We start from the raw sequence: 101136 nt of genomic DNA, 5'->3' as shown, positions 1-101136 counted from the left end.
TAAGTACCGACAGCGCAACATCATCGAGCGCATGTTTGGCTGGCTGAAAGAGAACCGCCGCATCGTGACACGCTTCGACAAGCTCGTAAAAAGTTATGCCGCCATGGTCTCACTGGCTTGTTCTATGCGGTGTTTGCGACATCTCTTTTCGTACAGAGCCTAGGTGCGGGGCTAGGTTTTCCGCGGGACTGGAATTCAATGGAAAATTTGGCGTACCCCAATCCGTAACCATAAATAAATCAGCTAGTTATGGACTTAAACGGAATCAAACTCGGGAGTTCCTTCCTGTGATGTGGATCCTTGATTCCTATCTTGAACGCAGATTTACAAGCTTAGGGTACGCGTATGCTGCCGTGCCAGGTGGAATCCTTACGGTAGACAGGTGTAATGGCATAATGATAACTTTTCGACTACTGGTGAGCTAATCAGTAGGCGGTGCTTTGTGGTTGGAGCCGAAAAAGGTCCAGCTCATCTAATAAAAATTTCAGCTTACTGGCCAGTAATATTGTTCGCATGTCGGAGTCATCAAAAGATATGTAACTAGCCGATGGAATGCGCTAGCCAAAGTTGAGAAAGATATTTCAGCTGAGAAGGGACTCGTAGATACTTCATGAATAGTACTGAAGATTTTTACTCAACAAAGCCTCGCGAACAAGTTGGTAGAGATACCTTCTTAAGATATAGGGCTCAGATACGAGCTGCCGCGCTCGCCGCCTTAGAGATTTTGGAGGGCGGTGAGGTTGATAGAATTTTTTGCGATTACCATGACGATTTCGTGATTGGAAAGAAGGTCTCTGGTAAGCAGCAATACGAGTTTTTCCAAGTTAAAACTCGCGCTAAAACAAGTAAGAACTGGACGCTTAACGAGGTGTTTGGACTTAAAACCCAAAAAAATGCGAGCCATTCCGCAGAAAATGTTAAGGCTAGTTTCGCCGGGAAATTATTGCAGCATACGGTAACCTTTCCGGACGTGTGTGCAAAAATTGTATTTATGACTAATGCTCACTTGGATGAAACCCTCGAGGAAATGTCTGTAAGCCTAGAGTGTTATGATGTTAGTAATAAATACTTGAGGTTTATTGTCGATAATTTTAATGATTGCTTTGTGTTAGCCGAGCCGAAGCTTTCAGAAGCCCAAATACTTGAGAAGCTTTCTAGACTTAGGTTTGAGTCTGACGTTTCGTTTATAAAGGATAAAAACAATAGTTTCGAGTCCGATGCGCGAACTAAGATATACCAATTTAGTGAGATTGATCTTGAGTTTAATGAGGCAAGGCAGATACTAGTAAATCTGTTGGAGTTAATGTCGAAAAAAACTTCAGGGGTGATTTCTGTTTTTGATAAGGCAACTATTAATAGCAAGGCGAGTGTTGATATAAATGACTTGCTTGATTTATTAAGCATATCTAGGGAAGCGTATCATTCTTTGATTCAAGGAGGTGATGCTAGAGCAATCAAATCAGCGTCAGTAATCCAACGGACTATGTTTGCTTCTGGAGCTAGCAACGAGGAGATTGAGTATTCTTCAAGGTGCAAAACTGAGTGGGATGTTTGGCTTCGAGATAACAGAAATAAGCTTTCTGATTTTGATCTCCTCTCTATAGCTTCGAAAATTGATGCTTTGCTTGCCGATACACTTAATGGCACCAAATCTTTCAGGTTAGGTTCGCTTCATCCGAAGTTGAAACAGTTGATGGTGGATCTGGATAGTTTGGGGTTGGTATACGACTTAACACCACCACTTTTATTCGGTGGATTTATATCTGCCCTGGTTAGGTGTAAATCATGAACTATGATGAATTCTTTGAAAGTGTAACCAGGCGCGAAATTTCAATCGTAGTTTTAGAAAGAGATACTCAAAAAAACTACCAGCTAAGCAATGAGGCATTATTTCAGTTGCCTCTCATCTCAATGATCGTGCTTCTATTGGCTAAGGACAGGCGCAAGCCAATTGTGACTGAAATTGGGCAGATGGTAGGAGAATCCATCGAAGCCTCATTAGTTGGATTCAAAGGGTCTTCCAATCATTTAGGTTGGTCTGCAATTTTAAGGATTCGGACGGTAAAAGCCATTAGCTTTCTCGAACGATCCGGTATGATTGAAATCCGAAAAAACGACAATAGAATGCTCGCCACAACCCTAGGACAAAAGGTCATTGATAGAGCTTTGTCTAATGATGATGACTTATCCTATAATCTTTCGTTAATTCAAAGATCTTATAGAAATATCTGTGTGAATAAGCAGATGGACCTGGAGCTTGTATGAGGCTTATCAGACTTCAAATTTTCCCGAAGGGCGATAATGGGTGGAGCTCAGAGCCGTTGGTGTTTGGCCAAGATGTCACTCAACTTTTTGGTCCTAATGGCTGTGGTAAGTCCCCCCTTATCAAGTCTATAGTTTTTTGTCTAGGGTACCCAAGTAAGTTTCGAGATGACATACTCGAGAACTGTCTGTGTGCAGAGTTAGAATTTGAAATCAATAATTTTAACTATGTTGTGCGTCGTAATTTTAAACCGGGACTAGATGTTGTTTTAACCGATTTTGCAGGAGTTAAGCACGAATTTTCAAATGAGCTTGACTACTCTAAATATCTTTTTGAGTTGTTAGGGTTCGATATACCTACATTGGTCTCTAGTGATGAAAAAAAAGCAGCACAGGCGTACTTCTCCGCTTTGCTCCCTATCTATTATTTAGATCAGGAGGAGGGATATCGTAAGTATTATAGCCCTAGTGCTTCCTTTATAAAGGATCAGCTTTCCGAGTCTATTCGAATTATTTTGGGCGTGGCGCCGAAGAACGCATTTGATGCGAAGAAGAAACTGATTGACGCCAAGCGTGAACTCGAACAGCGTGATAAGCAAGTATATGCACTAAAAAAAGAATATGAGTCAGCAAAAGATGTCTACGGATCTATGGATCCGGTAGGAATAGATGTGGAACTCAAGTCTTTGTACCAAAGGCTTGAAGAGCTAAAAAGCGGTACTGCAGATAAAACTGCCTCCACAGACGCTATTGATGAACTGATTGGGTCGAATAACGAAACCATCCGGTCTCTAGATCGGGAGCTAGGAGATATCTCAAAGCGCGACCGCAGCTTTCAAAGAATTCATGCAGAGATTCAAACCGAAATCAATACATTGAGCCTGAATGAAGAAGCGAAAAGAGTATTTTCTTCTTTTGAGGAGATCTGCAACTCTCCTGGCTGTCAATTGTTTTCATTCAGCTCTGACTCTTACGGGAAAAATTTACTTTATTTAAAGGATCAGTTAAAAGATCTGGAGCGCAATGTTGAGATCGGGCGTGGGAGGAGTGAGCAATTAAGTCTGCGCCGGGGTGAGTTAGTAGCTCAGACTCAAAGCCTTACTGAACGACGAAATTCTTTGGTTAATACTTCAGATATAAAAGCGCTGGTTGAGGCTATTACCCAAATTACGTCGAGGATATTTGGTCTGGAGCAGGATAAAAAATCTTTAGAGTCGATCGAAGATATTTCAAATCGTTATGTTAGAGCTTTATCAGCTCAAGATGAAGCTATTAACCGAAGGGAAGAGCTAGAAAAAACTGGGCAAGGTAGTCCTCTCATCATCAGGTTTAGAAGTGTGCTGAGAGAGAATATGCTTAAGTGGATGGATATCCTAGATACAAATAATGTCTCTAGCGATATAAAATTTGAGGGGGATTTCGTACCAATTTTAGGCAACGAGAGATTAGCTCAGTTAGGTGGGAGTACTCGGCTCCGTGTGATTCTTGCGTATCATGCGGCGCTTCTGGAGTGTTTTGAGCTTTCTAAAAGAAGGAAAGTATCGTTCATCATCTTCGATACTCCAAAGCAACATGAAATGCATGGGGTTGATCTAGGACGCTATATTGATGCGCTTAAAGTGTTTTCACGTGCAACAGGTGTTCAGATTATAATATCCGGAACGGAATATCACTATGTTGGAGATGCTAGAGATAAAGATTGGGAACCTAAATTTCCTGGTTCTAAGCAGAAGATGTTCTTGAAGACAGGGAGGGTGTGATACTTACAGGGTTCGTGAATTTAAGAGTCTCGAAGTATTTATTGGATTTTATTATTGATGTATGGAGTGGATGTATTGGTATGCTGTATCTAATAGTATTTATGCTTGCCAGTTCATCCATACTTTTTCAACCATTCCTTCAGTTGTATGAAGTCTACCAAGCCTAGTTGGCGTTGAAATATTTTTGAAAATTTGATGGCAGAAAAAGGGGACAGATTTATTTTCGGTTATTTTAAAATAAATCTATCCACTTTTCCGTCCCCTTTTCCGCATTCACCTACTTCTCAGATGCGGCCAAACTGTCGTCAACTTTGGCTGACGGCTTGGTGTAGCGGTGCTCACGCATATGCTCGCGCAGCCTTTTTTGCAGATTTTTGTCACTGATTCCGTATAGGAGCAGAGGCATACCCTGGACGCGACGTACCAGTGGCGTGGCGAGCGCGCGGCCGACGTACGGGGCGATGCTGGCACCCGCAGCAGTGGCAGGGTCCACTAACCCGCCAGGATCACTTGCGTTAATGACCTATACGGCCATGGGCCTGAAGGGAATGACCTCTCCGGCTGGGGCATCGCCCTTAAAGGTATTGACCGCTGACTCTGGGCGAAGTGGCATTCTCGATTCCTCGTCCCCCGTGTGACGCCGGTAGTCCTGATAAACATAAAAGAACGGCATATCACTCGGGTCGTACGGGATGAAAACTCCTCCTTCTCCATTTGGGCCGAAGGCGAACACAAGTTCAGCTGTATCCGGACGTTCACCTGTTTTGAGGTATTTCACTCCATCGGGATTCAGAAGTACGACCACGCAGCCTCGTGGGCCACGGTAATAGATACCCTCGTCGTTATGGCCCACCGCGATGTACTCGCCCTTGGTCAAACCGAACACCCATGGGTCAGGGTTGAAAAGGTTGGTTTTACTCCAGTAGACGGCGTCCTCGGTCAGGACAAAACGCCCACCGTCGTTGCTATGCACCAAGGTCGATGAGCAACCCCCTGCAAGAAAAAGGCAAGAAAAAGGGGACAGATTTATTTTTATCACCGCCTCCAGAGATGAGGGCTCTGCCGCTAGGGGGGGGGCATGCCGCGCGCTCCTGAGTCTGGTGACGCAGCGAAATTAATGACCGGGGCATGCAGGACTGCCAATCAGTTGCAGTCCGTTCCCTGACCATATTCGCAAAGCCATGTGCGATCAGGGCAGCAGCAGGGCTACCCTTTTTAGCGCGAGCTACTACAAGAATTTGATACTGCCCCAAAACGAAAAAACCCGCCAAAAGGCGGGTTTTTCGGAGGTCCCAGAGATGTCAAAAGCCTTCTCTGAACCCTTATATGGTGCCGGCACCAGGAATCGAACCCGGGACCTACTGATTACAAGTCAGTTGCTCTACCATCTGAGCTATACCGGCGGTAGGGCCGCCATTATAGCGATCGGTTTGGATCTGTAAACCACTTCCTTGCAATCCTGTTCAAAGCCCCGTATTTCGGGGCTTTTGGCTTTTCTGGCGGGGCGTTTTGTGGGGGCTTGTGCGCTTGGAAACCTGGATGCCGGTGTCGTCGGGTTTTGCGGTGGCTGGGCGGGCTTTCGCGAGCAAGCTCGCTCCTACGGGTTTTGGGTGGGGAGGGGAGCGCGGGGTTTGTGGATAAGCTGATCTGAAGCACTCCCGCCTAATTCGCTTTAACGCTTATGCACAAACCACATCGACCCCTTGCACTCCATGCAAGCACGCGTCCGCGTCACAGTGTCGCGCGACCAAATGGCTGTTTTTGCTGGCCTTTAGCAGATGATCCGTAAAGCCTCAAGTGGAAAAATCCGACGCGGGGGGATTTTTTTCAAACCTTGGTTGTGAAGTTGCTCACAGAGTTATCCACAGGTTGTTCCGCCAGCAGCATGAGGTTGCGCGGGGTGAGGGGGTGGGGGCAGAAGGTGCCGAGGCGGACGTTGTAGCCCCGTTCGCGCAGGTAGAGCGCGCGGTCGAGGACGAGCCAGAGTTCCAGGGGGCGGCGGAAGAGGTTGCGCAGCAGTTCGAGGTTGCGCACTTCGGCCAGGCGTTTCCAGCCGGCAGCTTCCAGTGCGTCCCAGTCCGGTGCTTCCTTTATAGGCAGGCTTTTGAGGTCGGCGAGGTCGCGGCAGTAGTCGGCGAAGGGCTTTTGTAGCCAGGCGCTGGGCAGTGAGGGGGTGGGCAGGTAGTCGTCGGTTTGGCGCAGTTGCCGTTGCAGGACGTCGAAACCGAGGCGGCGGGCCATGGACTGGTCGCGCTGGCGGCGGACGCGGCTGCCGGCGGTGACGGTTTCGCTCAGGGGCAGGCCGAGGTCGTCGAGGTCGAGTTGCAAGGCGGAGGCGCGGGCGGCTGTGGATAACGGCTGGTAGTGCGGGCCGGCGGTGCGGTTGTAGCAGCACGGGGCGATGGCCAGTTGCGGGCAGCCGGCGGCGCTGGCGAGTTGCATCAGGCGTACGTGGAGATCGCCGCAGGCGTGCAGGGCCACGGGGGTGTGGTCGGCGCGGAGGCGAGCGGCAGCGTCTGCGGCCATTACGTCCTGGAGTTGGTGGTTCGCCGGCAGGTGGTGGTGCTGGCTGAGGTGTTCTCCGTCGGCAACCAGCGCGGGGTCGTATTCCAGGCAGGTGAGGTGTTGGTCCGGGTTCAGCAGGCGGCGGCCGAGGTGGCCTTTGCCGGCGCACCAGTCAAGCCAGTGGCTCGGGCGGCGGGCGAAGTCGAGGTGGCTGGCGAAGGCTTCGATCTGTTGCCATTTGCGGCCGGGGACGTCGGTGCTGAGGCGAGGCGGCGCTGGACTGAGGGCGATTGTGGATAAGTCGCCGAGGGCGGACAGCGTCTGGGCTTCGGCGGCCAGTTGTGGATAAGGCGCGGGGGCCGGGACGGTGTGGGGCTGGTTGTGGGCGGATTCGGCCTGTTCGAGGGTGCGGGTGCGTAGCCATTCGGCGAGCTGCGGGTGGGAGGTTTCCCACGGCAGGTGCCGGGTGGTGAAGGGGCGCGGGTGCCAGAGGGCGTGGTGCTGGCGGAGGAAGTGGTCCAGGGCCTGGAAGCGGGGGAGGAGGTGGTCGTTTTCCAGGTGGGACATGGGGGTGGCCTGGTGGTGGGGCGGCGGTTTGGGGGTGTTCGCGAGCAAGCTCGCTCCTACAGTGGAGTGGGAGCGAGCTTGCCAGCGATGGCGTCAGCGGCCTTGTGCGGCGTCCACCCGCAACCAGCGTTCCAGCCCTTTGAAGCCTTGCACCAGCACGAAGGAGATGACCAGGTAGAACACGCCCGCGGCGAAGAAGATCTCTACCGGCATGTAGGTCCGGGCGATGATGGTGCGGGCCATGCCGGTGATGTCGAGCAGGGTGACGGTGCTGGCCAGGGCGCTGGCCTTGAGCATCAGGATCACTTCGTTGCTGTACGCCGGCAGGCCGATGCGCGCGGCGCGCGGCAGCATGATGTGGAGCATGGCGGTGGCGCGGGACATGCCCAGCGCCCGCGCCGCTTCGATTTCGCCCCGCGGGATGGCCTGCAGCGAGCCGCGCAAAATCTCGGCGATGTAGGCGGCGGTGTGCAGGGTCATGGTCAGCGCGGTACACCAGAACGGGTCGCGCAGGTACGGCCACAGCGCGCTGGCCTTGACCGCCTCGAACTGCGCCAGGCCGTAGTAGACCAGGAACAGTTGCACCAGCAGCGGCGTCCCACGGAAGAAGAAGATGTAGCCGTAAGGCAGGGCGCGCACGTACCAGTGCCGCGACGAACGGGCGATGCCCAGCGGAATGGCGATGATCAGGCCGAGGATGACGGCGATGGCCAGCAGCTCAAGGGTGAGCGTGGCGCCTTGGGCCAGGCGTGGCAGCCACTTGATGATGACTTCCCAATTCATGAGTTGGCCCTCGCGAAGCCGCGTGCGGCGCGTTTTTCCATGAAGTGCATGCCTGTCATCGCAAGGACGGTCAGGCCGAGGTAGATGAAGGCCGCCACCAGGTAGAAGGTGAACGGTTCCTTGCTGGTGGTTACGCCGTTCTGCGCCTGACGCATGATTTCTTCCAGGCCGATCACCGAGACCAGCGCGGTGTCTTTCATCAGGATCATGAACAGGTTGCCCAGGCCGGGCAGGGCGATGCGCCACATCTGCGGCAGGATCAGCCGAGAGAAAATGCGCCCTTTCGACAGGCCGAGGGCCATGCCCGCTTCACGGTGTCCCTTGGGGATCGCCAGCAGCGCGCCGCGGAACACTTCCGTGGCGTAGGCGCCGAAGCACAGGCCGAGGGCGATGACCCCGGCGGCGAAGGCGCTGAGTTCCAGGCCGGGCAGGCCGAGCAGGTCGCCCAGTTGGCTCATCAGGGCGACGGAGCCGAAATAGATGAAAAGCACCCAGAGCAGTTCTGGCACGCCGCGCACGATGGTCGAGTAGGTGCCGCCGAGCCAGCGCAGGGGTTTGAACGGCGAGGTCTTGGCCAAGGCGCCGAGCAGGCCGAGCACCAGGCCCAGGCAAAGGGCCGAGAGCGCCAGTTTGACGGTCACCAGCGTGCCGGCCGCGAGTGCCGGGCCGAATCCGTGTAGATCAATATTCATGGGCAGGAGTGTTCAAGGGACCGGCACCGCGCAAGGCGGTACCGGTCGGGGCGAATCAATAGATGCTGAACGGGAAGTACTTGTCGTTGATCTTCTTGTACGTGCCGTCGGCGATGATTTCTTTCAGCGCGGCGTTCAGCTTCTCGCGCAGCGGGTCACCTTTGCGTACGGCGATGCCGATTTCGTCGCTTTCCACCACGGGCTCGCCCTTGAACTCGTAGTTCTTGCCGGCATCGGATTTCAGCCAGTCGTAGTTCACGTACTTGTCAGCCAGCAGCGCGTCGACGCGGCCGGAGGTCAGGTCGAGGTAGGCGTTTTCCTGGGTGTCGTACAGCTTCAGGGTGATGTCGCTGCCGTAGGTGTCTTCCAGCCAGGTGCCGGACAGGGTGGCGCGCTGGGTGCCGATGGTCTTGCCCTTCAGGTAGGACTTGTCGGTTTTGAAGTCGACGTTTTTCGGCGCGATGAACTGCAGCTTGTTGGAGTAGTAGCGGTCGGTGAAATCAACGGCCTGCTTGCGCTCGTCGGTGATCGACAGCGAGGAGACGATGAAGTCGTACTTCTTGGCCAGCAGCGACGGAATGATGCCGTCCCAGTCGGAGGTGACCACTTCGCACTCGACTTTCAGCTTGGCGCACAGGGCGTCGCCGATGTCTTTGTCGAAGCCGACGACCTGGCCGCTGGCGTCCTTGCTGTTGAACGGCGGGTAGGCCGCTTCGATGCCCATCTTCAGTTTTTCGGCGGCCATGGCATTGGCCGAGAACACCAGCGTGGCGGCAGCGGCCAGGAGGAATTTCTTGTAGTTCTGCATGCGTGTTGCTCCGTTAGCGGTTGCTGGACATGAATTGCTTACAACGCGCCGAGGTCGGGTTTTCGAAAACCTGCTGCGGCGATCCCTGCTCTTCGATCAGGCCCTGGTGAAGGAAGACGACTTCACTGGACACCTGGCGGGCAAAGCCCATTTCGTGGGTCACCAGGAGCATGGTCCGGCCTTCATCGGCCAGGGCCCGGATGACGCTGAGTACTTCCTGGACCATTTCCGGGTCCAGGGCGGAGGTGGGTTCGTCGAACAGGATGACCTTGGGTTTCATGGCCAGGGTGCGGGCAATGGCCGCGCGCTGTTGCTGGCCGCCCGAGAGTTCGGCGGGGTAGCTGTGGCGCTTGTTGTGGATTCCGACCTTGTCGAGCAGCGCTTCGGCGTGCTCGATGGCCTCGGCCTTGCTCTGGCCGAGCACGCGACGAGGGGCCTCGATGATGTTGTCGAGGATGCTCATGTGCGGCCACAGGTTGAAGTTCTGGAAGACGAAGCCGATTTCGCTGCGCAGGCGGTTGATCTGCTTGTTGTCGGCAGCCACCAGTTCGCCGTTGCGCGCGGACTTGAGCTTGAGCGACTCGCCTGCCACCAGGATTTCGCCTTGGTGCGGGTTTTCCAGCAGGTTGATGCAGCGCAGCAGGGTGGACTTGCCGGAACCGGAGGAGCCGAGGATGGAGATCACGTCGCCGTCGCGGGCGGTGAGGGAAATGCCCTTGAGAATTTCCTGGTCGCCGTAGCGTTTATGCAGGTTGCGGATTTCCAGTGCGGGCGTGGCCTGGGCCATGTGCGGTCCTCATTGATTCGGTGCGTTCTGCTGTTGGCGGCCTTCCTGGCGAGGCGCCACGCTAGCATAGCGCCCGGATCACAGCCAACAAGGTCGAGCAGGGTGGTCGGCCATGGGAAAGGCGGGTGTCGCATCGCTGCAGTGGACTGTCGCGCTGCTGTCCGCCGTTTCGCTTCGCGGGGCCGGAGCCATGATGAAAAAAGGCGCGATGGTGCCAGTTTTGGCCGCTGCTGGAAAGCCGTATTTGGTCGCGGCGATGGTTGGTAACACCTGGCTGGAGGTCTGGTTGCGCTTTTTGGTTGCACCTTTTTTGCGCTGTGATTTTGCAAAGGTGTTACCTGTGATTGGTTATGGCGCACCCATTTCTAATTGTAAGTGGGTATTTCAGTAATCACGCAAAGTCGGGCATCTTTGGCGACCTTCCGGCCAGTGACTGGCTGAAAGCGCCGCAAGCCTTATGAATCGTGGTTACAGAGTGTTTCGGAATGGGCGGTCATCAAGCTGGCCCGCTGATTGCTATCAAGCTGCCACGAACCGCAGGGCGCCTCACGAGGGCATTGCGGCTCCAAAACGCGGGAAGATCCCCCATTCTTTGCAAAGGTAGTTTTATGAGCGGTACGCACAATTCCAATGACCTCGCTCAGGGGCTCAAGCAACGGCATGTGACCATGCTGTCCATCGCAGGCGTGATCGGCGCCGGTCTGTTCGTCGGCTCCGGCCACGCTATCGCCGCCGCCGGTCCTGCCGTGCTGCTGGCTTACGCCGCCGCGGGCACGCTGGTCGTGCTGGTGATGCGCATGCTCGGCGAAATGGCCGTGGCCTCGCCGGATACAGGTTCTTTCTCCACCTATGCCGACCGTGCCATCGGTCACTGGGCCGGCTTCACCATCGGCTGGTTGTACTGGTGGTTCTGGGTGCTGGTCATCCCGCTTGAGGCCAACGCCGCCGCAACCATCCTTAATGCCTGGTTCCCCGACGTGGCGATCTGGGCCTTCACCCTGGTCATCACCCTGTTGCTGACCGCGACCAACCTGTTCAGCGTGAAGAACTACGGTGAATTCGAGTTCTGGTTCGCCCTGCTCAAGGTCGTGGCGATCATCGGCTTCATCATTCTCGGCCTGGCGGCGATCTTCGGCTTCATGCCCCACAGCCAGGTCAGCGGCGTCAGCCACCTGTTCGACACCCAGGGCTTCATGCCTAACGGCCTCGGCGCCGTGCTGGGCGCGATGCTGACCACCATGTTCTCGTTCATGGGCACCGAAATCGTCACCATCGCCGCCGCCGAATCGAAAGACCCGGGCCGGCAGATCAGCAAGGCGACCAACTCGGTGATCTGGCGGATCTTCCTGTTCTACCTCGTGTCGATCTTCATCGTCGTGGCCCTGGTGCCGTGGAATTCGGGCGAACTGGCCGAAGTCGGTTCGTACCAGACCGTGCTGCAACTGATGGGCGTGCCGCACGCCAAGTTGATCGTCGACATCGTCGTGCTGATCGCCGTGACCAGTTGCCTGAACTCGGCGCTGTACACCTCGTCGCGCATGCTGTTCTCCCTGAGCAAGCGCGGTGACGCGCCGGCCATGGCCCAGCGCACCACCGCCAGCGGCACGCCGCACTACGCGGTGCTGCTGTCGACCGCGGCGGCGTTCCTGACCGTGTTTGCCAACTATGTGGCCCCGGCGCAGGTGTTCGAATTCCTGCTGGCCAGCTCGGGCGCGATCGCGCTGCTGGTGTACCTGGTGATTGCCGTGTCGCAACTGCGCATGCGCCGTCAGCGCATGGCGCGTGGCGAGAAAATCGACTTCAAGATGTGGGCGTTCCCGGTGCTGACCTGGGCGACCATCTTCTTCATCGTTGGTGTACTGACCCTGATGCTGATCCGTCCGGATCATCGGGCAGAAGTGATCTCCACCGCTCTGCTGAGCATTGCCGTGGTTGCGGCGGGCCTGCTGGTGGCACGCAAGCGCAAGGCCGAGAAGGCTGGGGCGTTGGTGCTGGATAACTGAAGTTGTTGAAGTGAAAGAAGGCCGCGCAATGCGGCCTTTTTTATTGCCCTGAAAAACTACAGTGGTCTTCGTTCTATTTGAGGAACGCTAAAGCCAGTTTTCACTAGCTACCGCGCCAAAGGTTCTGAATTTAATCTTCTCCCATCAACGCGAAACACCCCCCCTTACGAAGATCAGAACCTTTAGGAGCAACGACCATGACTGCATTCAAATACAACCGCCTGAACAAAGACGACGCTGCTGTCCTGCTGGTGGACCACCAGGCTGGCCTGCTGTCCCTGGTGCGCGATATCGAGCCTGACCGTTTCAAGAACAACGTTCTGGCCCTGGCGGATCTGGCCAAGTTCTTCAACCTGCCGACCATCCTCACCACAAGCTTCGAGCAAGGCCCCAACGGCCCGCTGGTGCCGGAACTGAAAGAACTGTTCCCGGATGCTCCGTACATCGCTCGCCCTGGCCAGATCAACGCCTGGGACAACGAGGACTTCGTGAAAGCGGTGAAGGCCACCGGCAAGAAGCAACTGATCATTGCGGGTGTGGTAACCGAGGTGTGTGTGGCGTTCCCGGCACTGTCGGCCCTGGAAGAAGAATTTGAAGTGTTCGTGGTGACCGATGCTTCCGGCACCTTCAACGAGATGACTCGCGATGCCGCTTTGAACCGTGTGAGTTCGGCGGGCGCGCAGTTGATGACCTGGTTCGGCGTGGCCTGTGAGCTGCACCGCGACTGGCGCAACGATGTCGAAGGGCTGGCGACGCTTTGCTCGAATCACATTCCGGATTACCGGAATTTGATGACCAGCTATAACGCGCTGACTGCGGGTAAGTAAAAACCCCGTTGAGCCCATCGCGAGCAAGCTCGCTCCTACAGGTTCCGTGTAGGAGCGAGCTTGCTCGCGATGAGGCCCCATAGTTTTAACTGACGGGCCTCTTCACTGCTCGCCAGCCACCTCAGCCTCTATCTGCTTCGCCGCCTGCTCGTACGCTTCAACGAACTCCGGGCTCTGGATCCAGGCGGTGGCCGTATCCTGATCCGCCTCGTCCAGCCAGTCGCGATAGGCGCAGAGCACGCCATAGATGTAATCCGCCGCAGCGTCCTCGCCGTAGGTGGTGACCACCAACGAGAGCAGCGAGTCCGCAAGGAATACGCTGCACATCTCGGTCAGGCTGGTTGCCTGAGCCTCCTTCATCCCCTCGAACAATTCGTCGTAGAGGCCGGCGCCCATGGCCGTCTCGAAAAACTCGTCTACCGAGGGCGGGGCGGAATCCTTGTTCTTCGAGACATTGTTGCGTGTGACGCGGTTTTGCTTGGCCTTGGTGGCCGCACGTTTGGCGCGTTTTTGCTGTTTGGTGTTGGAGGCCATGGAGGAGTTCCTTATTGCCGAATCTGGCGCGAGCGGTGGTGGGGCGGGCGGTTTCGTCAGCCGAACTTCTTCTGCTTCGACACCATCTCCGAGGCCGCCACATACGCGTCCTGGAACTCATCACTTTCCAGCCACGCCATGGCCACTTCTTCCTCGGTGCCATCCAGCCAGTTGCGATACGCACAGAAGACTTTGCAGATGTAGTCGCTGGCGTCGTCTTCCTTGTGGCCCTTGAGCACCAGGGTCAGCAGCGGGTCGACCATGAACACGGCGATCATCGCTTCCAGGCTGGTGTCCTGCGCCGTTTTCATTTTTTCGAACATGGCGGTGTAGCTGCCCGAGTCCATGGCCTTCTTGAACACCTGCTCGACGCTGGCGCTGGACCCCTCGCCGCCGCTCTTCACCGCCTGGCCGCTACGCACCATGCGGTTTTCGCGGGCTTTGCTGGCGGCGCGTTTGGCGCGTTTCTGTTGCTTGGTGTTAGAGGCCATCGGTGTTCCTTTGTGCGAAGTCAGTCAAATTCCGCGTATTGAATCGCAGTTGACCGGGAAACCCAAGCCGCGAAGCAGTGTCACAGGCGGGTTATCGGACAAACAGGAAGGGAATCCCGCATGAAAACCATCGTTGTGCTTAGCCTCGCCGCCACCGTCTTGAGCGGCTGCGGCAACATTGCCGCAGTCAAATCCTTCAACACGCAGTTTGCTTCGCCTGCCAGTGGCGAGACGGCGCGTCTGCGGGTGATGTCTGACGGGATGGTGCGCGGTGTGCCGGGCCTTGCGTGTGTGGATTGGTACAGCCCCGGTGCGGGTGTGATCATCGTGCCGAACGAAACCTTCGCCCAGCGCAACAATGAGAAACTCGGCATGCCTGCTGGCAAGCCAGTGCCGGCGGGGTGGGCCACCAGCGAGGTGCGTGTGGCCGCGGGCAAGCCGCTGACCCTGACCTTCCTCGATGGCGGCCGGGCGGTGAGTTATGACCAGAAGAGTACGTGCCTGGGCATGTTCACCTTCACTCCGCAGGCCGGTGCCGATTACGAGCTGGAGCTGCGTGGTTATCGCGGCTGCGGGGTGGACTTCACGCGGATCGATGGCGCTACGCCGGAGCCGGTGAAAGCCACCAAGGCCGAGTATTGCAGCGCCATTGCCAACTTCTGAGGCGTCAGCCCGGCAGCAGCAGCGAGCTGACCCGGCTTTGCAGTTGGGTGTCTTCTTCGTCGCGCAGGTCTTCTTCCTGCTCCCGCGAGGCACGGCCCACCAGCAGCGGATCGGGTTCGTGGGCGACGCGGAAGTCCTTGCCCGGATAGTCGAGGGCGTTGAGGAAGTGGCGGATGCAGTTGATCCGCGCGCGCTTCTTGTCGTCCGACTTGATCACGGTCCACGGCGCATCGGCGGTGTCGGTGTGGAAGAACATGGCTTCCTTGGCCGCCGTGTACTCCCCCCACTTGTCCAGCGACTTGATGTCGATGGGCGACAGTTTCCAGTGCTTGAGCGGGTCGTCGCGACGGGAAATGAAGCGGCGCAGTTGCTCCTCGCGGTTTACCGAGAACCAGTACTTGAACAACAGGATGCCGCTGTTGCACAGCATGCGCTCCAGCTCTGGCGCCTGGCGCATGAATTCCAGGTACTGCAGCGGGGTGCAGAAATCCATGACCCGCTCGACGCCGGCGCGGTTGTACCAGGAGCGGTCGAAGAAGACCATTTCACCCGAGGTCGGCAGGTGCTGGATGTAGCGCTGGAAATACCACTGGCCCTTTTCCTGCTCGGAGGGTTTTTCCAGGGCGACGATCCGCGCGCCGCGTGGGTTCAGGTGTTCCATGAAGCGCTTGATGGTCCCGCCCTTGCCCGCGGCATCGCGGCCTTCGAACAGGACGACGACGCGCTGGCCGGTTTCCCTGACCCAGTTCTGAACTTTCAGTAGTTCGATCTGCAGCGAGTGCTTGGCCTTGTCGTATTCGGCGCGGCGCATGCGGGTGCTGTACGGATAGGTGTGCGGAAGCTTGGCCGACGAACTGTCTTCACTGGTGCCGTGCGGGGCGGTAGCGACTTCGAGGGCGGCCGGGGTGTCCGCAGCGATGTCGGTTTCGACGATCGGGGCGGGCTTGCGAGGGCGGCGATGCGGGCGAGAGGTATTGGCTTTGTGTGGCGTGGTCTGATGCTGGCCTGCCCCGGATAACGGCTCTGGAAGCGGGAGGGCGGGGGATTCTTCACTCATGGGAGGGGCCTTCTGTTCCTTCGAATGTCCACCTGCCACCTTACATATTCCGGGTGATGGCATATTGACGTCGGTCAATGCGCCAGCGGTTTGTAGCGTTTTTCGCGTGTCGTGGACGTGCGCTTTTTCGAGCACAAACAAAAAACCCCTGAATCTTTCGATTCAGGGGTTTTTACGTTGTCTTGGTGCCCAGAGACGGAGTCGAACCGCCGACACGAGGATTTTCAATCCTCTGCTCTACCGACTGAGCTATCTGGGCAACGGGGCGCATTAAAAGGCTTTTTCAGGATTGCGTCAACAAAATTTTGAAAAATTTATTCAATTAATACCGACGCTTACGTTTTACGGGGTCATTCGGCCGGTGGAACGTAGCCTTCGGCCTTTGCGTACTCCTCGCCAGAGAAGAACTTGTCCATCTCGCCCTGGATGAACTTGCGGTCTTCGCCGTTCATCATGTTCAGGCGTTTCTCGTTGATGAGCAGGGTCTGGTGCTTCTGCCAATCGGCCCAGGCCTTCTGCGAGATGTGCTCGTAGATGTCCTGGCCTTTCGGGCCCGGGTACGGTGGGCGCTCGAGGCCCGGCAATTCTTCGTGGTACTTGCGGCACATTACGGTGCGGGTCATGACGACTCTCCTGCAATCAATACGTCGGCCGCGCGTTTGAGCAGCTTCTTGACTGGGGCAGCGAGGCCCAGGCGCGGCGGGGTGGCGAGGTTATACCAGAGCCAGTCGGCCTCGGCCACGTGCGAGCCCTGTTGGCCGACGCGTACCAGCCACGGCTCGATGGCCAACTGGAAATGGCTGAAGGTGTGGGTCAGGCCGCTGAGTGCGTGGCGGGTTTCGATGTTGAGTTGGTGCTGGTCGGCCAGGTGTTCGAGGTCGTCCAGGTCGTCCAGCTCCGGCAAGCTCCACAAACCGCCCCACAGCCCGCTGGAGGGCCTTCGGTAAAGCAGGATGGCGCCCTCGTCGTTGGCGAGCATCGGCATCAGCGTGCGCTTTTGTGGCAGGGCCTTGCGCGGCTTGGGCAGCGGGTAGCGGATCTCCTGGCCGAGCATGTGCGCTTCGCAACCACGCTCCAGCGGGCACAGCAGACAACTGGGCTTGCTGCGGGTGCAGAGGGTGGCGCCGAGGTCCATCATCGCCTGGGTGTAGTGGTTGACTCGCGCATGCGGGGTGAAGCGCTCGGCAGTGGCCCACAGCGCCTTGGCCACCTTCGGCTCGCCGGGATAACCCTCTTGCGCGGTGTAGCGGGCCAGCACGCGCTTGACGTTGCCGTCGAGGATCGGCGCGCGCAGGCCCATGCTGATGCTGGCGATGGCGCCGGCAGTGGACAGGCCGATGCCCGGCAGATCGGTGAGTTTTTCCACGTCACGCGGGAATTCGCCGCCGTACTGCTCGACGACGATCCGGGCGGTCTTCTGCAGGTTGCGGGCGCGGGTGTAGTAGCCCAGCCCCGTCCACAAGTGCAGCACTTCGTCCTCGGGCGCCGCGGCCAGGGCCTGGACGTCCGGCAGGGCGTCCATGAAGCGGCTGAAGTAATTGAGCACGGTGCTGACCTGGGTCTGTTGCAACATGATCTCGGAGACCCATACCCGGTACGGGTTGATGCCCTGTTGCCAGGGCAGGTCGTGGCGACCATGGCGGTCGTACCAATCCAGCACGGCGCTGGAAAACTGCTCGGGGTTCATCGTTTGAACAGGCCTTTGAGTGCGTCTTTCAGCTCGGGACTGACCTTGTCGCCAAGCTTCTCGTCGAGTTTTTCATTGAGTTTTTCGTTGATGCGGTTGCCCAGCACCTGGCCGGCCAGCTTGCCGACGCCATCCTTGTCCACGCGGCAGGCGCGGGCGCCGAGTTCCAGCGGACCACGGCAGCGCAGCGGGAATTCCAGGCCGGCGAAGCGTTCGTTGACCTGGCAGGCCGGGTCCGGCATATCGCGCTTGTCGCCTTCCACGATGACGCCAATGCGGTAGTCCATGCCCAGCACGCGCAGGTCGAGGTCGCCGTTGCCGTTGACGGTCAGGCCGGGGATGCGGATTTTCAGGTCCGGGTTGCTGGCCACGCCGTTACGCAGCGTCAGGTTGCCTTTGAGCTCCTGGAATGGCGTGTCCTTGCCGCGGGGCTCGCCGCTCAGGGTTTTGCGGTTGAGCGTGGCGATGCCTTGGCAGAGCTGCTGTTCGAGGTTGGCATCGACCAGCACGCCGTTGTTGATAACGAAGCTGGCGTTGCCGTTGAGGGTGTCGATCAGGCCCTTCTGGCTGTTGCCGCTGGCGGTCAGGTCGCTGTTGAGGCTGAGCAGGCCCTTGACCGGCGGGTTGTCGCCGTCGTGCTTGATGAAGTGTTCCACCGGCACGCGGTTGATCTTGCTGGTCAGGCCGATCTGCGGCACCTGTGGACGCACGTCGAGGGTGCCGTGGGTTTCGAAGTCACCGTTGTAGAGGCCGCCGCGCAGGGTTTCGAGGGTGATGAGCCCGCCCTGGCCATTGGCCTTGAGTTCGGCGTCCTGGATCGGCAGCTTGTTCAGGGTCAGCTCGCCGAAGTTCAGGCTGGCTTGCAGGTCCAGTTCGCGCAGGCGGTCCACCGGCAGCAGCTTGTCGCTGCTCCAGGCAACCTGGGTCGGTGCGTCGGGCAGCGGCGTGGTGCCGGAGCCGGCGAGGGCGCTGACTTCGTTGCCCTTGACCTCGGCCTGGCGTGCGGCGGTGGCGCTGGCGGCCGCTTCGCTCTTGGCCAGCAGGTAGCGGTCGGCGTTGAACGTGTCGTTCTTCAACTGGATGCGCAGGGCTTTCTTGGCGAAGTCCTCCACGGCCAGGCGGCCGGTGAAGGTGCTGGCGTCGAGCTTCATCGCCAGGTCTTCCAGGGCCAGGCTGTTCTTGCTGCCTTGCAGGTGGCCGACCAGTTCGAAGCTGGTCAGGGTGGTCGGGTCGTTCATTGCCGGCAGCTCGACGCCGACGCTGTCGAGGAACTTGCGCAGGTCGAGCTGGGCGATGGACAGGCCGCCGCTGATCTTCGGCTCTTTATCCAGCTCGCGCACGCTCAGTTCGCCGAGGGCGCGGAGCTGGTTGGCGGAGAGCTTCAGGCCATTCCATTCGGCGACGTTGGCCGCCAGGTCGGCGAGCAACTGGCCTTGCGCGGAGAAGGTCACGCTCTTTTGTTTCAGTGGTTCGCCGGACAGTTCGCCGGTGAGCTTCATGTCTTCGAACTGGTAGCGCTTGAGGGCGCGGTCGAAGCGTCCTTCGCCGGCGAGTTCGATGCGGGCGCGCAGTACCGGCTGGCCGGAACTGAGGAAGGCGGTCATTTTCAGCGGGATGTTGATCCCTTCATGAATGGCCTCGGTGCTCAACTGGATGCTTTCGGCGCTGAAGCTCTGGCCGCTGCGGGCGTCGCTGTATTGCACCCGGGCGTTGTTCACGGTGAGGCTGTCGATATCCAGTTTCACCGGGCGTTCGCTGGCGACCGGTTTGCTCTCGGTCTGCGCCGGCGCCGTGGTGGCAGGTGCCGTTTCTGCGGTCGCGGCCGGGGCGTTGGCGGGCAGCGGCTTGCCGATATCTTCCCAGTTGCCGTGGCCGTTTTCATCGCGGACCAGGCTCAGGTTCAGCCCTTCCACACGCACATCGCTCATCTGCACTTCGCGGCGCAGCAGTGGCAGAACGCGCACCGACAGGCCGAGCATCTGCAGGTCGGCGAAGGGTTCGGTGGGCTTGTTCAGCGTGGCAATGCTCGCCTCGTGCAGCTCCAGGCCAAGCCAGGGGAACAGGCTCCAGCCGATGTCGCCATTGAGGGTCAGCTCGACATGAGCCTTGTCGCGAGCCAGTTGGCGGATCTCGTCTTTGTAGTCGTTGGGATCGAAGAGGTGGGTCAGGGCGAAGCCGCCGGCCACCACGATCAGCAACAGCCCGAGAACCACCAGTCCCAGGATTTTGCCAAACGCTTTCATGGGCGAGTCCTTGTAGTCCGATGTCTGAAAATTCAGCCGCAGAGTATAGCCCTGCGGACTTCGCCACTGCGATTGGTCTGCGGTGAGGAGATTTCGACGGCGCTTGTCGGTGAAAAGTGCCAGTTGAGGCGAAAAACGCGATATCAGTTTGATAATAGTTAGCCGGCTAAATGCTACTCTTTTGGAGTTCCCGGGTCTTGCTGCGACGGATTGTCGCGACGAGGCCGGCTGCCCTCAAAAAACGACTCGTTGCCTGCGTGCGCCAAAGTCGAGGGGTGTCCGGTTCGGCCCGCGAGCCATACCTATCCACGAGGGCAATAATAATGAGCAGCATCACCGCGGGGGCCGTGGGCGGCACGCCCGGCTTCCTTTCCAAGGAGCGCATCGTCGCTCGACCCGGCTTCAATCGTTGGCTGGTTCCACCGGCCGCCCTGGCAATCCACCTCTGCATCGGCATGGCCTACGGCTTCTCGGTGTTCTGGCTGCCGCTGTCCAAGGCGATCGGCATCAGCGCCCCGGTGGCTTGCGCGCCGGACATGGGCTTCTTCGCGCAGATGGTGTCTTCCACCTGCGACTGGCCGATCTCCATGCTCGGCTGGATCTACACCCTGTTCTTCATTTTCCTCGGCTGCTCGGCGGCGATCTGGGGCGGTTGGCTGGAACATGCCGGGCCGCGCAAGGCCGGTGTGGTGTCGGCGCTGTGCTGGTGCGGCGGCCTGCTGATTTCCGCGTTCGGGGTCTACACCCATCAGATCTGGCTGATGTGGCTGGGCTCGGGGGTGATCGGTGGTATCGGTCTGGGGCTGGGCTACATCTCGCCGGTTTCGACCCTGATCAAGTGGTTCCCGGACAAACGCGGCATGGCCACCGGCATGGCGATCATGGGCTTCGGCGGCGGTGCGATGGTCGGCGCGCCGCTGGCCGCGGCCCTGATGAACCACTTCGCCAGCCCTGAAGGCGTCGGCGTCTGGCAGAGTTTCGTGGTGATGGCGGTGATCTACTTCATCTTTATGATCGGCGGCGCCTTGTCGTACCGCGTGCCGCCTACCGGCTGGAAACCGGAAGGCTGGGTCGCGCCGGCGAAGAAAGCCAGCAACGCGATGATTACCCACCGCCACGTACACGTCAGCGTGGCGTGGAAGACCCCGCAATTTGCGCTGATCTGGCTGGTGCTGTGCCTGAACGTATCGGCCGGTATCGGCATCCTCGGCATGGCTTCGCCGCTGTTGCAGGAAGTGTTCGCCGGCAAGCTGCTGGGCAACAACCTGACGTTCAGCGAGCTGGACGCCACCCAACTGGGCCAGATCGCCGCGATCGCTGCCGGCTTCACCGGCTTGCTCAGCCTGTTCAACATCGGTGGGCGCTTCTTCTGGGCGTCGTTCTCCGACTACATCGGTCGCAAGAACACCTATTTCGCCTTCTTCGCGCTGGGCTTCGCCCTGTATTCGCTGGTGCCGAACATGGGCCACCTGGGCAACATCGCCCTGTTCGTGGCGGCGTTCTGCATCATCCTGTCGATGTACGGCGGCGGCTTCGCCACGGTGCCGGCGTACCTGGCCGACCTGTTCGGCACGCAGATGGTCGGCGCGATCCACGGCCGGCTGCTGACCGCCTGGGCGGCGGCGGGCGTGCTCGGTCCGGTGCTGGTCAACTACCTGCGCGAGTACCAGTTGAGGATCGGCGTGGAACGGGCCGCGGCCTATGACATCACCCTGTACATCCTCGCCGGCCTGCTGGTGCTGGGTTTCCTCTGCAACGCGCTGGTGCGTCCGGTGGCGGACAAGTACTTCATGACCGACGCGCAACTGGCTGCCGAGCAGGCGCTGGGCCACGACAAGGGCGCTGACAACAGCACCGTCCTCGAATGGCATGCCTCGCCGGGCAGCAAGCCCCTGGTGATCGCGGCGTGGCTGGCGGTGGGGATTCCGCTGGCGTGGGGTGTGTGGGCGACCTTGCAGAAGACCGCCGTACTGTTCCACTGATTCAGGTAACTCGGGGCCGCTTTGCGGCCCTTCGCGACGGTTCGGCGCCCCGACGAGCTCGCTCCTACAATCGGCTCAGGACGCGCAAATGTCCTCCGTAGGAGCGAGCTCGCTCGCGATGGCCCGAAAATCGGGCATCAAACCCCACCACCACACGTCATCTTCGTTTCAAGATGCGACGTTCTGGGCCTATAATGACCGCCTTTTTCGCCTAATGATTTTGCGGAGCTGGTGATGGTCGAACGTAAGGCATCCGTCGAGCGCGATACTCTGGAAACCCAGATCAAAGCCTCGATAAACCTGGATGGCACTGGTAAGGCCCGATTCGATATCGGCGTGCCTTTTCTCGAGCACATGCTGGATCAGATCGCCCGACACGGGCTGATCGACCTGGACATCGAGTGCAAGGGCGACCTGCATATCGACGATCACCATACCGTCGAGGACGTCGGCATCACCCTCGGCCAGGCTTTCAACAAGGCCATCGGTGACAAGAAAGGCATCCGTCGCTACGGCCACGCCTATGTCCCGCTGGACGAAGCGCTGTCGCGGGTGGTCATCGATTTCTCCGGCCGTCCGGGCCTGCAGATGCACGTGCCGTACACCCGCGCGAGCGTCGGCAACTTCGACGTGGACCTGTTCCAGGAGTTCTTCCAGGGCTTCGTCAACCACGCCAACGTCACCCTGCACATCGACAACCTGCGCGGGCACAACACCCACCACCAGATCGAAACCGTGTTCAAGGCTTTCGGCCGCGCGCTGCGCATGGCCGTTGAACTGGACGATCGCATGGCCGGGCAGATGCCTTCGACCAAGGGTTGCCTCTGATGCAGACCGTTGCCGTTATCGACTATGGCATGGGCAACCTGCACTCGGTGTCCAAGGCCCTGGAGCACGTGGGCGCCGGCAAGGTGCTGATCACCAGCGATGCCGCGGTGATTCGCGAAGCCGATCGCGTGGTGTTCCCCGGCGTCGGCGCGATGCGCGATTGCATGGCTGAAATCCGCCGCCTGGGCTTCGACGCCCTGGTTCGGGAAGTCAGCCAGGACCGTCCGTTCCTCGGCATCTGCGTCGGCATGCAGGCCCTGCTGGACCACAGCGAAGAGAACGACGGTGTCGACGGCATCGGCCTGTTCCCCGGCAAGGTGCGCTTCTTCGGCAAGGACCTGCATGAAGACGGCGAGCACTTGAAAGTGCCGCACATGGGCTGGAACCAGGTCAGCCAGAGCATCGACCACCCGCTCTGGCACGACATTCCCGACCAGGCGCGCTTCTACTTCGTGCACAGCTACTACATCGAGTCCGGCAAGCCGTCCCAGGTGGTCGGTCGCGGCCACTACGGTGTCGATTTCGCTGCCGCACTGGCCGAAGGCTCGCGCTTCGCCACCCAGTTCCACCCGGAGAAGAGCCATACCCATGGCCTGCAATTGCTGCAGAACTTCGCTGGCTGGGATGGGCGCTGGTAATGAGCCGCTCCGGTAACAAGGCCCCCACGATCACCCTCACCCCTGAGCAGGAGCGTGAGGCGCTGAGCACCCTCAAGCGCTTTCTCGAAGACCGCTTCGAATTGCAATTGGGTTCGTTCGAGGTGGCCGAGGTGCTGGAGCTGTTCAGCAAGGAAATTGCGCCGCATTACTACAACAGGGCGATTTTCGATGTTCAGGCGCATCTCAAAGAGCGCTTCGAGAGCATCGAGAGCGACCTGTGGTCGCTCGAGAAGAACTGACTTCCCGGGCTCACTGTTTACCGAATAGACAGGTTTTCCAGATGCTGATTATCCCCGCTATCGATCTCAAGGACGGTGCTTGCGTACGTCTGCGCCAAGGCCGCATGGAAGATTCCACCGTATTCTCCGACGACCCGGTGAGCATGGCCGCCAAATGGGTTGAAGGTGGCTGCCGCCGTCTGCATCTGGTCGATCTGAACGGTGCCTTCGAAGGCCAGCCGGTCAACGGCGAAGTGGTTACCGCCATTGCCAAGCGCTACCCGAACCTGCCGATCCAGATCGGCGGCGGTATCCGTTCGCTGGAAACCATCGAGCACTACGTCAAGGCCGGCGTCAGCTACGTGATCATCGGCACCAAGGCGGTCAAGCAGCCTGAGTTCGTCGCCGAAGCCTGCCGCGCCTTCCCGGGCAAGGTCATCGTCGGCCTGGACGCGAAAGACGGTTTCGTCGCCACCGACGGCTGGGCTGAAGTCAGCTCGGTACAGGTCATCGACCTGGCCAAGCGCTTCGAAGCCGACGGCGTTTCCGCGATCGTCTACACCGACATCGCCAAGGACGGGATGATGCAGGGCTGCAACGTGCCCTTCACCAAGGCCCTGGCCGAAGCCACGAAGATCCCGGTGATCGCTTCCGGCGGCATCCACAACCTGGGCGACATCAAAGCCCTGCTCGACGCCAAGGCCCCGGGAATCATCGGCGCCATCACCGGCCGCGCAATCTACGAAGGCACCCTGGATGTCGCCGAGGCGCAAGCCTTCTGCGACACCTACAAAGGCTGAGGAGAACGCCATGGCCCTGGCCAAACGCATCATCCCTTGCCTGGACGTGGACAACGGCCGGGTCGTGAAGGGCGTCAAGTTCGAGAACATCCGTGACGCCGGCGACCCGGTGGAAATCGCCCGTCGCTACGACGAGCAGGGTGCCGACGAAATCACCTTCCTCGACATCACCGCCAGCGTCGATGGCCGTGACACCACGCTGCACACCGTCGAGCGCATGGCCAGCCAGGTGTTTATCCCGCTGACCGTGGGCGGCGGCGTGCGCACCGTGCAGGACATCCGCAACCTGCTCAATGCCGGTGCCGACAAGGTGTCGATCAATACCGCGGCGGTATTCAACCCGGAGTTCGTTGGCGAAGCGGCAGCGCATTTCGGCTCGCAGTGCATCGTCGTGGCGATCGACGCCAAGAAGGTTTCCGGCCCGGGCGAATCGCCGCGCTGGGAGATCTTCACCCACGGCGGCCGCAAGCCAACCGGGCTGGACGCGGTGGAGTGGGCGAAGAAGATGGAAGGCCTGGGGGCTGGTGAAATTTTGCTCACCAGCATGGACCAGGACGGCATGAAGAGCGGCTTCGACCTCGGCGTCACCCGGGCCATCAGCGACGCGCTGGGTATCCCGGTAATCGCGTCCGGTGGGGTGGGCAACCTGCAGCACCTGGCTGACGGCATCCTTGAAGGTCATGCCAGCGCAGTATTGGCGGCGAGTATTTTCCACTTCGGCGAGTACACCGTGCCGGAGGCCAAGGCTTATATGGCGCAGCGCGGGATTGTTGTTCGCTGATATTTAGTAGCCCATCGCGAGCAAGCTCGCTCCTATAGGGTCCGAGCGACTAACTGTAGGAGCGAGCTTGCTCGCGATAGCTAATCTCCAGGCCTCTCGAATGCTCACTCGACTCCTGTTCCTCCTCTCCCTCGCAACCACAGCCCAGGCCACCGAACCTCTGGTCCTGCTCACCGAAAACTTCCCGCCCTACAACATGTCCACCGACGGCAAGAGCTTCGCGCGCGAGCCGGAAATCCAGGGCATCGCTGCCGATCTGGTGCGGGAGATGTTCCGCCGCGCGGAAGTCCCCTATAGCATGACCCTGCGCTTCCCCTGGACGCGGGTGTATCAGCAGGCCAGGGACACCCCCAACCACGGCGTTTTCGTCATGGCCCGCCAGCCGGACCGCGAGAACCTGTTCAAGTGGGTCGGCCCGTTGGGCCCGGATGACTGGGTGCTGCTGGCGAGTCAGGGCAGCAAGATCCAGCTGGATAATCTGCAACAGGCCAAGGGCCTGCGCATCGGCGCCTACAAGGGCGATGCGATTGCCGAAAGCCTGTCCAAGAGCGGCCTCAAACCGGTGCTGGTCCTGCGTGATCAGGACAACGCCCGGAAGCTCTCCAGCGGCGAAATCGATCTCTGGGCCACCGGCGACCCCGCTGGCCGCTACCTCGCCCGGCAGATCGGCATGACCGCGTTCAAGACGGTACTGCGCTTCAACGGCTCCCAGTTGTACCTGGCGCTGAACAAGCAGGTGCCGGATGAGGTGGTGAAAAAGCTGCAGGATAGCCTGGAGCAGATGCGCGAAGAAGGCTTCGTCGACGCGACCTTCGCCCGCTACCTGTAGATCCCGCCTTTGCCGTGCGCCGGCATGGCGCGGTTGCTGCGCTCGGCGATCATCTGGCGCAGTTCGATCAGTTCCACGCCCTGAGCCTTGAGCCGCGGCAGTTCGCGTTCCAGCACCTCAAGCGTCTGTGGATAAGGGTGACCGATCACCACCGCGGTGCCCTGCCGGCGTGCCAGTTCCACCGCCAGGCGCAACTGCCCGGCAATGGCTTCGCTGGTGCGCACATCATCCAGGAACACATCCCGCGATACGCTGGCCAGCCCCTGCGTTTGCGCCTTGGCCGCCGCCACGGTGGCGGCGCTGGTGCGGCTGTCGACGAAGAACAGATCCCGGCGTTGCAACTCGCCCATCAACCAGGCCATGGCTTCCGGTTGCGCGGTCATGCGGCTGCCCATGTGGTTGTTGAGGCCGGCGGCGTAAGGCACCCGCAGCAGAGCGGCATTCAGGCGTTTTTCCAGTTCCGGCAGCGGCGTGCCGGGGTGCCAGGCGTAAGGTCCGGTCGCCGGGTCCATGGGCATATGCAGAATCACCGTGCGTCCGGCGTGGTGGGCCTGGCGGGCGAAGTCGGTGGCGTGGGGCGTGTCCGGCATGATCGCCATGGTGACGGGGCCGGGGAGGGCGAGGGTGCGGGAATCGCGGTCAGGGCTTTGGCCGAGGTCATCAATGATGACGCTCAGATAAGCCCGCTGCGGCTGGGCCGGCGCCGCAAAGGCGGCGCCGGTCAGCAGGCAGAGCAGGGTGAAGAGGAACGCGCGCATCACTTGTCGCGGGTGATGCTCAGGCCCTTGAGCAGGCTGAGGGCCTGGCTGAGCTGGTAGTCATCGTCCTGCGGACGCGCTTTCTTGCCCGTCTTGCCAGCCGTCGCCTTGCTAGTCGAAGGCCGGTCGGCGCCGCCGTTGCCGTTGCCGAGGTGGCCCTGCAGGTCGGCTTCCTTGAAGTTTTCGGTGTCCTGCTCGCTGGTGATCTTCGCCTGGCGCACTTCGATGTCCGGGACGATGCCCTGGGCCTGGATCGAGCGGCCGTTGGGCGTGTAGTACAGCGCGGTGGTGATCTTCAGCGCGCGGTCGTTGTTCAGCGGCAGCACGGTTTGCACCGAGCCCTTGCCGAAGCTGTCGGTGCCCATCAGCACGCCGCGTTTCTGGTCTTGCAGGGCGCCGGCGACAATCTCCGAAGCCGAGGCGCTGCCGCCGTTGATCAGTACCACCAGCGGCACGCCTTCGCTGGCGTCGGCCGGGTCGGCGGAGAAGCGCAGCTCGGAGTTGGCGATGCGGCCCTTGGTGTAGACGATCAGGCCCTTGGTCAGGAAGTGGTCGGCCACTTCGACCGCCGATTGCAGGACGCCGCCAGGGTTGTTGCGCAGGTCGAGGACCACGCCGCTGAGCTTCTTGCCGTTGTCCTTGCGCAGCTTGGCCAGCGCCTTGCCGACTTCCTCGCCGGTCTTGACCTGGAACTGGGTGATGCGGATGTAGCCGTAGCCGTCTTCGAGCAGCTGGCTCTTGACGCTCTTGACCTGGATGACCGCGCGGGCAATGGTCACGTCGAATGGCGTGCCGCCGTCGCGGACCAGGGTCAGGGTGATCTTCTCGCCGATCTTGCCGCGCATCTTGTCGACGGCTTCGGTCATGGTCTGGCCGCGGGTCGGCTGGCCGTTGATCTTGACGATCAGGTCGCCCGCCTCGATGCCGGCGCGGGAGGCCGGGGTGTCGTCGATGGGCGAGACCACCTTGACAAAGCCGTCTTCCATGCCGACTTCGATGCCGAGGCCGCCGAATTCGCCGCTGGTGCTTTCCTGCAGCTCCTGGAAGTCTTCCGGGCCGAGGTAGGCGGAGTGCGGATCGAGGTTGCTGAGCATGCCCTTGATGGCATTTTCCAGCAGGGTCTTGTCATCCACCGGTTCGACATAGGCCGCCTTGATGCGGTCCAGGACCTCGGCGAAGGTGCGCAGCTCGTCCAGCGGCAGCGGAGCCTTGGCGGTGACCGTCGTCGGTGCGACCGCCGCCGGCTTGGCGGGCTCGGCCGCGAAGGCCAGGGACGCGCCACTGATCAGGGCAACGGCCAGGGCCAGCGAGGTAAGGCGAGGCGAATGCAGCATGTCGAACGAACTCCTGATCCTGTGTGTGCCCCGTATGGAGCATCGCGTCAGCCGCCAGGCGGCCAGCGCGTGAAATAGAGAGGCGAGGCCTATCCCTGGCCACGGCACCATTGCGTCGGGTCGGTCGGCCGACCCTGCTGGCGGATGGCGAAGTACAACGCCGGGGTGCTCTGGCCACCGCTGTTGCCAACGGTGGAGATCGCCTCGCCGGCCTTGACGATGTCGCCGGCATCCTTGAGCAAGGTCTGGTTGTGACCGTACAGACTGAGGTAACCGTTACCGTGGTCGAGAATGACCAGAAGTCCGGCCCCGCGCAACCAGTCGGCGAACACCACGCGCCCGCCGTGCACTGCATGAACCTGGCTACCGGCCGAAGCGCTGATCATCACGCCGTCCCACTTGGCCCGGGCATCATCGCCCCGGGTTTCGCCGAAGCGCGCCAACAGTCGACCATTGACCGGCCAGGGAAGTTTGCCCTGTGCCGCAGAAAAAGCGCCGCCGTACACTGCGCCGTCGCTGGAAACCAGCGGGCCAGGCGTACTTTTCGGCTTTTTCGGGGTGTCATCCTTGGTGTCGCGGGTGGCCAGGGCGGCCTCCTGCTGGCGCTTCTTCTCGGCTTCCTGCGCCGCCAGCAGCGCGCGCTGACGGGCTTCCTCGGCTTCGCGGGCCTGGCGGGCGAGGGTTTCTTCGATGGTCTTGAGCACGCGGCCCAGCTCGGCCTGGTCTTGCTGGCGGGCGGCGAGCTTCTGGTCGTTGTCTTTCAGGGTGCCGTTGAGCTTGGCGAGGATTTCCTGGCGCTCGGCGCGGGTCTTTTCCAGGTCCTGGCGCTGGGCGTCGAGGGTGCCTTGCTGGACCAGCAACTGCGCCTGCTGGTGGGCGATGTCTTTTTCGACATTGGCCAGTTGGCGCAGGGTTTCGTTGAAGGCACGCAACTGCGCCAGGCGGGCCTGGCTCAGGTAGTCGTAATAGGTCAGGGTGCGGGCGAATTTTTCCGGGTTCTGCTGGTTGAGCAGCAGCTTCAGGTATTCCTCGCGGCCGTTGTTCTGGTAGGCGGAGCGGGCCTGGATAGCGATCAGGCGTTGTTGTTCAGTGCGGGCGGACTGGAGGTTTTTCTTTTCAGTGTCGAGGCGCTCCAGTTCGCCCTCGGTCTTTTTTAGTTCTTTTTGCAGGTCCTCCACCTGCTTCTCCAGCTTGCCGATGTCGGTTTCGGTGCCGCGCAGGTCTTTCTGCACGCCGGATTTCTCCTCCTGCAGTTGCCCGAGTTTTTTCTTCAGCTCGGCGATGTCCTGGCGCGTGGCGTCCAGTTGCTGCTGGGTTTGCGCGCGCTCGTCGGCGAAGGCCGGGCCGAGCAGGCAGGTCAAGGCGATAAGGATCAGGGCGCGAAGCATGGAATGGCGATAACCAGGGGATGGAGACTGGCCTAGTATGCCCGCCGTTGACGCCAAAAAAAACGCCCCGAAGCAACTGCTTTGGGGCGTTTGTCCGGAATTCCGCTGATCTTCGGGCCGCTTCGCGAGGCAGGCCCTCAGGTTCAGGCTTTGACGAGAATCGACGTCCCGGTCATTTCCTTCGGAATTTCCAGCCCCATCAGCGTCAGCATGGTCGGCGCCACGTCGGCCAGCACGCCGCCTTCGCGGACCTTCAGGTCACGCTTGCCGTAATAGATGAACGGCACCGGCTCGGTGGTGTGCGCGGTGTGCGCCTGGCCGGTGCACTCGTCTTCCATCTGCTCGACGTTGCCGTGGTCGGCAGTGATCAGGGCTTCGCCACCGACCTTGTCCAGCGCCTCGACAATGCGACCGACGCAGCCGTCCAGCGCCTCGACGGCCTTGACCGCCGCGTCGAACACGCCGGTGTGACCGACCATGTCGCCGTTGGCGTAGTTGACCACGATCACGTCGTAGCGCTGCTGCTCGATAGCCTCGACGATGCGGTCGGTGACTTCCGGTGCGCTCATTTCCGGCTGCAGGTCATAGGTGGCGACCTTCGGCGACGGGATCAGGATGCGCTCTTCGCCTTCGAACGGCTCTTCGCGACCACCGGAGAAGAAGAAGGTGACGTGGGCGTATTTCTCGGTTTCGGCGATGCGCAGTTGGGTCTTGCCGTTCTTCGCCAGGTACTCGCCCAGCACGTTTTCCAGGCTGCTAGGCGCGAAGGCGGCCGGCGCGGCGATTTTCGCCGAGTACTGGGTCAGGCCGATGTAGGCGGCCATTTTCGGCAGGCGGGCGCGGGGGAATTCGTTGAACTCGGGTTCGACGAACGCGCGGGACAGCTCGCGGGCGCGGTCGGCGCGGAAGTTCATGAAGATCACGGCGTCGCCGTCTTCGACCTTCACGGCGTCGCCGATGCGGGTGGCTTTGACGAACTCGTCGCTCTCGCCACGGGCGTAGGCCGCTTCCAGGCCGGCAACGGCGCTGTCGGCGCTGTACTCGGCGGCGCTGTCGACGATCAGGTTGTAGGCGGCGCTGACACGGTCCCAGCGGTTGTCGCGGTCCATGGCGAAGTAGCGGCCGATCAGGCTGGCGATGCGGCCCTTGCCCAGCTTGGCGAAGGCGGCGTCGAGCAGCGCGATGGAGGATTGTGCGCTTTTCGGCGGGGTGTCGCGGCCGTCGAGGAAGGCGTGCAGGTAGATGCGCTCGGCACCCTGCTGGGCGGCCAGTTCGGCCATGGCGACCAAGTGATCCTGATGACTGTGGACGCCGCCGTCGGAAAGCAGGCCGAGGATGTGCACGGCCTTGCCGGCACCGACCGCCTTGTCCACCGCGCCGGTGAGCACGGGATTCTTGAAGAACTCGCCGTCGCGGATAGCCTTGGTCACCCGGGTGAAGTCCTGGTACACGACCCGGCCGGCGCCGAGGTTCATGTGGCCGACTTCGGAGTTGCCCATCTGTCCGTCGGGCAGGCCGACATCCATGCCGGAGCCCGAGATCAAGCCATGCGGCTGGTTGGCGCGCAGGCGATCGTAGACGGGTGTGTTGGCGGCAAAGATGGCGTTGTACTCGGGGCTTTCGCTGTGACCGAAACCATCCAGGATGATCAGGACCAAAGGCTTGGGCGTGCTCGTCATCAAAATCTACTCACGGTTGTAGATGAGAAAGACCCGCATTTTAGGGCAAATTGGCCAGCCTTGACGAATTCCGCGTATTGGCGTCCCGACGGACAGTACCGGGAAGGTGAGAATTGCTGTCGACAACAGGGTCAAGCAGGCTTTGGCGGCCCATGGCTGCTGTGTATACTGGCCGACATTTTTAACGGCCCGGAACACCCTCCCAATGGTTGCTCACCTGATTGAATTCGCAACAAATCACTACCTGCTGGTTGCCATCTTCGCCGTTCTGCTGGTTTTGCTGATCGTCACCGAAGCACGCAAGGGCGGCCGCAGCCTGAGCAATGGCGAACTGACCGCACTGGTCAATGGCGACAAGGGCCTGGTGATCGACATCCGTTCGACCAAGGAATATTCCGCAGGCCACATCGTCGGCGCCGTGAACATCCCGCAGGACAAGTTCGCCGCCCGCATCGGCGAGCTGGAAAAGCACAAGGCGAACAAGACCCTGATCGTGGTCGACAACATGGGCCAGCACGCCGGCGCCATCTGCCGCGACCTGCTCAAGGCCGGTTTCACTGCCGCCAAGTTGTCCGGTGGTGTGTCGAGCTGGAAAGCCGACAACCTGCCGCTGGTGAAGTGACATGACCCAGGTCACCGTGTACTCCAGCGATTACTGCCCCTATTGCATCCGCGCCAAGCAGCTGCTGGCGAGCAAAGGGGTGGACTTCGAAGAAATCAAGGTCGACGGCAAGCCTCAGGTACGCGCGCAAATGGCCCAGAAAGCCGGCCGTACCTCGGTGCCGCAGATCTGGATCGGCGGCGCCCATGTCGGTGGTTGTGATGACCTCTATGCGCTGGAGCGCGCCGGCAAGCTGGATGCGCTGCTCAACGCTTGAATCCAAAACCCTCTAAAGACCCTGCAAAGAAGGATCTGCCATGACTGAGCAACAGACCAACGGCGCCTCGGCTGCCGAAGATAGCGCACCACAATTCTCCCTGCAGCGCATCTATGTGCGTGACCTGTCGTTCGAAGCGCCGAAAAGCCCGGCGATCTTCCGTCAGCAGTGGGAGCCGAGCGTTGCCCTGGACCTGAACACCAAGCAGAAAGGCCTGGAAGGCGACTTCCACGAAGTCGTGCTGACCCTGTCGGTTACCGTGAAAAACGGCGACGAAGTTGCCTTCATCGCTGAAGTGCAGCAGGCCGGTATCTTCCTGATCAAGAACCTCGACGGTGCGTCCTTGAGCCACACCCTCGGCGCGTTCTGCCCGAACATCCTGTTCCCGTACGCTCGCGAAGCGCTGGACAGCCTGGTGACCCGTGGTTCGTTCCCGGCGCTGATGCTGTCCCCGGTGAACTTCGACGCCCTGTACGCGCAAGAAATGCAGCGCATGCAGGAAGCTGGCGAGGCGCCTTCGCTGCAATAAGCGATGGTCTTGCTGGAATGAAAAAGCGCCTTTGAAGGCGCTTTTTTGTTTTGAGGCCGAACCGTCGCGATCAGACGAAACCTTGCTGCCGCCAGGCCTCGTAAACAGCCACGGCGACCGTATTGGACAGATTCAAACTCCGGCACCCCGGCCGCATCGGCAACCGCAGGCGCTGGCCGCTTTCCAGCGCATCCAGCACCTCCGCTGGCAGCCCGCGGCTCTCCGGCCCGAACAGGAACGCATCGCCCGGTTCGAAGGCGACTTCGTGAAACGGCTGCGAGCCCTTGGTGGTGAACGCAAACACGCGCGGCTGCCCAAGGCTTTCCAGGCACGACGCCAGGTCGCTGTGGCGCTTGAGGGTGGCGTACTCGTGGTAATCCAGGCCGGCGCGCCGTAACCGCTTGTCGTCCAGTTCGAAGCCCAGCGGCTCGATCAGGTGCAGGTCGCAGCCGCTGTTGGCGCAGAGCCTGATAATGTTGCCGGTATTCGGCGGAATTTCTGGTTGAAAAAGGATCACGTGAAACATGCACGGCTCCGAGTTTAAAGATGACGCGCATTCTACTCCTGACGAACCGGACCCGCGTTCGAAATCCTGGCCGCGGGTGCTGTTTTCCCTGGCGCTGTTCGGAATGCTGGTGGGCCTGATGATCGGTCGCCTGACCGCGCCCGAACCACGGGTGCTGGAGCGTGTGGAGGTGGTCGCTGGCGGGCTGGACCTGTGGTTCAACGAAGAACCCAAGCTGCACGGCGAAATGGTCGAGGGCACCGTGGCGGTGTTGTTCGAAGCGGAAGGGAAGAGCCAGAAGGGCCAGTTGACCTACGACGGTAAGCCGGTGAGCTGGCGGATACGCAAGAGTGATAAGGGGCTGCTGTTGAGCCTGGTGGCGGCCCGTCCACTGCAGGCCCGCTGGGCGGGTGAGTCAGTGGAGGACCGCTGGCGAGTGCAGGTGAGACTGCACGAATAAAAGAGGGGAATCCCCGGCCTGCCTGTACCAAGGTCCCCAAAACTGGAGATGTCTGTATTAATGCAGACGCCGTGCCAACTTCTCGAAACCCTTTGATCGCAAGGGTTTCAGGACGTTTTCGTGGGTGTGGCGGGCGATTCGCGAGGATTTTTGCCTTCAGGCGGTGCGCCGCGGGCTTTTTCGGTTCATCAATGGGGCATTCGTGCCTTCGCCCGGCTGAAACGACCGCGGGGCAGGCCCTCGTCACAGAATCTCTGTGGGAGGTGCCTGCCCCGCGTCGTGTTCAGCGGCGAATCAGGATTCTTCGTCGTCCCCGTCATCCGCGCCATCGACCTTCATGCCCAGCTCCTTGATCTTCCGGGTCAGGGTGTTGCGACCCCAGCCCAGCAGCACGGCGGCATCGCGACGGCGGCCAGCGGTGTGCTTGAGAGCCGTCTCGATCATGATCCGCTCGAAGCTCGGCACGGCGCTGTCGAGCAGGCTCGACTGGCCGCGGGACAACGCCTGGTCGGCCCATTGGCGCAGCGCCTGTTCCCAGTTGGTCACCGGCACCGCGTCCTGCGGCAGGCTCAGCAGCTCCGGCGGCAGGTCGCCGATGTGCACTTCACGGCCGGAGGCCATGACGGTGATCCAGCGGCAGGTGTTCTCCAGTTGCCGCACGTTGCCCGGCCACGGCAGGTTGCGGATGAACTCCTCGGTCTCTGCCTTGAGCAGCTTGGGCTCGACTGACAGCTCCTGAGCCGCGCGGCCCAGGAAGTGGCGGGCCAGGGTCGGGATGTCTTCGCGGCGGTCGGCCAGGCGCGGGATATGGATGCGGATCACGTTCAGGCGGTGGAACAAGTCTTCGCGGAACTTGCCGGCCTGGACCAGGGTTTCCAGGTTCTGGTGGGTCGCGGCGATGATGCGCACATCGACCTTGACCGGCACATGACCACCGACCCGGTAGAACTCGCCATCGGCCAGCACCCGCAGCAGGCGGGTCTGGGTGTCGGCGGGCATGTCACCGATTTCGTCGAGAAACAGGGTGCCGCCGTCGGCCTGTTCGAAGCGGCCGCGGCGCAGGTTGGCGGCGCCGGTGAAGGCGCCTTTTTCATGGCCGAACAGCTCCGATTCCATCAGGTCTTTCGGAATCGCCGCCATGTTCAGGGCAATGAAGGGTGCTGCCGCGCGCGGGCTGTGACGGTGCAGGGCGTGGGCTACCAGCTCTTTACCGGTCCCGGACTCGCCGTTGATCAGCACGGTGATGTTGGAATGGCTCAGGCGACCGATGGCGCGGAACACCTCCTGCATCGCCGGCGCTTCACCGATGATTTCCGGGGTGCGGGTCAGGGTGGGTGCCACGTCACCGCCCTGTTGTTCCTGGGCATGCTGGTTCGCGCGCTTGACCAGCGAGACGGCTTCGTCGACGTCGAACGGCTTGGGCAGGTACTCGAAGGCACCGCCCTGATACGAAGCCACCGCGCTGTCCAGGTCGGAGTGCGCGGTCATGATGATCACCGGGAGCCGCGGGTGCTGCTCGCGAATCTGCGCCAGCAGGTCGAGGCCGCTGGCGCCCGGCATGCGGATATCGGAAATGATCACATCCGGCTGCTGGCGGGCCAGGCGGCTCATGACGCCATCGGCACTGTCGAAGCTTTGGGTGGTCATGCCTTCCTGTTGCAAGGCTTTTTCCAGGACCCAGCGGATGGAACGGTCGTCATCGACGATCCAGACAGTTTCACTACGGCTCATGAGGAAGCGGCTCCTTGTTCCAGTGGCAGGAAGATCGAGAAGGTGGTGTGGCCGGGATGGCTGTCACATTCGATCAGGCCCTGATGCTGGCTGATGATGTTCTGGGTGATGGCCAGGCCCAGCCCGGTGCCGTCCGGGCGGCCGCTGACCATGGGATAGAAGAGGGTGTCCTGGAGTTCCGCGGGGATGCCGGGGCCGTTGTCGATGATCTCGATCTTGGCCACCAGGCGATGGCGGATATGGCCGATGGTGAACTGGCGCATGGCGCGGCTGCGCAGGGTGATGCGGCCCAGGCGCAGTTCGTTCTGCGCGCTGATGGCCTGCATGGCGTTGCGCACGATGTTGAGCACGGCCTGGATCATCTGTTCGCGGTCGATCAGGACGTCCGGCAGGCTCGGGTCGTAGTCGCGCACCAAAGTGATGCCACCCTGGGTTTCGGCCTCGACCAGGCTGCAGACCCGTTCAAGCACTTCGTGGACGTTGGTCAGCGCGAGCATCGGCAGCTTGTTCGAGCCGAGCATGCGGTCCACCAGGTTCCGCAGGCGGTCGGCTTCTTCGATGATGACGTTGGTGTAGTCCTTCAATCCTTCGTCGGGCAGCTCGCGGGCCAGCAACTGTGCTGCGCCGCGGATGCCGCCCAACGGGTTCTTGATTTCGTGGGCCATGCCGCGCACGAGCATCTTGGTGGTTTCCTGCTTGGACAGTTGCGCTTCTTCCTTGGTGATGCGCAGCAGGCGGTCGCGCGGATGCACTTCGAGCAGCAGCAGGGTCCGGCCACTGTTGAGGATCGGCGTGACGGCGTAGTCGACGGTCAGGCTCTGGCCGGTCAGCGAGGTGAGCATGGCTTCGCGCTTGGTGAACGGATGCGCGTGCTCCACGGCCTGGCGCAGGGAGTGCAGGGCTTCGGTCGATTCGGTGAACAGCTCGCTGATGAACTGGCCATGGCTGCGCTGGCCGCTGATGGCCAGGAGCATTTCCGCCGCGGGGTTCATGTACTCAAGGCGCAGTTCGGCGTTGAGCAGGATGGTGGCGGTGGTCAGGTTGTCCAGTAGTAATCGGTGCAGTGCATCGCTGATGGTCATGTGGCGTCTTTGACCTCTTTTGGCACATTTCGGGCCTGGTGCTAGCCAGGGGCGCGGGCGCTGGTATTCCGCTGATGCGAGGAAAATGCAAAAAGCAAACCAAGGCTCCGAAAAGAAGCGGAATCCCCGGAGAATCACCTGAATCTGCCCGAAAAAGGCCTACAAACGCCTGAGCAGGAAGAATTTATGACCCAAATTGGTGTGAAGGGCGTAGGTGCATGCAATTGCACGCACCAATATAGAGCATAGGTGGGGTCAGGGCTGGGGGTTACACAATTGGGCGCTGGCGCGGATCAAGGCAAGGTTGCGTTGCGGGCCAAGCTTGCGCTGTTCGATCAGCCGGGAGGTCATTCGCGGGCAGTGGGCGGGTCGTGCAAGGTCCAGGGCGGCAAGGTTTTCCAGTAACTCGCCTTGCAAGGCGTCCAGGCGCGGGCGTAGCTGAGTGGCCAGGTCCATGCGTGGTATTGACGGCGCGCCGCCCTCGGCGAGCCAGCGTGTCAGCGCGCTGTATTGAAGCAGCTTGTTGGCTTCGATCTGGTCAGCGAAGAAATCATCGACTCGTTGTTCGCTCAGCCCGTGTTGCGCAGCCAGGGAGCGGGCGTTGGCGAGGACTTGGCGTTCACGGGCGGCGGCGTGTACGGGTTGGCCTGTGTCCCATTTGTTCAGTGCGACCGCTTCAGCGAGCTCAAGGCGTTGCTCGATGCTGTCGAGCAGCGCTTGCAGCGCTTCGGTTCCCGGCTCCTGAAATTCCTCGTCCGTTGTGGCGGCCAGCGACAGCGGCATGCTTTCGCTGCCCGCGTAGAACACCATCAGCTCGGCGGGCTGGCTGCCCGTTTTGCCGCGGTGAATGCCATCAACCATCTCCGCCACTGCATCACCGGCTTTCAGGCGTGTCTGCTGTGCGCCGCCTGGCGTTTCGACCAGCAGTTCACCCGATAACAGGTAGGCGGCATTGGGAATCGGGTGGCGGTGCCAGTCGAGGGTGGTGTGGGCCGGAATGCGTATTTTCAGCAGGGTCAGTTCCGGCTGGCCATCGGGATAGCGGGTATAGGGTGAGCCGTCCCATGCCTGGGTGCTGCGCAGGAGTACCCGGGATTCGATACCGGAGTGAGGGGTGGGTGCAGCGCAGGCAACGAGAGGGATAAGCAACGAAAGTAGCGCAAGGAAACGCATCATGCTGATCTCGGTAAAGGGCGAGACAGCATGGGCGAGGCCGTGCAGCGGAACGATCAGAGGGGGCTTATTTTGATGTCTGAAAAGAGCCTTTCAGCGCGAAGCCGTTTTCAATTTTGCAGCACGGCAGCCTCATCACGCGCGCAAAAAAAATGCCCCGGCAAGCCGGAGCATTTTGGGTGAGCGCCAAGGACGGCATTTTCATGCCGCCCTTGTGTCACGCTGGAATCAGCAGCTGTAGTACAGCTCGTATTCCAGTGGGTGTACGAAGGTACGAACCTTGATTTCTTCTTCGGATTTCAGAGCGATGTAGGCATCGATGAAGTCGTCGGAGAACACGCCGCCCTTGGTCAGGAACGCGCGGCCCTTGTCCAGCTCTTCCAGGGCTTCTTTCAGGCTGCCACAAACCTGTGGAATTTCCTTGGCCTCTTCAGGCGGCAGGTCATACAGGTTCTTGTCGGCGGCATCGCCAGGGTGGATCTTGTTCTGGATACCGTCCAGGCCGGCCATCAGCAGTGCTGCGAAGGCCAGGTACGGGTTGGCAGCCGGGTCCGGGAAGCGCGCTTCGATACGGCGGGCTTTCGGGCTGGAAACGTAAGGGATACGGATCGAAGCGGAACGGTTACGAGCCGAGTAGGCCAGCATTACCGGGGCTTCGAAGCCTGGAACCAGACGCTTGTAGGAGTTGGTCGAAGGGTTGGTGAAACCGTTCAGAGCCTTACCGTGCTTGATGATGCCGCCGATGAAGTACAGGGCGGTATCGGACAGGCCGGCATAGCCTTCGCCAGCGAAGGTGTTCTTGCCGTCTTTCCAGATCGACATGTGAACGTGCATGCCCGAGCCGTTGTCGCCGTACAGAGGCTTCGGCATGAAGGTCGCGGTGCGGCCGTAGGCATCGGCAACGTTGTGCACGACGTACTTCAGGGTTTGAACTTCGTCGGCCTTCTTCACCAGGGTGTTGAACTTGACGCCGATTTCGTTCTGGCCGGCAGTCGCCACTTCGTGGTGGTGAACTTCGACGGTCTGACCCATTTCTTCCAGTGCGTTGCACATGGCAGTACGGATTTCGTGGTCATGGTCGAACGGCGGAACAGGGAAGTAGCCGCCTTTGACGCCTGGACGGTGGCCTTTGTTGCCGCCTTCGACGTCCTGGTCGGACATCCAGGAACCTTGCTCGGAGAAGATCTTGAACATCGAGCCGGAGATGTCGGACTTGAACTTCACTTCGTCGAAGATGAAGAACTCTGGCTCTGGACCGGCGAATACGGTGTCACCGATCAGGGTGCTTTTCAGGTGCTCTTCAGCGCGCTTGGCGATCGCACGTGGGTCGCGGTCGTAGCCTTGCATGCTCGAAGGTTCGATGATGTCGCAGACCAGGATCAGGGTCGGCTCTTCGGTGAACGGGTCGAGGACGGCGGTATCGTCAACCGGCATCAGGATCATGTCGGAGGCTTCGATGCCTTTCCAGCCAGCGATGGAGGAACCATCGAACATCTTGCCGACTTCGAAGAAGTCGTCATCCAGCGCATCACGGGCTGGCATGGTCACGTGGTGCTGAGTGCCTTTGGTGTCAGTGAAGCGCAGATCAATCCATTTAACGTCATGATCTTTGATGAGTTGAACCGACTTCGACATAGTGTCCTCCGGGTGGGGTAGAGCTTGCCTGTGCAGCCCTTTAATTTGGGTGATGCCGGGCGCGAATACTCGGCCAAGGCAACCTGCCTCACAAGGGAGCAAATTGCATGCCAGTGCCCCGAAGTGGAATTTTTGCCCCAATCTCAAGCGTTTCAGCCAGTCCTGGCGGATTTCCGGCTTTTTTGTGCACTCTTTAGGCGCGTAAATTTGTCGAGGCGACCCAAAACAGTGCAGCGAAAACCTTCTGTACAAAAGTTGGTCAAACCTTGAGCAATTTCCGCTATAATCCGCGCCCCCCTTTTTCGGCTGGCCACTCGCGCGCTGTTTTCATGAAACTAATCGTCAAAGTCTTCCCAGAAATCACCATCAAGAGCCGGCCGGTTCGCAAGCGTTTCATCCGTCAATTGGCCCGCAACATTCGCACCGTGCTCAAGGACCTCGATCCTGCGCTCGCGGTCGACGGTGTCTGGGACAACCTCGAGGTGGTGACCCGCATCGAAGACGAGAAGGTGCTGCGCGAGATGACCGAGCGCCTGAGCTGCACGCCGGGTATCGCGCATTTCCTGCAGGTTGATGAATACCCGCTGGGCGACTTCGACGATATCGTCGCCAAGTGCAAGGCGCACTTCGGCCACCTGCTGGCCGGCAAGCGCTTCGCCGTGCGCTGCAAGCGCGGCGGCCACCACGACTTCACCTCGATGGACGTCGACCGTTATGTTGGCAGCCAGTTGCGCCAGCAGTGCGGAGCCGCCGGCATCGACCTGCGCACCCCTGAAGTCCAGGTGCGCATCGAGATTCGTGACAAGCGCCTGTACGTGATCCACAACCAGCACAAAGGCATCGGCGGTTACCCGCTGGGCGCGCTGGAGCAGACCCTGGTGCTGATGTCCGGTGGTTTCGACTCCACCGTCGCCGCCTACCAGATGATGCGTCGCGGCCTGATGACCCATTTCTGCTTCTTCAACCTGGGTGGCCGTGCGCACGAGCTGGGCGTGATGGAAGTTGCTCACTACCTCTGGAAGAAATACGGCAGCAGCCAGCGCGTGCTGTTCGTCAGCGTGCCGTTCGAGGAAGTGGTGGGCGAGATCCTCGGCAAGGTCGACAACAGTTATATGGGCGTGACCCTGAAGCGCATGATGCTGCGCGCCGCCAGCAACATCGCCGACCGCCTGCAGATCGATGCACTGGTGACCGGCGAGGCGATTTCCCAGGTGTCGAGCCAGACCCTGCCGAACCTCGCCGTGATCGACTCGGCCACCGAGAAGCTGGTACTGCGCCCGCTGCTGGCCAGCCACAAGCAAGACATCATCGACCAGGCCTACGAAATCGGCACCGCCGAATTCGCCAAGCACATGCCCGAGTATTGCGGCGTGATTTCGGTGAACCCGACTACCTGCGCCAAGCGTCACCGTGTCGACCACGAAGAGAAGCAGTTCGACATGGTCGTGCTGGAGCGCGCCCTGGAGCGTGCTCGCCTGGTCTCGATCGACAACGTGATCGATGAACTTGGCCAGGATATCCAGATCGAAGAAGTCAGCCAGGCGCTGGCCGGGCACGTGGTGATCGATATTCGTCACCCCGACGCCCAGGAAGACCAGCCCCTGGAACTGGACGGCATCGAGGTCCAGGCCTTGCCGTTCTATGCCCTCAACAGTCGCTTCAAGGAACTGGATGCTACGCGCCAGTACCTGCTGTATTGCGACAAGGGTGTGATGAGCCGGCTGCACGCTCACCACTTGCTGAGTGAGGGACATGCCAATGTGCGCGTTTATCGTCCGACATAAGACGCCCGGGCTGTATGGCGGCAGTATCCGCCACCGCCCTCCCGACCGACGGGTCCGCTGAGCGCCGTTCATTCATATTCGCCACCTAGACTGGGTGGCAACCCGAATCCTCTGATCGAGATACACCACGTGATCGAAAATCTGCGCAACATCGCCATCATTGCCCACGTTGACCATGGTAAAACCACCCTGGTTGACAAACTCCTGCGTCAGTCCGGCACTCTGGAGCGTAACGAGCTCAACGACGAGCGCGTCATGGACTCCAATGACCAGGAAAAAGAGCGCGGCATTACCATTCTGGCGAAGAACACCGCCATCAACTGGAATGGCTACCACATCAACATCGTCGACACCCCCGGCCACGCCGACTTCGGCGGTGAAGTAGAGCGCGTGATGTCGATGGTCGACTCCGTACTGCTGCTGGTCGACGCTCAAGACGGCCCGATGCCGCAAACCCGCTTCGTGACCAAGAAGGCCTTCGAAGCCGGTCTGAAGCCGATCGTCGTGATCAACAAGGTTGACCGTCCGGGCGCGCGTCCTGACTGGGTTCTGGACCAGATCTTCGACCTGTTCGACAACCTCGGTGCCACCGACGACCAACTGGACTTCCAGGTGGTGTACGCCTCGGCCCTGAACGGCATTGCCGGTCTGGACCACACCGCAATGGGCGAAGACATGACTGCCCTGTACCAGGCGGTCATCGACCACGTTCCAGCGCCAGCTGTTGACCGTGACGGCCCGTTCCAGATGCAGATCTCCGCTCTGGACTACAACAGCTTCCTGGGTGTTATCGGTGTTGGCCGTATTGCCCGTGGTCGCGTCAAGCCGAACACCCCGGTTGTTGCCATCGACGCTGACGGCAAGAAGCGTAACGGCCGTATCCTCAAGCTGATGGGCCACCACGGCCTGCACCGCGTCGACGTCGAAGAAGCCCTGGCTGGCGACATCGTCTGCATCAGCGGTTTCGACGAGCTGTTCATCTCCGACACCCTGTGCTCCCCTGATGCCGTTGAGGCGATGAAGCCGCTGACCGTCGACGAGCCTACCGTTTCGATGACCTTCCAGGTCAACGACTCGCCGTTCTGCGGCAAGGAAGGCAAGTTCGTCACCAGCCGTAACATCAAAGACCGTCTGGACAAAGAGCTGCTGTACAACGTTGCCCTGCGCGTTGAAGAAACCGACTCCCCAGACAAGTTCAAGGTCTCGGGCCGTGGCGAGCTGCACCTCTCGGTACTGATCGAAACCATGCGTCGCGAAGGCTTCGAACTGGCCCTGGGCCGTCCGGAAGTGATCATCCGTGAAGTGGACGGCGTGAAGCAGGAACCGTTCGAAAACGTCACCATCGACATCCCTGAAGAGTCCCAGGGCAAGGTCATGGAAGAGATGGGCCTGCGTAAAGGCGACCTGACCAACATGGTCCCGGATGGCAAGGGCCGTGTACGCCTGGAATACAACATCCCGGCCCGTGGTCTGATCGGTTTCCGTAACCAGTTCCTGACCCTGACCAACGGTGCAGGCATCCTGACTTCGATCTTCGATCGCTACGACACCGTGAAGTCCGGCCACATGTCCGGCCGTCAGAACGGCGTACTGGTTTCGGTTGAAACCGGCAAAGCCCTCACCTACTCGCTGGAAACCCTGCAGGCGCGCGGCAAGCTGTTCGTCGAGCACGGTCAAGAGGTCTACAACGGCCAGATCGTCGGCCAGAACAGCCGCGACAACGACCTGGGCGTCAACCCTACCAAGGGCAAGAAGCTCGACAACATGCGTGCTTCGGGTAAAGACGAAGTCATCGCCCTGGTTCCGCCTGTTCGCTTCACCCTGGAACAGGCCCTGGAATACATCCAGGAAGACGAGCTGTGTGAAGTGACGCCTAAGTCCATCCGTCTTCGCAAGAAGATCCTGGACGAAAGCGAGCGTACCCGCGCTGCGAAGAAAGCCAAGGCCAACTAAGCCTGGCTTGAAATGAAAACGCCCCCGGTCGAAAGGCCGGGGGCGTTTTTGTTTCCGCTGTTTATTGCCAGGCTCAGAGCACTGTAGGAGCGAGCTCGCTCGCGAAGGACCGCAAGGCGGTCCCAAAACCATTCAGCACGAGCCGCAGTCAATCCAGCATCTGATGTAACAGGATTTGGGACCGCTGTGCGGTCCTTCGCGAGCAAGCTCGCTCCTACAAGGAGTAGGGGTTAGCGCTGCATCGGCTTCGGCTTGTACGCGCAATACCCCGGACGCGGCCCGATCTTCGGGTGGTTGCGGCAGGTGTCCGGGCGTTTGTCATAAATGGTGCACAGCCGGCTTTTACGATCCAGATAAAGGCAGTCGTCGTTGCTCATGCGGGCCAGGGTGAAAATTCCGGACTTCTGGTTGAAGCGCTCCACAATGCCTTCTTTTTGCAAGCGCTTGGCGATGTTCTTCGGCGGCTCGCCGATTTCGAACTCGTCCACCACGCCAATGCGGATCAAGTCCTTGAGCTTGGCCTCCACCGGCAGGGTGCAGCAGGTGGACATGCAGCTACCGCACATGTGGCTGGCGTATTTCTGCCACGTCTCGAGACGGTCAAGCTCGGCGGCGGCGATCAGGGTCGGTTTCATCAGGGATCAGGCATATAGGTATAGGAAGGCGCGCGATCATACCGGAGTTGATCAATTTGTGAACAACCAATTGCGCGACAGCCGTCGGCCGGTCCCGCTCTTGCATCTCCTTTTCCCATGAAAGGTGCGAACCAGCGCCTACGCACTGTGTCGAACCGTCTAGGCTGTCAAATCTCCATCCGCAATCGTCATATTTGCCCGAGGACGTCGCATGTCTCAGGAACAGAACGCTCGTGACGCAGAGGTGGCCGCTTTTCGCACCGCTGTGCTGGACAAACTGACCTATGCGGTCGGCAAAGACCCCGAACACGCCTTCGACCACGACTGGTTCGAAGCCATCGCCCTGGCTGCCAGGGACCACATGGTCGATCACTGGATGGACCACACCCGCCAGATCTACCGCAAGAGCCAGAAGCGGGTCTATTACCTCTCCCTCGAATTCCTGATCGGCCGTCTGCTCTACGACAGCCTGAGCAATCTCGGCCTGTTGGACGTCGCCCGCGAGGCGCTGGAAGGCCTCGATGTCGACCTTGAGCGCATCCGCCTGCTGGAGCCGGATGCGGCGCTGGGCAACGGCGGCCTGGGCCGGCTGGCGGCGTGCTTCATGGAAAGCATGTCGACCCTCGGCATCGCCGCCCACGGCTACGGCATCCGCTACGAGCACGGCCTGTTTCGTCAGGCGGTGGTCGATGGCTGGCAGCAGGAGCAGACCGAGAACTGGCTGGATTTCGGTAACCCGTGGGAGTTCGAGCGGGCCGAGGTGATCTACCCGATCAGCTTCGGCGGCCGGGTCGAAACCGTGCACGCCGGCGACGGCGAGCCGCGTCAGGTCTGGTGGCCGGCGGAAACGGTACGCGCGGTGGCGTATGACACGCCGGTGGTGGGCTGGCGCGGTTCCAGCGTCAACACCCTGCGCCTGTGGCGTGCGCGGGCGCTGGAGGAGCTGCACCTGGAACGCTTCAACGCCGGCGACCACCTCGGCGCCGTGGCTGAAGTCGCCCGGGCCGAGAGCATCTCCCGCGTGCTGTACCCGGCCGACAGCACCGAGGCCGGCCAGGAGCTGCGCCTGCGCCAGGAATATTTCTTCGTCTCGGCCTCGCTGCAAGACCTGCTGCGCCGCCACCTGAACATGCACGACACCCTGCTCAACCTGCCCGAACAGGCGGCCATCCAGCTCAATGACACTCACCCTTCGATTGCCGTGGCCGAACTGATGCGGCTGCTGGTCGACCAGCACGAAGTGCCGTGGGATACCGCCTGGAAAGTGACCGTGGACACCCTGGCCTACACCAACCACACCTTGCTGCCGGAGGCTCTGGAAACCTGGCCCGTGGGCCTGATGGAACGCATGCTGCCGCGGCACATGCAGATCATCTACCTGATCAACGCCTTCCATATCGACGCGCTGCGGGCTAAAGGCATCCACGATTTCGACGTGCTGCGCGCGGTATCGCTGATCGAGGAAGACAACGGCCGCCGGGTACGCATGGGTAACCTGGCGTTCCTCGGTTCCCACAGCATCAACGGCGTGTCGGCGCTGCACACCAAGCTGATGCGCAGCACGGTGTTCGCCGAGCTGCACAAGCTCTACCCGGACCGCATCAACAACAAGACCAACGGCATCACCTTCCGCCGTTGGCTGTACCAGGCCAACCCGCGGCTCACTGGCATGCTGGTGGATGCCCTGGGCAAGGAGCTGCTGGACGACCCGGAAACCTTGCTGCGCGGGCTGGAACCGTTCGCCGACAAACCGGCGTTCCGCAAGAAATTCGCCGAGCAGCGCCTGCACAGCAAGCGCGTGCTGGCGAGCCTGATCCAGGAGCGGGTGGGGATTACCGTCAACCCCGAAGCGATGTTCGATGTGCAGGTCAAGCGCATCCACGAATACAAGCGCCAGTTGCTCAACCTGATGCATACCGTGGCCCTGTACCAGGCGATTCGCGCCGAGCCGGGCACCGACTGGGTGCCGCGGGTGAAAATTTTCGCCGGCAAGGCGGCCGCCAGTTATCACCAGGCCAAGTTGATCATCAAGCTGGCCAACGACATCGCCAAGGTGGTCAACAACGACCCGACCGTGCGCGGCCTGCTCAAGGTGGTGTTCCTGCCCAACTACAACGTCAGCCTGGCGGAAAGCATCATCCCGGCGGCGGACCTCTCCGAGCAGATTTCCACCGCGGGCTATGAGGCCTCCGGCACCAGCAACATGAAGTTCGGCCTCAACGGCGCGCTGACCATCGGCACCCTCGACGGCGCCAACGTGGAAATGTGCGAGCAGGTGGGCGCCGACCACATGTTCATCTTCGGTCTTACCGCCCAGCAGGTGGAAGCGCGCAAGCGCAGCGGCGATTTCGGCGCCGGGGCTGCGCTGGGTGCTTCGCACCGGCTCAACGATGTGCTGCAGGCGATCCGTGGCGGGGTGTTCTCGCCGGACGATCCGGCGCGTTATGTCGGGCTGGTTGACTCGCTGGTGACCTACGACCGCTTCCTGCTCTGCGCCGATTTCGACGCCTACTGGGAAGCCCAGCGGCGGGTCGACGAGCTCTGGCACGAGCCCAATCGCTGGTGGCGCTCGGCGGTGCTCAATACCGCGCGGATGGGCTGGTTCTCCTCGGACCGGACAATCCGCGAATACGCCCGTGAAATCTGGACCGCGCTGGAGTGACCAGCGCCAACCCGGCGGACGGCATGAACTCGCGGGCCGATGTGCCGTCTGATCGGGCAAGCATGTCCTGGTGCTCGCCCGCGCTTCACTCTCCCTGTAAACTGCGTGGGTTTTTCTCTCCCCATTCCTTCGGAGCTATACATGTCCCGCGTTACCCTGAGTCGCTATCTGATTGAGCAGACCCGTAGCAACAGCACCCCTGCCGATCTGCGCTTCCTCATCGAAGTGGTGGCGCGCGCATGCAAGGAAATCAGCCACAACGTGTCCAAAGGCGCCCTGGGCGGCGTGTTGGGCAGCATGGGCACTGAAAACGTGCAGGGCGAAGTCCAGAAGAAACTGGACGTGATCTCCAACGACATCCTGCTTGAAGCCAACGAATGGGGCGGCCACCTGGCCGGCATGGCGTCCGAAGAAATGGACAATGCCTACCAGATCCCCGGCAAATACCCGAAAGGCGCCTACCTGCTGGTGTTCGACCCGCTGGACGGCTCGTCGAACATCGACGTCAACGTCTCCGTCGGCACCATCTTCTCGGTACTGCGTTGCCCGAACGAGTACCTGAGTCAGAACGAAAGCCTGAACGAAAAGGCCTTCCTGCAGCCAGGCACTGAGCAGGTCGCCGCCGGCTACGCGATCTACGGTCCGCAGACCATGCTGATCCTGACCCTGGGCAACGGCGTCAAAGGCTTCACCCTGGACCGCGAACTGGGCAGCTTCGTCCTGACCCACGAGAACATCAAGGTTCCGGAAACCACCGCCGAATTCGCCATCAACATGTCCAACCAGCGCCACTGGGAAGCCCCGGTCAAGCGTTACGTCGGCGAGCTGCTGGACGGTGAGACCGGCCCGCTGAAGAAAAACTACAACATGCGCTGGATCGCCTCGATGGTTGCCGACGTGCACCGCATCCTGACCCGCGGCGGCCTGTTCATGTACCCGCGCGATGCTCGCGAGCCTTCCAAGCCGGGCAAACTGCGCCTGATGTACGAAGCCAACCCGATGTCCTTCATCATCGAACAGGCCGGCGGCGCTTCCACCGACGGCAAACAGCGCATCCTCGACATCCAGCCGGAGAGCCTGCACCAGCGCGTGGCGGTGTTCCTCGGTTCGAAAGAGGAAGTCGAGCGCGTTACCGGTTATCACCAGGAGTAAACAGGTCATGCTCGCACCTTGGCAGCCGTTGCTGGAGTGGTGGTTCGGTTGGGGCACCAGCCCGCAGGCCGTGGCTGACGAGAAGAGCACGCTATGGTTCGGCAGGCAGCACGATGCCGAGGCGCAAGAGCGCTTCGGCGACCTGGTCGAGCAGGCGTTGGCCGGCGGTCTGGACGAGTGGCTGCAAAGCCCGCAGGGCTGGCTTGGCCTGGTCCTGTTGCTGGACCAGTTGCCGCGCATGATCCACCGCGACACGCCGCGCGCCTTCGATGGCGACCGGCGTGCCCAGGTGCTGGTTATGCAGGGTCTGGACCGCGCCTGGGACTATCAACTGCTGCCGATCCAGCGGGTGTTCATCCTGCTGGTGCTGGAGCATGCCGAAGTACTCGACTGGCAGAACATCAGCGTCGAGCGCTACCGGGCCTTGCTCTCGGGCCAGCCGGCCGAGCATCAGCGGTTGTTCGAAGGTTTCCTCGACTATGCCGAGCAGCACCAGCGGGTGATTGCCCGGTTCGGGCGCTTCCCGCACCGCAACCTGCTGCTGGGGCGGCCGAGTACCAGTGAGGAAATGGATTTTCTGCTGGAGCCTGGGTCCAGGTTCTGATCTGAATCCTGATGCCAGTCAGTTAGGCCAGTTGGGGCCTTCGCGCCGAACCGTCGCGAAGGGATTACCCCGAAGCCCGCCTTAAATCCTGAAACTCCCCACCAGATGCTTCAACCGCTCGACCTGCTGCTCAAGGTCGTTACACGCACGCAACGTCGCCTGCAGGTTTTCCACCCCTTCCTGATTCAGCGTATTGATCTCGGTGATGTCGACATTGATCGACTCCACCACGGCAGTCTGTTCCTCGGTGGCGGTGGCGACCGACTGGTTCATGCCGTCGATTTCGCCGATGCGCTGGGTCACGCTGCCCAGCCGTTCGCCGGCCCGGTTGGCGATGCCGACGCTGTGCTGGCTGTGGCTCTGGCTCTCGGTCATGGTGCTTACCGCCACCTGCGCGCCGGCCTGCAGTTCTTCGATGATGCGTTGCACCTGCTGCGCCGAGTCCTGGGTGCGGTGGGCCAGATTGCGCACTTCGTCGGCAACCACCGCAAAACCACGCCCGGCCTCGCCGGCGCGGGCCGCTTCGATGGCGGCGTTGAGTGCCAGCAGGTTGGTCTGCTGGGAAATGCCGGCGATCACTTCGAGGATCTGGCCGATGTTCACCGTGTTGGCGTTCAGCGTCTCGATGTTGCCGCATGAATCGCTGATCCGCGCCGACAACTGATTCATCACGTCGATGGTCTGGTTGACCACCTGCTGGCCGTCCTCCGCCAGGCTGCGCGCTTCGCTGGAGTGCTGCGAGGCGAGGGCGGCGTTCTGGGCGATTTCCTGGGCAGCGGCGCCCAGTTCGTTGATTGCTGCGGCAACGCTGTTGGTGCGGCTGGACTGCTGGTCGGCGTTGTGGATCGAGGCATTGGACGCGCTGACGACCCGCAGGGCGACTTCGTTGACCTGGCCGGTGGCCGAGGACACTTCGCGGATCGATTCGTGAATTCGCTCGACGAAGCGGTTGAACGACTGGCCCAGCGTGCCGAATTCGTCGTGGGCATGAATGCTCAGGCGCTTGGTCAGGTCGCCCTTGCCCTCGGCGATGTCGTGCATGGCCCGGCCCATCACGTGCAGCGGCTCCATCAGCACGCGGATCAGCAGGCCGAGCAGGCCGATGATGATCAGTACCGCGGCGATGGTCGCCACCACGGCGGTGCTGCGCAGTTCACTGAGCATGGCGAACGCCGCGTCCTGGTCGAGGACCAGCGCGACATACCAGTCCGCCGACGGCACGCCGTCGATGTGGGTGAAGCTGATGAATTGCTTGCGGCCGTCGATCTCGACTTCCTTCAGGCCTTTGCCGATGACCGGCGCGCCCTGTGGATAAGCTTCGCCGAGGGCCTTCAGGGCCAGCTCGTTCTTTGGATGGATCAGGATCTTGCCGTCGCCGTTGACGATGAAGGCGTGGCCGTGGCCGTCGAAATTCAGCGAGTTGATGATGGCGCTGATGGTGTCCAGCGCGGTGTCGGCGCCGGCCACACCGATGGGCTTGCCGGCCTGTTGCACCGGCGTGGCGATGGTCACCACCAGTTTGCCCATGGAGGCGGAAACATAGGGCTCGGTGATCACGGTCTGGCCGGCGCTGCTGGCGCTCTTGTACCAGCCGCGCACGCGCGGGTCGTAGTCGGCTGCGCGGTTGCCGACCGGTACTGATTGCATGCTGCCGTCCTGGCCGCCGAAATAGGTGAGGGCGAAGTTGCTGGGGTACACCGGCAGCGCCAGGCTGCGGCTCAGGGCGTCCTTGCCTGGGCCGTCGACGGCCACTTGCTGGGCAAAAGAGTTGAGCAACTGGATGCGGCTGTCCAGCCAGGTGCGGATGTTGCCCGCGGTGAGGCTGCCCAGTTCCTGCATCGAGGCTTCGGTGCTGGCGCGCAGCGATTGGCGCTGGCGGTAGTCGTTGAACAGGACGAAGCAGGTGAAGGCCACCACGACCACGAGGGCGGCGGCCAACAGGATCTTGTGGCTGAATTTCAGGTTTTTAGTCATCGCAAGGTCACGGCAATCTACGAAGGGGGCGCGGCGATCCGCCGCAGCGTCTGTTGTGTCGTCAGGTGTAGGAAAAAGATTAATCGGTTCCGCAATCATTCGACCAATGGCAAAGGATTACGCTGATCTGAAAGCCGGGCGCTTCGGGAACCGGAACGGGGTTTTTCCTTCTAAGCTCTCGACAGGCTGTAGTCCTGTCGCCTTTATTTTCAGGAGCACCCTTCATGTCGTTGCGTTCCCTCGCCTTGTTGTCCTTGTGCGTGTTGCTGGCTGCGTGCAGCAAACTCAATCAGGAAAACTATTCCAAACTCAAAACCGGTATGGACAAGGCCCAGGTCGAAGCCCTGCTGGGGAGTCCAACCGAGTGTTCCGGCGCGTTGGGTGTTTCCAGTTGTACCTGGGGTGATGAAAAGACCTTCATCAGTGTCCAGTACGCAGGTGACAAAGTGTTGATGTACGCGGGGCAGGGTCTGAAATGAAACACGTCTATCCACTGCTGGCCTTGTGCGCGGCACTGACGTTGGGCGGTTGCGCCACGTCCGCGGCGGACGGCCCGCTGCCGCCGAAGACCGTGGGGCAGGTCGACCTCAAGCGTTACCAGGGCAAATGGTTCGAACTGGCGCGCTTGCCGATGTATTTCCAGCGTGATTGCGCCCAGTCCGAGGCGCACTACAACCTGCGCGCGGACGGCAGTGTCGGGGTGCTCAATCGTTGCCTGACCCTGCAAGGCGAGTGGCAGGAAGCCAGCGGCAGCGCCACACCGCAAGTGCCGGGCAAGACCGACAAGCTCTGGGTGGAATTCGACAACTGGTTCTCGCGGCTGCTGCCGGGCGTGACGAAAGGTGATTACTGGGTGCTGTACATCGGCGACGACTACCAGACCGCGCTGGTCGGCAATCCGGACCGCAAATACCTGTGGCTGCTGTCGCGCAAACCGACCGTGACGGCGGTGGAGCGGGAGAGCCTGCTGGCCAAGGCGCGGCAGCAGGGGTATGACACGACGCGGCTGATCTGGCGGGTGTCGGATCGGGATATGGCGCGTAAGCCTTGATCGATCTTCAGGGCCTCATCGCTTGTCAGCGATGAGGCCCTGAAATTCAACCCAGCAATTCCCTCAATACCCCGGCAAACGCCCGCGCACTGTCTTCCTGTCCGTCATGCCGGCCTTCGCGCACCACCCAGGCCCCGTTGACCATCACATCCCGCACCTGGCGATCCCCGCCAGCGAACAGCCAGCGGTTGAGGATGTTGTCGTCACTGGCCGTCGCCAGATACGGGTCCAGCCCATCCAGCACGATCCAGTCCGCCCGCTTGCCCACCGCCAGTTCACCCACCGGCTGCCCCAGCGCCTGGGCACCACCGCTCAGTGCCGCGTCGAACAGCGTGCGTCCGACCATCGGCTGGTTGGTGCCGTACAAGCGGTTGCGCCGCTGGTCGCGCAGGCGTTGGCCGTATTCCAGCCAGCGCAGCTCTTCCACCACGCTCAGTGACACATGGCTGTCGGAACCGATGCCCAGGCGTCCGCGTTGGGCGATGAAATCCACCGCCGGGAAGATGCCGTCGCCCAGGTTGGCTTCGGTGGTCAGGCACAGGCCGGCCACCGCGCCGCTGCGGGCCATGAGGCTGACTTCGTCGGCCTCGGCATGGGTGGCGTGGACCAGGCACCAGCGCTGATCGACCTCGACGTTTTCATACAGCCACTGCAACGGCCGGCGTCCGCTCCAGGCCAGGCAGTCGTCGACTTCCTTCTTTTGTTCGGCGATATGGATGTGCACCGGGCAGGCGCTGTCGCTGGCCGCCATGACCGTGGCGATCTGCTCCGGCGTCACCGCGCGTAGTGAGTGGAAGCACAGACCCAGCGTTTGCGCGGGCTGGGCGGCCAGCAGCGGTTTCAGCCGGGATTGCAGGTCGAGGTACTGCTCGGTGCTGTTGATGAACCGCCGCTGACCCTCGTTGGGCGCCTGCCCGCCGAAGCCCGAGTGGCTGTAGAGAACTGGCAGCAGGGTCAGGCCGATACCGCTCTGCCGGGCCGCCGCGCTGATGCGTCGGGACAGCTCGGTCGGGTCGGCGTAGACGCTGCCGTGCGGGTCGTGGTGGACGTAATGGAATTCGGCGACCGAGGTGTAGCCGGCCTTGAGCATCTCGATGTAGAGCTGGCGGGCGATGATTTCGAGCTGCTCGGGGCTGATCTTTCCTACCAGGCGGTACATCAGTTCGCGCCAGGTCCAGAAACTGTCGTTGGGATTGCCCGCCACTTCGGCGAGGCCGGCCATGGCGCGCTGGAAGGCGTGGGAGTGCAGGTTGGGCATCCCCGGCAGCAGCGGTCCGCCGAGCTTTTCGGCGCCGTCGGCCTCGGCATTGGCCTGCACCCGGGTCAGCAGACCGTCGGCGCCGACCTCGATTCGGACGTTTTCAGCCCAGCCACTGGGCAACAGAGCGCGTTCGGCAAAGAAGACGGACATCGACACGACACCTCGTTTTGTTTATTTGTATATACATATACAGACGTTTGCCTGCTGGGTAAACTCCGGCAAGCTACCGTTCATTCAATAGAACAAGGACTTTTCCTGTGCCGAAACCTCCTGTCTCCACGCTGGTTGCCCAGATGGGCGAGGGGCCGGCGCCGCTGTATGCCCGGGTCAAACAGATGATCGTCCAGCAGATCGAGAACGGCACCTGGCCGCCGCACCACCGGGTGCCGTCGGAGAGCGAGCTGGTCAGTGAGCTGGGCTTCAGTCGCATGACCATCAACCGTGCCCTGCGCGAACTCACCGCCGAAGGGCTGCTGGTGCGCATGCAGGGCGTCGGGACCTTCGTGGCTGAACCCAAGACCCGTTCGGCGCTGTTCGATGTGAACAACATCGCCGACGAAATCGCCGCCCGCGACCACCAGCACACCTGCCGGGTGGTGACCCTGACCGAAGAGGCCGCCGGCTCCGAGCGCGCCCTGGCGCTGGACATGCGCGAAGGCCAGCGGGTGTTCCATTCGCTGATCGTGCATTACGAAAACGGCGTGCCGGTGCAGATCGAAGACCGTTACGTCAACGCGCAGATCGCGCCCGACTACCTCCAGCAGGATTTCACCCGGCAGACGCCCTACGCCTATCTCTCTCAGGTCGCGCCGCTGACCGAGGGCGAGCATGTGGTCGAGGCGATCCTCGCCGAGCCTGACGAGTGCAAGCTGCTGCAGATCGAACAAGGCGAGCCTTGCCTGCTGATTCGCCGCCGCACCTGGTCCGGTCGCCAGCCGGTGACCGCCGCCCGCCTGATCCACCCCGGCTCCCGCCATCGTCTCGAAGGACGCTTCAGCAAATGACTGAGTTGACCCTGCTACGTGCCGCCGATTACCCGCGCATGCCCTGGAAGAATGGCGGCGGCAGCACCGAAGAAATCACCCGCGATGCCGGCGAAGGCCTGGACGGTTTCGGCTGGCGTCTGTCGATTGCCGATATCGAGGAGTCCGGCGGGTTCTCCAGCTTTGCCGGTTACCAGCGGATCATCAGCGTGTTGCAGGGTGACGGCATGGTCCTGCAGGTGGACGGCCAGCCCAGCCGCGCGCTGTTGCCGTTCGACGCCTATGTGTTCAGCGGCGAGAGCCAGGTCAGTTGCCGCCTGCTGGGCGGTCCGATCCGTGACTTCAACCTGATCTACGCGCCGCAGCGTTACCACGCGCGCCTGCAGTGGTTCAGCGGCTACAGCCGGGTATTCAGCTCCGCCAGCACGGTGTTGCTGTTCAGTGCCCAGGCCGCGCTGGACGTCGGCGTCAGCGGCCATCCGCTGCAAACCCTTGGTCTTTACGACTGCCTTTACCTGCACGACAACATCCAATTGCGCGAGCTCGATATCACCGGTCGTTGCTGCCTGATCGAACTCATTCCTGTTTCCGTGTAACGCACCACGCCCGCACATTCTGTTACCGAATGCCCCAAGGTGGCGCAATGCCGCCTTGGTCCTCGCACCGCCTTCCGCTGTCCTCCCACCTTCTTTGCAAGATTTCTGCGCCTTGATCCACAAGGCTTTGAAGCCCCTCCGGGATTTTTTTCATCAAGCGTTTTGCGGACTTGGCAATTCAATTGCATATGCTTGTATGTACAAGTAAAGATGTGTGCGTATGAGTGGATAGGCCGTCCCCTCCACGCTGTTCGTAAAACGGTTATCACCGCTGGCCCACTGCCTGGGTTGGGATTGGATAGATGCTCGAGGAGCCCTTTCGTGACTGACAACAACCTGAACAAATTCCGTGATGTCGAAATCCGTGCACCCCGCGGCAACAAGCTGACCGCCAAGAGCTGGCTGACCGAAGCGCCGCTGCGCATGCTGATGAACAACCTCGACCCGGAAGTGGCGGAGAATCCAAAGGAACTGGTGGTGTACGGCGGTATCGGCCGCGCCGCGCGCAACTGGGCGTGCTACGACAAGATCGTCGAGAGCCTGACCAACCTGAATGACGACGAAACCCTGCTGGTGCAATCGGGCAAGCCGGTCGGCGTGTTCAAGACCCACGCCAATGCGCCGCGTGTACTGATCGCCAACTCCAACCTGGTGCCGCACTGGGCCACGTGGGAACACTTCAACGAACTGGATGCCAAGGGCTTGGCGATGTACGGCCAGATGACCGCCGGTAGCTGGATCTACATCGGCAGCCAGGGCATCGTTCAGGGCACCTACGAAACCTTCGTCGAAGCCGGTCGCCAACACTACAACGGCAGCCTCAAGGGCAAGTGGGTACTGACCGCCGGCCTCGGCGGCATGGGCGGCGCCCAGCCACTGGCCGCGACCCTGGCCGGCGCCTCTTCGCTGAACATCGAATGCCAGCAGAGCCGCATCGACTTCCGCCTGAGCAGCCGCTACGTCGACGAACAGGCCGATAACCTGGATGACGCCCTGGCGCGCATTGCCAAGTACACCGCCGAAGGCAAAGCCATCTCCATCGCGTTGCTGGGCAACGCCGCCGAGATCCTGCCGGAACTGGTCAAGCGCGGCGTGCGCCCGGACATGGTCACCGACCAGACCAGCGCCCACGACCCGCTCAACGGCTACCTGCCCGCCGGCTGGAGCTGGGACGAATACCGCGACCGCGCCAAGACCGAGCCGGCCGCGGTGGTCAAGGCCGCCAAGCAATCCATGGCCGTGCACGTCCGGGCCATGCTCGACTTCCAGAAGCAGGGCATCCCGACCTTCGACTACGGCAACAACATCCGCCAGATGGCCAAGGAAGAGGGCATCGCCAATGCCTTCGACTTCCCGGGCTTCGTGCCGGCCTACATCCGTCCGCTGTTCTGCCGCGGTATCGGGCCGTTCCGCTGGGCCGCGCTGTCGGGTAACGCCGAAGACATCTACAAGACCGACGCCAAGGTCAAGGAACTGATCCCGGACGACGCCCACCTGCACAACTGGCTTGACATGGCGCGCGAGCGTATCAGCTTCCAGGGCCTGCCGGCGCGTATCTGCTGGGTTGGCCTGGGCCAGCGCGCCAAGCTCGGCCTGGCGTTCAACGAAATGGTCCGTCGCGGCGAGCTGTCCGCGCCTATCGTTATCGGTCGCGACCACCTGGACTCCGGCTCGGTCTCGAGCCCGAACCGTGAAACCGAGTCGATGAAAGACGGCTCCGACGCCGTGTCCGACTGGCCGCTGCTCAACGCCCTGCTGAACACCGCCAGCGGCGCGACCTGGGTTTCGCTGCACCACGGTGGTGGCGTGGGCATGGGCTTCTCGCAGCACTCGGGCATGGTGATCGTCTGTGACGGCACCGACGAGGCCGCCGAGCGTATCGCCCGCGTCCTGACCAACGACCCGGGCACCGGCGTGATGCGTCATGCCGATGCCGGTTACGACATTGCTATCGAGTGTGCCAAAGAGCAGGGCCTGAACCTGCCGATGATCACCGGCTGATCCGCGTCGCGGGGGCCTCTACCGGTGGCCCCCGCCGCGGCGTTTCATGGAAGGGACGACCGGACGCCTGGCTGAAAGGCCGCTGAACTGCCGATATCCACTTTCCTGTTTGGGAGCGTCATGCAATGAAAACCAACAAGACCCTGCTTGCGTCGCTGTGTGCCCTTGGCCTGTTGAGTCTCTCGGGGGGCAGCCAGGCCGCGGGCTGGTGCGAATCCGGCAAACCGGTGAAGTTCGCCGGGCTGAACTGGGAAAGCGGCATGCTGCTGACCGACGTCATGCAGTTCGTGCTGAAAAACGGCTACGGCTGCGAAACCGACAGCCTGCCGGGCAACTCCATCACCATGGAAAACGCCCTGGGCACCAACGATATCCAGGTGTTCGCCGAGGAGTGGGTGGGTCGCAGCGAGGTCTGGAAGAAGGCCGAGACCGCCGGCAAGGTGGTCGGTGTCGGCGCGCCGGTGGTGGGCGCGGTGGAAGGCTGGTACGTGCCGCGCTATGTGATCGAGGGTGATGCCAAGCGCAAGCTCGACGCCAAGGCGCCCAACCTCAAGGCCATCGCCGACCTGGGCCAGTACGCGTCGGTCTTCAAGGACCCGGAAGAGCCCGGCAAAGGCCGCTTCTACAATTGCCCGGCGGGCTGGACCTGCGAGCTGGACAACAGTGAAATGCTCAAGGACTACGGCCTCGAGTCGAGCTATACCAATTTCCGTCCGGGCACCGGCCCGGCCCTGGATGCGGCGGTGCTGTCGAGCTACAAGCGTGGCGAGCCGATCCTCTTCTACTACTGGACGCCAACCCCGCTGATGGGCCAGGTCGACCTGGTCAAGCTGGACGAGAAACCCGGCGTCGACAAGACCGTGAGCATCAAGGTCGGCCTGTCCAAGGCGTTCCACGAACAGGCGCCGGAACTGGTCGCCGTGCTGGAAAAGGTCAACCTGCCGATCGACCTGCTGAACCAGAATCTGGCGCGCATGACCAAAGAGCGGATCGAGTCGCCGAAGCTGGCGAAAGCCTTCCTCAAGGAACATCCTGAAATCTGGCACGCATGGGTCAGCGAAGACGCCGCGAAAAAGATCGACGCGGCGCTCTGAGTCCTTTTCAACCTGGTGAGTGAACCCTATGTTCCCCGAAAACTTTACCTTCTCCATCGCCGACTGGGTCAACGGCTGGGTCGATGCGCTGGTGACCAACTACGGTGATGTGTTCCGGCAGATCTCCGACACCCTGCTCTGGGCCATCGTCAACCTCGAAGGCCTGCTGCGCGCCACGCCGTGGTGGCTGATGCTGGCTGTCGTCGGCGCCATCGCCTGGCACGCGACCCGGCGCATCCTGCCGACCGTGGTGATCGTCGGCCTGCTGTTCCTGGTGGGGGCGGTGGGGCTCTGGGACAAACTGATGCAGACCCTGGCGCTGATGCTGGTGGCGACGCTGATCTCGGTGCTGATCGGCATCCCGCTGGGGATCCTGTCAGCCCGCAGCAACCGCCTGCGCGCGGTGCTGATGCCGTTGCTGGACATCATGCAGACCATGCCCAGCTTCGTGTACCTGATCCCGGTGCTGATGCTGTTCGGCCTGGGCAAGGTGCCGGCGATCTTCGCCACGGTGATCTACGCCGCGCCGCCGCTGATCCGCCTGACCGACCTGGGCATCCGTCAGGTTGACGGCGAAGTGATGGAAGCGATCAACGCTTTCGGCGCCAACCGCTGGCAGCAACTGTTCGGCGTGCAACTGCCGCTGGCCCTGCCGAGCATCATGGCCGGGATCAACCAGACCACCATGATGGCCCTGTCGATGGTGGTGATCGCCTCGATGATCGGCGCCCGTGGCCTGGGCGAAGACGTGCTGGTGGGCATCCAGACCCTGAACGTCGGCCGCGGCCTGGAAGCGGGCCTGGCAATTGTGATTCTCGCGGTGGTGATCGACCGTATTACCCAGGCCTACGGCCGGGCGCGGCATGAGGTGAGCAAATGAGTACCCAGGCGATGAACAAGATCGAAGTGAAGAACGTCTTCAAGATCTTCGGCCAGCGTGCCGACGAAGCGCTGCAACTGATCCGCGAGTCCCACAGCAAGGAACAGGTACTGTCGAAAACCGGTTGCGTGGTGGGGGTCAATGACCTGTCGCTGTCCATCGGCGCTGGCGAAATCTTCGTCATCATGGGCCTGTCCGGTTCCGGCAAATCGACCCTGGTGCGCCACTTCAACCGCCTGATCGACCCCACCAGCGGGGCGATCCTGGTGGATGGCGAAGACATCATGCAGTACGACATGGAAGCCCTGCGCCAGTTTCGCCGGCGCAAGATCAGCATGGTCTTCCAGAGCTTCGGCCTGCTGCCGCACAAGACCGTGCTCGACAACGTCGCCTACGGCTTGAAGGTCCGCGGCGAAAGCAAGCAACTGTGCGCCGAGCGCGCCCAGCACTGGATCACCACCGTGGGCCTGAAAGGCTACGAGAAATCCTGGCCGCACCAGCTTTCCGGCGGCATGCGCCAGCGTGTCGGCCTGGCCCGCGCCCTCGCGGCGGACACCGACATCATCCTCATGGACGAAGCCTTCAGCGCCCTCGACCCGCTGATCCGCGCCGAAATGCAGGACCAGCTCCTGGAGCTGCAAAAGACCCTGCACAAGACCATCGTGTTCATCACCCATGACCTCGATGAAGCCGTGCGCATCGGCAACCGCATCGCGATCCTCAAGGACGGCCGACTGATCCAGGTCGGCACGCCGCGAGAAATCCTCCACAACCCGGCGGACGAATACGTCGACCGTTTCGTCCAGCGCCGCGCCGCCACCGTATGAGGGCTGACATGCAGCAACCTGAGAATGTCGTGATCGCCGACGCGCCGCTGCGTTGGCAGGACATCGTCGCCGTGGCCCGCCACGGCGCCGTCCTCTCGCTGTCCGACAGCGCCTGGGCGCGGATCGAGAATGCCCAGGGCATCGTCCGGCGCATCGTCGAAAGCGGCGAGCGCGCCTATGGCGTCAACACCGGCCTCGGTGCGCTGTGCAACGTTGCGCTGCAAGGCGAGCAACTGAGCCGGCTGTCGAGCAACACCCTGCTCAGTCATGCCTGTGGCGTCGGCCCGGTACTGCCGGACGAACAGGCCCGGGCGATCATCTGCGCCGCCATCACCAACTACAGCCACGGCAAGTCCGGCATCCAGCGGCCGGTGGTCGAAGCACTGCTGGCGCTGCTGGAACGCGGCATCACCCCGCAAGTGCCGTCCCAGGGTTCGGTGGGCTACCTGACCCACATGGCCCATGTCGGCATCTGCCTGCTGGGCGTAGGCAAGGTCAGCTATCGCGGGCGTATCGTCGAGGCCGCCGAGGCGTTGGCCGAGGAAGGACTGAAACCCGTGGTGCTCGGTGCCAAGGACGGTCTGTGCCTGGTCAACGGCACGCCGTGCATGACCGGCCTGAGCTGTCTGGCGCTGGCCGATGCCACGCACCTGCTGCAATGGGCCGACGTCATCTCGGCCATGAGCTTCGAAGCCCTGCGCGGGCAGATCGCCGCGTTCGACGCCGAAATCATCGCGCTCAAGCCGCACCCCGGCATGCAGCAGGTCGGCAGCAACCTGCGGGCCTTGCTCGAGGGCAGCGAAGTGATCGCCAGCAGCAAGGGCATCCGCACCCAGGACGCCCTGAGCATCCGCTCGATTCCGCAGGTCCACGGCGCCGCCCGCGACCAGTTGGCCCACGCGGCGAAGCAGATCGAGACCGAGCTCAATTCCGCCACTGACAACCCGTTGCTGCTGGGCACGCCGGACAACTTCCGGGTCATGTCCCAGGCCAACCCGCACGGCCAGTCCGTGGCCATGGCCGCCGACCTGCTGGCGGTGGCGATCGCCGAAACCGGCTCGATCGCCGAGCGTCGCCTGGACCGTCTGGTCAACCCGCACGTCAGCGGTTTGCCGGCGTTCCTGGTCGCCGAGCCCGGGGTCAACTCCGGGATGATGATCGTGCAGTACGTCGCCGCCTCGCTGTGCGCGGAAAACCGCCAGTTGGCGCAACCAGCGGTGCTCGACAACTACGTTACCTCGGGCCTCCAGGAAGATCACCTGAGCCTCGGCACCAGTGCCGCGCTCAAGCTGCACCGCGCCTTGGAAAACTGCACGCAGATCCTCGCCATCGAGTACCTGCTGGCGGGCCAGGCCTTCGAATTTCTCAAGGAGCAGCGCTTCGGCGCCGGCACCGGACGCGCCTGGCAGTTGCTGCGCGAACAGGTTCCGGCCTATCAGCAGGACCGTTGGCTGGCACCGGACATCGCCAGCGCGGCCGCGTTGCTCAAACAGCCGCAGTTGCCGCAGCGCGTGCTGCCGGCGCTGCTCTGAACCACGACAAGGAGCCAGAACATGAACCTCTTCACTTTGAATCCCGGCCAGGTCAGCCTCGCCGAATTGCGTGGTATCTATAAAACACCGGTGCGCCTGAGCCTTGCCGTCAGCGCCGGCGCGCAGATCGACGCCAGCGTTGCCTGCGTCGAGCAGATCCTCGCCGAGAACCGCACCGCCTACGGCATCAACACCGGCTTCGGCCTGCTGGCGTCGACCCGTATCGCCACCCACGACCTGGAAAACCTCCAGCGTTCGCTGGTGTTGTCCCATGCCGCCGGCATCGGCCAGCCGCTGGATGACGCCATGGTGCGGTTGATCATGGTGCTCAAGATCAACAGCCTCAGCCGTGGTTTCTCCGGCATTCGCCGCACCGTGATCGACGCGCTGATCGCCCTGGTCAACGCCGAGGTGTATCCGCATATCCCGCTCAAGGGCTCGGTCGGCGCGTCCGGCGACCTCGCGCCGCTGGCGCATATGTCGCTGGTGCTGCTGGGCGAGGGCAAGGCCCGCTACAAGGGCGAGTGGCTGTCGGCGGTGGACGCGCTGGCGGTTGCGGGCCTGAAGCCGCTGACGCTGGCGGCCAAAGAAGGGCTGGCGCTGCTCAATGGCACCCAGGCCTCGACGGCTTACGCGCTGCGCGGCCTGTTCGAAGCCGAAGACCTGTTCGCCGCGGCCATCGCCTGTGGCGGCCTGACCGTCGAAGCGGTGCTGGGCTCCCGTTCGCCGTTCGATGCGCGCATCCATGCCGCACGCGGCCAGCGCGGCCAGATTGACGCGGCGGCCTGCTACCGCGACCTGCTGACCGACGGCACCGAGGTGTCCGCTTCCCACGAAAACTGCGGCAAGGTCCAGGACCCGTACTCCCTGCGCTGCCAGCCACAGGTCATGGGCGCCTGCCTGACCCAACTGCGCCAGGCCGCCGAAGTGCTCGCGGTGGAAGCCAACGCCGTTTCCGATAACCCGTTGGTATTCGCCGAACAGGGTGACGTGATTTCCGGCGGCAACTTCCACGCCGAACCCGTGGCCATGGCCGCCGACAACATGGCCCTGGCGATTGCCGAGATCGGTTCGCTGAGCGAGCGGCGCATCTCGCTGATGATGGACAAGCACATGTCGCAACTGCCGCCTTTCCTGGTGGAGAACGGCGGGGTCAACTCCGGCTTCATGATCGCCCAGGTCACTGCGGCGGCGCTGGCCAGCGAAAACAAGGCGCTGTCCCATCCGCACAGCGTGGACAGCCTGCCCACCTCGGCCAACCAGGAAGACCACGTCTCGATGGCGCCGGCTGCCGGCAAACGGCTGTGGGAAATGGCCGAGAACACCCGCGGCGTCCTCGCCATCGAATGGCTGGGCGCCTGCCAGGGCCTGGACCTGCGCGCCGGCCTGAAGACGTCGGCCAAGCTGGAAGAAGCGCGCAAGACCCTGCGTGACCGCGTTCCGCACTACGACAAGGACCGCTTCTTCGCCCCCGACATCGAGATTGCCGTGGAACTGCTCGCCGAAGGCCGGCTGACCGGTCTGCTGCCTGTCGGCATCCTGCCGAGCCTGACCTGACGGAGACTTGTGGATGAAGACCCTCTGGCACAACTGCCATGTGGCACGCATGGCCCAAGGCGTCTACTCGATCATCGACGACGCGGCCATCATCACCGCCGGCGGACGCATCGAGTGGATCGGCCCGCGTCAGGCGCTGTTGGATCCGGGCATCGAGCAGCGGATGGACCTGGGCGGTGCCTGGGTCACCCCGGGCCTGATCGACTGCCACACCCACGCCGTGTTCGGTGGCAACCGCAGCGGTGAGTTCGAGCAACGCCTGCAAGGTGTCAGCTATGCCGAAATCGCCGCCCAGGGCGGCGGCATCGCCAGCACCGTGCGTGCGACCCGCGCGGCCAGCGAGGATGAGCTGTACAGCAGCGCTCTGCGCCGGGTGCGGGCATTGATGCGCGATGGCGTGACCACGCTGGAAATCAAGTCCGGCTACGGCCTGGACCTGGACAGCGAGCGCAAGCTGCTCAAGGTCATCCGGCGCCTTGGCGAAAGCCTGCCGCTGACCGTGCGCGCCACTTGCCTCGCCGCCCACGCCTTACCGCCGGAATATGCCGGGCGCAGTGATGACTACATCGAGCACATCTGCGAAGTGATGCTTCCGGCGCTGGCCGCCGAGGGGCTGGTGGATGCGGTGGACGCTTTCTGCGAGTACCTGGCGTTTTCCCCGGCGCAGGTCGAGCGGGTGTTCATCAAGGCGCAGGCGCTGGGGCTGCCGGTGAAGCTGCATGCCGAGCAGTTGTCGTCTCTCGCCGGATCCAGCCTTGCGGCGCGGTACCACGGGTTGTCGGCGGATCACCTGGAATTCATGACCGAAGACGACGCCATCGCCATGGCCGCCGCTGGCACCGTCGCGGTGCTGCTGCCCGGTGCTTTCTATTTCCTGCGGGAAACCCAACTGCCGCCGATGGACGCCCTGCGCAAGCACGGCGTGAAGATCGCCATCGCCAGCGACCTCAACCCCGGCACCTCGCCGGCGTTGTCGTTGCGGCTGATGTTGAACATGGCCTGCACCCTGTTCCGCATGACCCCGGAAGAAGCGCTCGCGGGCGTCACCCAGCACGCCGCCACGGCGCTGGGCCTGGGTGACAGCCACGGCTCGCTGGAGGTCGGCAAGGTCGCCGACTTCGTTGCGTGGGATATCGAGCGGCCAGCCGACCTCTGCTACTGGCTGGGCGGTGATCTGGACAAGCGCGTGGTACGCCACGGCGTTGAACTGACTGACTGAGGCAAGCAACGATGGATAAGGTTTTGAGTTTTCATCAGGGCACGCTGCCGCTGCTGATCAGCATGCCGCATGCCGGCTTGCGCCTGGCCCCGGCGGTCGAGCGCGGACTGGTTGACCCGGCGCGCAGTCTGCCGGACACCGACTGGCACATCCCCCGGCTGTACGACTTCGCCCGCGAACTGGGCGCCAGCATCGTTGCCGCCGAGTACTCGCGTTTCGTCATCGACCTCAACCGGCCGGAAGACGACCAACCTTTATATGCGGGCGCGACCACCGGCCTGTTCCCGGCGACGCTGTTCGACGGCCAGCCGCTGTTCGAAGAAGGGCAGGTGCCGTCGAGCGCCGAGCGCGCCCAGTACCTCGAAGCGATCTGGCGCCCGTACCACGACACCCTGCGTCAGGAACTCGCGCGGTTGAAGGCGCAATTCGGTTATGCGCTGCTCTGGGACGCTCACTCGATCCGCTCCCACGTGCCGCACCTGTTCGACGGCAAGCTGCCGGACTTCAACCTTGGCACCTTCAATGGCGCCAGTTGTGATCCGCAACTGGCCGAGCGGCTGCAAGCGGTGTGCGGCGAGGCCCAGGGCTACAGCCATGTGCTGAACGGGCGCTTCAAGGGCGGGCACATCACCCGGCATTACGGTGATCCGGCCAATGACATCCATGCGGTGCAACTGGAACTGGCGCAGAGCACTTATATGGAAGAGGTGGAGCCGTTCAGGTATCGGGAGGATCTGGCGCAGCCGACCCAGGTGGTGCTGCGGCAGATGCTGGAAGAAGTTCTGGCCTGGGGGCAGCGGCGTTATTGCTGACTTCACCACACAGATACCTGAAGAACACTTGACCCAACAGGGCATGCTCAAAGCGTAATTCGGGTTTATGATGCCCAACGGCAGAATAATTCCCACACGGAGTGCGTAATGCAGACCTTGTACCCGCAGATCAAACCCTACGCCCGGCACGATCTGGCCGTCGAATCACCGCATGTCCTGTACGTCGATGAAAGCGGTTCGCCGGAAGGTCTGCCGGTGGTGTTCATTCACGGTGGTCCCGGCGCCGGCTGCGATGCCCAGAGCCGCTGCTATTTCGACCCCAACGTCTACCGCATCATCACGTTCGATCAGCGTGGTTGCGGCCGCTCCACGCCCCACGCCAGCCTGGAAAACAACACCACCTGGCACCTGGTCGAAGACCTCGAGCGCATTCGCACGCACCTGGGTATCGACAAATGGGTGCTGTTCGGCGGTTCCTGGGGCTCGACCCTGGCGCTGGCCTACGCCCAGACCCACCCCGAGCGCGTCCATGGCCTGATCCTGCGCGGCATCTTCCTGTGCCGTCCGCAGGAAATCGAATGGTTCTACCAGGCCGGCGCCAGCCGCTTGTTCCCTGACTACTGGCAGGACTACATCGCGCCGATTCCGGTGGAAGAGCGCGGCAATCTGGTCCAGGCATTCCACAAGCGCCTTACCGGCAGCGACCAGATCGCCCAGATGCACGCCGCCAAGGCGTGGTCGACCTGGGAAGGTCGCACCGCCACCCTGCGCCCGAACCCGCTGGTGGTCGACCGCTTCTCCGAGCCCCAGCGCGCGCTGTCGATCGCCCGGATCGAATGCCACTACTTCATGAACAACGCCTTCCTCGAAGAAAACCAGTTGATCCGCGACATGGAGAAGATCGCCCACTTGCCGGCGGTGATCGTGCACGGTCGCTACGACGTGATCTGCCCGCTGGACAACGCCTGGGAACTGCACCAGGCCTGGCCGAACAGCGAACTGAAGGTCATTCGCGACGCCGGCCATGCCGCCTCCGAACCGGGTATCACCGATGCCCTGGTGCGCGCCGCCGACCAGATGTCCCGGCGTCTGCTGGACCTGCCACTGGACGAAGCATGAAGGGGCTGCTGCAACGCGTGCGTGGCGCGCGGGTAGAAGTGGAGGGCGAAATCGTCGGTTCCGTGGACCAGGGCCTGCTGGTGCTGGTCGCGGTGGAGCCGGGCGACACCCCGGCCCACGCCGACAAGCTGCTGCACAAGTTGCTCAACTACCGGGTCTTCAGTGACCCGCAGGGCAAGATGAATCTGTCCCTCAAGGACATCGACGGCGGCCTGCTGCTGGTGTCCCAGTTCACCCTGGCCGCCGACACCCAGAGCGGCCTGCGCCCGAGCTTCTCCACCGCCGCGCCGCCGGCCCTCGGCGCCGAGTTGTTCGACTACCTTTTGGCCCAGGCCAAGGCCAAACATGGCACCGTCGCCAGCGGCCGTTTCGGGGCCGATATGCAGGTGCATCTGGTCAATGATGGCCCCGTAACATTTATGTTACAAATATGAAGACAAAAAACCCCCTGTTTGCAGGAAAACAAGGGGTTTTACAGCAAAAATAGTTGGCTGGCCCTGATGCGTTGTAACGCAGCCTGCTAGATAATCGCGCGCTACGTGGGCCGACGTTCGACGGCCTGTTTCACTCTGATTCGAGAACTGTCCGGAACCGTATGGGGAATCATTAAGCCCTTTCGGAGTCCGAACAGTGCTCGCCAACCCGGCATGTGTAGCTGGCCGTTGGTTCTCTAGATCTGTTTTCGGCGAGGGTTGCTCGTGATTGTAAGTCCCTGTAATGCACCAAGAATGCCTGCCAGCCGGCTGCGCAAGGCCCTGCTCGCAGGTTCGGCGCTGGTGTGCCTGCTCAGTGCCGGCCAGCTCTGGGCGTTCAACCTTGACGACGTAGCGGCCAAGGCGAAAGACCTGGCCGGGCAGAAGTACGAAGCACCAAAGAGCAACCTGCCGGCGGTCTTCCGCGACATGAAGTTCGCCGATTACCAGAAGATCCGCTTCCTGTCCGACAAGGCCGAATGGGCCAACGACAAGACCCCCTTCAAGCTGTCCTTCTATCACCAGGGCATGCACTTCGACACGCCGGTGAAGATCAATGAAGTCACCGCCACCAGCGTCGATGAAATCAAGTACGACCCAACCCGCTTCGATTTCGGCGACCTGAAGTTCGACGCCAAGGCCACCGAGCAGCTCGGTTATGCCGGTTTCCGCGTGCTGTTCCCGATCAACAAGGCGGACAAGCAGGACGAAATCATGACCCTGCTCGGCGCCAGCTACTTCCGCGTCGTCGGCAAGGGCCAGGTGTATGGCCTGTCGGCCCGTGGCCTGGCCATCGACACCGCGCTGCCGTCCGGCGAAGAATTCCCGCGCTTCACCGAGTTCTGGGTCGAGCGCCCGAAAGCCAACGACAAGCACCTGGTGATCTACGCGCTGCTCGACTCGCCGCGTTCCACCGGCGCCTACAAGCTGATCCTGCGTCCGGGCAGCGACACCATCGTCGACGTGCAGTCCAAGGTGTTCCTGCGTGATCACGTCAGCCGCCTGGGCATCGCCCCGCTGACCAGCATGTACCTGTTCGGCAGCAACCAGCCGTCGCGCGTGCCGAACTACCGTCCAGCGCTGCATGACTCCGAAGGCCTGTCGATCCACGCCGGTAACGGCGAGTGGCTGTGGCGTCCGCTGAACAACCCGAAACACCTGGCCGTGAGCAACTTCAGCGTGGAAAACCCGCGCGGCTTCGGTCTGCTGCAGCGCAACCGCAACTTCAGCTTCTATGAAGACCTGGACGACAACTACCAGAAGCGCCCAAGCACCTGGATCGAGCCTCGCGGCGACTGGGGCAAAGGCACCGTCGACCTGGTGGAAATCCCGACCGCCGATGAAACCAACGACAACATCGTTGCGTTCTGGAGCCCGGAAAAGCTGCCTGAGCCAGGCACCCCGGTCGAATACGAATACCGCTTGCACTGGACCATGGACGAGTCGGCCTACCATTCGCCGAACCTCGGCTGGGTCAAGCAGACCCTGCGTTCCACCGGTGACGTCAAACAGTCCAACCTGATCCGCCAGCCGGATGGCAGCGTGGCCTTCCTGGTCGACTTCGAAGGCCCGGTCCTTGCGGCCCTGCCGGAAGACGCGGCGGTTCGCAGCCAGGTCAGCCTGGGCGACAACGCCGAGCTGGTCGAGAACAACCTGCGCTACAACCCTGAAATCAAGGGCTGGCGCCTGACCCTGCGGATGAAGGTCAAGGATCCGGGCAAGGCCGTCGAAATGCGCGCCGCGCTGGTTCGCGACGTCCCGGTCGAGCCGGCCAAACCCGAGAAGCAGGAAAAACAGGAAAAACCTGCCAAGCAGGACAAGGCCGCCGCTAAAGCCGCGAAGGCCGAGCAACCTGCCGAGCAGCCTGCCGCTGAAGCGGCGCCCACTACTGGGGCACCGGCGACCACCGAACAGGTGTTGACCGAGACCTGGAGCTATCAGTTGCCAGCCGATGAGTAACTCTTCAGTACGGCCAGAATCGCTTGCCGAGTACCTGGCCCATCTACCCCTGAGCGACGAGCAGCGGGCGGAACTCGCCAACTGCAACTCGTTCAGCGAGTTGCACCAGCGCCTGTCTGCGCAGCCGAGCGTTGTCGATGCCGAGCCCGCCCAGGGTTCCGTCGGCAGCCGCCTGAGCCTGCTCAGCGCCACCGATATGGAAGAGGCCGAGATGCTCGGTCTCGACGCCAGCGGTCGGGTCTGCCTCAAGGCGACCCCGCCGATCCGTCGCACCCGGGTGATCCCCGAGCCGTGGCGGACCAACATCCTGGTCCGTGGCTGGCGCCGCCTGACCGGCCGCACCAACGCCCCGGCCCCGGAACAGCGCGAGCTGCCCAAGGCGCGCTGGCGCTGGGTCGGTTCGATGCGCCGCTACATCCTGCTGGCACTGATGATCGGTCAGACCATCGTCGCCGGCTGGTACATGAAAGGCATCCTGCCGTATCAGGGCTGGTCGTTCGTCGACCTCGACGAAGTCCTGCACCAGCCACTGCTGCAGACCGCTGCGCAGGTCTGGCCGTATGCCTTGCAGACGTCCATCCTGATTCTGTTCGGCATCCTCTTCTGCTGGGTGTCGGCGGGTTTCTGGACCGCCCTGATGGGCTTCCTCGAACTGCTCACCGGGCGCGACAAATACCGCATCTCCGGCAGCAGTGCCGGCAACGAGCCGATCGAGGCGGGCGCGCGTACCGCGCTGGTCATGCCGATCTGCAACGAAGACGTGCCACGGGTGTTCGCCGGCCTGCGCGCGACCTTCGAGTCGGTCGCCGCCACCGGTAACCTCGACCGTTTCGACTTCTTCATCCTCAGCGACACCAACGACCCCGACATCGCCGTGGCCGAGCAACAGGCCTGGCTGGAAGTCTGCCGTGAGGCCAAGGGCTTCGGGCGGATCTTCTACCGTCGTCGCCGTCGCCGCGTGAAGCGCAAGAGCGGTAACCTCGACGACTTCTGCCGCCGCTGGGGCAGCGACTACCGCTACATGGTGGTTCTCGACGCCGACAGCGTGATGAGCGGCGACTGCCTCTCCAGCCTGGTTCGGCTGATGGAAGCCAACCCGGACGCCGGGATCATCCAGACCGCGCCGAAAGCCTCGGGCATGGACACCCTGTATGCGCGCATGCAGCAGTTCGCCACCCGCGTCTACGGCCCGCTGTTCACCGCCGGCCTGCACTTCTGGCAACTGGGTGAGTCGCACTACTGGGGTCACAACGCGATCATTCGCATGAAGCCCTTCATCGAGCACTGCGCCCTGGCGCCGTTGCCGGGCAAGGGCGCGTTCGCCGGTGCGATCCTCTCCCACGACTTCGTCGAAGCCGCGCTGATGCGCCGCGCCGGCTGGGGCGTGTGGATTGCCTACGACCTGCCGGGCAGCTACGAAGAATTGCCGCCGAACCTGCTTGATGAACTCAAGCGCGACCGGCGCTGGTGCCACGGCAACCTGATGAACTTCCGCCTGTTCCTGGTCAAGGGCATGCACCCGGTGCACCGCGCGGTGTTCCTCACCGGGGTGATGTCCTACCTGTCGGCGCCGTTGTGGTTCTTCTTCCTGGTGCTGTCCACCGCGTTGCTGGCGACCAACACCCTGATGGAGCCGCAGTACTTCCTCGAACCACGGCAGTTGTACCCGCTGTGGCCGCAGTGGCACCCGGAAAAAGCCATCGCGCTGTTCTCGACCACCATCGTGCTGCTGTTCCTGCCCAAGCTGCTCAGCGTCATACTGATCTGGGCCAAGGGCGCGACGGAGTTCGGCGGGCGGATCAAGGTCACCCTGTCGATGCTGCTGGAGATGCTCTTCTCCATGCTGCTGGCGCCGGTGCGGATGATTTTCCACACCCGTTTCGTCCTTGCCGCGTTCCTCGGCTGGGCCGCGACCTGGAACTCGCCGCAACGTGACGACGACTCCACGCCGTGGAGCGAAGCGGTCCGCCGCCATGGTCCGCAGACCCTGCTGGGCGTGGCTTGGGCGCTGCTGGTGGCCTGGCTGAACCCGAGCTTCCTGTGGTGGCTGGTGCCGATCGTGGGCTCGTTGACCCTGTCGATCCCGGTGTCGGTGATTTCCAGCCGGGTCAACCTGGGCCTGCGCGCCAAGGACGAGAAGCTGTTCCTCATCCCCGAGGAATACGCGACGCCGCCTGAGCTGTTGGCCACCGACCAGTACACCCACGAAAACCGCTGGCACGCGCTGCACGACGGTTTCGTCCGGGCCGTGGTCGATCCGCAGCAGAACGCGCTGGCCTGTGCCCTGGCCACCGCTCGCCATGGTGTCGCCGAGCCGATCGAGGCGCTGCGCGCCGAGCGTATTGCCAAGGCATTGCAGGTCGGACCGTCGGGTCTGGACGGCAATACCCGCCTGGCACTGCTCAGCGATCCGGTCGCCCTGTCCCGTCTGCACGACCGCGTCTGGGCCGAGCACAACAGTGCCTGGCTGGACGTCTGGCGTCAGTCGATCGACAACGATCCACACTCGCCGCTGTTGCCTCTGCATCCCGAAGAGGCAGCCCAGCCAACGCTGGCCAATGCCTGATCCCCACGCGGGGCGACATTCGTCGCCCCGCGCTGTTTTTCTGGTACCAATAAGTAACAAAGTCGTCATGGGGCTAGGTCCCATGCCGCTCATGCGTTAGCATCCCGCCCCGACTATCGCGCGACGTCTGTAGGACTTTTCGCGCAACAATAAAATTAAGCGTTTTCTTGTTGGGGGAACCTGGTGATGTTCAAAAAGTACCTGTCGATGCTGCTGGTCGGCGTCGCCGCCACTGTCGCGGTCAGTACCGCACAAGCCGGCGCAATCGATGACGCGGTCAAGCGCGGCACCCTGCGGGTGGGCATGGACCCAACCTACATGCCGTTCGAAATGACCAACAAGCGTGGCGAGATCATCGGCTTCGAAGTAGACATCATCAAGGCCATGGCCAAGTCCATGGGCGTCAAGCTGGAGATGGTTTCCACCGCCTATGACGGCATCATCCCGGCACTGATGACCAACAAGTTCGACATCATCACCAGCGGCATGACCCTGACCCAGGAACGCAACCTGAAGCTGAACTTCAGCGAGCCCTTCATCGTTGTTGGCCAGACCCTGCTGATCCGCAAGGAACTGGAAGGCAAGATCAAGTCCTATAAAGACCTCAACAGCCCTGAATACCGCCTGACCTCCAAGCTGGGCACCACCGGTGAGATGGTCGCCAAGAAGTTGATCGCCAAGGCCCAGTACCACGGCTACGACAACGAACAGGAAGGTGTACTGGACGTGGTCAACGGCAAGGCTGATGCCTTCGTCTACGACGCACCCTACAACGTGGTGGCCGTGACCAAGGTCGGCGCCGGCAAGCTGGTCTACCTCGACGAACCGTTCACCTACGAGCCGCTGGCCTTCGGTCTGAAGAAAGGCGACTACGACAGCATCAACTTCATCAACAACTTCCTGCACCAGATCAAGCACGACGGCACCTACGATCGAATCCACGACAAGTGGTTCAAGAAGACCGAATGGCTGAAGGACATGGAATAAAAGACAGCGACTAGCCGCGAGCTACAAGCTGCAAGCAAAGCGGGTCGCTGATGACCCGCTTTTTTCTTGCGGCCTGTAGCTTGCGGCTTTTGGCTTCATGGGGAATCCCAACGTGATCAAACACAAGAAATCCCAGTGGCCCTGGCACGGGCTGACCGCGCTGGTCCTGGTCGGACTGGCGATAAGTCTGTATTTCGCCACCTCGATGATTTCCTACGAGTGGCGCTGGAACCGCATCCCGCAGTACTTCGCCTACCAGGCCGAGGAAGCGCATCGCGCCGCCGGCTACGGCACGGTGCAGGAGATCGTGCGCAAGGGCGACAGCGCACGGGTGACCCTGCGTGACGAAGACGGCGCCGAACAGGTGCTGGACGTCGACCAGGCCAGCCTGCAACTGGCCAAGGGCGACGACGTTGCCGAGGGCGACCTGATCGGCCTGACGCACCACTGGGCGGCCGGCCCGCTGGCCTGGGGGCTGTGGACCACGGTGTGGATTTCCGTGGCGTCCGGCGTCATCGGTCTGCTGATCGGTCTGTTCGCGGGGCTGTGCCGCCTCTCCAGCAACCCGACCCTGCGTGACCTGTCCACGGTGTATGTGGAACTGGTGCGTGGCACGCCGTTGCTGGTGCAGATTTTCATCTTCTATTTCTTCATCGGCACCGTGCTCAACCTCTCCCGCGAGTTCGCCGGGGTTGCCGCGCTGGCGCTGTTCACCGGCGCGTACGTGGCTGAAATCGTCCGCGCCGGCGTGCAGTCCATCGCCCGGGGGCAGGGCGAGGCCGCACGGTCCCTGGGCCTGAGCGCCGCCCAGTCGATGCGCCATGTGGTCCTGCCGCAAGCGTTCAAACGCGTGCTGCCGCCGCTAGCCGGGCAGTTCATCAGCCTGGTCAAGGACACGTCGCTGGTCTCGGTGATCGCCATCACCGAACTGACCAAGAGCGGCCGCGAGGCGATCACCACCTCGTTCTCGACCTTCGAGATCTGGTTCTGCGTCGCCGGGCTGTACCTGCTGATCAACCTGCCGCTGTCGCATTTCGCCAGCCGGCTCGAGCGGAGGCTTGCGCAAAGTGATTGAAGTCCGTGATCTGGTAAAAGTCTTCGACACCCGCGGCCAGGTGGTGCGGGCTGTGGATAACGTCAGCACCAACGTCGCCCGCGGCGAAGTGCTGGTGGTGCTCGGCCCGTCCGGCTCCGGCAAATCGACCTTCCTGCGCTGCCTGAACGGCCTGGAGTCGTTCGATGCCGGCAGCGTCGCCATCGATGGCCTGCAACTGGCCGACCCGAAGACCGACGTCAACGCCTACCGTCGTGAAGTCGGCATGGTGTTCCAGCATTTCAACCTGTTCCCGCACATGACCGTGCTGGAGAACCTGTGCCTGGCGCAGAAAGTCGTGCGCAAGCGCGGCAAGGCCGAGCGCGAAGCCAAGGCGCGGGCACTGCTGGAGAAAGTGGGGATCGGGCAGAAGGCCAACGAATACCCGTCGCGGCTCTCGGGCGGGCAGCAGCAGCGCGTGGCGATTGCCCGGGCGCTGGCGATGGATCCGAAAGTCATGCTGTTCGACGAGCCCACCTCGGCGCTCGACCCGGAAATGGTCGGCGAGGTGCTGGACGTGATGAAGACCCTGGCCCAGGAAGGCATGACCATGGTCTGCGTGACCCACGAAATGGGCTTTGCCCGTGAAGTGGCGGATCGGGTGTTGTTCTTCGATCACGGCAAACTGCTGGAGGATTCGCCGCCGGAGGAATTCTTCACCACGCCGAAGGACCTGCGGGCCCAGGCGTTCTTGCGTCAGGTCCTGTAACTCTCGCGACGGTTCGGCGTTCCGACAAGCTCGCTCCTACAGTCAGTTACGCAGTCTCTGTAGGAGCGAGCTTGCTCGCGATTCAGATCCGGAACCGCGCCAGCTCAACGCTGGACGCCGCCGTCTCCTCACTCGCCGCGCTGGTCTGATCCGACACGTCGCGCACGGTCGTGAAGTCGGCATGGTGTTCCAGCACTTCAACCTGTTCCCAGGCGTGCCCGGCACGGCAGCGGGCAGGGTGTTGCTCAGCAGCATGGCGCGCATCTTGCGCTGGGGCGGCTTGCGGAACTGTTCATGGCGCGGTTTTCGACTCCAGATCCATATCGGCAGGCCACTCGACCTTCGGCGCCAGCAGCATGGCAATGTTGCACCACAGCACATCGTTATGGTCCCAAGGCGGCTCCGGCGGCGGTAGTGCATCGGGGCCTTGTTGCATGTAGGTGCAGACATAGGCCCATGCGTGTTCGTCGGCACCCATGGCGGTTAGCGGGAAGCGGTCGATGACTTCGTTGGTGCCGGGTTTGACGATGGACAGCTCGACACCGAACTGGATGATGGTTCCGCCCTGGGCGGTGAAGTGGGTTCTTCTCCAGCGTTCGGCCCGGACTTGTGACCAGTCGTAGGCAACGGGTACTACCCGCCACTCTTCGAAGGGATTCCACCAGCGGTATTTGAAGTTGTAGGCGTAGAGGCGTTGGCGGGCGCGGTTGAAGCGGAGGGGCAAGTCTCGGGGAGGTTTTGTTTCAACCTTCACGCAGAACAAAAGTGACCAGACTGCAACAAGAATACCGAAGAAGAATGCGACCCACTCATCGACGCTCAACCGGCGCCAGTCTGATAAGAAAAGCAACAGAATCACGACCGTCAGGATTGCTTGTACTGGCGCGAACCAAATCAACCATCCTCTGGCAAGTGCCGCCGCACGAGGCAACTCCAGAAAAACCTCATCCTGATGGTTGGGCGTATCAAGCCCGAGGTCCGGGATAACGATCGGTAATTTGTAGGGGCCAGGCAGGTCTTCCTTCCAGCCGGGACATGGTGGAACGAGCTTGGGTCCTTTCATGCTGCTCATGGCGTGGTCTTCGACTCCAGATCCATATCGGCAGGCCACTCGACCTTCGGCGCCAGCAGCATGGCGATGTTGCACCACAGCACATCGTTATGGTCCCAAGGCGGCTCCGGCGGCGGTAGTGCATCGGGGCCTTGTTGCATGTAGGTGCAGACATAGGCCCAGGCATGCGCATCGGCACCCATGGCGGTCAGGGGGAAGCGGTCGATGACTTCGTTGGTACCGGGTTTGACGATGGACAGTTCGACACCGAACTGGATGATGGTCCCGCCCTGGGCGGTGAAGTGGGTTCTTCTCCAGCGTTCGGCCCGGACTTGTGACCAGTCGTAGGCGACGGGTACTACCCGCCACTCTTCGAAGGGATTCCACCAGCGGTATTTGAAGTTGTAGGCGTAAAGGCGTTGGCGGGCGCGGTTGAAGCGCAGTGGTAAGTCGCGGGGAGGAGTTATATCAACTTTCACGCAAAACAGGAGTGACCAGATTGTAATGGCCACACCCGTGACCAACATGATCCATTCTTGAAATTCCAATACACGCCAGTCTGAAACGATGAACCACAATAATCCGATTAGGAGGGTGCTCATGACGGGCGCGAACCATATCACTACTCCCCTGACAAGTGCCGAGGCACGTGGTAGCTCCAGAAAAGTATCATCTTGATGATTCGGTGTATCGAACCCAAGTGCTGGATTTACAGCTGGCAATTCATTTGGTGTGGGCAGGTCCTCTTGCCAGCCAGGGCATGGCGGAACGAGTTTAGGTCTTTTCATACAAACCCCAGCCTTGCTTGACCCTTGATCTTGTCCTCCTTGACGATGAGTCTGGCAAAACCCGAATCATCACTCCTGTCAGGCCAGTAGGACAGTTGGAGCTCAAAGGCATAAACCTCGAGATAGCCGAAGAAACTGATGGAGCCACTAATTTCGAGTGTTTGGGCATTATGGGTAATCACAGGGGTTGTTGTTTCGGGGCGATATCCAGGATTTTTCCAAGTTGGGGGAGGCGGTAACGGGCCATTCGTTCCACCGCTACGGCCGCTCGCGACGGTTTCTCCCAACACTTGGTTTGGTCGGTATACCTGCAACGCCCATTCGTAACCCGATACATCAGCCTTATATCCAGGCAGGACGAGTAGTCCAGGAATAGTCCAACAGGGATCGCCCCACCGACAACCTCGACGCTTGCCCCCATCACTCCAAGCGATGCCGACATGACCGCCGCCGCGGCTTCGGGATGCTTGTCACCCACGGTATCGAGCAGGCTTTCATAGCTTCGGCGCAGGCTGTCTTGCTGGAACCACAGGCTGATCAGGCCCAGTCCAATGGTGCTGGCGCCGGGTGCGCCAGCAACTGCGGCGTTGCGCATGTTGCACATCGACTCCCGCGCCAACTGGGCGGAGACGTCGGCATTGAGGGGCACATGGCGCGCAAGGTTGTCCATGGAACCCTGAAGGGCTTGGGTACCAATGGTGACACTGCGCAAGGCGTCGCCAATGCCGTCGCCGACCCCGGAGCTCAGCTTGTCCAGCCGGTTCTTCAAGGCGTCGGCGCTTTCCATTGTCCAGAGCGTGACTTCGACCAGCTTTCCAGGCGTGCCCGGCACGGCAGCGGACAGGGTGTTGCTCAGCAGCATGGCGCGCACCTTGCGCTGGACCGGTTTGCGGAACTGCTCATGGCGCGGTCCTCGACTCCAGATCCATATCGGCAGGCCACTCGACCTTCGGCGCCAGAAGCATACCGATGTTGCACCACAGCACATCGTTATGGTCCCAAGGCGGCTCCGGCGGCGGTAGTGCATCGGGGCCTTGTTGCATGTAGGTGCAGACATAGGCCCATGCGTGTTCGTCGGCACCCATGGCGGTTAGCGGGAAGCGGTCGATGACTTCGTTGGTGCCGGGTTTGACGATGGACAGCTCGACACCGAACTGGATGATGGCTCCGCCCTGGGCGGTGAAGTGGGTTCTTCTCCAGCGTTCGGCCCGGACTTGTGACCAGTCGTAGGCGACGGGTACTACCCGCCACTCTTCGAAGGGATTCCACCAGCGGTACTTGAAGTTGTAAGCGTAGAGGCGTTGGCGGGCGCGGTTGAAGCGAAGAGGTAGATCGCGGGGAGGAGCTACATCGAACTTCCAGAGAGTTGGGATTAACCAAATGCCTAAGATTGTGCATAAGGTGCAAATCACCCACGCCTCAAAACTCAGCGTCTGTTTAGTTGACAATACAAGCAACAGTAGGAGTGCCAGCAAAATACTCATTACTGGCACGAACAGGACCACCACTCCCCTGATAAGGGCCGAGGCACGAGGTAACTCCAGAAAAACTTTGTCCTGATGGTTGGGTGTATCAAGCCCGAGGGACGGGGCGACGACTGGTGACTCGTAGGGACCGAGCAGGTCTTCTTTCCAGCCGGGACAAGGTGGTACGAGCTTGGGTCCTTTCATTCTGCTCATGGCGCGGTCCTCGACTCCAGATCCATATCGGCAGGCCACTCGACCTTCGGCGCCAGCAGCATGGCGACGTTGCACCACAGCACATCGTTATGGTTCCAGGGCGGCCCCGGCGGCGGTAGTGCATCGGGGCCTTGTTGCATATAGGTGCAGACGTAGGCCCAGGCATGCGCATCGGCACCCATGGCGGTCAGGGGGAAGCGGTCGATGACTTCGTTGGTACCGGGTTTGACGATGGACAGTTCGACACCGAACTGGATGATGGCCCCGCCTTGGGCGGTGAAGTGAGTTCTTCTCCAGCGTTCGGCCCGGACCTGTGACCAGTCGTAGGCCACTGTTATCACTCGCCATTCCTCGAAGGGATTCCACCAGCGGTATTTGAAGTTGTAGGCGTAGAGGCGTTGGCGGGCGCGATTGAAGCGGAGTGGCAGGTCACGAGGAGGGGCTATTTCAGACTTCCAGAAGATGGGGATCAACCAAGCGTTAATGAACACTGCGAAGATGAATGTGATCCATTCTTCAATCATCAGCGTCCGATCTGCTGATAGATGAAGCCAAATAATCAAGAGCATAAGCATAGTTGACACTGGAACGAACCAGATCACTATCCCTCTCACAAGAGACGACGCACGAGGTAGCTCTAGAAATACCTCATCCTGATGGTTGGGTGTATCAAGCCCTAGGGTTGGAACGACCACTGGTAATTCGTCAGGACCTGGGAGGTCTTCTCGCCAGCCGGGACATGGAGGGGCAAGTCTAGGCCTTTTCATTTGAATCTCAGCCTTGTCTGGTCCTTAATCTTGTCCTCCTTGACGATTAGCCGGGAAAATCCTGACCCATCACTCTTGTCTGGCCAATAAGACACATCAAGCTCAAAGGCATGGGCCTCCAGAAGGCCGAAGAAGCTGATGGACCCACGGATCTCTAGGGCTTGGGCATTGTGCGTAATGACAGGAGCTGTTGTTTCAGGGTGATATCCCGGCCTTTTCCACCCTGCGGGCGGTGGTAACGCGCCATTCGTTCCACCGCTACGACCGCTCGCGATTGTTTCTCCCAGAACCTGGTTTGGCCGGTATACCTGCAACGCCCATTCGTAATTTGACACATCGGCCTTATACCCAGGCAGGACGAGCTTGTAGTCCAGGAAGAGTCCAGCAGGAACTGCATCACCGATAGGAAGTCCACCTGCCTGGTCGGCTTTCACGATCATTCCTACATCCGCAGTCAAGCCCAGCAGTGCCGCATTCAACTCACCAATTGCTGTATCCATGTCCTCAGGGGTCGTCCAGCGGCGGTGTTCTGTAGAAAGGCCCCAGAGGGAATGTCGCGCCCACAGTTCGAGTGGGTGTGACTCTTGTCCTTTCGCCCAAATTGCGAACCCGAGTGCAGCAAGACCCAGTAGCACTGAGAGCCCGAGCGGAGCCAGCGCTATTGCAGCAGGTCCCATAGCTCCTAAAACTCCAGCTCCGGCTGATAGCACACCTAGGGACGCTGCAATTACATATATATCTCTTGCGCCGTGATCACCTGCTCTATGCGTACGCCCCGCCGCAAACGCATACTGCAACCCCTCCAAAGCACTCGCCAACGCCACCAGTGCCCCCCCGTACTGCACGATGCGGGCTCCCACCCCAACTGTCTTTCCAGCGGTCCCTATCGGCATGGTCAGATCAGGCCGCACCATCTGAATCACCCCACCGACCACCTCGACACTTGCCCCCATCACGCCAATCGACGCCGACATGACCGCCGCCGCCGCTTCGGGATGCTTGTCACCCACGGTATCGAGCAGGCTTGCATAGCTTCGGCGCAGACTGTCCTGCTGGAACCACAGACTGATCAGACCTAGCCCCATGGTGCTGGCGCCGGGTGCGCCAGCAACTGCGGCGTTGCGCATGTTGCGCATCGACTCCCGCGCCAGCTGGGCGGAGACGTCGGCATTGAGGGTCACATGGCGCGCAAGGTTGCCCATGGAACCCTGAAGGGCTTCGGCACCGATGGTGACAGTTCGCAAGGCGTCGCCAATGCCGTCGCCGACCCCGGCGCTCAGCTTGTTCAGCCGGGTCTTCAAGGCGTCGGCGCTTTCCATCGTCCAGAGCGTGACTTCGACCAGCTTTCCTGGCGTGCCCGGCACGGCAGCGGACAGGGTGTTGCTCAGCAGCATGGCGCGCACCTTGCGTTGGGCCGGTTTGCGGAACTGCTGGTCGAGCCGGGCCATGAAGCGATCGGTGCTTTCCTGGAGCACCTCGTTGAGCAGCGAAAGATATTCGCCCACCTTGAGGGACACCGTGATCCGCGTGACCTCCACACCGTAGTAGCGCAACAGGGCCCCGCGGTGCAGGTACCCGAGCAATGCCCGGGTGTTCTCCGACAGCTGGTTGCCGAGACGACTGCTGGCCGTCGCTCCAGCGGACAGCAGTTGGCCGATGGCGTCCTGTACGGGCCCCGTCATGAGGTCCTTGGCTTGCTGGGTGGTGATGAAGGTCTTGATGCCGTGATAGACCCGGGTGAACTCGTCACCCGCAAGGGCATCGTGCAGTTCCCCGAACAGTGACCTGTTCCTCGCGGTCAGGGCCTGGTACAGCAGGCTGTCGCGGTTCTCCAGCAGGGTCTTCCAGAGGCGGAGGGTAGGGCCCGGTGGGCCGTCCACGCTGCGTTCGGTCGGGCCACCGGCCAGGCAGGTCTGCATCATGCGGATGAACAGCGCTGTCGAGCGCTGGTCGGTAACGCTGTAATCATGCAGGGCCGCCCGTTGATAGGCCGCGCCCTGGTACTGGCGCTCGTAGTGTTCGGCGACGTCGTCGATGACTCGTTGCCAGCCGGTGAGCGTGTGCTGGTAGTCCGCTTCGAACGTCGCACGGGCCTGCTCGTTGTAGCGTTCTTCCAGCCGCTTCCTTGCCTTCGCTTGCCTGATCGAGGCAAGGCGCGCGGTTTCCGCCTCGACATCGAGCATGGGCAAATCCGGATTGAACATCGGATTGTTGTTTCGCTCGCGCCGTGACCTGTCTTCGTCCTTGACGCGCTGCTCCGCCTGGAATTTCGCCATTTCGAGCTGATGCCCACGAATCGCGAGCAAGGCCTGGGAGGTGAAATACTTGAAGCTGCGCTGCGGTTCGGCACACCACTGCTGCATGGCCTGGTGGCGAATCAGACGCTGGGCATTGAGCTCCTGGACCATGCCGATGGGGTCGGGCAGCACCAGGGCCAGTACGCCGTTGGCGAGTTCGTGCTTCTGGATCATATTGCGCAGATGCCCCTTCAGGGCGCGCAAGCGGTGCTGGCGGCCGTAGAAGCCATGCACGCTGCGGAAATCACCGGGGATGTTTTGCGCGTATTCGAGCACCTGCTGAAGCTGCGGGTCGTTTTCGCTCATGGCGATGCCGACGCTGGCGGGGTCGTTGCGCGCGGCCTTGAGGTCGAGTCGGTGGAAGCGCTCGTCGAGGCTCACACCGTCGACCGCGCCGCCACGCAGGTAGCTATCCAGAACCGCCTTGGGCCAGGGATCGTTGGCGATGGCCAGCCAGGCGGTGGAGTACTTGCGGGTGTCGATGTTGATGAAGGCGGCAGGCATGTCGTGATCCTCCCGGATGCAGGCCTCGCACAGCGGGCGAGGCTCTTCACGCGGCATCTGGTACGGACGGAACTGGCTCAGCGCCCCTTCGGGCGAAATCTCGTAGGCCTGCCACTCCCGGCGGTCGAGCAGTACATACAGATACCCCTGGCGCAGGATGCGCGGCTGATCGAGGTGCATGGGCACGGCCTCGACCTCGGAGCCGCGGGTCAAGGGCAGCAAGCGGGTTTTCCAGGGCTGCGGGGCATAGGCGGCGCGCAGGGGCAGGATGGGCAGGCCGCTACGCTGACAGGTGCTGCAGATGCCGGTGGGGACCGGGCACGCTTCGTTGGTGGCGATATCGGCAGCGACGCTGAAGCTGATACTCATGAGTAGTCCTTCGCCTGGGGTAGGTCGGCAGTGATGCGCTTCCATTTGGCTTCGCTGTAGTGGCTGGCGAAGTGGCTTTGCAGGTCGACGGCGCCTGCCCGCGCTTGGGCGATGAGTTGCTGGATGTCCGGGTGCCGGGGCAGATGGGGGTGGATGAATACCTGATGCAAGCAGAGAGCGATGATGTCGCGGCTATTATCGAGCCCCAATCTGTAGGCCTCGCGGACCAGGCGAAAGGCGTGGACGGCGGCCTGGGGCGGCAGGATGGACGCGCCTTTCCAGCGCCACGGGGCGAAGCCGAGAGGAAGTTGCAGCGTATGGCGCCAGGCATCCAGGAATTCGCTGACCACAGGCGCCATTCGCTGAGTGTCCCGGGCGGACAGAGGAAGAACAGAGTCGACCGGATGGTTTGTGCCGTGCACAAGGATGTAACCCTTCCAACTGGTGGGACACAGCCAGATCCTGATCGGGTTCAGCAGGTCACCTGCCGCAGTACCCATCGAGCCGGACAGCAACTCCAGCCTCAGCGGCTCGAACCAAGCCGAGCATTGCTCGTCGCCCGATGCCGTGGTGTGGCACCGGGTCGCGATATGCGCGGCGATGACATCGGGCGGCTGAGGGCTGAGGAGCCAGCCGCAGATGTAGCGTTTGTAATAGCTGAGATCCCAGGAGGAGTAGCCGGCGCTGAGTTCGAGATAGTGCAGCGCCGCCGATTCGCCCGGCTTGGCCAGTTGGATCAGGGCAGGACACGCTTCGGGAGCATGTGAAAGGTCCGGCCGCAGCACGCGCGTGACGGCAGCGTCGCCCAGCGAACGGCTCAGCGACGGCACGCTGAGAGGATGTTCCAGCGCACAGTCAGCCAGTCCGTCCACCAACAGGTAGAGGTAATCCTCTGGCGCACGGAAGTGCTCGGCAAAATGCGTGACGGGTTCGGCGGTCATCTGTTTTTCCCCACGCAATCGGCTTGCTGCGCGTTCAGGACCTGGCTGTCGAGCGTCAGGCTGTTACCGCCCCCTCCGCCTGTCTTGGTCACGGGCCCCGTGAGCGTGAGCGCGATGCCATCCAGCGTGATGCCCGCACTGTCGATACGCAGCGTGCCGCCGGGGCCCTTGATGACAAATGCGTCGGCAGCATGGATTTCATACACCTTGGTGTGCTGCGTAATGCTCTGGCCGGCCTGCACCGTGACATCCCCTTGCACCTGCTGATCCAGATGCCCGCCAATCTCCACCCGCTGATTCGCCGCGGTCTTGTCCAGGCGGTCATTGCCGACCTGTTCGGTACGGTCCTGGCCCGTGGTGATGGTGTGATGGCGACCAATGCTCAGCTCGTCGTCCTGGCCGATCTGATGCCGCCTGTTCACGCCGATGACCACTTGCTCGTGATTGCCCACCGTGTCCTTGCGGTCGTGGGCGATGGTCAGGGTTTCGTCGTTTTCCACCTGCTCGCTGCGGTCATGCCCGACAAAAGTGGTTTCGTCATTTTTGACGACGTTGTTCTGGTCCTTCTGGGCATGGATGAACACCTCTTCCTGCCCCGCTTCATCCTCGAAACGCAGCTCGTTAAAGCCATTTCCCTTGTGGGTCTGGCTCTTCAGGGTCATCCGCGTTTTGTGCTTCGGCAGTTCGTAGGGCGGGCGCTGCAGGGCATTGAAGCCTCGGCCGGTGATAACCGGTTGGTCCGGGTCGCCGTCGAAGTTGCTGACGATCACTTCCTGACCAATACGCGGAATCGCCATATGGCCCCAAAGCGCGCCGGCGATGTTCTGCGATACGCGGATCCAGCAGGAGCTGTGTTCGTCCTCGTTACCCTCGCGGTCCCACGGGAACTGCACCTTCACCCGGCCGAATTCGTCGCAGTAGATTTCCTCACCCGGTGGACCGACTACCTTCGCCGGCTGCGGTCCGTCGATGCGCGGTTTGGGCAATGCCTCGGCGCGCCATTCGGCATCGTCTGGCACCAGAGTGGCGACGCAGTTGTAGTGGGTGCCCTGGGCAGCGTCGGCGCTGTCCTCGCCCTGGCTGACGTATTGCTTGCCGTGGTGCTCCAGACGTATTGGGCGCCAGCCGCGATTCAGGTCTTCACGCGGGTGGCCAACGAGGTCGAAGTAGATGCCCGGCACCAGGCGCGCATCGTCACCCTCGGTGATGACCTGGCAGGCCTCGCCGCGCAGTCCAAGCAGACGGTCGCGGGTGAAGGCTTCGCCCGATTCGCCCTTGTAGCGGCCGGGGTAGTCGTAGCGCTCGTAGCTCCTGGCCTGGTGCGCCAGGTCGGTGGCTTCGCGCCGGGTCTGCTGGTTGTACAGCGGGTTCTTGAAGCTGTAGTCGCGCTGGGTCTGGCGGGCGCTGCGCACGTTTTCGGTGTAGGTAAAGTTGTGCAGCGCCGGACCCGGACGATCGCCGCCGGGCTTGGGGTTGTATTCGACCGGCGGGCCGGGCTGTTTGCCGAAGATCCACAGTCGGTCGCAATGGACCAGGCGATGGCCTTCGGCGCTGTGCAGGAAACCGTAGAAAAAGCCTTCCTCGCGCATGATGCGTTCGACGAAGTGGTAGTCGGTGTCGCCGGCCTGCACGCAGTATTCGCGGGTTTCATGGGCGTTGGTGATGCGCTGTTCGTAGTCCAGGGTGAGGGCGTGTTTCTTGAGCATCGCGGTGGCGATGTCGGGCACGGTGAGGGTCTGGAAAATGCGCCAGTCCGAGGCCAGTCGCAGGCGGGCCAGGCGCGGTTCGACGACAGCGCGGTAGCGGGTGCGGCGAAAGCCGGTCTCGCCTTGCTGGAACGAACTGACCGAGCCGTGCACATAGCGCACGGGCTGGCCGCCTTGCCAGAGGGTGAGCAGCGCCGGACGGTCGAGGACCTGGCCAAAGTCGACGGCGGGGTTGGCGCAGCTCAGGTCGACTTCGAGGCGGAAGGTCTCGGAGAGGCCTTCAGTGAGGTGGAATTCGACGACCTCGAAGGAATCGGGGCCGGCGCTGAAGGTGAAGCGCAGGTCGGATTGGACGGGCATGCAGTGTTCTCTGCAACTACGCACCCATCGCGAGAATCAGCGCCGGGTCGCATGTGGATGAGGTATCCACACAGGGCGCCAGGCCAGAAGGTTGCCGGCCGCGGACCAAGGGGATTTCCATGGAAATGATTCCGTGGAAATCCTGAACCCGGTCCGGCATCGTTGATATAGGAATATTCCTAATTACGGCGGTGAAACTGCGGAGCTTTGGAAGCCTGTTCTGTCAGAGCGGCTTTAGCCGCGAAGGACCGCAACGCGGTCCCGGCGATTTCAGATCCGGAACCGCGCCACCAACGACTGCAAATGCGTCCCCAGCCGCGCCAGCTCAACGCTGGACGCCGCCGTCTCTTCGCTCGCCGCGCTGGTCTGATCCGACACGTCGCGCACGCTCATCACACTGCGATTGATTTCTTCCGCCACGGCGCTCTGCTGCTCTGCCGCCGCCGCAATTTGCTGGTTCATCGACTGGATCGACGACACCGTGCGGGTAATGGTTTCCAGCGAAACCCCGGCACTGCGGGTCAGTTCGACGCTGCTTTCGGTCAGGCCGCGGCTGTTGTCCATGACACTGGCGACCTGCTGGGTGCCGCTCTGCAAGCCGGCGATCAGCTCTTCGATTTCCTCGGTGGACTGCTGAGTGCGCTGCGCCAGGCTGCGCACTTCGTCGGCGACCACGGCGAAACCACGCCCGGCCTCGCCCGCACGGGCCGCTTCGATGGCGGCGTTGAGGGCCAGGAGGTTGGTCTGCTGGGCCACCGACTTGATCACATCAAGCACGCTGCCGATCTTCTCGCTCTCGGATTTGAGCTTGTTCATCGCCTCGCTGGAGTTACCGACTTCCTTGGCCAGACGCTCGATCTGGGCGATCACTTCGGACACTACCCGATCACCCTCGCGGGCCTGCTGGTCGGCCATCAGCGCCGCCTCGGAGGCTTCCTCGGCATTGCGCGCGACTTCATGCACGGTCGCGGCCATTTCGTTCATGGCGGTGGCAACCTGGTCGGTCTCGACTTTCTGGCTGTTGACCCCGGCACTGGTCTGCTCGGTGACGGCGGAGAGTTCTTCGGCGGCGCTGGCAATCTGGGTGACACCGTCGCTGATGCCACCGATCAGCTCACGCAGGCTGACGGTCATGCGCTGCATGCTGCGCTGCAACTGGCCCAATTCGTCGCGGCGCTGGTCGATGAGGTCGTGGCTGAGGTCGCCACCGGCAATGCGGTCCACGGCGGTCAGGGTGTGGCGCAGCGGAACGATGATCTGCCGGGTGATGGCCCAGGACGCGATCACGCCGAACAGCATTGCCAGCACAGTGGCGAGGGCCAGGGTCGACTTGGCGTTCTTCGATTCGGCATTGCGCAACTGGGTCTGCGACTTGGTCAGGTCCATGCTCAGGTTGAGCAGCGTCGTGCCCTGTTCGCCCATCTGCCGCAGGGCCAGGTCGCTGGCTTCCTGGGCGGTGCCGAACTGCACTACGGCGCCGCGATACACGCTCAGCGATTCGGCGGCGCTGCCCAGGTCGGCGTGGTGCTCGCTCGGTACTTTGCCCGGCAGGGCCTTGAGCAGGGTAACCGCCTGGTCGATGGCGGCGAGGGCGGTTTGCTGGAACTCCGGTTTGGCGCTGTAGGTGTAGCCACGCACCTGGAAGCGCGCTTGCTGCAGCAGCTTCGACACTTCAACGGCGTTGTTGAACAGCACGGCGTCGCCGCTTTGCAGCAGCGCCTGCTCGACCTCGGCAAGCAGCCCCGCGGCCTTGTCGGCGCTGGCGCCAAGCGCGGCACGGGCGGCCTCGCGGGCGTCGGCGGCGGCCTTCAGGTCGGCGAAGTAACGCTGGTAGGCCTGCACGGCGTCGCGCTGCTGTTGCAGGCGCTTGCTGTCTTCGCCTTCGCTGATGCGCTTGCTGACGTTCTGCAGTACACCGTCCAGCGATGCCAGGGCGTTTTCCACCAGGGTGGTCGACGCGGCATCGCGGTTGTGTTCGTAGGCCTGGCGGGCAATGCGCAGAACCTGGGTGCCCTGGTACACCTCGGAGATTTCGCCGAGCTTGTCACCACGGTCGATCACGCCTTCGAGGCCCAGCCAACCGGTGAGAGTGATCACCAGGGTCAGCAGCAAAACGATGCTGAAGCCGATGCCCAGTTTGAGGTTGACGCTCACATTACCCAGGTGCTGGGCCATCCAACGGTACATGGTGTGACTCCACTTCGATCGATCAGGCAGGTTCTTTATTCTGGTGTTCCTGCATCGGCGCGGGGCTACAAAACTGAAGGTGGCAAAAGCGTCTAAACCGGGGCTGAAGGGTTAGCCAATGGTCTTATATAAAGTGTGGGAATTACCTTAGAACAGCCGCGCGAGCAGAGCCGTGACAGCGGTTTCCACCCGGAGAATCCGATCGCCCAGTTGCACCGGTGCCAGCCCGGCTTTGCCGAGCAGGTCGATCTCGTAAGGAATCCAGCCACCCTCCGGGCCGATCGCCAGGGTCACCGCTTCGTCCACGCCGCGAGGGCAGGGCGGATGGTTGCCGGGATGGCCGACCAGGCCAAGCGTGCCCTGGGCGATGGCGGGCAGGCGGTCTTCGACGAAGGGCTTGAAGCGCTTCTCGATGATGACCTCGGGCAGCACCGTGTCCCGTGCTTGTTCAAGGCCAAGGATGAGGTTCTCGCGGATCGCCGCGGGTTCGAGGAAGGGGGTTTGCCAGAAGCTTTTTTCCACCCGGTAACTGTTGACCAGCACCAGCTTCGCGACGCCCATGGTAGCGACGGTCTGGAATACCCGGCGGAGCATTTTCGGGCGCGGCAGGGCGAGCACGAGGGTCAGCGGCAGCTTGGCCGGTGGCGGCTGGTCGAAGCTCAGCGAGAGTTCCGCCTCATGGCCTTCCAGCCGTTCGACCGTGGCCTGGCCCATCAGGCCGCCGAGGCGGCCGACGCGCAGGCTGTCACCCACCGCGACGCGGTGGATGTCCTGCATGTGGGTAAAGCGGCGGTCGCTCAGGACCGCCCGGTCGGCCGCGATGAAGTCGGCCTCTTCGAGCAGCAGCAGGTTCACTGTTGGGTCGCTGGCGGCTGGTCGTCAGGGGTGTCGCTGCGGGTGTCGTGCTCTTGGCTGCGCTTGCGGATCAAGGCGCCGAACAGCACGCCAATTTCAAACAGCATCCACATCGGTACGGCCAGCAGGGTCTGCGAGAAAATGTCTGGCGGGGTCAGGATCATGCCGACCACGAAGCAGCCGATGATCACGTACGGACGGATCTTGCGCAGGTACTGCACATCGACCACGCCGATCCACACCAGCAGCACCACCGCGACAGGAATCTCGAAGGCGACGCCGAACGCGAAGAACAGCGTCATGACGAAGTCCAGGTAACTGGCGATGTCCGTCATCATCGACACGCCTTCGGGGGTCGCGCTGGCGAAGAAACCGAAGATCAGCGGGAACACCAGGAAATAGGCGAAGGCCATGCCGGCGTAGAACAGGAAGATGCTCGACACCAGCAGCGGAATGGCGATGCGCTTTTCGTGGCGGTACAGGCCCGGCGCGATGAAGCCCCAGATCTGGTGCAGGATGAACGGGATCGCCAGGAACAGCGAGACGATCATGGTCAGCTTGAACGGCGTCAGGAACGGCGAGGCCACGTCGGTGGCGATCATCGTCGCATTGGCCGGCAGGTGCGCGCGCAGCGGCGCCGAGACCAGGGTGTAGATCTGCTGGGCGAAGGAGAACAGCCCGATGAAGATCAGAAAGACCGCCGCGACGCAGCGCAGCAGGCGAGTACGCAGTTCGGTCAGGTGCGAGACCAGCGGCATGGGCTGGTCGTGTTCCGGAATTTCGCTCATGGGGCTCGCGGCGGTTGGGTCGGTTCGGTGGACGCCGGTTGGGGCGCGTCGGCGGGTGCCGTCGGCGCCGCGGGGGCTTCGGAAATTACGGCGGCGGTGGCGGGAGCCACGGGCTCGCTGCCCGGCGTGGTGGACGGATCGGGCGTCACGCTGCTCGGGTTGAGGATGCGTCGGGCTTCCTGCTCCAGGGAGAGGATGTGCTCGTTGTGCAGTTGCCGACGGATATCGTCAGCGCCGATCTCGCGCTCTACTTCCTGCTTGATCGCGTTGAAGCTGCGCTTGAGGCGCCCGACCCACAGGCCGGCGGTGCGCGCCGCGCCAGGCAGGCGCTCGGGGCCGAGCACCACAAGGGCGACCAGACCGACGAGCAGCAACTCACTGAAGCTGATCCCGAACATGTGTTCACTCTTTCCTTGCAGGTTCAGCGTCCTGAACCTTCTGCGCCTGGCCGTCGATGGTGTGCGGCTGGTTCAGCGGGGTGCCCTGCGGTTGTACTGGTTGGGAAGGTTGCGCGGTCGGCTCGGCGGGCTTGTCTTCTTCGTTCATGGCCTTGCGAAAGCCCTTGATCGACTCGCCCAGGTCGCCGCCGAAGTTCTTCAGTTTCTTGGTACCGAATACCAGTACCACGACGACCAGCAGAACAATCCAGTGTTTCCAGTCAAAAATACCCATGGTGCAGTTCCTCGAATGAATTCAGTTAGGCCGATGGCTGGCGGGCCGCCTTTTCGTCGTGGCCGGACAGTCCGAAACGGCGCTCCAGCTCGTCCAGCACGGCTTGCGGGTGCTGGCCCAACGCGGAGAGCATGACCATGCTATGGAACCACAGGTCGGCGGTTTCATAGATGACATCGCTGTAATCTCCGCTGACGGCGGCGTCCTTGGCGGCGATGATGGTTTCCACCGACTCTTCGCCGACCTTCTCCAGGATCTTGTTCAGGCCCTTGTGGTGCAGGCTGGCGACGTAGGAGCTGTCGGGGGCCGCGCCTTTGCGCGATTCCAGCACTTCGGCCAGGCGGGTCAGGGTGTCGCTCATGTCAGTGTCCTGCGCTGTAGATGGCATGCGGGTCTTTGAGGACCGGATCGACGGTTTTCCACTGGCCGTCCTCGAAGACGCGATAGAAGCAGCTTTCGCGGCCGGTATGGCAGGCGATGTGCCCCAGTTGCTCGACCATCAGGATGATCACGTCGGCGTCGCAGTCCAGGCGCATTTCATGCAGCTTCTGCACGTGGCCGGACTCCTCGCCCTTGCGCCACAGTTTGCCACGGGAGCGCGACCAGTAGATGGCGCGCTGCTCGGCGGCGGTCAGGGCCAGCGATTCGCGGTTCATCCAGGCCATCATCAGCACGCGTCCGGTCTTGTGGTCCTGGGCGATGGCCGGCACCAGGCCGTCGCTGTTCCAGTTGATCTCGTCCAGCCAGTCTTTCATCTTCGACTCCAAAAAAGGCCACGGCCCCACGCCGATGCCGCCCGCTAGTGTGCCAGCCGTTCAACCGGCTGGCTATCGACGCACCACCAGGTAAAGGCCCGCCGCCAGCATCAGCCAGGCCGGCCAGGCGCTGGTCGCGGCGAGGTTCTCGGCACCGGCGGCAAGGGTCGCGCCACCGGCCAGCAAGCCGGCGCCGAGCAGGCGCAGGGCCCAGTGGTCATGCTGCTTCCAGGGCGCGGGAGGGTCGTTGAGGTGGGGCTGCGACATGCGTTCGAGCAGGTCGCGGGTCATGTTGGCGAGGTGCGGCACTTGCTCGACCTGGCTGTGCAGGTTCTGCAGCAGGGTTTTCGGGCTTACCCGATCGCGCATCCAGCGTTCGAGGAACGGCTGGGCGGTGCTCCACAGGTCCAGGTCGGGATAGAGCTGGCGGCCCAGGCCTTCAATGTTCAGCAGGGTTTTCTGCAACAGAACGAGCTGCGGCTGGACTTCCATGTTGAAGCGCCGCGCGGTCTGGAACAGGCGCATCAGCACCTGTCCAAAGGAGATGTCCTTGAGCGGCTTCTCGAAGATTGGCTCGCACACGGTGCGGATCGCCGCCTCGAATTCGTTGAGCTTGGTCTGCGCCGGCACCCAGCCGGAGTCGATATGCAACTGCGCCACGCGGCGGTAGTCGCGCTTGAAGAAGGCGAACAGGTTGCGCGCCAGGTAGTCCTGGTCCTCGGGGGTGAGGCTGCCGACGATGCCGCAGTCGATGGCGATGTACTGCGGGCTCCACGGCTTGACGGTGCTGACGAAGATGTTGCCGGGGTGCATGTCGGCGTGGAAGAAGCTGTCGCGGAACACCTGGGTGAAGAAGATCTCCACGCCGCGCTCGGCGAGCATCTTCATGTCGGTGCGCTGGTCGGCGAGGGTGACAAGGTCGGTGACCTGGATGCCGTAGATGCGCTCCATCACCAGCACCTTGGGCCGGCACCAGTCCCAGTAGACCTGGGGCACGTACATCATCTCCGAGCCTTCGAAGTTGCGCTTGAGCTGGCTGGCGTTGGCCGCCTCGCGGAGCAGGTCGAGTTCGTCGTAGATGGTCTTTTCGTAGTCGCTGACCACTTCCACCGGGTGCAGCAGGCGGGCGTCGGCGGAGACCCGCTCGGCGCCGCGGGCAATCAGGAACAGCCAGGCCAGGTCCTGGGCGATCACCGGCTTGAGGCCGGGCCGCACCACCTTGACCACCACTTCTTCACCGCTCTTGAGGCGGGCGGCGTGGACCTGGGCCACCGAAGCCGAGGCCAGCGGCTCGACGTCGAAGCGGGCGAACACTTCGCCGACCTTGGCGCCGAGCTGTTCTTCGATCAGCGCTACGGCTTTCTGCGAATCGAACGGCGGCACGCGGTCCTGCAGCAGCATCAGTTCGTCGGCGATGTCCGCCGGCAACAGGTCGCGGCGGGTGGAGAGCAACTGGCCGAACTTGATGAAGATCGGCCCGAGGTCCTGCAGCGCCAGGCGCAGGCGCGCGCCACGGCTCAGGTCGAGCTGTTTGCGCGGCAGCCAGCGCCACGGCATGAACAGCCGCAAGGCGGCCAGCCACCAGGGCAGGGGCAGGTCGAACAGCAGGTCATCGAGACGGTAGCGGATCACGACGCGCTGGATGCGCAACAGACGGCGGACGGCAAGCAGCTTCATGCGTTATCGCTGGATTCAAGGGATCGGGCAAGGCGCTCGATGCGCGCCTCGAGGCGTTCAATGTCGAGCTTGAGGGTGTCGAGTTCGCCGAAGCGGGCTTCGGCTTCACGCTGGCCAACCAGCGTGCGGGATTCTTCGGCCAGGTATTCGGAGGCGGTCTGGCTCAGGCTGGTCAGGCTCTGGCGGGTCCACTTCGCACTGTTGCGCAGGTGGCCGCTGAGCAACTGGGTTGCCACCGGACCGAGCCAGCGGGAGACTTCGTATTCCCAGTCCAGCTCCAGGTCCTGCAGCACGCCAACCAGATCCAGCAACACCGCGCTGTCGCCTTCCAGCTCGACCTGCGGGCTGTGCAGCACGGCGGTCTTGTCCTGGCTCAGGGCCAGTTGCACCAGGCTGGTGGCCGGGGCGCGGAGGGTGCAGTCGGCCGGGTTGAGCCACTGGCTAGCCAGCAGCAGACCTTCATCGCTGGGCAGGATGAACAACTGCAAGGCGGGCTGGCGGCAGTCGATGGCAATGACTTTGCCATCGAGTGGCGCCAACCGCGGCAATGCGGTGCTGTCCAGGCGCAGGACACGGTTGAGGCCGTGTTCGACGCTGGCGAGAAGGCCGGCCAGCAGCATCAGGGCTTGATACCGCGGTGCAGGGCGACGATGCCGTTGGTCATGTTGTGGTAGGTGACGCGGTCGAAGCCGGCGTCGACCATCATGGCCTTGAGGGTTTCCTGGTCGGGGTGCATGCGGATCGATTCGGCCAGGTAGCGATAGCTTTCCGAGTCGTTGGTGATCAGCTTGCCGGCCAGCGGCATGAAGGCGAAGGAGTACGCGTCGTAGACCTTGGACATGAAGGTGCTGGTCGGCTTGGAGAATTCCAGCACCAGCAGGCGGCCGCCCGGCTTGAGGACGCGCAGCATCGAGCGCAGGGCATCTTCTTTATGGGTGACGTTGCGCAGGCCGAAGGCGATGGTCACGCAGTCGAAATGGTTGTCCGGGAAAGGCAGTTTTTCCGCGTCGGCCTGGACGAACTCGACGTTGCCGGCCACGCCCAGATCGAGCAGGCGGTCACGGCCGACCTTGAGCATCGAGGCGTTGATGTCGGCCAGTACGACCTGGCCGGTGGGGCCGACCAGATGGGAGAACTTGCGGGTCAGGTCACCGGTACCGCCGGCGATATCCAGCACCCGATTGCCGCTGCGCACACCGGACAGCTCGATGGCAAAGCGCTTCCACAGGCGGTGCATGCCGACGGAAAGCACGTCGTTCATCAGGTCGTATTTGGCGGCTACGGAGTGGAAAACCTCGGCGACTTTGTCGGCCTTCTGGCTTTCGGGCACGCTCTTGTAGCCGAAATGGGTGGTGGGTTCGGCGTTGTCGCCGTTGCGCTGGTCGTTCATATCGCTTCACCGGGAAAAATTACTGGCCATTCTAGGGCGTGCGGCTGGATTTGTCTTTGGCGGGGTGTGTCGCGGCGCGGGGCGTAGGCATAATGCGCGAGTATGCCCTTGCAGCCAGGATCAAGTGAATGACCCAGATCAGCGTTGAACGTAAACACAGCCTCGGCCGCGATGCCGCCCGTCAGAAGGCTGAGGCCCTGGTGGAAAAACTGTCCAGCCAGTACGACCTCAAGGCTGAATGGAAAGGCGACCGGGTCGAGGTCAAGCGCAGCGGTGCCAACGGCAGTGTCGAGATCGGCGACGACAGCATTCGCGTCGAACTGAAACTGGGCATGATGCTGTCGATGATGGGCGGCACCATCAAGGCCGAAATCGAACGCGCCCTCGACAAGGCGCTCGCCTGACGGTTCGCGAGCGGCAAGCTACAAAAGGCTGCGGCCCTGCCCGCAGCCTCACCTCCATCACAGCCCCTTGCAGCTTGAAACTTGCAGCTTGCCGCTGCCGTTAGGGTGTGAATTCTAATTTTTCTCCTTACTTTTACGCTCAGGCCCCCGATTCCGTGGGCAGTTCTTCCATTCCGTCACGAGTGCGAGGTGCAGAGCATGGCCAAAGTGATCCTGAAGAAAAAAGACGATATTCAAAACAGCCTGACAGACGTCCGCGGCTACGCGCGCAAAATCTGGCTGGCCGGTCTGGGTGCCTACACCCGGGTGGGCCAGGAGAGTGCCGGCTACGTCAAGGACCTGATCAAGGCGGGTGAAGTGGTCGAGAAGCGTGGCAAGAAACGCCTCGATCACGAGCTCGATGCCGCCAATGGCGAGATCGATTCGGCGAAGCAAGAACTTCGCAGTGTGAAGGGCAAAGTCGAAGTCCAACTGGACAAAATCGAAAAGGCTTTCGACACACGGGTGGCCAGCGCCTTGAATCGCATCGGCATTCCGTCTAAACATGACGTGGAGGCACTTTCTGCCAAGCTCGATGAGCTGACGGCGTTGCTCGAACGTGTCACGGCAAAAAAATAAGGAGAGCGGGATGGCTGGCAAGAAAAATACTGAAAAAGAAGGCAGCTCCTGGATTGGGGGAATCGAGAAGTACTCCCGCAAGATCTGGCTGGCTGGTCTGGGTATCTACTCGAAGATCGACCAGGAAGGCGCCAAGACGTTCGACGACCTGGTCAAGGAAGGCGAGAAGGCCGAGAAGCAGGCGAAGAAGGGCGTTGACGCGGTGAAAGACGGTGCCAAGGACAGCGCTAAATCCGCGACCTCGCGCGTTACCGATGCGAAGGACCGTGCGCTGGGCAAATGGAGCGAGCTGGAAGGCGCATTCGACAAGCGCCTGAACAGCGCCATCTCGCGTCTCGGCGTGCCGAGCCGCAATGAGATCAAGGCGTTGCACAGCAAGGTCGACACGCTGACCAAGCAGATCGAGAAGCTCACCGGTGCATCGGTCACGCCGATTTCCGCGAAGTCCTCGACCGCGAGCAAGGCTGCGGCCAAACCGCTGGCCAAGGCTGCACCGAAAGCGGCTGCCAAGCCTGCGGCGAAAACCGCTGCGGCCAAGCCGGCTGCCAAGACTGCAGCGGCCAAGCCTGCAGCAGCCAAGACCGCTGCCGCAAAACCTGCGGCGGCAAAACCGGCTGCCAAACCTGCGGCGAAACCCGCGGCCAAGCCGGCAGCAGCCAAGCCTGCTGCGGCGAAAAAGCCAGCGGTGAAAAAGGCAGCGGCGCCGAAACCGGCCGCCAAGCCGGCTGCTCCGGCGGCCAGTGCTGCCCCAGTGGCACACGCCGCTCCGGCTGCCAGCGCCGCACCAGCAGCGCCGGCGCCTTCGGCTCCGACCCAAACCAGCCAGACCTGATCACAGGCGGCTGCAAGCAAAACGCCCGGCTTAGTGCCGGGCGTTTTACTTTGTGCTGTGGGGCCTCATCACTGGCTTGCCAGCGATCAGCATAGGTATCTATGCAGCGATAAGGCCCCCAACTTCACCCCTCCAGATACCTCAACGCCAGCTGCTCCGCCGCATGCCGTGACGGCGGTTCCAGGTGCGGCGCCACCAGCATCATGACCTGATACACCACGATCCCCACTTCCGCATCCTTGGCCAGCACGCGCTGGTAATCCAGCGAGAACAGCAGCGTCAGGGTGATCTGCTCCACCAGTTGCCCCAGCGCGCGGGTGTCGCTGGTGATCTGGCCCTGCGCCTTGAGGCTGGCCAGCAGCGCGGCGAGGGTGCGCTTCAGGGCGTTGAGCAGGCTGCGCATGTCGCGGGCCAGTTTCGGCAGGCGGCCGGTCAGGTTCGACAGGTCCTGGAACAGGAAGCGGTACTGCGCCATGCGCTCGACGATCAGGTGCAGGAACAGCCAGTAGTCCTCGGCGTCCAGGCGCACTTCGAGCGGTGGGTCGAGCAGCGGCGTCAGTTCCTCCGCGAAGCGTTCGAACAACCCCAGCACCAGCGGCTCCTTGCCGTGGAAGTGGTAGTACAGGTTGCCGGGGCTGATGCCCAGCTCGTTGGCGATTTCCAGTGTCGAGACGTTCGGCTCGCCCTGCCGGTTGAACAGGTGCAGGGCGCATTCGAGGATACGGTCGCGGGTCTTCATCCAGTCCTCGTGTTCAACGCACCAGCACGTATTTGCCGGGTGCGGGGTCCATGGCCGGGTAGCTGGCGCTGCCCAGGGTTGCATCGGTTTCGCGTTGGGCGCCGGAGCGCTCCTGAATCCACGCCAGCCACAACGGCCACCAACTGCCATCGGCTTTTTCGGCGTCGTAGTACCAGGCGCGCGGGTCGCTGCTCAGTTTCGGGTTGTGCACATAGTGCGACTTGGGGTTGCCCGGCGGGTTGAGGATGCTCTGCACATGTCCGCTGTTGGACAGCACGAAACGGCGGTCGCCCCCCAGCAGCAGGGTCGAGCGGTACACCGCGTCCCAGGGCGTGATGTGGTCGTTGTTGCCGGCCACGTGGAAGCTGTCGACGTTAATTTTCTGCAGGTCGATCGGCGTGCCGCAGACTTCCAGCCCGGCCGGGCGGGTCAGCGGGTTGTACTTGAAGAAGTCCAGCAGGTCGCCATGCAGGGCCGCCGGCAGGCGGGCGCTGTCGTTGTTCCAGTAGAGGATGTCGAACGGCGCTGGCGCCTTGCCGAGCAGGTAGTTGTTGACGAAGTAGTTCCAGATCAGGTCGTTGGGCCGCATCCAGGCGAACACCCGGCTCATCTCGCCACCGTCGAGCACGCCCTGCTGATAGGAGCGGCGTTTGGCCGCTTCGAGGGTTTGCTCGTCGGCGAACAGGCTGGCCGGGCTGTCCAACTGGCTGTCGAGCAGGCTGACCAGGTAAGTAGCGCTGTGCACCCGGCGCAGTTGCCGCTTGGCTTGCAGATGGCCCTGCAGCGCGGCCATGGTCAGGCCGCCGGCACAGGCGCCCATCAGGTTGACGTCGCGGCTGCCGGTGATCGAACGGCAGACGTTCATGGCTTCTTCGACCGCGGCCACATAACTCGACAGGCCCCATTCGCGATGCCGCGGATCGGGGTTGCGCCAACTGACGGCGAAGGTCTGCAGGCCGTTCTTGAGCATGTACTGGATGAAGCTGTTGGCCGGGCTCAGGTCGAAGATGTAGAACTTGTTGATCTGCGGTGGCACCACCAGCATGGGCCGGGCGTACTGTTTTTCGCTCATCGGGCTGTACTGGATCAGTTCCAGCAGTTCGTTGCGAAACACCACCGCGCCGGGGGTGACGGCGAGGTTGCGGCCCACCTCGAAGGCATCCCGGGCGACCTGGCGCGGCATGCCGTTGTTGTGCCGCAGGTCGTCGAGCAGGTGGCTAACGCCGCGTACCAGGCTCAGCCCGCCGGAATTGAACAGCTCCTTGATCGCCAGTGGATTGAGCAGGGTGTTGCTCGGCGACACGGCGTCGTTGAGCAGCGAGAACAGGAAATGCGCGCGGGCGCGGTCGTCCTCGTTCAACTGGCTTTCGTCGATCCACAGGCGGGTCTGTTTCTGCCAGCTCAGGTAGGCCTGCAGGCCGCGTCGGTAGAACGGGTTATGGTTCCAGGCCGGATCGCTGAAGCGGGTGTCGCGGGGGTTGGGCTGGTGCGGGGTATCGCCCAGCAGCACCCGGCCCAACTGGCCGCCCAGTGCCAGCAAATGGCTGGCGGTGTGGAGCGGGTGACGCAACCCATGGCGGCTGACGTTGCGCAGGGTCGAGAGCAGATCGCGGCCGCGCAGGCCGGTGATCGCACTCTGCACGTTGATATAGGCGGCGGGGGTTGGCGCCACCGCATTCACGGGTTTGTCTTTCATCCGGCAACACTCCGTCGTCGAGCCATCAAGAACTGAACCTAAGTAACGAGCGGCCCCCACCTCGACCAGCGCACTTGCATGCTTCGGCGCTCCTGCCAAAGGTGCAAGCGATGAGGGGCGGTTCAGGCGCTCGGGGCGGGCCGAGGGTGCATGACGGCGCGTTGGCGCTCCTGCTGCAGGAACTTCATGATGATCGGCGCCACAGCCTCGGCACGAGTAATCAGGAATAAATGACCATCGTCGATTATGTGTAGCTGGGCATTGGGGATTCGCCAAGCCAGCAGGCGCATATTGATCAACGGAATCAGCGGGTCGTCGTCGCCGGCCAGCACCAGGGTCGGCTGCTGGATCTTGTGCAGCCAGTGGACGCTGGTCCAGCCGAGGCCGGCAAACAGTTGCCAGTAATAGCCGAGCTTGCCCGAGGACCGCACCTTGGACGCATGCGACAGCGCCAGGTCCGGGTCACGGCGGAAGGCGCCGCCGTAGATTTCCGGGGCGATGCGGATCACGTGGGAGGGCTGCACGTAGCGTCGCGGGCTGGCCATCAACCACAACACCTTGGGCTTGCCCGGAACCATCACCGCGCCGGCGGCGGTGGCCGCCAGCACCAGTTTCTTGCAGCGCTCGGGGTAATCGTGAGCGAACTGCTGGGCCAGGGCGCCGCCCCAGGACACGCCGATGACATTGACCTGGCCGTAGTCCAGGTAATCGAGCATGCGCGCGGTCAGTTTCGCCAGGCCGGGAAAGCGGTAGGGATGGCGCGGCGTCGACGAACCGCCCACGCCGGGGACATCGAAGGCGATGACTTCAAGATCGGGGTCCAGCGCCTGGATGAACGGAAACACCAGTTCCAGGTTGGCGCCGATGCCATTGAACACCAGCAAGGGCGTCAAGTGCGGCTTGCCGGGGCGAACCGCGGTGCGGATGGTCTGGCCATCCAGGTCGACGGTTCGGAAGATGTACGGTTGCGGCATGCGCGGGCCCTGTTAGCGGTAAAGCGCCGCCCGCACGAGGCGGGCGGCGCGACAGATTTCAACGTTCGTGAACATAGGTGCCCGGCGCTGCTTCGCCTGCCGGGTAGGCTTTGTTGCCGAGAGTGGTCGGCGACTTCTTCAGTTCGCCGGAGCGCTCGGCCAGCCAGGTCTGCCAGTACAGCCACCAGGAGTCGGTGTGCTTGCTGGAGTTTTCCTGCCAGTGGTCGGCCTCGGCCGGCATCTCGCTGCTGGTCATGTAGCGCGCCTTGGGGTTGCCCGGCGGGTTGAGGATGCTCTGGATGTGCCCGCTGTTGGACAGCAGGAACTCGACGTTGCCGCCGAACAGTTGCGCCGACTTGTAGCAGGACTTCCACGGGGTGATGTGGTCGTTGGTGCCGGCCACGCAGAAGATGTCGGTGGTGACCTGTTTGAGGTCGATCGGCGTGCCGCAGACTTCCAGGGCGTCGGCGCGCACCAGCGGGTTGTTCTTGAACATCTCGATCAGGTCGCCGTGGAAGGCGGCCGGCAGGCGCGTGGTGTCGTTGTTCCAGAACAGGATGTCGAACACCGGCGGCTCGTTGCCCAGCAGGTAGTTGTTGACCCAGTAGTTCCAGATCAGGTCGTTGGGCCGCATCCAGGCGAATACCTTGGCCATGTCGCGGCCTTCCAGCACGCCGGCCTGGTAGGAATGGCGCTTGGCCGCTTCGAGGGTCTGCTCGTCGACGAACAGCGCGACCTGGGTGTCGAGGGTGGTGTCGAGCACGCTCACCAGCAAGGTCATGGCGTTGACCTTCTTCTCGCCCAGCGCGGCGTAATGGCCGACCAGCGCGGTGCAGGTGATGCCGCCGGAGCAGGCGCCGAGCATGTTCAGATCTTTGCTGCCGGTGATCGCCAGCACCACGTCGACGGCTTCCTTCAGGGCGTCGATGTAGGTGGACAGGCCCCATTCGCGCTGGGCCTTGGTCGGGTTGCGCCAACTGACGATGAAGGTCTGCACGGTGGAGCGCAGGCAGAAGCGCGCCAGGCTCTTTTCCGGGCTGAGGTCGAAGACGTAGAACTTGTTGATTTGCGGCGGCACCACCAGCAGCGGCTTCTCGTGCACCTGTTCGGTGATCGGGCTGTACTGGATCAGCTCCAGCACGTCGTTGCGATAGACCACCGAACCTTCACTGGTGCCGAGGTTCTTGCCGACCTCGAAGGCGTCCATGTTGACCTGGCTGGGCATGCCGCCGTTGTGCACCATGTCCTTGGCCAGGTTGGAGAGGCCGTCGAGCAGGCTCTTGCCGCCGGTTTCGAAGAAGCGTTTGACCGCTGCCGGGTTGGCCGCGCTGTTGGTCGGCGCCATGGCTTCGGTCATCAGGTTGATGACGAAGTGGGCGCGGCTGATATCGGTGGGTGACAGGCTGCTGTCGCCGATCCAGTCATGCAGTTCCTTGCGCCAGGCAAGGTAGGTTTGCAGGTAGCGGCGGTACAGTGGGTTCTGGCTCCAGGCCGGATCAGCGAAGCGCCGGTCGTCGCCTTCCGGCTGCAGGCTGGACTTGCCGAAGATCACGTCCTTCAGCTCCATGCCGAAGTGCGCGACGTGCTTGGCACTGTGCAGCGGTTGCCGGATGGCCTGGCGAAGCACCATCCGAGCAGAAGTCAGCAAATCCTTGCGGCGCAAGCCTATGACCGGGTTCAGACCCAGGGTGTTTTCCGAGGCTTGGCGCTGCAGGTCATCGTTATTCTTGTTACTCATCTACGACGCTCCGTTGTCCTGAGACGAGTACCGGCTCGGCTGTTGGCGTTACACAGACGAAGCCCCGGTACTGCTGCTCGGGTGACCAGTGATAACGAATTGCGGTCCTGCGGCCGGATGTGAGCGACGATGAGCCGTGCGGGTTTTTCTGCGTGAGAAGACTGCCTGCTTTCGCTCGCGACCTCTACATACCAGCCCGTTCCCTGCCCTGTTGCCGATGCAGAGAACTTGCCAGATCCATTGGTTACCCGACTTTCCAGTTATGCGCAAGCCGGCCAGTCGCTGGCCGGTGCCAGAGGCATTCAAGCAGATCGAATTAGAAAATGCGCTCTAAAACAGGAGAGTGCCGGACTAGAGCATCAGCTTGATGACAGATTCGGAGGGGTCGCGGGATTTGCCGGCTTCGGCGAGTTCCTGCAGGTAGTCGGACCAGAGTTCTTCCTGGCGCAGGCAGAGCTGTTCGAGGTATTCCCAGGTGAACAGGCCGCTGTCATGGCCGTCGTCGAAGCTCAGTTTCAGTGCGTACTGACCGGCCGGTTCGACCTTGCTCAAGCCGACGTTGATCTTGCCAAATTGCAGGATGGGATTGCCGTGGCCCTGGACCTCGGCGGAGGGGGAATGCACCCGCAGGAATTCGGCGGGCAGGTTGTAGACCTCATCGGGACCGTAGGTCAGGGACAGGGTCTTCGAGGCTTTGCGAAGGTTGATGGCGGTAGGCAGGCGGGACATGAGAGCTCCTTGGCTATAAGCCCCAAGCTACAAGCTGCAAGCGGATCACGTCCAGCTTGCAGCTTGGGGCTTGAAACGCGCGGCTGTCCTTAGAGGATGTAGCGCGACAGGTCTTCGTTCTGCGCCAGCTCGCCGAGGTGGCTGTTGACGTACTCGGCGTCGATGCGGATCGGCGCTTCGCTGTGGGCGCTGGCCAGGTCACCGGCGCTGAACGACACCTCTTCGAGCAGGCGCTCAAGCAGGGTGTGCAGGCGACGGGCACCGATGTTCTCGGTCTTCTCGTTGACCTGCCAGGCGATCTCGGCCAGGCGCTTGATGCCTTCGGCGGCGAACTCGATGTTCAGGCCTTCGGTCTTCAGCAACTCGCGGTATTGCTCGGTGAGCGAGGCGTGCGGTTCGCTGAGGATGCGCTCGAAGTCTTCCGGGGTCAGCGCCTTGAGTTCGACGCGGATCGGCAGACGGCCTTGCAGCTCGGGCACCAGGTCGCTCGGCTTGCTCAGGTGGAAGGCACCGGAGGCGATGAACAGGATGTGGTCGGTCTTGACCATGCCCAGCTTGGTGTTGACGGTGCAGCCTTCGATCAGCGGCAGCAGGTCGCGCTGCACGCCTTCGCGGGACACGTCGGCGCCGCCGACATTGCCGCGCTTGGCCACCTTGTCGATTTCGTCGATGAACACGATGCCGTGCTGCTCGACCGCTTCGAGGGCCTTGGCCTTGAGTTCTTCCTCGTTGACCAGGCGCCCGGCTTCTTCGTCACGCACCAGCTTGAGCGCTTCCTTGACCTTGAGCTTGCGGCTCTTGCGCTTGCCCTTGCCCATGTTGGCGAACAGGCTCTGCAACTGGTTGGTCATCTCTTCCATGCCCGGCGGGGCGGAAATATCGACGCCAGCGGACTCGGCAACTTCGATCTCGATTTCCTTGTCGTCCAACTGACCTTCGCGCAGGCGCTTGCGGAACAGTTGACGGGTGTTCGAATCGGCCGGCGCCGGATCATCGTTGAAGCCAGCCCGCGCCGGAGGCAGCAGGGCGTCGAGGATACGGTCCTCGGCGGCGTCTTCGGCGCGGTGGCGCACGCGAATGATTTCCTGCTCGCGGAGCATCTTGATCGCGGCATCGGCGAGGTCACGGATGATCGACTCGACGTCGCGGCCGACATAGCCGACTTCGGTGAACTTGGTCGCTTCGACCTTGATGAACGGCGCGTTGGCCAGCTTGGCCAGGCGACGGGCGATCTCGGTTTTGCCGACACCGGTCGGGCCGATCATCAGGATGTTCTTCGGGGTCACTTCGACGCGCAGTTCGGCGGGCAGTTGCATGCGCCGCCAGCGGTTGCGCAGGGCGATGGCGACGGCGCGCTTGGCGTCGTCCTGGCCGATGATGTGGCGGTTGAGTTCGTGAACGATCTCGCGGGGGGTCATGGACATGGTAGTGGTCGTCCCTTGGCGGTGAAATCAGCGTGGAAAAGCCCGGTGGTCGTCACCGGGCGCCAGAACAACTGATTACTCGGCCAGGTCCTGCTCCTCGATGGTCAGGTTGTGGTTGGTGAACACGCAGATGTCACCGGCGATATTCAGGGCGGTCTCGGTGATTTCCCGGGCCGACAGATCGGTCTTGTTCAGCAGGGCGCGGGCCGCGGCCTGGGCGAAGCCGCCACCGGAGCCCATGGCGATCAGGCCGTCCTCGGGTTCGACCACGTCACCGTTGCCGGTGATGATCAGCGAGGCGTCCTTGTTGGCGACCGCGAGCATGGCTTCCAGGCGGCTCAGGGAGCGGTCGGTACGCCATTCCTTGGCCAGCTCGACGGCGGCGCGAATCAGGTGACCCTGGTGTTTTTCCAGTTGGCCTTCGAAGCGTTCGAACAGGGTGAAGGCGTCGGCGGTGGCACCGGCGAAACCGGCGATGACCTGGCCGTGGTACAGGCGGCGCACCTTCTTGGCGTTGCCTTTCATCACGGTGTTGCCGAGGGAAACCTGGCCGTCGCCGCCCATGACGACTTTGCCGTGGCGACGAACTGAAACGATGGTGGTCAAGGGAGAGTCTCCACGCAGCGGGGCGAAAATGCCTGTGCAGACTCATATGGGGGTGGGGGGAAATATTTCAACCGTGGGAGACGGGCGGTTGGACCTTGGTCGCACTTCGGCTTTCGCACGACCCCTGTAGGAGCGGGGGGGGGGGGGGGGGGGGGGGGGGGGGGGGGCGGGGGGGGGGGGGGGGGGGCGGCGGGGGGGGGGGGGGGGGGGGGGGGGGGGGGGGGGGGG

The 101136-nt window shown here is 62.0% G+C and carries 94 protein-coding genes, 2 tRNA genes and 4 pseudogenes; 46 read left to right on the top strand and 54 right to left on the bottom strand.

Features of this window, described 5'->3' with window-relative positions; genetic code table 11:
* The 4 genes and pseudogenes from NTD88_RS02980 to NTD88_RS02965 all read left to right on the top strand — a co-directional run.
* Positions 1-163, top strand: a pseudogene (locus NTD88_RS02980) (IS5/IS1182 family transposase); the annotation flags it as partial.
* Positions 164-610: 447 nt separating this feature from the next.
* Positions 611-1789 (top strand): DUF4297 domain-containing protein, encoded by a 1179-nt coding sequence (locus tag NTD88_RS02975; protein ID WP_262153833.1) that lies wholly within the window; start codon positions 611-613, stop codon positions 1787-1789.
* Positions 1786-2265, top strand: coding sequence for a hypothetical protein (locus NTD88_RS02970; RefSeq protein ID WP_053181118.1), 480 nt, complete (start codon positions 1786-1788; stop codon positions 2263-2265). The genes NTD88_RS02975 and NTD88_RS02970 overlap by 4 nt, the downstream gene beginning before the upstream one ends.
* Entirely contained in the window at positions 2262-4022 is a 1761-nt protein-coding gene (locus NTD88_RS02965) for an AAA family ATPase (protein ID WP_262153832.1), read from the top strand. The genes NTD88_RS02970 and NTD88_RS02965 overlap by 4 nt, the downstream gene beginning before the upstream one ends.
* 523 nt (positions 4023-4545) lie before the next feature.
* Here NTD88_RS02965 and NTD88_RS02960 read toward each other — a convergent pair.
* From NTD88_RS02960 to NTD88_RS02930, 7 genes are all read right to left on the bottom strand, one after another.
* The gene (locus tag NTD88_RS02960; RefSeq protein WP_262153831.1) at positions 4546-4995 is read right to left on the bottom strand and encodes a hypothetical protein; all 450 of its coding nucleotides are present in this window, start codon (positions 4993-4995) and stop codon (positions 4546-4548) included.
* Positions 4996-5349: 354 nt separating this feature from the next.
* Positions 5350-5425, bottom strand: a tRNA-Thr gene (locus NTD88_RS02955).
* Between the two features lie 424 nt (positions 5426-5849).
* Entirely contained in the window at positions 5850-7094 is a 1245-nt protein-coding gene (locus NTD88_RS02950; protein WP_262153830.1) for an SAM-dependent methyltransferase, read from the bottom strand.
* A gap of 93 nt (positions 7095-7187) precedes the next feature.
* Entirely contained in the window at positions 7188-7877 is a 690-nt protein-coding gene (locus NTD88_RS02945) for an ABC transporter permease (RefSeq protein ID WP_095155776.1), read from the bottom strand.
* A complete protein-coding gene (locus NTD88_RS02940) occupies positions 7874-8569 on the bottom strand; it encodes an ABC transporter permease (RefSeq protein WP_095155777.1) in 696 nt (231 codons plus the stop codon). Before NTD88_RS02940 ends, NTD88_RS02945 begins: the two co-directional genes overlap by 4 nt.
* A 55-nt stretch (positions 8570-8624) precedes the next feature.
* Complete coding sequence (locus tag NTD88_RS02935; RefSeq protein WP_095155778.1) at positions 8625-9377, bottom strand: ABC transporter substrate-binding protein; 753 nt, start codon at positions 9375-9377, stop codon at positions 8625-8627.
* A gap of 13 nt (positions 9378-9390) precedes the next feature.
* On the bottom strand, positions 9391-10164 hold the full coding sequence (locus NTD88_RS02930; protein WP_262153829.1) for an ABC transporter ATP-binding protein: 774 nt from the start codon (positions 10162-10164) through the stop codon (positions 9391-9393).
* Between the two features lie 112 nt (positions 10165-10276).
* Here NTD88_RS02930 and NTD88_RS02925 point away from each other — a divergent pair, with 112 nt between their 5' ends.
* The 3 genes from NTD88_RS02925 (at position 10277) to ycaC (ending at position 12994) form a co-directional block, all read left to right on the top strand.
* Positions 10277-10555 (top strand): hypothetical protein, encoded by a 279-nt coding sequence (locus NTD88_RS02925; RefSeq protein ID WP_262153828.1) that lies wholly within the window; start codon positions 10277-10279, stop codon positions 10553-10555.
* 217 nt (positions 10556-10772) lie between these two features.
* Positions 10773-12167: a GABA permease gene (gene gabP, locus NTD88_RS02920; RefSeq protein WP_262153827.1), complete on the top strand. Its 1395-nt coding sequence runs from the start codon at positions 10773-10775 to the stop codon at positions 12165-12167.
* Positions 12168-12364: 197 nt separating this feature from the next.
* Positions 12365-12994 carry an isochorismate family cysteine hydrolase YcaC gene (ycaC, locus tag NTD88_RS02915; protein ID WP_262153826.1) on the top strand — a complete coding sequence of 210 codons (630 nt, stop codon included), beginning with the start codon at positions 12365-12367 and terminating at the stop codon, positions 12992-12994.
* Between the two features lie 102 nt (positions 12995-13096).
* Here ycaC and NTD88_RS02910 read toward each other — a convergent pair whose 3' ends face one another.
* The gene (locus NTD88_RS02910; protein ID WP_095155782.1) at positions 13097-13528 is read right to left on the bottom strand and encodes a hypothetical protein; all 432 of its coding nucleotides are present in this window, start codon (positions 13526-13528) and stop codon (positions 13097-13099) included.
* Positions 13529-13584: 56 nt separating this feature from the next.
* Positions 13585-14019 (bottom strand): hypothetical protein, encoded by a 435-nt coding sequence (locus tag NTD88_RS02905; protein WP_262153824.1) that lies wholly within the window; start codon positions 14017-14019, stop codon positions 13585-13587.
* A 120-nt stretch (positions 14020-14139) separates the two neighbouring features.
* Here NTD88_RS02905 and NTD88_RS02900 point away from each other — a divergent pair, with 120 nt between their 5' ends.
* Positions 14140-14682: a hypothetical protein gene (locus tag NTD88_RS02900; RefSeq protein ID WP_095155784.1), complete on the top strand. Its 543-nt coding sequence runs from the start codon at positions 14140-14142 to the stop codon at positions 14680-14682.
* Between the two features lie 4 nt (positions 14683-14686).
* Here the strand turns inward: NTD88_RS02900 and ppk2 are convergent, their stop codons facing one another.
* From ppk2 to NTD88_RS02875, 5 genes are all read right to left on the bottom strand, one after another.
* Complete coding sequence (gene ppk2, locus NTD88_RS02895; protein WP_175652875.1) at positions 14687-15739, bottom strand: polyphosphate kinase 2; 1053 nt, start codon at positions 15737-15739, stop codon at positions 14687-14689.
* Positions 15740-15922: 183 nt separating this feature from the next.
* Positions 15923-15998, bottom strand: a tRNA-Phe gene (locus tag NTD88_RS02890).
* A 91-nt stretch (positions 15999-16089) separates the two neighbouring features.
* On the bottom strand, positions 16090-16362 hold the full coding sequence (locus NTD88_RS02885) for an oxidative damage protection protein (RefSeq protein WP_095155786.1): 273 nt from the start codon (positions 16360-16362) through the stop codon (positions 16090-16092).
* Positions 16359-17426 (bottom strand): A/G-specific adenine glycosylase, encoded by a 1068-nt coding sequence (gene mutY / locus NTD88_RS02880; RefSeq protein ID WP_095155787.1) that lies wholly within the window; start codon positions 17424-17426, stop codon positions 16359-16361. Before mutY ends, NTD88_RS02885 begins: the two co-directional genes overlap by 4 nt.
* The gene (locus tag NTD88_RS02875) at positions 17423-19669 is read right to left on the bottom strand and encodes an AsmA family protein (RefSeq protein WP_262153823.1); all 2247 of its coding nucleotides are present in this window, start codon (positions 19667-19669) and stop codon (positions 17423-17425) included. The genes mutY and NTD88_RS02875 overlap by 4 nt, the downstream gene beginning before the upstream one ends.
* Positions 19670-19989: 320 nt before the next feature.
* On the opposite strand from NTD88_RS02875, the gene NTD88_RS02870 reads away from it, so the two are divergent.
* From NTD88_RS02870 to NTD88_RS02840, 7 genes are all read left to right on the top strand, one after another.
* Positions 19990-21651 (top strand): OFA family MFS transporter, encoded by a 1662-nt coding sequence (locus NTD88_RS02870; RefSeq protein WP_262153834.1) that lies wholly within the window; start codon positions 19990-19992, stop codon positions 21649-21651.
* Between the two features lie 234 nt (positions 21652-21885).
* On the top strand, positions 21886-22479 hold the full coding sequence (hisB, locus tag NTD88_RS02865; protein WP_095155789.1) for an imidazoleglycerol-phosphate dehydratase HisB: 594 nt from the start codon (positions 21886-21888) through the stop codon (positions 22477-22479).
* Entirely contained in the window at positions 22479-23117 is a 639-nt protein-coding gene (gene hisH / locus NTD88_RS02860) for an imidazole glycerol phosphate synthase subunit HisH (protein WP_262153822.1), read from the top strand. The genes hisB and hisH overlap by 1 nt, the downstream gene beginning before the upstream one ends.
* On the top strand, positions 23117-23377 hold the full coding sequence (locus NTD88_RS02855) for a DUF2164 domain-containing protein (RefSeq protein ID WP_262129821.1): 261 nt from the start codon (positions 23117-23119) through the stop codon (positions 23375-23377). The genes hisH and NTD88_RS02855 overlap by 1 nt, the downstream gene beginning before the upstream one ends.
* Before the next feature lie 41 nt (positions 23378-23418).
* Positions 23419-24156, top strand: coding sequence for a 1-(5-phosphoribosyl)-5-[(5-phosphoribosylamino)methylideneamino]imidazole-4-carboxamide isomerase (hisA, locus tag NTD88_RS02850; RefSeq protein WP_095155792.1), 738 nt, complete (start codon positions 23419-23421; stop codon positions 24154-24156).
* Positions 24157-24166: 10 nt separating this feature from the next.
* Positions 24167-24937, top strand: a complete 771-nt coding sequence (gene hisF / locus NTD88_RS02845) for an imidazole glycerol phosphate synthase subunit HisF (RefSeq protein WP_262153821.1) — start codon at positions 24167-24169, stop codon at positions 24935-24937.
* Between the two features lie 100 nt (positions 24938-25037).
* The gene (locus tag NTD88_RS02840) at positions 25038-25766 is read left to right on the top strand and encodes a substrate-binding periplasmic protein (RefSeq protein ID WP_262153820.1); all 729 of its coding nucleotides are present in this window, start codon (positions 25038-25040) and stop codon (positions 25764-25766) included.
* On the opposite strand, the gene NTD88_RS02835 is transcribed toward NTD88_RS02840, so the two are convergent.
* From NTD88_RS02835 to gpmI, 4 genes are all read right to left on the bottom strand, one after another.
* Complete coding sequence (locus NTD88_RS02835) at positions 25757-26524, bottom strand: divergent polysaccharide deacetylase family protein (RefSeq protein WP_262153819.1); 768 nt, start codon at positions 26522-26524, stop codon at positions 25757-25759. The genes NTD88_RS02840 and NTD88_RS02835 overlap by 10 nt on opposite strands.
* Positions 26524-27858 carry a S41 family peptidase gene (locus NTD88_RS02830; RefSeq protein WP_095155796.1) on the bottom strand — a complete coding sequence of 445 codons (1335 nt, stop codon included), beginning with the start codon at positions 27856-27858 and terminating at the stop codon, positions 26524-26526. Before NTD88_RS02830 ends, NTD88_RS02835 begins: the two co-directional genes overlap by 1 nt.
* Positions 27859-27947: 89 nt before the next feature.
* On the bottom strand, positions 27948-29246 hold the full coding sequence (locus tag NTD88_RS02825) for a murein hydrolase activator EnvC family protein (protein ID WP_262153818.1): 1299 nt from the start codon (positions 29244-29246) through the stop codon (positions 27948-27950).
* A 143-nt stretch (positions 29247-29389) separates the two neighbouring features.
* The gene (gene gpmI, locus NTD88_RS02820; protein ID WP_262153816.1) at positions 29390-30925 is read right to left on the bottom strand and encodes a 2,3-bisphosphoglycerate-independent phosphoglycerate mutase; all 1536 of its coding nucleotides are present in this window, start codon (positions 30923-30925) and stop codon (positions 29390-29392) included.
* 205 nt (positions 30926-31130) lie between these two features.
* Here gpmI and NTD88_RS02815 point away from each other — a divergent pair, with 205 nt between their 5' ends.
* From NTD88_RS02815 to secB, 3 genes are read left to right on the top strand one after another with little or no spacing between them, the layout of a single operon-like run.
* Positions 31131-31547 (top strand): rhodanese-like domain-containing protein, encoded by a 417-nt coding sequence (locus NTD88_RS02815; protein ID WP_095155799.1) that lies wholly within the window; start codon positions 31131-31133, stop codon positions 31545-31547.
* 1 nt (position 31548) lies between these two features.
* Complete coding sequence (gene grxC / locus NTD88_RS02810) at positions 31549-31803, top strand: glutaredoxin 3 (protein WP_095155800.1); 255 nt, start codon at positions 31549-31551, stop codon at positions 31801-31803.
* Positions 31804-31843: 40 nt separating this feature from the next.
* Positions 31844-32332, top strand: coding sequence for a protein-export chaperone SecB (gene secB, locus NTD88_RS02805; RefSeq protein ID WP_095155801.1), 489 nt, complete (start codon positions 31844-31846; stop codon positions 32330-32332).
* A gap of 70 nt (positions 32333-32402) precedes the next feature.
* Here the strand turns inward: secB and trmL are convergent, their stop codons facing one another.
* Positions 32403-32858, bottom strand: a complete 456-nt coding sequence (gene trmL, locus NTD88_RS02800; RefSeq protein ID WP_095155802.1) for a tRNA (uridine(34)/cytosine(34)/5-carboxymethylaminomethyluridine(34)-2'-O)-methyltransferase TrmL — start codon at positions 32856-32858, stop codon at positions 32403-32405.
* On the opposite strand from trmL, the gene NTD88_RS02795 reads away from it, so the two are divergent.
* Entirely contained in the window at positions 32857-33297 is a 441-nt protein-coding gene (locus NTD88_RS02795) for a hypothetical protein (RefSeq protein WP_095155803.1), read from the top strand. The genes trmL and NTD88_RS02795 overlap by 2 nt on opposite strands.
* A gap of 294 nt (positions 33298-33591) precedes the next feature.
* On the opposite strand, the gene ntrC is transcribed toward NTD88_RS02795, so the two are convergent.
* The 5 genes and pseudogenes from ntrC to glnA form a co-directional block, all read right to left on the bottom strand.
* The gene (ntrC, locus tag NTD88_RS02790) at positions 33592-35028 is read right to left on the bottom strand and encodes a nitrogen regulation protein NR(I) (RefSeq protein ID WP_095155804.1); all 1437 of its coding nucleotides are present in this window, start codon (positions 35026-35028) and stop codon (positions 33592-33594) included.
* The gene (gene glnL / locus NTD88_RS02785) at positions 35025-36110 is read right to left on the bottom strand and encodes a nitrogen regulation protein NR(II) (protein WP_095155805.1); all 1086 of its coding nucleotides are present in this window, start codon (positions 36108-36110) and stop codon (positions 35025-35027) included. Before glnL ends, ntrC begins: the two co-directional genes overlap by 4 nt.
* A gap of 255 nt (positions 36111-36365) precedes the next feature.
* On the bottom strand, positions 36366-36893 hold the full coding sequence (aroQ, locus tag NTD88_RS02780; RefSeq protein ID WP_262129945.1) for a gamma subclass chorismate mutase AroQ: 528 nt from the start codon (positions 36891-36893) through the stop codon (positions 36366-36368).
* Positions 36882-37286, bottom strand: a pseudogene (locus NTD88_RS02775) (cupin domain-containing protein); the annotation flags it as partial. The gene aroQ and the pseudogene NTD88_RS02775, both read right to left, overlap by 12 nt.
* 225 nt (positions 37287-37511) lie before the next feature.
* Positions 37512-38918 carry a type I glutamate--ammonia ligase gene (glnA, locus tag NTD88_RS02770; RefSeq protein ID WP_095155806.1) on the bottom strand — a complete coding sequence of 469 codons (1407 nt, stop codon included), beginning with the start codon at positions 38916-38918 and terminating at the stop codon, positions 37512-37514.
* A gap of 329 nt (positions 38919-39247) precedes the next feature.
* Between glnA and thiI the strand changes: the two genes are divergently transcribed.
* Complete coding sequence (gene thiI, locus NTD88_RS02765; RefSeq protein WP_262153815.1) at positions 39248-40702, top strand: tRNA uracil 4-sulfurtransferase ThiI; 1455 nt, start codon at positions 39248-39250, stop codon at positions 40700-40702.
* A 129-nt stretch (positions 40703-40831) separates the two neighbouring features.
* On the top strand, positions 40832-42655 hold the full coding sequence (gene typA / locus NTD88_RS02760; RefSeq protein WP_262153814.1) for a translational GTPase TypA: 1824 nt from the start codon (positions 40832-40834) through the stop codon (positions 42653-42655).
* A gap of 230 nt (positions 42656-42885) precedes the next feature.
* Here typA and NTD88_RS02755 read toward each other — a convergent pair whose 3' ends face one another.
* Positions 42886-43290, bottom strand: a complete 405-nt coding sequence (locus NTD88_RS02755; RefSeq protein ID WP_262153813.1) for a YkgJ family cysteine cluster protein — start codon at positions 43288-43290, stop codon at positions 42886-42888.
* Positions 43291-43501: 211 nt separating this feature from the next.
* Here NTD88_RS02755 and NTD88_RS02750 point away from each other — a divergent pair, with 211 nt between their 5' ends.
* The 3 genes from NTD88_RS02750 (at position 43502) to NTD88_RS02740 (ending at position 47708) form a co-directional block, all read left to right on the top strand.
* Positions 43502-45952 carry a glycogen/starch/alpha-glucan phosphorylase gene (locus NTD88_RS02750; protein WP_262153812.1) on the top strand — a complete coding sequence of 817 codons (2451 nt, stop codon included), beginning with the start codon at positions 43502-43504 and terminating at the stop codon, positions 45950-45952.
* A 141-nt stretch (positions 45953-46093) separates the two neighbouring features.
* A complete protein-coding gene (locus NTD88_RS02745; protein ID WP_095155811.1) occupies positions 46094-47104 on the top strand; it encodes a class 1 fructose-bisphosphatase in 1011 nt (336 codons plus the stop codon).
* Between the two features lie 7 nt (positions 47105-47111).
* Positions 47112-47708, top strand: coding sequence for a DUF924 family protein (locus NTD88_RS02740; RefSeq protein ID WP_175652859.1), 597 nt, complete (start codon positions 47112-47114; stop codon positions 47706-47708).
* 81 nt (positions 47709-47789) lie between these two features.
* Here the strand turns inward: NTD88_RS02740 and NTD88_RS29055 are convergent, their stop codons facing one another.
* Both NTD88_RS29055 and NTD88_RS29050 read right to left on the bottom strand, forming a co-directional pair.
* Positions 47790-48620: a methyl-accepting chemotaxis protein gene (locus NTD88_RS29055; RefSeq protein ID WP_371864284.1), complete on the bottom strand. Its 831-nt coding sequence runs from the start codon at positions 48618-48620 to the stop codon at positions 47790-47792.
* 24 nt (positions 48621-48644) lie between these two features.
* Positions 48645-49682 (bottom strand): annotated as a pseudogene (locus NTD88_RS29050) (cache domain-containing protein); the annotation flags it as partial.
* Between the two features lie 224 nt (positions 49683-49906).
* Between NTD88_RS29050 and bamE the strand changes: the two are divergent.
* Both bamE and NTD88_RS02725 read left to right on the top strand, forming a co-directional pair.
* Complete coding sequence (gene bamE, locus NTD88_RS02730) at positions 49907-50161, top strand: outer membrane protein assembly factor BamE (protein WP_095155814.1); 255 nt, start codon at positions 49907-49909, stop codon at positions 50159-50161.
* Positions 50158-50733, top strand: a complete 576-nt coding sequence (locus tag NTD88_RS02725; protein ID WP_095155815.1) for a lipocalin family protein — start codon at positions 50158-50160, stop codon at positions 50731-50733. Before bamE ends, NTD88_RS02725 begins: the two co-directional genes overlap by 4 nt.
* 46 nt (positions 50734-50779) lie before the next feature.
* Here NTD88_RS02725 and NTD88_RS02720 read toward each other — a convergent pair whose 3' ends face one another.
* Complete coding sequence (locus NTD88_RS02720; RefSeq protein ID WP_262153810.1) at positions 50780-52144, bottom strand: formimidoylglutamate deiminase; 1365 nt, start codon at positions 52142-52144, stop codon at positions 50780-50782.
* A 143-nt stretch (positions 52145-52287) separates the two neighbouring features.
* Between NTD88_RS02720 and hutC the strand changes: the two genes are divergently transcribed.
* The 17 genes from hutC to NTD88_RS02635 all read left to right on the top strand — a co-directional run bounded on the left by hutC (position 52288) and on the right by NTD88_RS02635 (position 72362).
* Positions 52288-52998 (top strand): histidine utilization repressor, encoded by a 711-nt coding sequence (gene hutC / locus NTD88_RS02715; RefSeq protein WP_177431605.1) that lies wholly within the window; start codon positions 52288-52290, stop codon positions 52996-52998.
* On the top strand, positions 52995-53573 hold the full coding sequence (locus NTD88_RS02710; RefSeq protein WP_262153809.1) for a HutD family protein: 579 nt from the start codon (positions 52995-52997) through the stop codon (positions 53571-53573). Before hutC ends, NTD88_RS02710 begins: the two co-directional genes overlap by 4 nt.
* Positions 53574-53894: 321 nt before the next feature.
* Positions 53895-55574: a urocanate hydratase gene (gene hutU, locus NTD88_RS02705; protein ID WP_262153808.1), complete on the top strand. Its 1680-nt coding sequence runs from the start codon at positions 53895-53897 to the stop codon at positions 55572-55574.
* Positions 55575-55699: 125 nt separating this feature from the next.
* Positions 55700-56668, top strand: coding sequence for an ABC transporter substrate-binding protein (locus NTD88_RS02700; RefSeq protein WP_262153807.1), 969 nt, complete (start codon positions 55700-55702; stop codon positions 56666-56668).
* A 28-nt stretch (positions 56669-56696) separates the two neighbouring features.
* Positions 56697-57548 carry an ABC transporter permease gene (locus NTD88_RS02695; RefSeq protein WP_262129835.1) on the top strand — a complete coding sequence of 284 codons (852 nt, stop codon included), beginning with the start codon at positions 56697-56699 and terminating at the stop codon, positions 57546-57548.
* Positions 57545-58375, top strand: coding sequence for a glycine betaine/L-proline ABC transporter ATP-binding protein (locus tag NTD88_RS02690; RefSeq protein ID WP_095155822.1), 831 nt, complete (start codon positions 57545-57547; stop codon positions 58373-58375). The genes NTD88_RS02695 and NTD88_RS02690 overlap by 4 nt, the downstream gene beginning before the upstream one ends.
* 8 nt (positions 58376-58383) lie before the next feature.
* On the top strand, positions 58384-59907 hold the full coding sequence (gene hutH / locus NTD88_RS02685; RefSeq protein ID WP_262153806.1) for a histidine ammonia-lyase: 1524 nt from the start codon (positions 58384-58386) through the stop codon (positions 59905-59907).
* Between the two features lie 21 nt (positions 59908-59928).
* A complete protein-coding gene (gene hutH / locus NTD88_RS02680; protein ID WP_262153805.1) occupies positions 59929-61464 on the top strand; it encodes a histidine ammonia-lyase in 1536 nt (511 codons plus the stop codon).
* A 13-nt stretch (positions 61465-61477) separates the two neighbouring features.
* Entirely contained in the window at positions 61478-62683 is a 1206-nt protein-coding gene (gene hutI, locus NTD88_RS02675) for an imidazolonepropionase (RefSeq protein ID WP_262153803.1), read from the top strand.
* Between the two features lie 11 nt (positions 62684-62694).
* Positions 62695-63495, top strand: coding sequence for an N-formylglutamate deformylase (hutG, locus tag NTD88_RS02670; RefSeq protein WP_262153801.1), 801 nt, complete (start codon positions 62695-62697; stop codon positions 63493-63495).
* 108 nt (positions 63496-63603) lie between these two features.
* Positions 63604-64575, top strand: a complete 972-nt coding sequence (pip, locus tag NTD88_RS02665) for a prolyl aminopeptidase (RefSeq protein ID WP_262153800.1) — start codon at positions 63604-63606, stop codon at positions 64573-64575.
* Entirely contained in the window at positions 64572-65009 is a 438-nt protein-coding gene (dtd, locus tag NTD88_RS02660) for a D-aminoacyl-tRNA deacylase (RefSeq protein ID WP_095155828.1), read from the top strand. The genes pip and dtd overlap by 4 nt, the downstream gene beginning before the upstream one ends.
* A gap of 264 nt (positions 65010-65273) precedes the next feature.
* Positions 65274-67007: a glucan biosynthesis protein G gene (locus NTD88_RS02655; protein WP_095156102.1), complete on the top strand. Its 1734-nt coding sequence runs from the start codon at positions 65274-65276 to the stop codon at positions 67005-67007.
* On the top strand, positions 67000-69573 hold the full coding sequence (gene mdoH, locus NTD88_RS02650) for a glucans biosynthesis glucosyltransferase MdoH (protein WP_262129841.1): 2574 nt from the start codon (positions 67000-67002) through the stop codon (positions 69571-69573). Before NTD88_RS02655 ends, mdoH begins: the two co-directional genes overlap by 8 nt.
* A 186-nt stretch (positions 69574-69759) precedes the next feature.
* Positions 69760-70560: a transporter substrate-binding domain-containing protein gene (locus NTD88_RS02645; protein ID WP_262129842.1), complete on the top strand. Its 801-nt coding sequence runs from the start codon at positions 69760-69762 to the stop codon at positions 70558-70560.
* 112 nt (positions 70561-70672) lie between these two features.
* The gene (locus NTD88_RS02640) at positions 70673-71635 is read left to right on the top strand and encodes an amino acid ABC transporter permease (protein ID WP_095155831.1); all 963 of its coding nucleotides are present in this window, start codon (positions 70673-70675) and stop codon (positions 71633-71635) included.
* On the top strand, positions 71628-72362 hold the full coding sequence (locus NTD88_RS02635) for an amino acid ABC transporter ATP-binding protein (protein ID WP_110972339.1): 735 nt from the start codon (positions 71628-71630) through the stop codon (positions 72360-72362). The genes NTD88_RS02640 and NTD88_RS02635 overlap by 8 nt, the downstream gene beginning before the upstream one ends.
* Before the next feature lie 292 nt (positions 72363-72654).
* On the opposite strand, the gene NTD88_RS02630 is transcribed toward NTD88_RS02635, so the two are convergent.
* From NTD88_RS02630 to ubiE, 19 genes and pseudogenes are all read right to left on the bottom strand, one after another.
* Positions 72655-73434: a DUF6708 domain-containing protein gene (locus NTD88_RS02630; RefSeq protein ID WP_262153799.1), complete on the bottom strand. Its 780-nt coding sequence runs from the start codon at positions 73432-73434 to the stop codon at positions 72655-72657.
* Positions 73431-74036, bottom strand: coding sequence for a DUF6708 domain-containing protein (locus tag NTD88_RS02625; RefSeq protein WP_410017243.1), 606 nt, complete (start codon positions 74034-74036; stop codon positions 73431-73433). The genes NTD88_RS02630 and NTD88_RS02625 overlap by 4 nt, the downstream gene beginning before the upstream one ends.
* A gap of 343 nt (positions 74037-74379) precedes the next feature.
* Complete coding sequence (locus NTD88_RS02620; RefSeq protein WP_262153797.1) at positions 74380-75063, bottom strand: hypothetical protein; 684 nt, start codon at positions 75061-75063, stop codon at positions 74380-74382.
* A gap of 37 nt (positions 75064-75100) precedes the next feature.
* Entirely contained in the window at positions 75101-75880 is a 780-nt protein-coding gene (locus NTD88_RS02615; protein WP_262153796.1) for a DUF6708 domain-containing protein, read from the bottom strand.
* On the bottom strand, positions 75877-76404 hold the full coding sequence (locus NTD88_RS02610; RefSeq protein ID WP_262153795.1) for a DUF6708 domain-containing protein: 528 nt from the start codon (positions 76402-76404) through the stop codon (positions 75877-75879). Before NTD88_RS02610 ends, NTD88_RS02615 begins: the two co-directional genes overlap by 4 nt.
* A 239-nt stretch (positions 76405-76643) precedes the next feature.
* On the bottom strand, positions 76644-79817 hold the full coding sequence (locus NTD88_RS02605) for a T6SS effector BTH_I2691 family protein (protein WP_262153793.1): 3174 nt from the start codon (positions 79815-79817) through the stop codon (positions 76644-76646).
* Complete coding sequence (locus NTD88_RS02600) at positions 79814-80758, bottom strand: hypothetical protein (protein ID WP_262129845.1); 945 nt, start codon at positions 80756-80758, stop codon at positions 79814-79816. The genes NTD88_RS02605 and NTD88_RS02600 overlap by 4 nt, the downstream gene beginning before the upstream one ends.
* Positions 80755-82824 carry a type VI secretion system Vgr family protein gene (locus NTD88_RS02595; protein WP_262191706.1) on the bottom strand — a complete coding sequence of 690 codons (2070 nt, stop codon included), beginning with the start codon at positions 82822-82824 and terminating at the stop codon, positions 80755-80757. The genes NTD88_RS02600 and NTD88_RS02595 overlap by 4 nt, the downstream gene beginning before the upstream one ends.
* Before the next feature lie 270 nt (positions 82825-83094).
* On the bottom strand, positions 83095-83808 hold the full coding sequence (locus NTD88_RS29045; protein WP_410017242.1) for a methyl-accepting chemotaxis protein: 714 nt from the start codon (positions 83806-83808) through the stop codon (positions 83095-83097).
* 141 nt (positions 83809-83949) lie between these two features.
* Positions 83950-84999 (bottom strand): annotated as a pseudogene (locus NTD88_RS29040) (methyl-accepting chemotaxis protein); the annotation flags it as partial.
* Between the two features lie 159 nt (positions 85000-85158).
* The gene (locus tag NTD88_RS02585) at positions 85159-85866 is read right to left on the bottom strand and encodes a 16S rRNA (uracil(1498)-N(3))-methyltransferase (protein ID WP_262155364.1); all 708 of its coding nucleotides are present in this window, start codon (positions 85864-85866) and stop codon (positions 85159-85161) included.
* Positions 85863-86654, bottom strand: coding sequence for a twin-arginine translocase subunit TatC (tatC, locus tag NTD88_RS02580; protein ID WP_095155837.1), 792 nt, complete (start codon positions 86652-86654; stop codon positions 85863-85865). Before tatC ends, NTD88_RS02585 begins: the two co-directional genes overlap by 4 nt.
* Entirely contained in the window at positions 86651-87052 is a 402-nt protein-coding gene (tatB, locus tag NTD88_RS02575) for a Sec-independent protein translocase protein TatB (protein WP_262129851.1), read from the bottom strand. Before tatB ends, tatC begins: the two co-directional genes overlap by 4 nt.
* A 4-nt stretch (positions 87053-87056) precedes the next feature.
* Positions 87057-87326, bottom strand: a complete 270-nt coding sequence (locus NTD88_RS02570) for a twin-arginine translocase TatA/TatE family subunit (protein WP_262155362.1) — start codon at positions 87324-87326, stop codon at positions 87057-87059.
* 25 nt (positions 87327-87351) lie between these two features.
* The gene (locus tag NTD88_RS02565; protein WP_095155840.1) at positions 87352-87687 is read right to left on the bottom strand and encodes a phosphoribosyl-ATP diphosphatase; all 336 of its coding nucleotides are present in this window, start codon (positions 87685-87687) and stop codon (positions 87352-87354) included.
* 1 nt (position 87688) lies between these two features.
* A complete protein-coding gene (hisI, locus tag NTD88_RS02560; RefSeq protein WP_095155841.1) occupies positions 87689-88081 on the bottom strand; it encodes a phosphoribosyl-AMP cyclohydrolase in 393 nt (130 codons plus the stop codon).
* Between the two features lie 72 nt (positions 88082-88153).
* The gene (ubiB, locus tag NTD88_RS02555; RefSeq protein ID WP_095155842.1) at positions 88154-89758 is read right to left on the bottom strand and encodes a ubiquinone biosynthesis regulatory protein kinase UbiB; all 1605 of its coding nucleotides are present in this window, start codon (positions 89756-89758) and stop codon (positions 88154-88156) included.
* Positions 89755-90378 (bottom strand): SCP2 domain-containing protein, encoded by a 624-nt coding sequence (locus NTD88_RS02550; protein WP_095155843.1) that lies wholly within the window; start codon positions 90376-90378, stop codon positions 89755-89757. Before NTD88_RS02550 ends, ubiB begins: the two co-directional genes overlap by 4 nt.
* A complete protein-coding gene (gene ubiE / locus NTD88_RS02545; RefSeq protein WP_095155844.1) occupies positions 90378-91148 on the bottom strand; it encodes a bifunctional demethylmenaquinone methyltransferase/2-methoxy-6-polyprenyl-1,4-benzoquinol methylase UbiE in 771 nt (256 codons plus the stop codon). Before ubiE ends, NTD88_RS02550 begins: the two co-directional genes overlap by 1 nt.
* 128 nt (positions 91149-91276) lie before the next feature.
* On the opposite strand from ubiE, the gene NTD88_RS02540 reads away from it, so the two are divergent.
* From NTD88_RS02540 to NTD88_RS02530, 3 genes are all read left to right on the top strand, one after another.
* Entirely contained in the window at positions 91277-91552 is a 276-nt protein-coding gene (locus tag NTD88_RS02540; protein WP_095155845.1) for a polyhydroxyalkanoic acid system family protein, read from the top strand.
* Positions 91553-91750: 198 nt separating this feature from the next.
* The gene (locus NTD88_RS02535) at positions 91751-92170 is read left to right on the top strand and encodes a phasin family protein (protein ID WP_095156108.1); all 420 of its coding nucleotides are present in this window, start codon (positions 91751-91753) and stop codon (positions 92168-92170) included.
* 10 nt (positions 92171-92180) lie between these two features.
* Positions 92181-93002: a phasin family protein gene (locus tag NTD88_RS02530; RefSeq protein WP_095155846.1), complete on the top strand. Its 822-nt coding sequence runs from the start codon at positions 92181-92183 to the stop codon at positions 93000-93002.
* 124 nt (positions 93003-93126) lie between these two features.
* Here the strand turns inward: NTD88_RS02530 and NTD88_RS02525 are convergent, their stop codons facing one another.
* From NTD88_RS02525 to hslV, 7 genes are all read right to left on the bottom strand, one after another.
* Positions 93127-93741 carry a TetR/AcrR family transcriptional regulator gene (locus NTD88_RS02525; protein ID WP_095155847.1) on the bottom strand — a complete coding sequence of 205 codons (615 nt, stop codon included), beginning with the start codon at positions 93739-93741 and terminating at the stop codon, positions 93127-93129.
* 13 nt (positions 93742-93754) lie between these two features.
* Complete coding sequence (gene phaC, locus NTD88_RS02520; protein WP_262155361.1) at positions 93755-95437, bottom strand: class II poly(R)-hydroxyalkanoic acid synthase; 1683 nt, start codon at positions 95435-95437, stop codon at positions 93755-93757.
* Between the two features lie 122 nt (positions 95438-95559).
* Positions 95560-96411, bottom strand: coding sequence for a poly(3-hydroxyalkanoate) depolymerase (phaZ, locus tag NTD88_RS02515; RefSeq protein ID WP_095155849.1), 852 nt, complete (start codon positions 96409-96411; stop codon positions 95560-95562).
* Positions 96412-96469: 58 nt separating this feature from the next.
* Positions 96470-98149 (bottom strand): class II poly(R)-hydroxyalkanoic acid synthase, encoded by a 1680-nt coding sequence (phaC, locus tag NTD88_RS02510; protein WP_262155360.1) that lies wholly within the window; start codon positions 98147-98149, stop codon positions 96470-96472.
* Between the two features lie 351 nt (positions 98150-98500).
* Entirely contained in the window at positions 98501-98878 is a 378-nt protein-coding gene (locus NTD88_RS02505) for a DUF971 domain-containing protein (RefSeq protein ID WP_262155359.1), read from the bottom strand.
* 89 nt (positions 98879-98967) lie between these two features.
* Positions 98968-100302, bottom strand: coding sequence for an ATP-dependent protease ATPase subunit HslU (hslU, locus tag NTD88_RS02500; RefSeq protein WP_262155358.1), 1335 nt, complete (start codon positions 100300-100302; stop codon positions 98968-98970).
* A 75-nt stretch (positions 100303-100377) separates the two neighbouring features.
* A complete protein-coding gene (hslV, locus tag NTD88_RS02495; protein WP_095155853.1) occupies positions 100378-100908 on the bottom strand; it encodes an ATP-dependent protease subunit HslV in 531 nt (176 codons plus the stop codon).
* Positions 100909-101136: the final 228 nt, after the last annotated feature.

The sequence above is a fragment of the Pseudomonas sp. 20P_3.2_Bac5 genome (assembly GCF_025466035.1).
In the GTDB taxonomy this organism is placed as follows: domain Bacteria; phylum Pseudomonadota; class Gammaproteobacteria; order Pseudomonadales; family Pseudomonadaceae; genus Aquipseudomonas.
This window is presented reverse-complemented; position numbering and strand designations above follow the sequence as displayed.

Excerpts from the sequence above, each read along its gene's own strand:
- grxC (WP_095155800.1), top strand. The coding sequence starts at position 31,549 with ATGACCCAGGTCACCGTGTACTCCAGCGATTACTGCCCCTATTGCATC.
- NTD88_RS02720 (WP_262153810.1), bottom strand. The coding sequence starts at position 52,144 with ATGTCCGTCTTCTTTGCCGAACGCGCTCTGTTGCCCAGTGGCTGGGCT.
- phaZ (WP_095155849.1), bottom strand. The coding sequence starts at position 96,411 with ATGCCGCAACCGTACATCTTCCGAACCGTCGACCTGGATGGCCAGACC.
- glnA (WP_095155806.1), bottom strand. The coding sequence starts at position 38,918 with ATGTCGAAGTCGGTTCAACTCATCAAAGATCATGACGTTAAATGGATT.
- NTD88_RS02815 (WP_095155799.1), top strand. The coding sequence starts at position 31,131 with ATGGTTGCTCACCTGATTGAATTCGCAACAAATCACTACCTGCTGGTT.
- tatC (WP_095155837.1), bottom strand. The coding sequence starts at position 86,654 with ATGAGCGAAATTCCGGAACACGACCAGCCCATGCCGCTGGTCTCGCAC.
- NTD88_RS02740 (WP_175652859.1), top strand. The coding sequence starts at position 47,112 with ATGCTCGCACCTTGGCAGCCGTTGCTGGAGTGGTGGTTCGGTTGGGGC.
- NTD88_RS02825 (WP_262153818.1), bottom strand. The coding sequence starts at position 29,246 with ATGCTTCGCGCCCTGATCCTTATCGCCTTGACCTGCCTGCTCGGCCCG.
- NTD88_RS02830 (WP_095155796.1), bottom strand. The coding sequence starts at position 27,858 with ATGCTGCATTCGCCTCGCCTTACCTCGCTGGCCCTGGCCGTTGCCCTG.
- hutI (WP_262153803.1), top strand. The coding sequence starts at position 61,478 with ATGAAGACCCTCTGGCACAACTGCCATGTGGCACGCATGGCCCAAGGC.
- NTD88_RS02970 (WP_053181118.1), top strand. The coding sequence starts at position 1,786 with ATGAACTATGATGAATTCTTTGAAAGTGTAACCAGGCGCGAAATTTCA.
- gpmI (WP_262153816.1), bottom strand. The coding sequence starts at position 30,925 with ATGACGAGCACGCCCAAGCCTTTGGTCCTGATCATCCTGGATGGTTTC.
- NTD88_RS02530 (WP_095155846.1), top strand. The coding sequence starts at position 92,181 with ATGGCTGGCAAGAAAAATACTGAAAAAGAAGGCAGCTCCTGGATTGGG.
- NTD88_RS02855 (WP_262129821.1), top strand. The coding sequence starts at position 23,117 with ATGAGCCGCTCCGGTAACAAGGCCCCCACGATCACCCTCACCCCTGAG.
- NTD88_RS02940 (WP_095155777.1), bottom strand. The coding sequence starts at position 8,569 with ATGAATATTGATCTACACGGATTCGGCCCGGCACTCGCGGCCGGCACG.
- NTD88_RS02885 (WP_095155786.1), bottom strand. The coding sequence starts at position 16,362 with ATGACCCGCACCGTAATGTGCCGCAAGTACCACGAAGAATTGCCGGGC.
- NTD88_RS02975 (WP_262153833.1), top strand. The coding sequence starts at position 611 with ATGAATAGTACTGAAGATTTTTACTCAACAAAGCCTCGCGAACAAGTT.
- NTD88_RS02905 (WP_262153824.1), bottom strand. The coding sequence starts at position 14,019 with ATGGCCTCTAACACCAAGCAACAGAAACGCGCCAAACGCGCCGCCAGC.
- NTD88_RS02620 (WP_262153797.1), bottom strand. The coding sequence starts at position 75,063 with ATGCTGCTGAGCAACACCCTGTCCGCTGCCGTGCCGGGCACGCCTGGA.
- NTD88_RS02645 (WP_262129842.1), top strand. The coding sequence starts at position 69,760 with ATGTTCAAAAAGTACCTGTCGATGCTGCTGGTCGGCGTCGCCGCCACT.
- mutY (WP_095155787.1), bottom strand. The coding sequence starts at position 17,426 with ATGAACCCCGAGCAGTTTTCCAGCGCCGTGCTGGATTGGTACGACCGC.
- NTD88_RS02935 (WP_095155778.1), bottom strand. The coding sequence starts at position 9,377 with ATGCAGAACTACAAGAAATTCCTCCTGGCCGCTGCCGCCACGCTGGTG.
- NTD88_RS02835 (WP_262153819.1), bottom strand. The coding sequence starts at position 26,524 with ATGCGCGCGTTCCTCTTCACCCTGCTCTGCCTGCTGACCGGCGCCGCC.
- NTD88_RS02710 (WP_262153809.1), top strand. The coding sequence starts at position 52,995 with ATGACTGAGTTGACCCTGCTACGTGCCGCCGATTACCCGCGCATGCCC.
- hslU (WP_262155358.1), bottom strand. The coding sequence starts at position 100,302 with ATGTCCATGACCCCCCGCGAGATCGTTCACGAACTCAACCGCCACATC.
- NTD88_RS02745 (WP_095155811.1), top strand. The coding sequence starts at position 46,094 with ATGTCCCGCGTTACCCTGAGTCGCTATCTGATTGAGCAGACCCGTAGC.
- hisF (WP_262153821.1), top strand. The coding sequence starts at position 24,167 with ATGGCCCTGGCCAAACGCATCATCCCTTGCCTGGACGTGGACAACGGC.
- NTD88_RS02630 (WP_262153799.1), bottom strand. The coding sequence starts at position 73,434 with ATGAGCAGCATGAAAGGACCCAAGCTCGTTCCACCATGTCCCGGCTGG.
- NTD88_RS02725 (WP_095155815.1), top strand. The coding sequence starts at position 50,158 with ATGAAACACGTCTATCCACTGCTGGCCTTGTGCGCGGCACTGACGTTG.
- NTD88_RS02795 (WP_095155803.1), top strand. The coding sequence starts at position 32,857 with ATGCACGGCTCCGAGTTTAAAGATGACGCGCATTCTACTCCTGACGAA.
- NTD88_RS02750 (WP_262153812.1), top strand. The coding sequence starts at position 43,502 with ATGTCTCAGGAACAGAACGCTCGTGACGCAGAGGTGGCCGCTTTTCGC.
- NTD88_RS02505 (WP_262155359.1), bottom strand. The coding sequence starts at position 98,878 with ATGTCCCGCCTGCCTACCGCCATCAACCTTCGCAAAGCCTCGAAGACC.
- hutH (WP_262153805.1), top strand. The coding sequence starts at position 59,929 with ATGAACCTCTTCACTTTGAATCCCGGCCAGGTCAGCCTCGCCGAATTG.
- NTD88_RS02610 (WP_262153795.1), bottom strand. The coding sequence starts at position 76,404 with ATGATTGAAGAATGGATCACATTCATCTTCGCAGTGTTCATTAACGCT.
- ubiE (WP_095155844.1), bottom strand. The coding sequence starts at position 91,148 with ATGAACGACCAGCGCAACGGCGACAACGCCGAACCCACCACCCATTTC.
- aroQ (WP_262129945.1), bottom strand. The coding sequence starts at position 36,893 with ATGCCGCTGTCGCTGGCCGCCACAACGGACGAGGAATTTCAGGAGCCG.
- NTD88_RS02925 (WP_262153828.1), top strand. The coding sequence starts at position 10,277 with ATGGGAAAGGCGGGTGTCGCATCGCTGCAGTGGACTGTCGCGCTGCTG.
- NTD88_RS29045 (WP_410017242.1), bottom strand. The coding sequence starts at position 83,808 with ATGAACGAAATGGCCGCGACCGTGCATGAAGTCGCGCGCAATGCCGAG.
- NTD88_RS02615 (WP_262153796.1), bottom strand. The coding sequence starts at position 75,880 with ATGAGCAGAATGAAAGGACCCAAGCTCGTACCACCTTGTCCCGGCTGG.
- NTD88_RS02930 (WP_262153829.1), bottom strand. The coding sequence starts at position 10,164 with ATGGCCCAGGCCACGCCCGCACTGGAAATCCGCAACCTGCATAAACGC.
- bamE (WP_095155814.1), top strand. The coding sequence starts at position 49,907 with ATGTCGTTGCGTTCCCTCGCCTTGTTGTCCTTGTGCGTGTTGCTGGCT.
- ppk2 (WP_175652875.1), bottom strand. The coding sequence starts at position 15,739 with ATGAGTGAAGAATCCCCCGCCCTCCCGCTTCCAGAGCCGTTATCCGGG.
- NTD88_RS02700 (WP_262153807.1), top strand. The coding sequence starts at position 55,700 with ATGAAAACCAACAAGACCCTGCTTGCGTCGCTGTGTGCCCTTGGCCTG.
- phaC (WP_262155361.1), bottom strand. The coding sequence starts at position 95,437 with ATGAAAGACAAACCCGTGAATGCGGTGGCGCCAACCCCCGCCGCCTAT.
- hisH (WP_262153822.1), top strand. The coding sequence starts at position 22,479 with ATGCAGACCGTTGCCGTTATCGACTATGGCATGGGCAACCTGCACTCG.
- hutH (WP_262153806.1), top strand. The coding sequence starts at position 58,384 with ATGCAGCAACCTGAGAATGTCGTGATCGCCGACGCGCCGCTGCGTTGG.
- NTD88_RS02595 (WP_262191706.1), bottom strand. The coding sequence starts at position 82,824 with ATGCCCGTCCAATCCGACCTGCGCTTCACCTTCAGCGCCGGCCCCGAT.
- NTD88_RS02525 (WP_095155847.1), bottom strand. The coding sequence starts at position 93,741 with ATGAAGACCCGCGACCGTATCCTCGAATGCGCCCTGCACCTGTTCAAC.
- NTD88_RS02840 (WP_262153820.1), top strand. The coding sequence starts at position 25,038 with ATGCTCACTCGACTCCTGTTCCTCCTCTCCCTCGCAACCACAGCCCAG.
- NTD88_RS02535 (WP_095156108.1), top strand. The coding sequence starts at position 91,751 with ATGGCCAAAGTGATCCTGAAGAAAAAAGACGATATTCAAAACAGCCTG.
- ycaC (WP_262153826.1), top strand. The coding sequence starts at position 12,365 with ATGACTGCATTCAAATACAACCGCCTGAACAAAGACGACGCTGCTGTC.
- ubiB (WP_095155842.1), bottom strand. The coding sequence starts at position 89,758 with ATGAAGCTGCTTGCCGTCCGCCGTCTGTTGCGCATCCAGCGCGTCGTG.
- NTD88_RS02565 (WP_095155840.1), bottom strand. The coding sequence starts at position 87,687 with ATGAGCGACACCCTGACCCGCCTGGCCGAAGTGCTGGAATCGCGCAAA.
- NTD88_RS02600 (WP_262129845.1), bottom strand. The coding sequence starts at position 80,758 with ATGACCGCCGAACCCGTCACGCATTTTGCCGAGCACTTCCGTGCGCCA.
- ntrC (WP_095155804.1), bottom strand. The coding sequence starts at position 35,028 with ATGAGCCGTAGTGAAACTGTCTGGATCGTCGATGACGACCGTTCCATC.
- NTD88_RS02910 (WP_095155782.1), bottom strand. The coding sequence starts at position 13,528 with ATGGCCTCCAACACCAAACAGCAAAAACGCGCCAAACGTGCGGCCACC.
- NTD88_RS02570 (WP_262155362.1), bottom strand. The coding sequence starts at position 87,326 with ATGGGTATTTTTGACTGGAAACACTGGATTGTTCTGCTGGTCGTCGTG.
- glnL (WP_095155805.1), bottom strand. The coding sequence starts at position 36,110 with ATGACCATCAGCGATGCACTGCACCGATTACTACTGGACAACCTGACC.
- hisI (WP_095155841.1), bottom strand. The coding sequence starts at position 88,081 with ATGAAAGACTGGCTGGACGAGATCAACTGGAACAGCGACGGCCTGGTG.
- hisA (WP_095155792.1), top strand. The coding sequence starts at position 23,419 with ATGCTGATTATCCCCGCTATCGATCTCAAGGACGGTGCTTGCGTACGT.
- NTD88_RS02900 (WP_095155784.1), top strand. The coding sequence starts at position 14,140 with ATGAAAACCATCGTTGTGCTTAGCCTCGCCGCCACCGTCTTGAGCGGC.
- dtd (WP_095155828.1), top strand. The coding sequence starts at position 64,572 with ATGAAGGGGCTGCTGCAACGCGTGCGTGGCGCGCGGGTAGAAGTGGAG.
- pip (WP_262153800.1), top strand. The coding sequence starts at position 63,604 with ATGCAGACCTTGTACCCGCAGATCAAACCCTACGCCCGGCACGATCTG.
- NTD88_RS02945 (WP_095155776.1), bottom strand. The coding sequence starts at position 7,877 with ATGAATTGGGAAGTCATCATCAAGTGGCTGCCACGCCTGGCCCAAGGC.
- mdoH (WP_262129841.1), top strand. The coding sequence starts at position 67,000 with ATGAGTAACTCTTCAGTACGGCCAGAATCGCTTGCCGAGTACCTGGCC.
- NTD88_RS02755 (WP_262153813.1), bottom strand. The coding sequence starts at position 43,290 with ATGAAACCGACCCTGATCGCCGCCGCCGAGCTTGACCGTCTCGAGACG.
- NTD88_RS02605 (WP_262153793.1), bottom strand. The coding sequence starts at position 79,817 with ATGAGTATCAGCTTCAGCGTCGCTGCCGATATCGCCACCAACGAAGCG.
- trmL (WP_095155802.1), bottom strand. The coding sequence starts at position 32,858 with ATGTTTCACGTGATCCTTTTTCAACCAGAAATTCCGCCGAATACCGGC.
- NTD88_RS02540 (WP_095155845.1), top strand. The coding sequence starts at position 91,277 with ATGACCCAGATCAGCGTTGAACGTAAACACAGCCTCGGCCGCGATGCC.
- NTD88_RS02550 (WP_095155843.1), bottom strand. The coding sequence starts at position 90,378 with ATGCTGCTGGCCGGCCTTCTCGCCAGCGTCGAACACGGCCTCAACCGT.
- hutG (WP_262153801.1), top strand. The coding sequence starts at position 62,695 with ATGGATAAGGTTTTGAGTTTTCATCAGGGCACGCTGCCGCTGCTGATC.
- NTD88_RS02875 (WP_262153823.1), bottom strand. The coding sequence starts at position 19,669 with ATGAAAGCGTTTGGCAAAATCCTGGGACTGGTGGTTCTCGGGCTGTTG.
- NTD88_RS02695 (WP_262129835.1), top strand. The coding sequence starts at position 56,697 with ATGTTCCCCGAAAACTTTACCTTCTCCATCGCCGACTGGGTCAACGGC.
- secB (WP_095155801.1), top strand. The coding sequence starts at position 31,844 with ATGACTGAGCAACAGACCAACGGCGCCTCGGCTGCCGAAGATAGCGCA.
- gabP (WP_262153827.1), top strand. The coding sequence starts at position 10,773 with ATGAGCGGTACGCACAATTCCAATGACCTCGCTCAGGGGCTCAAGCAA.
- phaC (WP_262155360.1), bottom strand. The coding sequence starts at position 98,149 with ATGAGTAACAAGAATAACGATGACCTGCAGCGCCAAGCCTCGGAAAAC.
- tatB (WP_262129851.1), bottom strand. The coding sequence starts at position 87,052 with ATGTTCGGGATCAGCTTCAGTGAGTTGCTGCTCGTCGGTCTGGTCGCC.
- NTD88_RS02690 (WP_095155822.1), top strand. The coding sequence starts at position 57,545 with ATGAGTACCCAGGCGATGAACAAGATCGAAGTGAAGAACGTCTTCAAG.
- hisB (WP_095155789.1), top strand. The coding sequence starts at position 21,886 with ATGGTCGAACGTAAGGCATCCGTCGAGCGCGATACTCTGGAAACCCAG.
- thiI (WP_262153815.1), top strand. The coding sequence starts at position 39,248 with ATGAAACTAATCGTCAAAGTCTTCCCAGAAATCACCATCAAGAGCCGG.
- hutC (WP_177431605.1), top strand. The coding sequence starts at position 52,288 with ATGGGCGAGGGGCCGGCGCCGCTGTATGCCCGGGTCAAACAGATGATC.
- NTD88_RS02965 (WP_262153832.1), top strand. The coding sequence starts at position 2,262 with ATGAGGCTTATCAGACTTCAAATTTTCCCGAAGGGCGATAATGGGTGG.
- NTD88_RS02950 (WP_262153830.1), bottom strand. The coding sequence starts at position 7,094 with ATGTCCCACCTGGAAAACGACCACCTCCTCCCCCGCTTCCAGGCCCTG.